The organism is Candidatus Dorea massiliensis AP6, from assembly GCF_964245105.1.
In the GTDB taxonomy this organism is placed as follows: Bacteria; Bacillota; Clostridia; order Lachnospirales; family Lachnospiraceae; genus Laedolimicola; species Laedolimicola intestinihominis.
In genome coordinates, this window is sequence record NZ_CAXTKW010000011.1 from 1 (window position 1) to 115,343 (window position 115,343).

A 115,343-nucleotide genomic window follows, 5' to 3' on the forward strand; every position below is an offset into this window, starting at 1 on the left:
TTCTGGGCAATAGAGCCTGCCTGAAAGATGTTGTTGCCAAGCTGACGGGGATTGTCCGCTGTGTTCAGCACCAGAAAGGTCAAAAGGAACATTCTCTCGTTGCGGCTCTGCAAATCCTGCAAGAGTTTTTTCGCTTCACTGCCGTAGGTAGCAAGGTCAGATGGAATGATGTCCATGTCGTATCCGGCACGGACTGCTTTTTTCTGTTCCTCGATCTTGCTGCGGTCCAGGTCGGTAATCTTTCGCTTTACCGTTTTGATGGCTTTCACCTGATCCACCGACTGAATGTGCATACTCACAATGAGCGAACTTTCCATATCCAGAAAATCAGCCAGCAAACGGTCATTCAGTTCCGGTGCGAGGATCTGCAAAAAAGAAACAGCTCCGTATTTCTTACCCATACGAAACTGCTTGCCGGTGCGGAACTCAAAAGAGCTTGGTGCAATAAAATCCTTTGTGGACAGACCGGAAGGAGCCAGCCAGTCCCATTCAAACTGAAACGGGAGTTGTTCATCCATGTGGAATACCGCATGAAGCTGAAAAAGCCTTTCTTTACCGTCCAGCGTTCTGGCAGCTACACCAAGACGCTTGAAGTTATTAAGTATATCGGTCTCAATACGCTCCAGACGGGGCTTGGCGGCTTTGATGCTGTCCGCGTCGATACCAAAGGTCAGGTATTTGGTCTTGATGAGACCGTTGTTACCTCTGGCCAGCTGATTTTGCAGCATTGTGGTGTATTCCTCGCGGATACTGTCAAAGGCGTCCCTCTGGGTCGGGATGGAAATGGAGTTAGCAAAGGTCTCCTCCGATGCCGCAAGATTCAAAAAAGATAGCTGGAAATGAATCGAGCTGTCAAAATAATTGAGGAAATCACACCACCCCTCAAAGATTGCTGTCTTATCTTCGTTTTGGGAGAGCTGATAGTTGATGTCCTGAAACTGGATGGTCTTTGTGTAGTGGCTGTCCGATACGCGGCAGATTCCGTCCGGCCACATCCGTTCATAAGGGATACTGTCCTGCGCAGATTTTCCTTTTTTGTCCGTGCGGTTAGCGCGGGCAATGGCCGCTTCGATCTGCTTCTTATCGGCGCGGGACAGCTTTTTCTTTGTCTTTACCGGCTGCACAGTTTTTTCCTCGGTTTTTCCGAATATCCGATGCAGCCATTTTTTTATTGCGGTGAACAATGTCATACACCTCCTTATCGAGCATTTCCTGCCGCTTTAATACGGCATAAAAGTTGTTGGTCTGGTAAGGTCGCTGCTTTGGACGGATCACAGCTACTTTGAGAATGTTGCCCACGATCTTTTCCAGGGGCTGTCCATGCTTTTCGTACATAGCCAGCATAAAGAAGGGCAGCATAACCAGCATCATACACATAGCCGCTACACTGTTTCCGGTAGGTTTTCTGAGCAAAAAGAAAAGCGGTACGCCAATAAGCGCTCCGCCCGTGAAGCAGATAAGCTGCCGCTTGGTCAGATTGAACATGACCTTTGTTTTGACTTTTGTTAAGTCCTTGGGTACGGGTACATAAGCCAATGTGGAAACCTCCTTCCGTTTTAGTGTGCCTGAAAGACTGATTTGGCGAGACTGCCTGTTTTGAACAGCGTAAAACATAGCAGTACGGTGTAGCCCACGCAGCTCCAGATTGCCATGATGATGTCATCTTCCAGAGCGATGTTCTGCACCAGCACAGCATAAATTGCCACGCAGACGATAATGAGAAACGCCTGAAAGCCCAGTGCCAGCAGGGATCTGAGGTAATTCTGTCCCATACCGCCCCATTCTTTGCCCATCATTGCAGCCATTGGAACGGGAGCCACCGAAGTTACAAGGTAGATCTCGATCATACGGCCATAAATAACGATAAAGATACAGATATACAACGCCCACATGGTAATGCCAATAAAGAGGGATTGGAACCACAGTCCGAACAGCGGTCCCAAATCCATTTCCATCAGCCTCGGTTCCAGATCGGTCATAACTGAGGAAATGTCAATGGACGCATCCGAATTGATAATCCCTGCCGCCTGCGCCACCACGCTCTGCGCCATATCAAAGACGCCCATCACGATATTCCATGTGTTTGTGACAATGAGGATGGCGGCAGCTGATTTGAACACCCACTTGAAAATCATCCAGGTATCCACATCATGCAGGTTGTTCTTGTCTGCAATCATCTGGATCAGGTCTACGGTCATCACGATAGCCAGGATCACACCTGCAATCGGCACCATGATGGAGTTTGACAGATTCTCAATCATGCTGAAAATACTGCCATTCCATCCCTGTGGGGTCTGGCCTACCTGTACGGATATATCCGCGACCTGCTGATTTACACTGTCAAACATCCCCGAAAGGTTGCTCATAATGCCGCCTACCAGCATTTCTTTCAGCCAATTTGTCAGGGCTTCAAGTAAGAAATCCATACGGTGTCAACCTCCTTTCCGCCGCCCCGCAGAACTGCGGGAGCGGCAAGGATTTCATGCAGGAACGCTTAGACAGAGAACAGCCCGGAGAGCAGAGGTACAAGAACCATACCAACAACGGCTACACCAGCACCGGCCATAAGCTGCTTCATTCCCTGAGACTTGGCGCCAGGGTTGTCGTTGCCGTAACCTTCCAACAGGTTGATGACACCCCAGATACCAAGACCAGCACCCAGAGCGATAACGAGAGTCTGAAGAACGGTAATTGCCTGTTCAAAAAATGCCATAAATAATATTAGCCGGAATCATTTGAATGATTAGTTAGATTTGTTTCATAAGCGCACAAAAGCCGGAACAATCTGCCCTCGATATATGAGAGCCTGATTCCGGCTGTCCTCCTTTTTCATTATTTTGTTGATGATTGTCCGCTTTGTACGCCAATGGCCTCAACAGAGGCAGTTGCGGCAAATAGATACGATCACTCCTTTCTCAGCGGAACCGTATTACACGCCCTCCGTGTCTACTTCATATACATCGCAGACCTCATCAGGCTTGAGTTTTAGTCTGGCAGACAAAAATGCTTCAATATCAAAGGTATTTCGCTTGTCTGCATCAGCTGTGTATTTGAAATTAGGGTGTCTGGTAATGTCATACTTGTCTGAAAGAAACGGACGCACACCGCGCAACTGCAAGATGCACTTGCCGCCATCCATAACTGCCAGCTCGTCCTGGCTCATCAGCTCTTTTCCCAATTTCTGATAGTTGAGCGAGTGGGAAGTCTCCCGTCCCCGGCTCTCTCCGGTGTTGTAAGTGTCTATGGTCTCCTTTCCCAGAACAGCCGCCAGCTCTTTCAGCGTTGTTGGTTCTTTGCCACCCAGGAAGATGGAAGTATCCATATTGCCGATGATGGTATCGGCATTATCTTTGTAAATTGCCTTGAGCTGGCTCTGTGCCTGCAACACCAGACAGGCAGAGATTTCACGGCTTCGGATGGTGGCCACCAGCTTTTCCAGCTTCGGAATCTGCCCGATGTTAGCACACTCATCAATCAAACAGCGCACATGAACCGGAAGCCTGCCGCCATACACATCATCGGCCTTTTCACAAAGCAGGTTGAATAACTGGGTGTAGCACATGGAAATGAGAAAGTTAAAACTGTCATCCGTATCACTCATAATGAGGAACAGAGCCGTTTTTCTGTCTCCCAGCGTATCCAGTTCCAACTCATCGTAGGATGTAACCTCGCGCAGCTCCGCAATATCAAATACGGCCAGACGCGCACCGCAGGAAATCAAAATTGACTTAGCTGTTTTGCCAGAGACAAATTGTCAAGGACTTTTTCATCAAATTCACAAAAAATCCACAAAAAAGGTGCCAGAAGCACCGTATGGCTCCTGACACCTCGTTTGATAGATTACATTTTTCCGTTCAGCAGGTCTTTGCAGAGATACGCATAGTCTGGCAGCTGGTTGATATATGGCTCCCAGCGCCGCTTGATTTCGGCCAATTCCAGCGGATCGGCTGCTTCCAGTGCATGATCGTTGCCTGTCATATATAAAACATCCGTAGCAACATCATCCAAACACCTGCCGCAGAGATCGGCGGCTGATTCGATTCTGATACCGGTATCCACATAGACTGGATTGACGCCAATCGCCAGCCAGACATAGCCTACCTTGTCCGACCAGAGCAGTTCAAAATCAGGGCTTTGCCGCAGATGTTCCGCAAAGATCTCCTTTACTCGTTCAATTTCATGCTTCTCTTTTTCTGTGTAAAGCATTTTCGTGTCCTCCTTGACAAAAATTTTGGTGCGTACCATCATCAGTTTAGCACAAGGCGGCTTCGTTTATCAGTCTGTCACATCTGCTGAATTTCATTTTTGAGCATACGCTTGATTTTATCGCTCATGGTTTCTGTGCTGGTATTGCTGAAATGGACATGAACCTTGTAGGTTGTCTTGCCGATTTTCTTTACCATCGCTGGCGTGTTTTCCGGCGCTCTGGACACAGTAGCGGCGTCTGCCGCCTGCATAGTACGGGGTTCTTTGTTCATGGCGCTCCTTTCTTTGAGCGGGTCTGTGCCGCCCGGTAAAAAATCAGTCGTGCTTACTGTTTACAATGTCTTTTGCTGTCTGTCGGGTAGCACCGGCATTTTCTTCCCGGAAATTCTTCCCGTCAAAGAGAATCGGCGCACACCGTTCCAGAATACGGTCATAGATACGGGCGTGGGCCAGATCAGGCGGGTTTTTCAGCTCGGACAGTTTCAAGTTTGTTGTGATAATCATGGGCCTGCGGCTGCGATAGCGGCTGTCGATGACGAAAAACATCTGCTCCATAGCATATTCGGTACTGCGCTCTACACCCAAATCGTCAATGATAAGCAAGTCATACTCATCAAAGCTGGCAATAAACTCCGACCTGTCCTCAGCGAACATCCCGGTCAGGCGGTTCAGAATGGTGGGAAAGTTCGTCATCAGCACCGGCACATCCTGGTCAAGTAGAGCGTTGGCAATACATCCGGCGAAAAAAGACTTGCCGGTTCCCACATCTCCAAACAGCAAAAGCCCGATATTGCTCTTATATGCCTCTTTCCAGTTCTCCACATAGGCATGAGCCTTGTCCATCAATGGGTTTTGCCCGTTATCATTGGAAAATGTGTAGTCGTACAGATAACGGTCTTGCAAGCCCTGTGCCTTTCGGCGTTTGATACGCTCCATACGGCGCTGCCGTTCTTCAGCAGCCTTGCGCTGCTCCTCAGCTTCCCGCTGGCACTGGCAGATGCAACGCGGCATAAAGTAGCCGGATTTCCCAAAGCATGGCACAACGGTCTGCCTCTGGCCGCCGCATTTCTTACAGTGAATGAGCCCGTCTGACAAGTCTATATACTCGTCCTCAGCCAATTCCACACCGGCAGCTGCCTTGTCGATGAACGCCCGGATTTCTGCGGTAATCTCAATCATACAGTTTCATCCTCCTTTACGCTGTAATCCCGGTTGCGTGAGGGTGTGACAGTTTTTTTAGCGTCCTCACCGGCCCAGCGCCGGATGGTCGCTGCATGGCTCTGATAACGCTTGCCGGTAGAAGCCATGTACTCGGACAGTTTTTCGATGTACTGTTCCCATACAGCAGGAAAACTGGCCTGCAAGTCAGCCAGTTCTTCATCCGTCAGGAAAATATTCTGGTAACGGCCATAGGTGTGGGAAGGGTGCCCCATTTCAGGGCGTACCTTCTCTATCTCTCTCTTTATCTTTATCTCTTTCTCTAACTCTATCTCTATCTCTGGTGGACGAATGTCGGACAAATGTCCGCCACTTGTCCGGAGCGCAGAAAGAGCCTTATTTTGAAGCCTTGCAGCCCGCTTTCGCTCAGCCTCGGTAGAGGACTGGCCGATTAAAAGTTCGATGTTGCTCATGTAGAATGTGCCGCTGTCCAGCACTTCCACAAGACCCAGCTTCAAAAAGATTTGCAAGGCTCTCTCCACAGTGCCGATCTGCTGGCGGGTGATGGTGGCGATTATCTGCGCCGTGTAAGGAATGCCCTCGTCAAGCTGGAGCCGCCCGCCATGTTTCAGCGATTTCAGATACAGCTTGAGCAGAATGTTAGAATACAGCACACCGTCCTGCATACTTTCCAGCAGCACGATAGAATCATCGTCAAAATAGTTTTCTTTGAGTTTCAGGTAATAATATTTTCGATTGTCTGACATAGGGTTCCTCCTTGGGGATTCTCTTGGGATTCTGTACGCATTTTAAGGCTATTTTAGGAGTCAGAGGATAAATCTATCAGCCTGCCTTTGACACCCTCGAAAAAAGCCTTGATTTACAAGGGTTTTTCAGCCCCTAAAGCGTGACATTTCTCCCGTTGTTTCCGCTTGCGCTTTGCGGCGTTGATCCGCTTCATGCGCGCGGCACATTCCGGGCAATATTTGGCCCTGTTAGAACCGGGGGTAAACAGCGCCCCACATACAGCGCATTTCTTAGCATTCAGTCGGTGGAACAGCGCCGTTTCCAGTTCCTTATCCTGCGGCAATACCGCCGCCCGAAACCACCTGCACAACAGGGAGTAGGAAATGGACTGGACACAGATGCATTCCTCCCCATCGTCCAGGGCGATACAGTTTCCGTCAATGTAGTTACAGCACTCATGCACCAGCCTCCGCGCTCTGCGGTACTGGCGGTAATCCATGACAGGGATAGGTTCAGTCTTGTTGTTCTTCATAAATGATTTCTTTCATAAAGCGTGTAACCTCCTCGAATGAATTTATTGTTAAATATTCGTGCAAAGTATTGTTTTCTTCGTGCAAATGGCATATACTATAATTGCCAGCAGAAAGGGGTTGATCGTATGGCTGGAAATACCACAAACATCAGTATCCGCATGGACGCAGATTTGAAAGCGCAGGCGGACGCACTGTTTACTGAACTTGGCATGAACCTGACTACGGCGTTTAACATCTTTGTGCGCCAGTCGCTTCGTGAAGGCGGCATTCCCTTTGAAGTAAGGCTGGAACAGCCGAACAAAGAAACGGTTGCTGCCATGCTGGAAGCGGAAAGGATTGCAAAAGACCCGTCTGTAAAGGGCTACAATGACCTTGACGAGTTGTTTGCTGACCTGAAAAGATGAAAGAAACCAAATATACCGTCAAGTACACGACCAGTTTCAAAAAAGACTACAAACGAGCCATAAAGCGTGGCTTGAAGATTGAGCTGCTGGAGCAGGTCGTAGCATTGCTGGCAATGGGCGAACCGCTGCCGGATAAGAACCGCGACCATGACCTGTCCGGCGATTGGGCAGGCCATCGGGAATGTCATATTCTCCCGGACTGGCTGCTTGTCTACCGCATAGAGGATGATGTTCTGGTGCTGACGCTGGCCCGCACCGGCACACACAGCGACTTGTTCGGCAAATAAACAGTCTGCCGCCGTATGGGGAAACCTGTACGGCGGTTTTTCTGTATGCAAAGGTATGTCGTGAAACGCGACACACTTGACAGGGGTACGCCAAAACGCGGTAGCCTTTACCGCTCCGGCCCACGGTCGTGAGACTTGTCCCTTTCCTGTCGGGACAGCTGCTCGGCGGTTTTGCGGAGCCGTTCCACTGCTTTCAAATCCTCCCTCATGGATTTCATGGCAAGCGTGTCCGTCTGCTTTCCGGCGGTCAGCTGGTCGATCTCCCGCTGCCATGCCTTCGGGGTGATCCCCTCGCCGCTGTCTTTCAGTTCTTTCAGATACCAGGCTGCTGCGTCATACAGGATCAGTTCCCGGCTGTGGCGCTGCTCAAACTGTTCCCGCTTTTCCGGCTTTACTTTGGCAAGCTGCTTGTGGATGGACTTGTACTGGTTGTACTGTTCCCACATCTCCCCGCGTTCGGTAAGAATGGCGATCCGGCGCTCAGCCTTGACGATCTTTCCGCGCAGGTCATAGTAACGGCTGTTCATATCAGCGATTTTTTCATGAAGCTGCTGCATAGACTGGATGCCGTTTGCCTGCAAAAAGCTGAATAGTGCAGCGCTTTCCTGCAAAGCCCGGATTTTGCCGGTGCGGGTGTGGGGAGCGTTCAACTGCTGCTGAGCCTCCCACAAAGCTGTCAAGCTGCTTTGCTGTGTTTGTGGTTTTTCCGTTTCGGCTTTCGACCAGCGATAAAGACGGGTAATGCGGGCTTTAATTTCTTTCAGCAGTTTGTTGTCGGCGGCGATCTGTCGGTTTACTTCCCCCTTGTCGGTGCGGATACCGCGATTTTCCATTTGGCTGGCAGCTGGCCCCAGATGGACAGAGGGGATTTTATCAATTCCCTGCCGCTTGTAACTGCGGTGGTCAATGCGCTCCGGTCTGCCGGCAGATTCCAGCGCCCGGTTGGTGCAGGCCGCCCACGCTGCCCTCCAAATCTCCACATTCCCTTTATCGTTCCAGTTGGTCGTATCCTCCCGATGATTTTTCCAGCCGCCTTTCCCATCCGGGATACGCTGTCCGTTCTCGTCCAGATCGTATGCCTTGCGGCACTTTGCACCCCACTGTCCATTTTCTTTCAGAGGCCGGAGCGTCAGCATGATATGGACATGAGGGTTGCCGGTTCCCTTGTCATGGATAGCAAAGTCAGCACACATTCCTTTGTCTACAAAGTTGTCCTTCACATAGGCGCGCACAAGGGCAAGCTGCTGTTCACCGGACAGTTCACGGGGCAGAGCTGCCTCAATCTCACGGGCAAGCTGGCTGTCCCTTGCTTTCTCGATTTGCTCCACGCTGTTCCAGAGGATAGAACGGTCTGCAAATTCCGGCGGCGCGTGGGCAGGCAGCATGATCTCCGCATGGACAATGCCGCCTTTCCGGGTGTAGTCGTGGGTCATTCCATCCCATTCATTTGTCAGCTTGGTTCCGCTGCGGTAAGCAGCTGCGGCAACGGCAGAACGGCCCGCGCTGCGCTTGATGATACTGACGGGGATATGACAGAAATCTATGGGGAACACCTCCTTTCAGTGAGGGGATAACAGGCTCTGTGGAGCCGGACAAACGCAAAGCGGGTGTCTGGCTGCGCAGAGCGCACAAGGGGGTTGGGGAGCGTAGCTTCCCATCGCGGACGAAGTACGCAACGCCCTCGGCAGGGCGCACAGCACCGGCAACGGTGTATAAGTGCGCCCTTGTAAACAAGGGACTTATGGCGTGTCCCCGGATTTTGGCAGGTTTGCAGTCAATTCCGCAGCCCCCGGAAGATGGGACAGGGCAATCAGAAATGTTTTGACCTCTGCGCTGGAAAGGTCGGGAGCCAACTGGAAAATCCCCTCCAAAATGGCTCCGCGCTCAATCAGGCGGCGGGTACGAACCCTGCGTTCTTCGTTCCGCTGCTTGTTCTCCAAAATCTTCTTTCGGTTTTCAAGCTGCCGGATCTCCTTCAGGACTTTCTCCCGTTCTTCTTTTGAGGGGTGGGCTGTAATTTTTTCGTTCATGTCAGGCACCTCTTTTCTTTGAAAATACTCATAGATTGACCGTCCATTTCTGTCGAGCAAAGTACCGGCGCAGCCTCCGCAGTGCAGCGTGGATGGATTTTCCCGCCTGTGATGGTGTGATACCATCCATTGCGGCAATATCTTTCACTTTCATACCCAGCATATAGCGGGCATGGACACGGCGAGCCTGCATAGGCGGCAGGGAAGAAATGGCTTCGTACAATCGCCGTATCAATTCTTCGTATTCGGCTAATTCTTCTTTTTCTATCAGGTAGTCTTCCGGCGATGGCTGCGCCCAGCCGATGGCGGCATTTTCGATTCCATCGTTACAATCGAGGGAATAAAACGCCTTATACCGGAACATCTTGCGATCTCTGGCGGCCTCGGCTCTCTTGTCCAGAAGAAACGCTTCGACGATCTCATCGGACACCTCCACAAAAATGTCCTCTTTGCAAAATGGATAATATTGTTTGAGATTGATGGTCTGCATAGGCACGCCCTCACTCTGTTTGAAAAAGGCCATCATAGCAGCGGCGCATATTCCGCAGACCTCGACGGATGGCAACGCTGACCTTGCTGCTGTGGATGCCCTCTCTCCGGGAGATTTCCGGCTGCTTGATACCAGCAATGTAGTAGGCGTGAACACAGCGGGCCTGTGTCGGAGTGGCATGAGCCAGAGCCACCGGCAAGGCGGCAACCAGCCGCAGGCGGGCGGCCCGTTCCTCACGCTCCACCAGAATATCCTCCGGCGATCTGCCGTGTTCCAGCGCGTAGTTCTCCGTCCAGCTATATGCGTCCAGGGAGTACCAGGCGCGGTGGTAGACCTTCCGGCGCTCATAGTTGTTCATCTCGCGCTGGGCCTGCCGCATGGCCTCCCAGACCTCGTCGCTGACCTCTACAAACTCGTCATGCCGGTAGTGGGGATACATCCACCGCAGATTGATTGTTTTCATAGGCTTACCTCCTGAAAATCGGAGAGGCGGGCAGCTTGTCCGCTGTCCGCCTCTCGCTGAGATAAGGGAAATGATCCCTTTCACTTGATAGCCCGAAAACAGGTCATTCGTTAAGCCTGTTCTCAAAGAAATTTATAAATTTTTTTCTGACCGCCTCCACACTTTGATAAACAGCCACTTTGGAGCAGCCGCACAGCACACCGATCTCTGCAAGGCTCAGCCCGTCAAGCGCATAGAGCAGGAACCGGCGGCGCTGGGCCTCGGTACAGGTGTCCAGAACAGCCATCAGCTCATGCAGCGTTTCCATGCGGCAAAGGTATTCCTCCGGCGTTTCACTGTAAACGCCCACGCCCTCGGTAAAAGCTATGTACTCGTCAAACTCCCGCCCGTCCCAATGCCGCCGCTGTTCATGGAACAGGTTCTCCGTTTTATGATCGGCCCGGTCAAGAAATTCATAGACTTCCAGCGTAACCTCCACGGCCACAGCTTGTCCGTTATAATTGATGGTAACTTCCATCTGCCTTTCCTCCATTCAGATTTTTTTGGTAAATCTGAATGGGGCGGCGGAGAACGGCACTGGGGCCAGAGTTCGGGCCATGCTGGCCCGATGTTACGGCCCCACAGGTATGAAAAAACGCCCGGACAGCAGAAAGCTATTCGAGCGCAAAAACTCCAATATTCACTTACAGAATGACAATTTTCGCACCGGCTGCCAGACGGAGCCTGTTCGTTGACTGGGCTTTTTTTGACGGTAGTGAAATATCGTCTGAATTTGTCGGCGGTCAATGTGCTTCATGGCGGTTCCCTCCTAAAGCCGCCGTGTCAGCGTGTAGTCGTCACTCCTTTGTCGAGGGCATAAGGAACGGCGGCCTTGATGTTACTCAAAACCGCCGCAGTACCTGGAAAATCCATTTTGGGCGCACAAAGCTGCCTGCCCTGCAACGGTTTTTTTCTTTCCCCGTCTTGCGGGGCAGGATCGCTTGTCTTATTTGGTTTAGGTTTGTTCCTGTTCGGCTGCCTCTTTCAGCCGTGAAAAGCTCTCATCGCTGATGATGTGTTCAATCCGGCAGGCGTCAGCCTCCGCAGTCCTGGGGTCAACGCCTGCGGCGATAAGCTGCTCGGTAAAGAAGCAGTGACGCTCGTAGATTTTTTCGGCTACCTCGCGGCCCACATCGGTCAGATGGAGAAAGTGATCTTCGTCCATAGTGAGAAAGCCGCCGTCCCGCAAGATAGCCACTGCATGGCACACGCTGGGCTTTGACACCTCCATGTGCCGGGCCACATCTACGGAGCGTACCATACCGCGTTTCTTTTGGAGAACAAGGATGGTTTCCAGGTAGTCCTCCCCGGACGCATGAAGTTTGTTCTTGCTGCTCATTATGCCAGCTTCCAGTTTTTAATAGATTTCTCTTTTTCCCACATAGTTTGATAAAGCGGCACGGTCTGCAACAGTTCTTCATGTTTCCCACAGCCTTGCAATATGCCGTCAGATAGGACAAGTATCTGATCTGAATTTTGGATATAGGACAAAGTGTGTGATACAAGGAACACCGTCTTGCCCTTAATCATTTCTTCTATGCCCTTCTGTATTGCTACGGCATTTTCGGCATCCAGACTGGACAGCGCCTCATCTAAAAGAATGATCGGGGAATCTTTCAAAATTGCCCTCGCAATAGCGACGCGCTGACGCTCTCCACCGGAAAGGCTTGCGCCGCCCTCGCTGATAACCGTTTGATAGCCCTGTGGGAGCTTTTCTATAAATTCGTGACAGTGAGCCTTTTTTGCCGCCTCTACCACCTGCTCGTCCGTTGCGCTCTGGTTTCCCATTCGGATATTATTCATCATGGTATCCTGAAAAAGATATACTTCCTGAAAAACGACACTCACATGACGCACCAGATCACTATGCTTTAATGTTGCCGCATCTTTCCAATTCAACAGAATCCGCCCGTTTTTCGGCGTCACGAATCCCGGAATTAAATTAAGGAGAGTGGATTTGCCGCTTCCAGAAGGACCCACCAATGCAGTGATCGTTCCGGGTTTAGCTGAAAAACTTACATGACTAACTGCGTCACGCTTTCCATCATAGCTAAACGATACATTTTCAAACCGTACATCGGCTTGTGTATCTGCAAACTGTGTAGTTCCCTGTTTTTCATTTTCGGTCGGCAGGTTGTTGATTTCTGCTATATTATCCAACGATGCGTTTGCAAGATTCATCATGGCAAAGGAACCCATCAGAGCTTCCAGCGGACGGTAAAAAATAATACCCATGATTGCAAAAAACAAATAGGTTGCCGGGGCTAATGAACCAGAACGAACCATTGCAATGCCAACACCCAAACTCAAAAACAGGCCCAGATTCAGGCAGATTTTATAACCCATGCTCCAATTCGTCAGCGTCGCTTCATAACGGTCAGAAGCCGTGCAATATCCGTTCACCTGCTTCTCCACGAGCTTACCGGATTGCTCCAGCCGGTATGCCTTGATCGTTTCCATGCCCTGTACATATTCCAGCGTGGAATCAATCATTGCCACCTGCGTATTTTTCTTCTGCTCTCCCAGTTGAACCATGCTCTTTTGAAACTGCTGGTAGAGGATATAGCCGGGGATGATCCCCGCAAACAGAAGAAGCGCCATACGCCAGTCCACACTAAGCAGCATCAGAGCAAATACAACCGTCATGATCATGCTGGAAACGAAACCGGCAATAATCTCCATGATATTCATTTCCACGAAACTTAAATCAGTTGTAAACAAAGATGTAAGCTGGCTGATCTTGTCTTTTGTAAAGTAGTAGAGCGGAAACTGTTTGATTTTCGCCGCAATCGAAAGACGTTCATCCCGCATCATGGCATAAGATACCGGGCGCTGTTTTGCAATCGTAAAGTAATAAAAAACAAAATGCAGGACAGTATAGACCAGAAACATAAGGCTATACTGCATCAGTTTTTCCTTTGTAAACGAGCCGCCCAAAATATCTTTTATCGCAAGGAACAGCATGAAATATATCGCGCCCTCACAAATTGAGGTCAACGCCTGAAACAGCCACGCAAGATAAAGCTGCTTTTTGCGCTCGCCTGCAAGGTCTAAGAATTTCCTTATCATAGCAATCATGCGTTTACACCTCCCATTTTCCATTGATCGGATTGTTCAAAGGCCGCCCACATATCCTGATACGGGGAGCAACGGTTTATCAATTCATCATGTGTGCCGCAGTCAATCACTTTGCCCTGTTCCAGAACCACAATCGAATCAGCTTCCTTGATACTGGAAAGACGGTGCGCTATTACAAGTACGGTTTTTCCCTCTGATAATTTAGCTAGCGCCTTTTGCAGTAAATCTTCATTGTCGGCATCAATGTAAGCCGTTGCCTCGTCAAGAATCACGACCGGCGCATTTTTCAGAATCGCCCTTGCCAATGTGATTCTCTGTTTTTCACCGCCGCTCAACTTGGTTTCCTTGTCTATCACTGTGTCATAGCCCTTTGGAAGCCGCATAATAAAGTCGTGACATACGGCATCCTTGGCTGCCTGCATCATTTCTTCCTCCGTGGCCTCTGGGTTTCCCATCATAATGTTATCCCGGATGCTCTTTTTGAACAGGAACGTATTCTGGGTCACAAAGGAAATCTGGGACATCAGATCGGATAGCGGAATCTGGTTCAGCGGTACGCCGCCCATACAAATCTGTCCCTCGGTTATATCCCAAAACCGGCAGATCAGGCTGGCCGCTGTACTTTTGCCGCTGCCGGAAACACCGGCGAGCGCCGTTACTTTTCCGTCAGGAACAGTAAATGAGACATCTTTTAATACCGGCTGTTCTTCCCCATAGGAAAATGTAACGTGTTCAAACGCAATCGTGTGGTCGGCAAGTTCTGCCTTTGAGGTCGTATCCGCCATTTCATCCAGCTTCAGAATTTCGTCTATCTTTTTTGCAACAGAGGCGTTCATGCCGATATAATCAAAGTTATTAGAAACAGTTTCCAACGGAATCAGCATGGCAAGCCCCATAAACAGATACATAATATAGCTGGCCGCTGTCACGCTGCCGGAGAGGTACATCAAACCGGCAAGCGGAAACAGGAACACAAGGTTGCTGTTTAAGTCGGTATGATTGAAAGCAACATATTTCAAGCAGCTTTGGAACCACTCTGTTACAACGGTGCTGTAAGTGCGGATGCTTTCTGACAGGCGGCCATAAGTGGATTCGTCGGCAGCAAATATCTTCAGTTCTTTCATACCGTTGACATATTCCACCGTCTTAACGCTGACATCGGCAAACGCCTGATTAAATTCGTCCATTTTTTTCATCTGAACGATAATCATAAGAATACCGACAAGAATAAACAGAACGACCGGAATCAGCATGATACCGGTTACCCTGATGTCCAATATCACCAGAAGGATTTCCATACACAGCGGTACAGCGAGGCCGGAAATAATCTCTGGAATGTTATGGGCGTAAAATGTCTCCAACTGTTCCATATTGTCCATAATGATCGTTTTGACCTGCCCGGATGCCGTTGTTTTCACATAGCCCATTGGTAAGCGGGCAATTTTACGGAACAGCTTTTTACGGGTTTCCCCCAATGTCTGGTAGGCTACCTTGTGAGAGATTTTTGTGCCGGTTCCAAACAGCAGATGTTTCAAAATGATTGCTGCGGCAATCAGGCACACATATTGAAAAAGATTCTCTGTCCGTTCATTCAGAAAACAGGTCACAATACCCCAAACGCCCAAATAGGGCAGGATGCCGCACAAAACAGACAGGACGCAACAGATTACTGCGCCAAGCAGACGACGCTTATTTTTCTTATCAATTAGTCCAAACAGGGCTTTTACATCATCCATTACAATTCATCTCCTCCTTGTGGAATAGTGAAATCCCAAAATCTGTCCGATATTCCATTTTGCCAACCAGATATAACAGTAGTTCCATGACTTTAATGCGCATAAGATAATTGCGGTACTGTTCCGGCAGCAAGAGCAGTTCGGTAAAAATATGCTCCACGCTTTTTGTCGCGGGTGCTATAAAGCAACCGCCCGCTGTAAAAAGCCCTTGAAAATCCATGTCCTCGTCAAACGCGATTGTCCCCAGCATGATATTCAGGCTGTTTATGATCTGCGGCAGATAAACCACCACTGAAACGCCAATAAAAGGTTCTTCCCCAAAATCACAGCTTTTCAGGTGGCTTGCACCATTGAAAACAGAAATATAATGGTCGCTCATAATCATCGCTGGCTGGTCGCTGAACAGCATATTCATTTGCCCATGAAAGCAATAGGTAACTTCAATAAAACGATCTTTACATTGGATATTCTTTTGAATTGGAGTTGTAATATAAACATTACTATAAACAATTTCAGCACCGGGCATCACTTCAAAACTCTGCATGGTGCCCTTCCCAAATTTCGGAGAAATTGTATATATCTTTGAATCTTTTTCAACGGAACAGTTACCGATCAGCTCATGGAAGAACAGAAGGTCATTTTCCATTCTCCGCAAAGTTCTGCCTCCTTTCTGACCGCAAGAAAAAATCGCGTAGCCGATGCAGATTGTCGGGGGAAAGTAGGTAATCTTCCTGCTGTTTTCCGTTATCCAAATGAATCACTCTTGTACAGGCTGCCGCTAAAAATTCGTAATCATGGGTTACAACAAAAATTACCTTTCCCATTTTAGAAAGCGTTTGAAATAGCCCCGCAACTTGAATCATGCTGTCATAATCAAGTCCGCTAGTCGGTTCATCAAAAATTAAAACGTCCTTACGGCATACCATACTGACTGCCACGGCCGCACGCTGCTTCTGACCCCCGGAAAGTGTATTGGGATGATGAGTACGGTACTCATAAATACCCAGCCGTTCCATTGCCTGTTTTGCTGCGTCCAGATCAGGATGCTTAATTCCAAATACACATTCCTTTTCCAATGTATCGGCAAATAACTGATAGCTTACGTCCTGCATCACCATATAGGAGCGTTTTAACCGGCTCTTTGCGTTCAGTTCTTTACCATCCCAAAGAATCTGCCCCGTATAGTTTGTGTGCAGGCCGCATAGTGTTCTGGAAAATGTAGATTTCCCGGCTCCGTTATGCCCGATAATTCCTATGATTTCTCCCGGCGCCGCACTCAAATTCAAATCGTCCAGAACCGACTTTTTCTTATAGAACAAGGATAAGTTTCTGACTTCCAAAATCGGCTTTTGAGAATTTTCAGCAATGGCCCTTGGCTGTACCTTTGACAAATCTAAAGCGCGAAGTCCCATACTGTGCCGCTGTTCTTCAGGAATAGAAAGAAACTGGCTCGGAGAAAACACAGCAGATATAGCCCCGTTTTCCATATACACAATGCGGTCAACTAATTCCCTCAGATAATAAATCCTATGTTCTGCAATTAGAATGGTCTTGCCTTGTTTCTTTAGGAGTTCAAGTGTACGCCGCAAATCCTCAATAGCATCCATATCCAGATTGGAAGATGGTTCATCTAACAAGTAAATACTCGGAGACATAGCATAGATGGACGCAAACGCCACCTTTTGTTTTTCACCGCCAGACAATTCAAATATGCTTCTCCCGGTCAAATGGGCTATATCCAAATCCGCAACTGTCTTTGAAATGCGTTCTTTCATTTTTTCCCTTGGATAAGCCAGATTTTCCATTCCAAAGGAGATTTCACTGTCTGTATCTACATTAAAAAATTGAGAGCGTGGATTTTGGAATACAGACCCCACATGCTCGGACACTTCATACATGGGATAATCCTGTATATCTTTACCGTCAACATAGGTTGTGCCGGTGACTTCTCCCGGATAAAAGTATGGAATCAGGCCATTTACAAGACGGGTCAATGTGGTTTTTCCACAGCCACTTCGCCCACACAACAGCACACACTCACCTTTGTTGATTGTTAAATCAACATCGCGCAGTCCGCCATTTTGTAATGATTCCTGATAGGTAAAGGAAACCTTGTCAAAACGAATCATTAGCCTGCACCCCCTTTCAATTTCAGCCAGACCGACACTGACATAAACAAAGTGAACAGGAGAAAGCATACGGCATCCGCAATACTAAAGTGGATTTCCTGCAAGCAGGTTCGGGGCTTCGGATTTTCCAGCCCCCTTGTAACAGCCGCCGCCGACAATTCATCCGCCACTTTCAGTGCTGACATCATCATCGGAACATAGATACATTCCACTGTTCGGGCCTGATGGGTCAGTAGACTTTTGACGGTTGGAGCGACATCGCGCATCCGCATGGCGTCTCTGATATAGCCCCAGTCCTCATGTACCATGGGGAAATAGCGGAGCATGACCGTCATAGGGATAACCATTGCTTTGGGCATGTGAATACGGTTCATGGCCGCCATAAATTCATTTACTCTTGTCGTGCTGACTAAAATACCTCCGAGCATGGCACAGGGAAAGATTTTACGGATAAATACGGTAAATGTTACAATCGCAATCTGCAAAGTCCCTGTCAAATAATTTGTTCCAATGATATGCAGAACAACCATTCCCGCATAGACAGCAGCCATTCTTACCGTAAACCGCTTTGCTCCTACAAGGATGCCGAGAATCACAACGCATACAACCAGCGCAATCTCATAGAGTAAAGAGGGCGCAAGGAACAACGCAACATTTCCGACGATCAACAGATATAGTTTTGTGCGAGGGTCTAAATGTAATGTGGCAAGTGTGTCCTTTGTTTGCAGTTGCATCTCCATTACACTACTCCGGCCTTTTCAAAATGCTTTTTCAATAGTTTCTGGCCTACAAGACCGCTGATAGCAGCACAGATTAACACGCCGATAATCATTGCCGGGAGCATCCAGTTTTGTGCGGTTGAAACCATTGTGTCCATATAGGTCTGCTCTGTTCCCTTTTCTACCAAATATTGCACATAGGCGTCGCGGTCAAACCAAAGCATACCGTAGGAGAAAACCGGGCTGAGAACAAAGATCATGTAAGACAGCAGGTTACGCCCTTTGTTTCTAAAGTTCCCGGAACCGGCCAGCAGATCGGCCACAACGCCGAGAATACAATATGCCAAACACATAGACCAGTACATACCGAGTACGAACAGTACACCTCCTACCAAAATACCGGTGACAATGATTGGGCCATGCTTCGGCACCTTTGCCAGTATCAGCATATAAACCGGGCCGCACAGCAGCGCAATAGACAGCGGGCAAAGGAAAGTCAGTACAGGGAAGAACCCAAAGATAGCCTCGCCAATCATGGCGCATACCATGTACAAAGCAGCAAGGATGCCGGTGGTAATCAAATCACGCACAGACAGCCCTTTTTTCATTTGTTGTGAATTAGACATTTTCAAAGTCCTCCTAATTATTATTTACTGGCAGAAGCCTCATTGACCTACGCACAAAATCGTGATAGAATTGCTGTGATTAGAGTCAGCTAACCAGCCAGTAATGTCATTCTACTCAGTGATTTTTTGGGTGTCAAATCCGGCAAAAAAGGTCAAAACAGGAGTTAAAAGTGGAAAAACAACCGGATATATCAGTGCTTTTTGTGGTTTTGCTGACAGCCTTTGCGACATTTTGGAGCATAAAAAAAGATACTGCGGATTATTCCGACTACATAAGAAACGGGGGTGAGCAGGATGCAGACCGATTCTACACAGGCCGCGCACGAATTAGGGGATGCTTCTTTTTATCTGCATGATTATCATTTTCGACAGGATAATCATAATGGAATCTGCACCTTGCAGCCGCAAAACAGACAAGGCTATGGAAATATCTATCAGGTTCAACCGACAGATGGATTATTCCTGTCAACCGGAAGCTGGATACCATACGCCTCAATGGAACGCAAATATGAGATCAATCAAAAGCTGGTGAAAATTTATTATTTGGAATCCGGCGGTGTTACCCTGATCCAGAATGGGCGGAAAGCCCAACCTATCACAGAGGGAATCCACCTTTATCTAAATAAGCCGTCACAGGGGCGAGTATTATATCAACCCAATATACCAATCAGCTATGCGTCAGTTTTGCTGTTTGAAGATTACATAGAGAAAAATCTGCAAGACCGTTTTACCCCGGACGATTTTGACTATGCAGAGGTTTATGATTGGAAAGCTTTTGATTATAATACCCCGGAAATTGGAACCCTGTTTTTGCAGATACGGGATAAACTGATTGCTGGCGAAACCTCCCGTCTTTACTACGAAAGCAAAGTAGGTGAACTGCTTTCTATTGTAGCAGGCAACTTTCATAAACAACGACAGGAGATAGCATCTAAACAACAGCCTCTTTCCAAACAAGAGAAAAAGGCGCTGGAATCTGTACGTCAGGCCATTGAACAGAATGTTTTGAACCCGCCGGAAGTCTCACAGCTTTGCAAAATAGCAGCGATGGGACAGACCAAACTTCGAGAATCATTCAAAGCCATGTATGGTGTTCCTATTGGGGCTTATATCCGACAGGCAAAAATGCGGTATGCGCTTTTATTGATGTCAAAACCGAATTTGACAATCGGCAATATTGCAGAGCATTTGGGCTATGCCAATGCAAGTAAATTTGCGGCCACTTTCCGTAAAGTTTATGGAAAATCCCCAGAAGAATATAGGAATCAAAAAAGATGAAGTCAGTCTATTTACACTAACTTCGTCTTTTTGATTATATTGTAATTTATTGTTAGGGAATCAGTCGTTAATCAATTCTGCTAATATGATTTCTTCTGCCTGCGCTTTCAGCGTGTTCATCAGCCCCATCCAGCGCATAGGGTCACAGGCTTTCAGTTCCTCCGTGACACCCGCAACTTCCATCATGTGAGGCAACATGGTTTCCACACGCCCCTGTGCTGTCCGCTCAATCTCTAACAGGTGTGGATACAGCTTCTCGCTCATCAGCAGATGGTTGTAGAGAATGGGGCGATGTTCCTTTAGGTAGGATTTTCGCATTCTGCCGTACTTGCCGATAGAAGTTTCCGGCTGTTCAGAAAGTTTTAGGTTGGGTATATCATAATCTCCACAACGAATGTAAGTCAACTTACTCATATTCATTCTCCTTTGCTTCGTGATGATTAGACTGCTGCGCTGGCTGCTATGCTGCCTTTGCGTGGTTCTTCTTTCGGCAGCTGTCCGACAGTAGAAAAAACGCCTTTTTTCATATCCTCAGCCCGGATCAGGGCTTTCTTAGCGTCCATTTCCGCTTTTTTCTTCGCCTTGATTTTGTCCTCATACTGTTTCTGTGCGCCGCTGGCTTTCCGCTTCAAATAATTCTGATGAAGCCTGTCCTTGCGTTCTTCTTTTTTCTGCAGTTCTTCCTGTTCCTCCGGGGTTAAAGGAACCGGCTGTAAGGATGGTGGGATATAGCGTCCTAAAAAATTGAAGTAGATTTCAATTTCCTGCGTGGTGTCCTGGCTGCCTTTTCGGGCGCGTTCGTGGACAAGGATTTTCTCTACAAACTCGTTGAGCATGGTGTTTGTCAGCGTGTCAAAATTCTCATACTTATCAATCAGGGCTATAAATTTCTCTGCGGATTTCTGGCTCTGCTCATAGCCGGTAACAGCCTTTTCCAGCTCCGCAATTTCAATCTCAAGTGCGTCCTGCTCTTTGGCATACTGTGCATCAAGCGCCCTATATCGTGCATCCGACAGCTTGCCGAGGGCATTGTCCTCATAGATTTTGCAAATCAGTTTTTCCAGTTCTCCGGTTCTCTTTTGAGCAGCAGCCAGACGCCTGCGCTTTTTCGATATATCGGCACTCTGTTGAGCAACCTGCGTTTCCTGAACGGTGTGAATAAATTCCGTCCGGTCATTTCTGGAATATTCAGCGATAGCCCGGAGCGTGTCAGAAACCAATGTCAGAACAGCACTCTCATTGATACGGTGTTGTGTAGGGCATAGTGTCCCACACGGAACTTTGGTATAATTGGAACAGGTATATTGAGAAATCCGCCTGCCATTGTTGATGCGGTGGACATACATCTTGCCGCCACAATCGGCACAATAGAGCAAACCTGTGAGGGGAGCCGCTTCGCCCCAGCCGTTTGGATAACGCCGTACATTGCTGCGGATTTTCTGCGCCAAATCAAAGGTCTGCTGGTCGATAATGGCTTCATGGGTATTCTCAAAGATCGTCCATTCATCCTCAGAAACATAGTGGCTTTTCTTGTCCTTAAAGTGCTTGCGGGTCTTGAAATTGATGGTATGCCCTAAATACTCTCGTTTTTTCAAAATGTTCACGATGGTAGATGATCCCCATCCATAGGGGTCTTTGACCGGCTTTGAACGGTTCACACCTTCGTTGAATCGGGCAAGGTGTACGACAGGAATTTCAATCCGGTCTGCGGACAACTTGCAGGCGATCTGGTAAGGCCCATATCCCTCCAGCGTGAGGGAGAAGATACGGCGTACCACTTCGGAAGCTTCCTCATCTACCAACCAATGCTCCCGATTTTCATCCCACAAGTAGCCGTAAATCACAGTGCCGGTCAGGTGCTTGCCACTCATGCCTTTTGACTTAAACACAGAGCGGATTTTCCGACTGGTATCACGGGCGTAAAACTCGTTCATAATGTTGCGGAAAGGGGTAAAATCATCATCGCCTTTCAGACTGTCCACACCATCGTTGATGGCAATCAGCCGGACGCCGCGTTGCCGCAAAATCTCCATGACCTGGCCGACTTTCAGATAATCGCGCCCCAGGCGGCTCATGTCTTTTATGACGATGGCCTCTACACGCCCTGCCTCCACTTCCTCCATCATCGCCAAAAATCCGGGGCGGTCAAAACGGGTGCCTGAGATACCATCATCGGTAAAGTGCGTAGGGTTGGGCAGCCCATTCCGGCGGGCAAAATCCTCTAACATCTGCTTTTGGTTGGATATGGAATTGCTCTCGCCCTGTAACTCATCGTCCCGGCTCAGGCGCTCGTACAGTGGGGTAATTTTTTCATTTCTCATGGCTGTACCTCCTGAAACAAAAATACTCTAAGTGATTGCTTCACTAACCATGACAAAATCATGATTAAGAAGTCACTTAGAGCATATATCACCGGCGGCCAGCTTATATTTCTTATACTGGCGCACCGCAAAGTGATTTGGCTTCTCGGCTTCCAGTGCATCAAACATCAGGTCTACGGGGTTTTTGAACTCCTCGTCATCCTCACGGACTTCCATGGCATTGATGAACTCAATGAGGGTGGAGAAGTTCTGCTCCTCCACCGGAGCCTCATAATGGATATAGCCAATAAGCGCGCAGTACAACAAGGTTTCTGCTTTTACCCAGAAATCGTCTCCGGCCTTGCCTTCGCCTTTGGTATTGGCGATCAGCGTTGTTACCAGCTTCAAGATGTCCTTTTCGCTATGGATATAGGCGAAAGGGTTATAGTGCATGGACTTCTTGAAGTTGATTGTATTTAGGACCTTGATTCGGTACGGCTCATAAATGACCTTGCCGTGCTTATCCTTCATGGGCTTTCCGTCCTTCCCCAGCTTGGGCGCACCCCTTTGGAGCATTTTTCCGCACTCCACCAGAATTGTTCCCTTCGGGTCCGTCACAACATAGGAGCTGTGCATCTGCATCAGGTTGGGTTTCAGCCAGAATCGGGTCTTACCGGAACCGGAGCCGCCAATCACCATTACATTTTTGTTTCTGGCAGTCTTGGGGTCCTTGGGGCGGCTGTTCATGGTCAGGCTCTCCGTTTTCGTCAGGATCACATTGTTCTGAAATACAGGATCAACGTAAGGTGCAATATCCTCACGGGTTCCCCAGCGGGCCGAACCATATTCCAAACCATGTCGATATTTCTTGGCGTTCTTGCTTTTAAGATACACCGCCAGCCTCAGACTGCCTCCACAACACAGTCCTACCAACAAGTCCAATGGATGCAGGCTTGGCCAGAAACTTTGCAGCGCCCCAGGCAGAACCGCAATCAGCGAAAGAAACTTTTCTGAAGCATCCGCCCCTTGTGCCATTCGCCATGCCTCTCCAAAATTGGTAGCAAACAGCCCCAGCAGGATATACGGCATATTCAGCAAAATGAGCTTTTTGATGTCCAATGTCTTTTTCATCGTTCCAGCTCCTTTCGCTTGGTGCGATCCACCACAGCATTTTTAACCATCTCTTTGAACTGGTTAAGTTTTGCCAGTACGGACGGGCGCTCTGTTTTCGTTGCCTTTTTGACCTTTTTGTTGGTGTACTCTGTAAAAGCTGCTGTCAGAGCATCTGCATCACGGCCTTTGAAAAAAATCAGGTACTTTGGCGGAGAACTGCTGCGGTCCTTTTTCACCGCATAATCCACACCATATTTCCGGGCGATTTTCTCAAACTCCTTGATAGAGGGGTCTGTGATCTCAATGTTGGATATTCCCTGATTCTGCCCGACAAGCTGCTTCACAGTCTGTTTTCCATGCGGAACAACCGGCGCATCACGGCTTCTCTGTTTTTCCAGTTTCTTTTCCTTTCGATGTGCCATGTACTTGCTTATGGCAGCCTTAAACATTCTGCCGGTAAACTTTGTTCCACTGACAACCAGCGTCAAAGTTCTGTTTTCCACTTCTTCCTGCATTTTCTCGCCTCCTTTCCACGAAGTTTGCAGGGAATCTCTTTTTTTGCTAAGGCGGAACCACCAGCCGCCGGAGAAAATATTTCTTCATCGCTCCATCCCGCGGTTCTTTTTCTTTACCGGCTTCTTATCCGGCAGATTCCACTCTTCCCGAAACTCTGCCACACCTTTGAGGTCAAATGCCTTCAACTTCTCCAGATCAAAGGCAACGGCAGAATATTTTCCATAACCGGACTGCACCTGATAGGGAAGCACCTTCCCCAACTTGTTCTCTTTGATGAATCGCAGCAGGTCCTTGCTGATGTCACCGGAAATAAACGCCTCTCCGGGGTCCAGGGAATATCCTGGTAGGTTCACCGTCATATCTGCAAACGCCTCTGCTCCATCTTCTGTATGGGTAATCATGCCGATATAAAGCCGCTGATTATTCGCATACATTCCAAGTTGCAGCGATATGGTTTCTTCCCCATATTCCCACTTAAAGGGTACTTTCTTTTCCTCATTCATATCGGATTCCTCCTATCGTATCTGTTCTTTGTGGTCATAAAACAAATCTCCATTTCTGACCTTTGCATGGCTGAGAATCTTGATCTGCCCATTTGCCTGACTGTCCAGAGCTTTTTCATAGCCTATATCTGACAAAAACAGGCGGGTGCGTTCTCCTTTCCAGCCAACCGGGGAGTCATGCGTCAGTACATCAAAAATAATCATGTGCCGGGTGTTCTCCGTAAATCGCTGGAGATCCATGTAGTCATGACCGTGATAGTTCTGCGCCCCGGCTTTCTGGCGCATTTCCTCCATCAGCTGCCCGATTGTTTTGCCTTCCTGCATAAAACCCACTTCCTTTCCGTTCTTATGAGACCAGCAAGATCATCTCCCGCAGCTGAGCAAAGTAGAGCTTTCCCTTTGGCGTAACCAGCGTGTAGGAGCCGGTATGCCCGTGATTGCAGTAGTCTTTCACACAGAACAGCCCCGTATTTTTCACATTGGCATAGGGCAGCACATTGCCGTATGCTGTGCGGTACACAAACCGTCGTTCTATCAGAAACCGAACAAACCGGCGCTCCGGGACATCCAACTCTTTGGCGGTTGTCCTGAGATTGGTGCTGTGCTTTAAGTCGATGAACAGGTCATAGAAAGCGGCTTTGCCCTCCAGCTGTGCATTTTCCTTACGCAGAGAAATATTTGCTTCACGCTCAGCCAACAAGTCTGAGCAGAGCTTCATCAGAGCCTCCGGGGAAGTAGCTACCTCCCAAAGCTTCTCTCTTGTGAGATAGGCCCCGTGCTTGCGAATGGTAGGCAGAACCTCATCGAATACCCACTGTTCAAACTGTTCTGCCGATGGCAATTTGCTGTGAACAATCAGGCGGTACAAATCTCCTTCGGGGATAAAAGTCATACTGATTTTGCGGTCGGGGCTTTGTGGGTGAGGTGCGTCGCGTTTCACGACATACCTACAATGGCGGATAATTGCATCGCGGGAATTGCTGTACCCCAGCGCAGCGGCCACATCCGTTCCGCAGAACAGGTATTTGCCGTTTTCTTCGATGACCCGGATACTGCCAAACTCCGGGTTTTTGAAAATTTCCATCTGGTTCATGTCGTGCCTCCTTTGGCATGATAAAAGGCGGCCTTTACCAGCCGCCTGCGTGCATATCGTGGTTGACCAATGAAGTGAAGTGATTATTCATGGTGGTAGGCGCATTGAACAGCACCGCAAGCAGGTACTGCTTCATGTTGCGTACCTGGGTGGTGTTCTTTTGCAGACAGTCCATGACAAACTCGATGTGGGAGCTGTCCAGTTTCAAAAAACGGGAACGCACGATCTCGTGAGGAAAGTCTGCCCCAGAGATCCGGGTGGTCTTTCGTCTGGCACAGACCGTTTCTACCAACAGCTCTACGATCTCATTCAGGTCATCCAGGTAGAGAGGATAACGCTGCTTCAGACAGTCATACTCGATATTCTCCAAAATCAATTCCCGATAATTTTCTATCTCTGTGACAGACATCGCATCTCTTCCTTTCCGTTCCGGCGGTCTTGCCGCCGCTGTTTCCCGGAAGGGAATGGAATCGGTACTTGATCCATAAGTAATTGATTTTTCTGTATTTGATTTCTCTATATTTAATTCTGCGGGCTTTTCCGTATCCGGTTTTACCATATCCGGGTTTTCCGTATCTGGTGAAACCACATCTGACGGCAGCATATCCAGCTTCTTTGGCTGTGGCTGCTCATAAATGATGTACTCGGTATCAGTAATACGGCCATTCGCACCGCGAAGCTGCCTGCGGACAATATAGCCAGCTGTTTCCAACTCTTTGAGCGCAGAGCCAATGGCGTCCACACCCTCCTTACAGATGGAAGCAAGCCCTCTTGTAGTGTAATTCCACTCCTCTGGGAGCGACAGGATCATGGAGAGCAGACCCTTAGACTTTAAGGTCAGCCCCTTATCCTTCAGATGATAATTTGACATAACGGTGTAATCGCGTGTCCGTTGTACGCGGTAGACTGCCATTCACTTCACTCCTTCCTGTGGTCAGAAAATAACAAAAGCCGCTGTCAGTAAAGACGCGGCTCAAACTTCATAGAAAACTCCTGGTCTCCCATCAAAGGGATAGCGGCTGATGTCCTCAAAGGCGTCGGCAACCTCCTCCGCTGGATAGTCCTGCCAGTCCCGCTCCCTGACGATATGATGGATAGTACGGTAACAGGTAGAAAACCTTTCATACGCCGAACGGTATTTCGTATTCACGCAGGAGACATCCACAAACCGCCCGTCCTCCAAGAGCCATAGTTCCCGGATGCAAGAAACATCCACCTGCGTAGAATGACTCTGGATAGTTTTTTGGTAAATGCAAAATCCCCGCTGTGGAAACAACTCTGGCCCATAGTAGTTCAAGGAACACTCATGGTTTCCCGCGGTCTGGTAAGCAAGGACACTTTCCCCACGATAGCGGACAGACTGCGCCACAAGTTCCATGTTCAATCTGGAGAGCGCCCTTTTCCGCTCCTTTTTGTCGGGGAAAAGATAAAGATACGCCGTCCTGATGGCATTGCAAATTTCTTTTTCTCTAAACATCTTATTTTCTCCGTTTTTTCTTTACATCCAAGACATGACCCTCAATTACACGGGCGTACCTTTTGATTTTGATCTCCCGGCGCTGCTGGCTTTGCAGGGCGGCCTGATAACCGTCCTCAGTCAAAAACAGCCGCATTTCATCTCCGGGGCTTCCGTAAGCAGTGCTGGGACGCAGGACGGAAAACTCGATCATCCAGCGGGTGTTATCCCAAAACCTCTCTACGGCGAGAATGTTGTGTCCTTTCAGCTCACGGGCTGAAATATCCCTCATAGGCGGCTCCTTTCATCGTTCCTGGTCTCTCTGACGCTTTTTCTGCCATGCCTCCAGCAGCTTGATGATGGTTTCCTGCATCCGCTGGGGCGTATAGCTTTTAGGGAAATACTTCCGCAAAGTGTCAGAGGTAAATGTCACCCGGTCCAGATCACTTTTCTTTTCCTCACCCATGATGACACGCATCATATCGAGGGTCAGATGCCCCTCCTGGCTATATTTCTTGAGCCGCTGGGCTTGGGAAAGGGAAGGGGTAGCCTGTTCGCTGTCCATCGCGTCCAGCAGGTCTACCTGTTCCTCCTTTTTGAGAAAGGACAGCTCATAGGCAGGGTTCAGGGCAATCTTCTTTTCATCCACCATATCCATCAATTCAGGAATCAGCTCTGTCAGACGGATATAACGCTGTACCTGCCGTTGGCTTTCGCCAGCTTGATCTGCAACCTTTTGAATAGAGGTCTGCGACTTCTCGCCAACTTGGCGAGAAGTTAAATCGGTTCGTGCGCCCTGATGTTTGACAGCCTCCAGCTTCATTTTGTAGGCAAAAGCCCTTTCGCTTGGAAGAAGGCTTTCTCGCTGCAAGTTGCTGTCAACCATAATGATCGTGGCGGCATCATCATCCAAATCCCGAATAATGACAGGCATGGTCTCTTTTTCTGCCAGCTCACTGGCTCTGCGCCGCCTGTGTCCGGCTACCAGCTCATAGCCGCCCTCAGGGTCTGGTCGGGCAATCGCCGGAACCAGAACGCCATACTGCTTGATACTGTCAGCGGTCTCCATCATGGCTTCGTCATCCTTGACTTTGAATGGATGGTTCCTAAAGGGATGCAGTTCAGACAGCGGAATTTCCTGAATCTTTTCCAGCTTTGCATCCTGGCGGCCTTCTTCGGTGGAAAACAGATCATCTACCGAGGCCAGCTCTATTTTTTTCGCGCTGCTTTTCAAGTTTCAACACCTCCTTCGTCAGATTTTTGTAGCCCTCAGCCACCTTGCCGCTGGGATCATGGGCAAAAATGCTTTTTCCCTCGGCGCTGATTTCCTTAGCCCGGACAGAATGGGGGATCTCTGTGCCGAATACTTTGATTTTGCCGCCATAGGTCTCCCGCAGGAGCGCGGAGATCTCTTTGGCAAAGTTGGTTCGGCTGTCCACCATCGTCAGCAGGATACCGTCTATCTGGAGCTTGGGGTTGATCTGCCGCTTTACCTTGTTTACCGTGGAGAGCAGCTGTTCCAGCCCTTTGGCGGGCAGATACTCCGCCTGAACGGGAATAATGATCCTGTTCGCAGCGGCCAGCGCATTGACCGTGAGCATCCCCAGGGAGGGCTGACAGTCGATGAGGATATGGGAGTATTGCCCCTTCAGCGTGTCCAGATATTGCCGCAAGATAGTCTCACGGCTCATGGCGTTTACCAGAGAAACCTCCATACCGGAAAGCTGAATATCCGCAGGCATCAGGTCAACGCCTTCTGCATGATGCAGAATACCTTCTCCGGGGCGTATAGGCTGATCCATCAGAATTTTGCCCATTGCATCCGACAGTGTAAATGGCAGTTTGTCCGGTTGCGGATTTCCCAAGCTGATTGTCAGGCTTCCTTGTGGGTCCCCGTCGATCAAAAGCACTTTCTTTCCGGCCTGTGCCAGACCTATTCCCAAGTTGGCACAGGTTGTTGTTTTGCCAACGCCGCCTTTCTGGTTGGCAATGGCAATGATTTGTGTATTCAAATAAACCTCCTCCTTCTACAAAAAATATCCCTATTCCGAAAAATAGGGATGAAAAAAGCCGCTTACTCAAATAAATGAATAAACGGCTATGTAAGAAATATTCGATTGTAAGTAAAGTTTTATATCACTGCAAAATACCGAAGTGCATCTTTGATTGCTTCTACCTTTTCTGGTGTCGGATGCTTCCTCGGCTGTTTCAATTCTTCTACCGCATTAGGAGCATCATACATTGGCAAGCCTAAATCTCTCTTTACCTCTGCGATATATGCGGTATGTACTTTGAAGCCGTATTTCGCTTCTATGTACTCCTTAATCATTTTGTAGGTCACTTTTTCTTTGGGCTTGTACGCTTCGGCTCTTTTAGCAATACTATCTACCGGAATCTTGCCCTCGCCCTCTCCAAACTCCACATCAATGTGGATATAACTGTCGGCTTTTTTGTGGGATAAAAGAACTACCGTCTCCACTCCCGCCGTCTGCGGGAACATATCCACCGGCTGCACCTTCGTAAGCTCATAGCTTCCGTCCGCGCAGAGGAGCTTCAGATCCCGGGCGAAGGTGGCCGGGTCGCAGCTCACATAGACAATGCGCTCCGGGGCCATGGCAAGCATGGTCTCAAGGCAGGCGCTGTCACAGCCCTTCCGGGGCGGATCGATGACAATAACGTCCGCGTGAATGCCTTCTTTTTCATATTTCTCAGGCAGAACCTCTTCCGCCTTGCCCAGATAAAATTCCACATTGGAGATACCGTTTAGCTCGGCATTGTGCTTCGCGTCCTCCACAGCCTGGGGCACGATTTCCACGCCGTAGACCTTTTTCGCGCTCCGGGCCAGAAACAGGGAAATGGTTCCGATGCCGCAGTAGAGTTCCCAGACCGTCTCCTGACCGGATAGGCCTGCATATTCCAGAGCGGTACGGTACAGCTTCTCAGTCTGCACCGGATTTACCTGGTAAAAGGACAGGGGCGAAATCCGATAACTGATATCGCCGATTTTGTCCGTGATATAGGTCTGACCGCGCACCGGAATAATCTCATTGCCCAAAATCACGTTGGTGTTCTTCTGATTTACATTCAGGGTCAGGCTGGTCATGCCCGGAATCATAAAGAGGCGGTCCGCCAGCTTCTCGATTTGCGGAAATTTTCGGCCATTGATAACCAGGCTTACCATAATTTCGCCGGTGGCGAAGCCTTTCCGGATCAGCACATGGCGCAAAAGTCCCTTTCCGGTATTCTCATCGTACGGCTCGATGTGATGCTCATTCAGAAAATCGAGAATCATTTTCAATATAGTCTGATTCTCCCGGATTCCCAGAGCACAGTCCGTCTCCGGCACGATGCTGTGGGTGCGGCCCGCGTAGAAGCCGGTCACGATACGGCCCTCCTTGTCCTTTCCGAATGGAAACTGGGCCTTATTGCGGTAGCGGTAGGGCTCGTCCATGCCCAGGACCGGACCCACCGGGGGATCGGTGAAACCACCCAGGCGCTTTAGATCCTCGCGCACCTTTTCTTCTTTATATAAGAGCTGTTTTTCATAAGAAAGCCCCTGAATCTGACAGCCGCCGCAGCGTCGGTGCTGGGCGCACCGGGGCTCCTCCCGATCGGGAGACAGCTCCAGAAGCTCTACAAGCCTCGCAAAAGCATAGGTCTTTTTTACTTTCGTCAGACTGACCCGCGCCTTATCTCCGGGAAAGGTATCTTTTACAAAAAGGGGATAGCCATCCATTTTGCCTATCCCCTCTCCTGCGCTTCCCATCGATTCGATTGTCACTTCCACCAAATCGTTCTTTTTCAACTTAAACCTCCGTCTTACGCAGATTAGACTCGAAGAACCGGTTGTAACCAAGCCAGCCCATATTGGTACCTGCTGCCTTGAAGATCTCCTTCATGGTCTCCATCTTCGCGTCTGTATTGTCCGCCAGATTCAGCGCCATAGCCTCGGCCAGAGCCGGTTTCTTCGGGGAGCCGTACTCCAGCTCTCCGTGATGGGCCAGGATGCAGTGCTTCAATTCATTTTCCAGCTTCTTTGGGAAGCCCGGAATCTGATGCGCCCGCTCGGCTACCATCTCGCTGCCCATGGCGATATGGCCCAGCAGCTGTCCCTCATCTGTGTAATCATTTTCCGGAAACTCGGAAAGCTCATAGACCTTGCCGATATCGTGGCACATGGCTGCTGTATACAATAAATCCCGGTTCAGATAGGTATAATTCTTTACATAATATTCGCAGAGCTTCGTTACATTTAACGTATGCTCCAACAGGCCGCCCACGAAGCTATGATGCACGGTCTTGGCCGCGGAATGGAACTTGAAGCCCTTGATAAATTCCGCATCATCCACGAACAGGCTCTTTAAGAGCGCCCGCAGATGGGGTTCCTGCACCTGATTGGCGTAGCCCATCAGTTCCTGATACATTTCTTCTATATCCCGCTCGCTGACCGGCAGGTAATCCGCCGGATTGTACTCGCCCTCCCGGGCCTTTCTGACGCGCTTTACGTTCAGCTGCAGCGCGCCCTGAAAGCTGGTGGCATCCGCCATAATATCAATATAGTCCATCGCTTCAAAATCATCGATCCCCTGAGAATTGGGATCCCAGATCTTGGCGTCCACCGTGCCTGTCTTATCCTGCAGAATCAGGTTTTCGTATGTTTTTCCATTTTTTGTAACCGCAGACTGACGCTGCTTGCACAGATAGATACCGGAAATGCGCTCGCCTTCCCGGATAGTCTCAATATATTTCATCTTTCATACTCTCCTCATAAATTCGTAACTGTCCGTAGCTGTTCAGTACATTCATTCAACGCACTATTTTAACACATCCAGCTTCACACTGCACGCAATTTCTTTATATTCTTCTTTTCCCTGGCGCATGACCTTCACCTGGATCACCTGATCCTTGGAGAATTTCAGCAGCATTTCCTGAATCTCCGTCACGCTCGCAACAGCCTTCCCGCTGATCTCGATGATCACATCGCCCGCCTGCAGACCGCCGTTCAGGGCCGGGGAATCCGGCTCCACATCGGACACGTAGACGCCCGTGGGGATGCCCTGGCTCTCCGCGATCTCCGCCGTTACCTGGCTGCCCTTGATGCCCATGTACACCAGATCCTGGCTGTTAGACAGATGCTCAATGACTGCCTTCATATCGGAAATGGCATAGGCCGTCAGGGCTCGCTCATTGGATGCATGGAGATAGGTGTCCTCAATAAGGCCGATGACCTGTCCGTCCAGATTCACCAGCACGCCGGTACCGCCGTCGGAACGCTCCATATCGGTAATTAGAAGCCGGTATTCGCCGTCGATAACGCTGGTCTTATGGCCCGGCGCCACCAGATTGCCGAATTTCAGGGAACCGGCAAAGCCTGCGGGACTGCCCACGGCAATGACGCTGTCGCCCGCCTTCACACTCTTGGAGCTGCCCAGATCCGCGATTTTTACCACTTCCATGGTGCCCGCGTCCACCGCTGCCAGATTCACGCTCACAATAGCCATATCGGTTACCCGGTCATAATTCTTCAGGACCGCATCCTGACTTTTTCCATCCACAAAAGTGACCTGAAGCTTGCTTGCGTCCTTCACCGGCTCGTAAGGCGTCAGAATCAGAAGCTCCACGCCGTTATTGCCCACCAGAAGACCGCTGATCTCCCGACGACTCTCATAGGTCTCGTTGAACCAGTCGGTGTCGCTGCTGGCTGCCGTCACGGTCACTAAGCTCTTATTTACCTCGCCGGCTACGGCCTTCAGCTTTGTATACAATTTCTGATAATCCGCCAATTCCAGCTCCTGGGGCTCCGTAATCACAACCGTCTCTCCGGTCGGCTCCTGGGTCACCTCGTCCGGCTCGTCGTCCCGTGGAATCGTGATCTCCGTCTTCTCCTCCTTACCAAGGGCGCGCTCCATAAACGGCTGAAGCTTCACGAACACGAAGCAGGCCACCGCGCCGCACAGAGCCGCCACCAACAGCCAGTAGCAGAGCTGGCGGAACCGTCTGGTCTGGTAAAAGGGCTGTTTTTTTATCTTTTCTTTTACAAAGGAAAATTCTTCATCGTTTGATTTTCTTTCTTCTGCCATAGAAACCCTCCGAAGCCAATAAGGAGAGTTTGGGACCGAGTCCCAAACTTGGATATCACGAATTGCTCCGCCTTACGGCTCCCGCAATTCTACGCCCATTCGGAATCCGCAGATTTGCTCCGCAAATCGCTACTTCCTCATGTGCGGCGGGTTCCAAAGAGAAAGTCCTTATCATGCAAGCATGAACGGCCTTCCTCCTTGTAACCCTTGATATCCATATTTTAATACATTTTTACAGGAGTGTCCACATATAAAAACCCTCTTTTCATTCTATCCAAAGTGCGGTATACTTTAGGTATTATGAATAGAAAAGCTTATCACACACTGGAATTTTATAAAATTATCGAGCATCTGGCCGCCGAAGCGGGAAGCGCAGGCGGACGCAAACGCTGTATGGAACTTACTCCCATGCAGGATCTGGCGGCGATTACGGCCGCACAACAGGAGACTGAGGACGCCCTGACGAGACTTTACCGCAGAGGCGGCGTGGGCTTCTCCGGCACCAGGGACGTACGCGCTTCCCTGAAGCGTCTGGAAATCGGAAGCACCTTAAATATTCCGGAGCTTCTGGACGTCTGCTCCCTTCTGGAGACAGCGGCCCGGGCGAAGCAGTATGCCCATCAGAACGAGGGCCGGGAGGAAGATCCGGATTCCCTCGATCCACTTTTTGACGCGCTGGAGCCCTGTACCCAGCTCTCCGGCGAAATCCGCCGCTGTATTCTCTCGGAGGATGAGATAAGCGACGACGCCAGCCCTGCCCTGCACCATGTACGCCGCTCCATTCTGGCGGCCAACGACAAGATTCATTCGACCCTGTCCGGCATGGTCAATGGCTCCGCGCGGACTTATCTGCAGGATGCCGTCATCACCCAGCGAAACGGCCGCTACTGTATCCCGGTCAAGGCCGAATACCGCAGCCAGGTGCCCGGCATGATTCACGACCAGTCTTCCACCGGTTCCACCCTGTTCGTGGAGCCCATGGCCGTCGTAAAACTGAATAATGATTTAAAGGAATTGTATCTGAAGGAGCAGGAAGAAATCGAGCACGTTCTGGAAGCCTTAAGCAACCAGACCGCGTTCTGTACTGAGGAGCTGGACCAGGACTACAATATCCTGACCACCATCGACTTCATTTTCGCCAAAGCCAAGCTGGCAAAGGATATGAAGGCCACCCGGCCGGAGTTCAACGAAAAACGGCAGATCTATATTAAAGAAGGCCGTCACCCGCTGCTGGATCCGAAGAAGGTGGTCCCTGTCACCATCCGTCTGGGACAGGACTTTGATCTGCTCATCGTTACCGGTCCCAATACCGGCGGTAAAACGGTATCCCTGAAGACCACCGGTCTTCTGACCCTGATGGGCCAGGCCGGACTCCATATTCCCGCCGCCCAGAATTCTGAACTGGCCGTCTTCGACGACGTGTACGCAGATATCGGCGACGAGCAGAGCATTGAGCAGTCCTTAAGTACCTTCTCGTCCCATATGACCAATATCATCCGGATTCTGAACGAGGCTTCCTTAAATTCACTGGTGCTTTTCGACGAGCTCTGCGCCGGAACCGACCCCACCGAGGGCGCGGCCCTGGCTATCGCGATTCTGTCCCACTTGCATAAAATGGGCATCCGCACCATGGCCACCACCCACTACAGCGAGCTGAAGGTCTTCGCCCTCTCCGCTGACGGCGTGGAAAATGCCTGCTGCGAATTCGACGTGGAGACCTTAAGCCCCACCTATCGGCTTCTCATCGGTATTCCCGGCAAGAGCAATGCCTTTGCCATCTCCAGGAAGCTGGGGCTGCCCGACTTCCTCATCGAGGACGCGAAAGGCCACTTAAGCGAGCAAAATGAGAGCTTTGAGGATCTCTTATCTGATCTGGAGAGCAGCCGCCGCACCATTGAGCTGGAGCAGGCAGAAATTCAGGAACATAAAGAGGAAATCCGTTCCCTCCGGGAGGCTCTGGAGAAGAAGCAGGAGAAACTGGACGCCCAGCGCGACCGTATCCTGCGGGAAGCCAACGAACAGGCCCGCAAAGTCCTGCAGGAGGCCAAGGATTACGCCGACGAGACCATGAAGAACTTCCATAAGTTTGGCAAAGCAAACATTTCCGCAAGTGAGATGGAGGCGGAGCGGGCCAAGCTGCGGGAGCGTATGAAGAAGACCGAAAAGGCCATGAGCAAGGATGTGGCAAAGAAGCCGAAGAAAGCGCTGAAGGCCTCTGACCTGCACCTGGGCGATACCGTAAAGGTACTGAGCCTGAATCTCCAGGGCACGGTCAGCACCCTGCCCGACGCCCGAGGCAATCTCTATGTGCAGATGGGTATCCTGCGTTCGCAGGTGAAGCTCACCGATCTGGAGCTGGTGGAGGAGGCTGTCATCACCGCCAAGCAGTTCCAGCGCACCAGCGCAGGCAAGATTAAGATGAGCAAGTCTGCCAGCGTCAGCACCGAGATCAACCTTATCGGCATGACTGTAGACGAGGCTCTGGCCCATCTGGATAAATATCTGGACGACGCTTATCTGGCTCATCTTCCTTCCGTCCGCATCGTACACGGAAAAGGCACCGGAGCGCTCCGGAAGGCCGTACAGGGACTTTTAAAGCGCAACAAATACGTGAAATCCTACCGCCTGGGCGAGTTCGGCGAGGGCGACGCAGGCGTTACGATTGCAACCTTTAAACAGGAGTAGAAGAATGGTAGCAAAACAGAAAATTCTCATCGTCGACGACGATAATAATATTGCAGAGCTGATTTCTCTGTATCTGACCAAAGAATGCTATGAGACCATGATTGTAAATGACGGCGAGGAAGCCCTGAAGGTCTTCGATACCTTCAAGCCCCAGCTAATTCTGCTGGATCTGATGCTGCCGGGCATCGACGGCTATCAGGTCTGCAGAGAGATCCGCGCCAAGTCTAACACGCCGATCATCATGCTGTCCGCCAAGGGCGAAGTCTTTGACAAAGTTCTGGGGCTTGAGCTGGGCGCGGACGACTACATCATCAAGCCCTTTGATTCCAAGGAACTGGTGGCCCGGGTTAAGGCCGTGCTCCGACGGTATCAGCCTGTGAAGCCTGCGGAAACCTCTGCGCCTGCCGCCAAGATCGTGGAATACCCGGATCTGGTCATCAACCAGACCAATTATTCCGTGCTCTATCAGGGCAGGCCCGTGGATATGCCGCCCAAGGAGCTGGAGCTTCTGTATTTTCTGGCTTCCTCTCCCAATCAGGTGTTTACCAGAGAGCAGCTTCTCGACCACATCTGGGGCTACGAGTATATCGGCGACACCCGGACCGTGGACGTCCACATCAAGCGTCTCCGGGAGAAGATCGGAGATCATCCCAGCTGGAGTCTGACCACGGTCTGGGGCATCGGCTACAAATTTGACGTCAAAGGATAACAGATGATGAAGCACTCCCTTTACCTGAAATTCATACTGGCCTATATGATCTTCGGCTTCTTAAGCTTCTTTACCATCGCGGTATTCAGCTCCCAGATGACGCTGAATTACTTGACCGGACAGGAGGCGGAGGATCTGTATCGGGAAGCCAACTATATTTCCTCGAATTTCGTGCGGAATTATTATTCGGACGCGGCGGATTCCCGCTCCTTAAATACGATTCACTCCCATTTTCAGGCGCTTAGCACCTATCTGGGCGCTGATATCTGGCTGTTGAACACGGACGGCACGGTGCTGGTCAATTCCGCCGGCGGCTATTCCAGCGAGTCTGCCACGATCATCGAGGATTTTGATCCGACGGATATGGGCAGCAATTATTATATGATCGGCGACTTCTATGGCATGTTCCGGGAGAACACGCTCTCGGTGGCCGCGCCTGTCACCTACAATTTCAAGCCCCGGGGCTATGTGCTGATTCATCTGCCCATGTCAGTATTGACCGGGGAGCGGGATACCCTGTTAAATATCACCTACATGACCCTGCTCTTTATTTTCGCCTTTTCCCTGTTGGTGCTGGGCGTCTTTACCTTCGCCGTGTACCGTCCTCTGCTGAAAATCACATCGGCTGCCCGGCAGTACGCAGAGGGTAATTTCTCCTATGCCCTGAAGATCGCCGGGGAGGATGAGATCGGCCAGCTAGCCGCCACCCTGAACTATATGGCCCATGAGCTGGGTGAGACCGACGAATACCAGAAGAAATTTGTGGCAAATATTTCCCACGATTTCCGCTCACCGCTGACCTCGATTAAAGGCTATGTGGAAGCGATTCTGGACGGTACCATCCCCGCGGAAATGCAGGAAAAGTACCTGAAAATCGTTCTCATGGAGACCGAACGTCTGAACAAGCTGACCAGCGGACTTCTGACCCTGAATTCTTTCGACACGAAGAAAAACCGGCTGGATATCACGGATTTCGATATCAATGCGGTGATCAAGGATACGGTAGCCTCCTTCGAGGGCCGCTGTACGGTCCGCCACATTTCCATGGAGCTGCTCTTCGACGCCAGACAGCAGTTTGTCTCCGCAGATATGGGCAAAATTCAGCAGGTTATGTACAACCTTCTGGACAACGCCATCAAATTCAGTCCGGACAATTCTGTCATCACCATCGAGACAACCCTGCGGCACGAGAAGGTCTTTATCTCCGTCAAGGACCAGGGCATCGGCATTCCCCGGGACAGCATGAAGAAAATCTGGGAACGTTTCTACAAGACCGACACCTCCCGGGGCAAGGACAAGAAGGGCACCGGCCTGGGACTGTCTATCGTGAAAGAGATTATCGCATCCCATGGGGAGCATATCAACGCCATTTCCACGGAAGGCGTGGGGACAGAGTTTATTTTTACGCTGCCAAGGGTGCATACAGAAGAAGAGTAAAGAAAAAGGGCGCCACCCATCCAAAGCAGAATGGGCAACGCTCTTTTCCGGGATTTTCGGTTATTACAGTTCTTTTCGCAGGATGTCTCCCACTCCGCCACCGGTATGAATCAGATAAAACTCTTCCTTTGTATACCCTGTTTCCTCCATGGCCGTAAAGGCGATGGCATCAAAAGCGGAAATAGAAGCCAGGGTGCTGGCAGAGGAGATGATTCCCCATTTATCCGGCTCCCGGTCAATTTTAATTTTCAGTACGATATCCGCCGCCTGACCCAGCTTGGAGTTTTCATTCTCTGTCACACCAATGACCGTCAGGCCCTTTTTCTGTGCCGCCGGAATGTAATTCAGAATCTCCTGGGTATTGCCGCTTTTACTCAGCAGAATCAGAATATCGCCCTGCTGCATCGCCCCCAGACCTCCGTGGATGGAGTCTGCCGGAGACAGGAAGAATGCGGGAATCTCCACAACTGAAAGCGTGTGGGCAATCCGCTTCGCCGCCTGTCCTGCCGTTCCGCATCCGGCCAGAATCACCTTCTTACTGTTCTTCTTTACCTGGCACAGCAATTCGGTAATCTGGGACATCACATTGTAATCTACTCGTTCTGCTACTTTACGAATCGTCTCCGCTTCGTCTATCATGACCTGTTTCAAACGTTCTTTTCTGTCCATAATTATTCTCCCAGCTTCAGACCACTCTGCAGGCTTAAGAGGCGGATGCCCGAGGGCGTCCGGAACACGTTTCTGCAGAAGGCCTCTATCGTCTCACTTTTCTTCTGTCCCTCATAGGAATTTACCAGGAAATCCGCCTCCAGAAGAATCTGATAATCGATTCCTTTCACATTCGTATAAGTATGATGATGACCTACCAGGAAGCTTACACGGGAAATCAATTCTGCGTCGTAGCCAAGCTCCGTCAGCATTTTTTCCGCCAGCGCCGGCCCCTCTTCCTCCTGATGCTTTCCCGTGCACTTTCCATATTTTTCCATGCAAACTTTAATACCAATGTCATGGACGATAGCCGCCGTCTCCAGAATCTCCTGGGTCTGCTCATCCAGTTCTTCCATCTTTCCTATCTGCCGCGCGAAGCCCCACACCTTCAAAAAATGCTGGATCCGCATGGGATCTCCATGATCAAATTCCATCATGGTTTCCAGAAGCTTTACCTGCTTTGTTTCGTCCATAACACAGCTCCTTATAACAGAATCGGTGACTCATACAGCTTCTCCGGCATACGGATCTGCACGCAGCCGCCGTCTACCGCCAGAGTTTCACCGGTAATGCCGTCACTCTCCCCGCTTGCCAGAAATAATACCGCCGGAGCGATTTTTTCTGCTGTGTTTAATTCAGGAAGCGCGCCCATCAGGCGGAAGCTCTCCAACACATGGGCCGGTCGTTTCTCGTTATTGGTCACGGTCGTACCCGGCGCTACCGCATTGACATAGATTTCATGGGGTCCCAGCTCCAGAGCCATAGCACGGGTCAGATTTACAACTGCCGCCTTAGCCGCGCAGTACACGCTCATGCCTCGTTCTCCGTAATAAGCTGCCGTAGATGCAATATGTATGATCTTGCCCTTCTTTTTTTCATCAATCATATCTTGTGACACAGCCTGGCTTAAAAAATATACGGACTCGATATAATCGCTGAAGCCCTTGCGGAAATCCGCCCGGTTCGTCTCCAGGAATGGTTGTCCCTTCCACCAGGCTGCGTTATTAACCAGAATATCGATCCCGCCGAAAACTTCCTTCATCCGTTTCAGAAGCACCTCCGGCGCATCCTCCGCATAGAGGTCACAAAGTGTATACTCTGCCTTTCCTCCCTTTTCACGGATCTCCTTTACCACCGCTTCACAGCGCTCTGCATTTCGTCCCATAACCATAACCAAAGCGCCTTCTGCTGCGAACAGCTTTGCCGTCTCATACCCGATACCGCTGCTGCTTCCTGTAATCAGGGCAGCCTTTCCTTCCAGACGTCCCATAGGCTATACCTTCTTCTTCCCTTTACTGTAAATACTTACCACTGCCTGCGCCATAATAACGATGAGGAGTACAGAACCGACTACTACGTCAGACCACACTGCGCTCAGTACATTCTGCATACTGAAGATATTGGAGAAGGAGGACATAATCAGGGTTCCGATAAAGGTTCCGGACACCTTACCCACGCCTCCGGTCAGCTTCGCGCCGCCCAGTACAACTGCCGCGATAGCGTACATCTCATAGCCGGTTCCGGCCAGCGGAGAGGCTACGCCTACACGGGAGGTATAAATCATACCGCCGATACAGGTCAGCACGCTGCAGATAACATGGGCAGTAATCATAGTCTTCGGTACACTGACGCCCATCATATTGGCCGCTTCCAGATTACCGCCTACGATGTACATAGAGCGTCCGATAAACCGACGGTTTAATACATAAGCCGCAATCAGGGTAGCGATGATAAAAAGAATCAACGGCAACGGAACTATATTACTAAAGGTCAGCCGGCCAAGAGCCAATACCGGGAATGGAATACTTGCTACCTTGTAGGTCGTCTGATCGCAGAACATCTGCACCAGTCCGCGGACAAACATCTGTGTCGCCAGGGTGGCGATAAAGGCCGGAATCGAAAGCTTCTCAACCAGAAGTCCGTTCACTAGACCTACCACTGCGCCTGCCAGAAGCGGAACCACGAAGGCCAGAACAATATTGTACTGGGACAGGTTCAGCATCAGATAGCCGGAGAGGGCAAATACCGAAGCCACACTCAAGTCGATGGAACCACAGAGTACCACAAAGGTCATTCCGATTCCGATAAAGCCCATCAGGCTGGCAGAACGGAGCAGGTTTGTCAGGTTTTCCGGTGAGACGAAGGTTCTCTGTACACAGACACCCACCAGAAGTACAATCAGAAGACCCACCAACGCGATGTTATTGCTGAAAAATGATTTTGCCTTGTTCATGTTTGTCTCCCTCCTTATTTTGAGCGCTTTCCTATTCCGTGGAAATACAGAGCCGCCAGAACAATGCAGGCCTTCAACATCAGAGTTACCGGATAAGATACGTTGTTCATATTGCACATCATAGTAATCAGCTGAAGCACAAACGTACCACATACGGTTCCGATGATGTTCGGATAGCCTCCGTCAATGGGAGTTCCGCCAATCAGCGTTGCCGCAATAGCGTCGATCTCCATATCCGTTCCGATGGTAGACGGATGGGCGCTGGATACGACTACCGCCTCCAGCATACCTGCCGCCCAGGCCAGTGCGCCTGTGATGGCGTAGCAGAAAATAACGATTTTCACTGTATTAATACCACAGTTTCTCGCAGCCACCGGATTGTTGCCGTAAGCCTCGATTCTGGCTCCCAGCTTCATTTTATTAACCAGGATGTATACAACTGCCACTGCAATGATTACGATAAAGAAATGAACCGGAATATGTCCAAATATCGGCTGCGTAAAAAGCTTTGTCAGGTTCGGGGCCGTATAGGTAACATTCGCCGCGCCGCTGATTCCCTTTGCCATACCGCGCATGATATAGCGCAGAGCCAGGGTAGCCACCATGGGCAGAATCGCAAGCTTCGAAACCGCCACGCCCGCCAGACAGCCAAAAGCGACAACCAGTAAAATCGAAAAAATAATCAAGGCCGGAGACTGGCGTACAATTCCCAACGCCGCCAGCACGGAACCCAGCGCCATGGCAGAGCCTACGGAAATATCGATACCACCGGTAGCGATAACCAGCGACATACCCAGAGACACGAGACATACTCTCGATACCTGTTTAAAAAAGTTGTTGAACGTAATCCAGCTCAGGAAATTATTCGTAGCCACGATATTAAAAACCAGCAGCACCAGGAATAAAATCAGAGCGATATTCTTTTTAAAGAATACCAAATCGAACTTGATGCCCTTCTCTTTTGTCATCTCTTATTTCTCCTTTCCTGTAGCAATGGTTTCCATAATACTCTTTTCCGAAATGTCTCCTCCGGACAATTCACCCATAGCCTTGCCATCACGGAGTACCAGAATCCGGTCGCAGTTGCGGACAAGCTCTGCCATCTCAGAGGAGATAAACAACACGCTGATACCGTTGGCTGAGAAATCATGAATCAGCTTCTCAATCTCTGCCTTCGCTCCTACGTCAATGCCTCGGGTCGGCTCATCCAGAATAATCAGCTTCGGATGAATTGCCATCCACCGGGACAGGATAACCTTCTGCTGATTTCCACCGGACAGATTCTTGATCAGCTGCTCCCCACTGGGTGTTTTGATCAGAAGCTTCTGAATGTAATCGTCTGAAAGCTGTTTTCTCTTTTTGGAATTGATGAAACCACCCTTTGTCAGATTATCCAGGGAACAAATGGTCAAATTGTTCTGTACGGTTACATCCGGGAAAATACCCTCCTCACGGCGATTCTCTGTACAGAAGGCCAGGCCCGCTTTGATAGCGTCCTCCGGGGATTTAATCTTTACCTGCTTGCCTTCCACATAGATTTCTCCGGAATCCGGATGGTCACAGCCGAAGATAATGCGGGCTGTCTCCGTACGTCCTGCGCCCAGAAGACCTGCCAGGCCCAGAATCTCTCCCTTTTTAATATGAAAGCTTACATCGTTTACATAGGGCACCCGGATCAGGTTTTTAACCTCCAGGACGTCCTCTTTATCACTGAAGTCACGGATCGGAAGGGTTCTTTCCAGCTTAACCTCTTTCTTTCCGAGCATAGTTTTCAATAACTCATATTCTGACAGCTCCTCCGTCTTCCAGGTGCCCATATAATGGCCGTCCTTCAGTACGGTGATTCTGTCACATTTCTTATAGACCTCATCCAGCCTGTGGGAAATAAAAATCATGGATACCCCTTTTGCTTTCATCTTGTCCATGATTCCAAAGAGGATTTCTACCTCGTTAGTATCCAGGGAAGATGTGGGCTCATCCATAATCAGAAGCTTACAGTTGAAGTTTACCGCGCGGATAATTGAAATAATCTGTTGCTTTGCGGTACTGTAATTATTCAGTGTCTTCCTTACATCAATATCAATTCCCACTTCATCAATCAGCGCCTGCGCATCCTCGTGCATCTTCTTCCAGTCAATTCCTGATTGATTATAAGGATAATGTCCCAGGAAAATGTTTTCGCTGACTGTCAGATAAGGAATCATGTTCAGCTCCTGGTAAATGGTGCTGACTCCCGCTTTCTGCGCGCTCTGTACCGTCGTAAATTTTCTCTCCTCATGGTCAAAAATAATCTGGCCGGCATCTGCTTTATAAAGACCTGTTAATATTTTAATGAGCGTTGATTTTCCGGCTCCATTTTCTCCCATCAGGGCATGAATTTCACCTTTCTCTACGGAAAATTCAATATTGTCAAGCGCTCTTACTCCTGCAAATTCTTTTGTCAATCCATGTACTTCCAATATATTTTCGCTCATACGTCCGCTCCTCTTTATGATAAGAGACTGCTGCAGCACAGCAGTCTCTTTTTCATCAAATTTTCCTCGTCAGAGGTGTGCCGATTACCAGCTCTTAGAATCCTAAATCGTAGTTTTCATCTACATTTGTTGCATCTACCGGTACATCCTCGATAGCATAGAAGGTATCCAGCTTCTCGCCTGCCATACCAGCTTCAATTCCGTCGAATACTTCGTCTGCGAACTTCGGTGTGCAGGTGATGGTTGCGGAAATAGTTCCGGCCTTGATTGCGTCGAAGGTCTCATACATTCCGTCTACACCAATGATGTATACATCTTCGTTAATCTTAAGTCCTGCGGACTGGCAAGCCAGAGATACACCAAGTGCCATCTCGTCGTTGTGGCAGTAGAATACGTCAATGTCGCCGCCTGTGGACTGAAGAACGTTCGCTGCTACCTCCTGTGCCTCTGTACGGGAGAAGTTTGCTGTCTGCTGTACTACGAAGTCAAAATTGCCCTTCTCCTCTGCTACTGCATGGAATCCATCGGAACGGTCACGCACGTCGGTACCACCCAGGATACCCTGAATCTCTGCTACCTTAATGGTATCCAGTCCCTTATCGGTGCAAGCCTTATATGCCCACTCGCCTGCATACCGGCCCTCAGCTACGAAATCAGATGAATAGAAGGTTACGTAATCAACACCCGGTGTGCCGTTGGAGCCTCTCGCCTTCATGATAACCGGAACTCCTTTTTCCTTACACTTATCAAGTGCAGGCTGGATAGCGTCTCCGTCAACTGCGGTGATTACAATTACGTTACATCCCTGTGCCAGAAGAGACTCTACATCGGAAAGCTGCTGCTCGCTGTCGCCCTCTGCGTTTACGATGGTGATCTTGTAGCCACGCTCGTCTGCTGCTCTCTGCATATCCTCGCTCTCTACGGTACGCCAGGTGCTTGCCAGGTCTGCCTGGGAATATCCTACATAAAGCTCGTCCTTAGACGGCCATTTCCACTCTGTAGCCTCTGTAGCCTCTGTGGAAGCTGCTGTGTCCTTGCTCTCTGCTGCATCTGTTGTTGTCTCGGTTGAACTGCTGTCTGTTGTGGTGCTTCCGCCTTCCATGGATGCGCCGCCACATGCTGCCAGGGAGCATGTAATGGTCAGGGAAAGAAGTAATGCTGCCGCTTTTCTCAATTTCATAAATTTTACCTCCACTTTTGTTAATCCTTTTTTAATTACGATCGCGCATTTGGAATTCCTTTTGCTACAATTCATTCTAGCCGTTTGAAGCATTGGAGTAAATATTCTAGTGCTTTTTTTACTATTTTGTCCTTTTAATCGGCTCTTTTTTATGCGTTTTTACTTTTTTTCAGTAATTTTTCACAGTTTTTTCATTTTCTCTGCTTCATTTTGAAGTATTTACTTCGCAGTTTTATTTCATTTCGCTGAGACGTTTTCCCACGTCTCCGCCGGGATGAATCTTTAAGAAACCCTTCTGGCTGAAGCCCTTCATACGGGAAATCGCGATAGCAATGGCGTCAAACACTGCCAAAGTAGCCAAAATACTGCCTGTGGCCAGTACGTTGTACTCATCCGGTTCCTTTTCGACCTTAATTTTCAGAACCAGATCGCTCTCCTTTGCAATATAGGATTCTTCATTCTCCGTCACTGCAATCAGAAGCGCGCCGCGTTCTTTACAGGGAGCAATCATCTTATTGAGTTCTTCTGTGTGGCCGCCTTTGGAAAGCAGTACCAGGATATCATCCTTCTGTACCACGCCCATGCCGCCGTGAAGGGCGTTGGCCGGGGACAGAAACAGCGCCGGACAGTCCACGCAGCTTAAGGTATGTTCAATTTTCTGCGCAGCAGTGCCCGATGTTCCGCAGCCTGTCAGGATCACCTTACCCTTACAGTTCAGAAACGCGTTCATGACTTTTTCGATCTGCTCCTCGGATACCGTTTTTTCCAGTTCCGCTATAATTTCGGATTCACAGCGCAGTGTATGTACCACGGATTCTCTGATATTCATAGTCCTTCTCCTTATTTCTTGTGCTGTCCATAGTACGCGTTCGGACCAAATTTACGGTTATAATGCTTCATCTTAATGTTATCCTTGATCAGCTCGCACTTTCCGCCTGTCGCAATCTCGTCAAAAATTGCCATTTTTGCCACATACTCCAGAACCTGCGCGTGCAGCACTGCAGCGTGCGGAGTCTTGCCCCAGGTAAACGGCGCATGGCTGTGTACCAGAACTGCCTGCATTTCCACGCAGTTTCTCTTTTCGAACTCCTCCAGAATTACTTTTCCGGTATTTTTCTCATAAGCCTCTTCAATCTCCTCTGTGGTCATCAGACGGGTGCAGGGGATATCTCCGAAGAAATAGTCGCAGTGTGTGGTTCCATAGCAGGGAATATTCTTTCCCATCTGCGCCCACATGGTGGCAAACTGGGAGTGGGTGTGTACAATACCGCGGATTCCCTGATCCTTGAATGCCTTATACAGCTCGATGTGGGTATCTGTGTCTGTAGACGGAACATAGTCGCTGTCTACCACATTTCCATTCAGATCGACCGGCACCATCTGATCCGGTCTGAGCTCCTTATACGGAACGCCGCTGGGTTTAATTACCATCAGTCCGCTTTCCTCGTCATACCCGGATACATTTCCCCATGTGGAGATAACCAGCTGCTTCTCTACCAGCTCCATATTAGCCTCGTAGACCTCTTTTTTTAATGCCTCCAAACTCATTTCTATAACTCCTCCTTATAATAAAATTTAATTTATCATTTAAATCCTTTCCCTCGTATCTTGTTCAGTTCAAAGGATTTAGATGCGCTGTTTAACCGCTTTTCATAGCCCTTATCCGAGCGTACAAGCACACTCAGATACAGTGCGTCGATAACCATCTGCTCCGCAACACGCCGGGCTACAATATCCTTTCCCACTGTCACATCGCTGGTGGCAATAAACAGACTGATATCCGAAAGCCGTAAAAGCGGAGATTTACTCATTTTTGTAATACAAATAATGGTCGCTCCCCGTTCATCCGCTACCTTGGCCGCATTCAGGACGGTACGCGATTTTCCTTCGTAAGAAATGATAACCGCCACGTCTCCGGGGCCCAGATTACTGGCCTCCATCAGCTGCATAACCGGATCCTGCTGTGCGGAGCCCGGGATTCCCAATCTGCCGAATTTAAAATAAAACAACTGGCATACCGCTGCAGAATCGCCTGTCCCAAAGAAATGAATTGATTTTGCCTTCAGGAGAACCTGTACAGCCTCTTCATAAGCTTCCTTGTCTGCCAGAAGGATAGTATCTGTCAAAGTCTGCATATTGCTTTTATATACCTTCTGCAAATTGTCCAGAACAGAATCCTCTTTATGTATTTCCTCTACTGTCATAATGCTGCTGTCATTCAATGCATTGGCAAAGGCCTGTTTCATTTCCGAAAAACCGGAATAGCCCATTTTCCTGCAAAAACGGATAATCGAAGCATCTGAACTGTCCGTTTCTCTGGCAAGCTCCGCCAGTGTCATCAGACAAATCAGCTCCGGTTTTTCCAGCAGCGCCTGCGCCACTGCTTTTTCCGCCCTCGGCAGGGTCGGAATCAGAAATCTCAGTTTTACCATCAGCTCGTTCACGCGAATTCTCCTTCTGTCAGCTCTGTCTTACAGCCCGTTGTCCTCCAAATCCTGGTATGCATCCCAGACAGAATTCAATGCATCGGCTGTTTTTCTATACAAGTCATATTTTTTGTTGTAAATGGCCACATTTTCCGGAATCGGCTCTACCCTTGTGGTAATACGGCTCATCTTCGAAGCCGCTTCCTTCATGTCCCTGTATTCGCCTGTGGCTGTCGCTACAGCGATAGCGCATCCCAGAGCGCCGGTCTCATTAACGTCCACGATCTCGATAGGCAGATTCATTACGTCTGCAAAAATCTGCGTCCATACTTTTGATTTTGCCACTCCTCCGGTCAGCCGAATGACCTTGGGCCTGTCCGCCCTGGATACCAGCAGGTGCTCCAGATCCAGCCGGTGGGTAAACGCAATTCCCTCGTACACGCTGCGCACCAGGTGCTTTCTGGTGTGAAAACTGGTCATGCCCACGAAGCAGCTCTTTGCATGGGGATGCACATTACTTTCAAACAGGTAAGGCAGGAAGATTGGACAAAGCTCTTTTGCCGGAATTTCTTCCACCCAGCCATTCATAATTTCATAGATGCTGCGGCCCTCTGCTTTTGCCTGAGCCTTCAGCTCCGGCAGAAGCTCCCGCACAAACCACTCGTTATTGCCTGCGGATGCCGCTGTTCCCACCTCGACTAAATAATACTCTGGGAGCAGGAAAAATGTATTTCTAATATATTCCAGAAATTTTTTCTCAACAACCGGAGTTTTGGACAGATACAACTCCACGCTCCAGGTTCCGGCGATCATGCACAGTTCTTCCTCGGTCAGGACATTTGCCGCCAGCATGCAGGCCTGAATATCGAAGAGGCCGCCAATGACAGGGGTTCCTGCAAGAAGACCGCATTTTTCCGCCGCCTCCTCTGTTACCTGGCCGCAGATTTTGGCAGCCTCACACAGGGGCGGCAGAGCATCCCGGTACTGTTCCAGACCAAAAAGCTTCAGAAGCTCCATATCGTAATCACGGGTGTGCAGATTCAAAAAATTCGCGCCGGAGGAATCGCCGTACTCGGCTCCCGCCTCTCCGGTCAGCCGGAAGCGTACATAATCCTTTGCCTCGAAGATCCACTGAATCTTATCCATGCATTCGGGTTCATGATCCCGGAGCCATGCCAGAATGGCTACCGGCTGGCAAGACATGATTTTCTGGCAGGACAGCTTCGCGACCTCGCTTTCTGTACCGTCCTTTCTCCAGTTTTCCGTATACTTCCACGCCCGGTTATCGGTAGAGATAATACCGTTGCGTAAAGGGCGGTTGTCCTTCCCCCACAGATACAGGCCCTTACCATGGCCACAGATTCCTACGCCTGCGATATCTGCAGGATCGATACCGCTCTTTTCCAGCGCGTTTCGGGTTACGGTGCAGTTTGCTTCCCACATTTCATCCATATCCCGCTCCACAAAGCCGGGTGCCGGTACGATCATTTTTGTTTCCACAGAAGCTACGCAGATTTCTTTCCCCTCTCTGTCATAAATAGCTGCTTTCGTGGTCGTTCCGCCGTTATCCAATCCAAGAAAATATTTCATATCCCTGTTTCCTTTCTTTATACTTCCATGGCTCTGCGATACCGCTCCTCAATAAAGGCCTTGGCTGCCCGCACGTTAGCCCGGTCATCCTGTCCCTTTTTGTGCCACATTTCAATCATATAAGGACCTGTGTACCCCAGATCCTCCAGCTTCTTTAAGCAGCCCACAAAGTCTACGCAGCCCTCGCCAAAGGGAATGTCCTTAAAGACGCCGGGTTTGTCCGCTGTCTTGCACAGGGTATCCTTTAAATGTACGCCCACAATGCTGTGAATTCCGGCCTCCAGATCGTCCAGCGGATCGATACCCCAGGCTGAAATATTGCCCACATCCGGATATACCTTATACCAGGGAGATTGTATCTTGTTTTCATACACCAGATGCTTCCGAATACAGTTCATCAATTCAATATCCATAATCTCCGTTCCCAGCATAATCTGATAGCGGGCTGCCTGGGAAGCTGCCCAGAACATAGCCTCCTCATAACGTTTTTTGCTCTCGTCCGTGGACGGCTCATAGTATACGTCATATCCTGCCAGCTGAATCACGCGGACGCCCAGCTTATCCGCAAAAACCAACGCTTTCTCCATAATCTCCGCAGCCTTTACGCGGGTAGCCGGATCCGCGCTTCCAAACGGAAAACGACGATGCACGCTCAGGCACAGGGACTGGATAAACACCCCTGCCTTATGGGCTGCATCCTGAATCCGATAGATTTCTTCGTCACCGGCATAGATACGGGACAGGCGTTCGTCCGTCTCGTCGATGCTGATTTCCATAAAATCAAAGCCCAGCTCCTTCACCTTTGCCATGCGCTGATACCAATCATCCTCCGCGTCCAACGCCTTCTCATAGATTCCCAACAGATGTTTTCCTAACACGCTCTACCATTCCTTTCCTGTCTTCCGACGCAAAAAATGCTCTTCCTATAATTACCCGGTTCGCACCGCTCTCAATACAGTGTACCGCACGTTCCTCATTTAGGCCGCCATCCACCGCAATCCCGCATTCCGGTTTTTTTTCATTCAACATCCGGCGGATATCCCGGATTTTTTCAAAGGTAGTCTCCCGGAAGACTGCTCCCTCCGTGCCCGGGGCGCAACTCATTACCAGAATCTCCTTTATATAGGTTAAAAACGGAAGCAACTTATCCGCCTCCGTATCAGGAGCAATCGCCAGCCCCGGCTCAATCCCCTTCACTTCTATCTGCTGCAGATACTCCGCCAGCTGCTCCGGCTGTGCCGCTTCCACATGCAGTGTCAGCTTTTGAAGCGGAAGCTTCAGACACTCTTCCAGCATTGGCTGTGTCAGCTCCGCCATCAGATGAACGTCTCCGCAGGCCCTGTTCCAGTCCGTCAGTTGTCTGACCTGTGGCTGATTAAAGCCAAACAGCGGCACGAAATGGCCGTCCATCATATCTACATGGACCCAGTCCGCCCCGCTTTCTTCGATTTTATTTAAATCCCGTTCTATATGAAAAAAATCCGCTGCAAGCGCTGAAATACTTACCTCTGCCATCTTTTTTGCTCCTTTTTTCGCTTCATAACTTCAATTCAATACTATCAATCTAAAGGATTGAAGTAAACAGACGGTCTTTTTTTCTTATATTTTGCTCAGTTGTATCCTGTTTTTCACAACATTTTATGTGAATTATTGTGAAAAACATAGAATTCTTCACTTTTCACACTTCAATATGAATTATTTTATGTTTCTTTTTACTTCATTTTTACATTTATTTCTTTTTTCGTTTATTCCAGATTGGCATGTCTCTGAAACATGCTTTCTCCTGTAAGCCCGAGCTGTTCCATTAATATCATCATAATGTAATCCGAACAAATCATCAGACTTTGCTCAAACAGGCTTCCCATAGGCTGGATAGAATGTGATTTTTTCCCCTCATCAAATTTGCTGGACGCCGCTATCTGCAGAATTACATCTGCCATTTTACCTATTGCAGACTCCGGATAAATGGTAATAAGCGCAATCTTTGCACCAACCTTCTTTGCTGTTTCCGCATTTTTAACCAAAGCTCCTGTTTCACCCGAGCCACTGGTAATAAGAAGAAGATCGTCTGCTTCAATCGCCGGCGTCGTACATTCTCCTACTCTGTATGCTGTGATTCCGCTTTGCATCAGCCGCATGGCAAAACAGCTTGCAATCAGCCCGCTTCTTCCCGAACCGGCTACAAATACCCTTTTTGCTTTCTGAATTGCAGAGGCAATCGCTGTCTCCTCTTCATACGAAACCCTTTTTACTGTTTTACACAATTCCTCTAAAACTTCGCTTATTTCATGCATTTCTTTCCCCACGCCTCTCATTCTTTTTTCGTGATTTCATTCTACTCTGCGCTTCAAATGGAGTAAAGTTTGCCTCCTTTTTTCTATTTTTCGTTCCCCTTTCCTGATTTTTTCTCACATCCCCTGTATTTATTTTTATATAATTTGCACAAACTTTTTTGTTTTTCAGCTTCGCAGTGAAGTGTTTTTTGTTTTTTTCACTTCATAATCTGTTTTACTTTCATGAAATAAGGAAGAATCCTGCGAAGCAGGATTCTCCGCCTGCGGCGGGTCGCATAAGCGACATGATTCCATTCCGCCGCAGTGCGATCCCCCGGAGGGGCTTTTTGCTCTATAGGAATCATAGCTTTCACACTTTAATGTGACACGGTATTTCCTATAGAGCAAAAAAACTCCCTGCACATTTCGTATATTTCAACACACAAATGCACAGGGAGTTTCCTATCTTCTGTTATCTTCTTTTATCCTCTGTAATAGTTAATCAGACAGCCCTTCAGAATGATCTCTCGCTCATCATCGGTCAGTCCGCCCAGCTTCAGGGTTACTTCTCGGTCTTTTTCACCGTTTACGTATACAGGGATCTCAGCCTTCTTCTCTTCCACTGCCTTGCGGATCTCCGGAATAAAGAGGAAGTCTCCCTTGGCAAAGGGAAGAGTTCCCTCGTCAATCAGGAAGGGCAGCATGCCCCAGTTAATCAGATTGGAGCGGTAACGCTTGGTGGCGTAGGAGTTGGCGATGTTGGCCCAGCCGCCCAGTACCTTCTGGCAGGAGGCCGCCTGCTCTCTGGCGGAGCCATCGCCGGGCTTCACCGCAAAGATGGTGCTGCCCACGCCCACATTGGTCTTGTCCACGCCCGGATACCATGCGTTCAGGTTTTTAAATACCGGTTTCAGCTCCGGGACAGCTTCTGCCGGGCAATCTCCTGCCTCGATGGCCTTCTCGGCTTTCTGAATCGCCTTTGCCAGTCCCACATAGGCCGGATCCTTACGGGACAGAGTGAACTCTGCCAGTCCCAGCGGATTGGAACGATAGGAAGATGTCTCGCCGGACGGGATCAGCTCGTCGGTGGTCGTAACCGGATCGTGAATCTCCGATACCACCTTTAGAATCAGATGCTCCGCCAGGGCCGGCATAGCGGGCCAATCCTTGATATTCGGGCCAAACTTGATCTCTACGCTTGGATCTGCCACGCCCTTGCTGTCAAAGACGCGGTTCTCGTAAATCTTGCTGTCAAAAAAGTAACGCGGATTGCTGAAGTCCACGTCCATCTCGGTGGCTGCGGTCAGATAACCCTTGTTGGCTGCGGTGGCAGCGATGGAACGGGCGTCCATCAGCGCCACAGACGCAATCTGACCGCTCTGGAGCTTGGATCCCTCCCGGTTCGGGAAGTTACGGGTGGAATGACGAATACTGAAGCCGTTGTTTGACGGAGTGTCGCCTGCGCCGAAGCAGGGGCCGCAGAAGGCTGTCTTCAGAACCGCTCCGGTCTCCATCAGCGCAGCGGCAGATCCATTTTTTACCAGTTCCATGTAAATCGGCATACTTGCCGGGTATACGCTTAAGGTAAATTCATCCGGGCCGATGCTTGCGCCCTTTAAGATATCCGCTGCCGCGCAAATATTTTCAAAGCCGCCGCCTGCACAGCCTGCAATGATTCCCTGATCCACGTAAAGCTTTCCGTCGCGGATCTTGTCCGTCAGCCGGTAATCCACCGCGCCGCCCAAGGATACCAGGGCTTTCTTCTCCACATCCCGCAGGATATCGCCCAGGTTTGCCTTTACCTCCTCGATGGTATAGACATTACTGGGATGGAACGGCATGGCAATCATGGGCTTCACAGCGCTCAGATCCACATAAATCATACCGTCGTAGTAAGCCACCTTGCCCGGCTTCAGCTCTTTATAAGCTCCGGCTCTGCCATGAATTTCGTAAAACTCTTTGATAGTGTCGTCAGTCTTCCAGATAGAGGACAGGCAGGTGGTCTCGGTGGTCATAACGTCAATACCGATACGGAAATCTGCGCTTAAGTTCTCTACGCCGTCTCCAACGAACTCCATAACCTTATTATTGACATAACCCTTCTCAAAGACTGCCCCGATGATGGCCAGCGCCACGTCCTGGGGGCCGACGCCCTTCTGGGGCTCGCCGGTCAGGTACACGCCCACCACGCCGGGCATATTGATGTCATAGGTCTTATTCAGAAGCTGCTTTACCAGCTCCGGACCGCCCTCGCCCATGGCCATGGTTCCGAGGGCGCCGTAGCGGGTGTGGCTGTCGGATCCCAGAATCATCTTTCCGCCCTCTGCCAGCATCTCACGGGCAAACTGGTGGATAACGGCCTGATGAGGCGGTACGTAGACGCCGCCGTATTTCTTCGCGCAGGTCAGGCCAAACATGTGGTCATCCTCGTTGATGGTTCCACCTACAGCGCACAGACTGTTGTGACAGTTGGTCAGCACATAGGGAATCGGGAACTTCTCCAGTCCTGAAGCCCGGGCTGTCTGAATGATTCCTACAAATGTAATATCGTGGGACGTAAGCTTGTCAAATTTAATCTCCAGCTTGTCCATGTTGCCTGATGTATTGTGTGACTCCAGAATTCCATAGGCAATGGTCTGCTTTCTGGCCTCTTCCTTAGAGGGCACACTGCCAAGCTGGCTCTCCAGCACGCTCTGCGCGTCCCTGGTATCCGGTATGATCTCTGTTCCGTTCAGCAGATATGCTCCGCCTTCCAGTAATTGAACCATGTTTCTCCTCCTGCATTATACGCTTACTTTTTTCTTATCATTATAAAGATAGCTTGCACAGAATGCAAGCTATCTTCTCACTTATTCCTTCTTATTCGTACCGTTTTTTGCGGATATATCCGAGCGCAGCTGCCAGTCCCGCAAGAGCCAGGAACCCACAGCTTGCGGCCAGTTCCACCGGATTCTGGTCACCGGTGGCCACGGAAGCCGTCTGTGTCTTATTGCCGGATGAGCCGGAATGGCCTGAAGATCCGGTTTTCTTCGGTTCTTCTGTCTTCTTCGTCTCCTCTGGTTTCACCGGTTCCTTGTAACTGTTTTGAAATACAGGCTCTTTTCCTTCGGTATCCAGTTCCGCCACCAGTACACCGTCATCCTTTTGGATAACCTTTATGGTACAGGTATAAACCGTATTGTCGTAGGTCACATAGTCCAGCTGCTCTTTTTCCTCGCTGATAGTGTAGGTATAGCTGCCCGGTTCTTTAAAGGTCAGCCGCTCAAAGACGATTTTGCCGTCTGCATCACTGGCTGCCCTGCGCACCACGTTTCCGCTCTCATCCTTCACCACAAAATGGAATTCTCCGGCATTCAGTTTCCGTCCATCCAGCTTCTTCGTTGCTTCCAGGATCACATCCACAGGCTTGATTTCCACCGGTTTATAACGGTTTTCGAATACCATTTTCTCTATCGTTTCCTGGCTGCCATCTTTGCTGATGCCTGTCTCCAGCTGAAGCTGTCCGGCGAAGAAGCTGACATTCACTGTCACATGATACACAGAAAGGTCATAGGTTATCCCGGAAGCTCCTTCATTTGCCTCTGTCACCTTATACCGATAGGTTCCCGGCTTTGTAAATGAAATTTCACCAAACCGGAAGCTTCCGTCTGCCGTATTTCGAACCTCAGTACCGCCTGCCGCAGGCATCGGCATGGACTGACCGGCTGCCTCCGCATTTTCCTCTGAAAGGGCTGTGATCTCCGGCACATCCTCTTCCAGCCGGAACAGGAACTCCCCACCGGTCAGTTCCTTCGGCGCAAGCTCATTTCCCTTTTCCTCATACAGGTCTTTCTGTCCGGTCAGGGCGAGTGTAACCGGAGACGCTTCTGACCCGATACTCTCCAGAACAGACAGCATGACCTCTTTTACTCCGGCTGCGCTCGTTGCTGCCTTATAATAGTCTTTCGTCCTCGTACGCTCGCCCAGGCTGCCCCTGTCATTCGCTGTGGCGCTGGGATAGTTGCTGGAAACCGCATGCAGAAACCGATTTGAATCCGAAGTTGCCTCCGTTACCTCTCCGGCATCCGCTCCGCTCTGAATCCCAATCGTATAAACCTCCGCTCCCTTGTCCTTTATGCTTTTCGCAGCCGCTACTCCTGCATTGGCAACCACCGGATCATAATTGCTGAAGCTCGACGGGCCTCCGTCTGTGAAAAAAATTACAATCTGGCGTCTGTTGGAGCGCTCCGTAATATATCTCTCCGCCAGCTCCAGGCCGTAATCTGCTCTCGTTGCTCCGGATGACCTTAATCCGTTTGCTCCGTCTTTGATATCCCGCATGTCATCCGTGAGCGGCTTTACAATCTGTGAATTATTATACTTGTATTGGCCCTGTTGATACTCATCATTTCCTATTTCTTCCTTTTTATCTCCGGCAAACTTAATCAGCGCCACGCGATGCTTCTCACCGCCCTCGCCCACTGTATCATTGATACTTTGTATTTCATCCGTCAACGCCGCTACAGCTGTCTTCAATCCATCTATTCTTTTTGTCCTGTCTTCACTGCCAAACGGATCATCCATCGACCCGGATACATCCAGCACCAGCACAATATCCGCCGCGCCGCCCGCCGGCTCATTTTGGGAAGGCTGTCCCTCCTCTGCCCGCGCAGTCATCCCTGTGGAAAGCACGCCCACAGCCAGCGTCAGTGTCAACAGCGCTGCGCCCAGTTTCTTTAAAAGCCCTCGTTTCTTCACTTTTATCCCCTCCTGCATTCTCTGAATCCTCTTTATTATACAGGAAAATAAAGTTCTTTGTACACTAACCAAACGGCTAGTCTTTTCAGACTAGCCGCTCACTTTTATCCCTATTCGTTTTTTTCTTCCGCTTCCGGGAAGATAATCGTCACCTTAAACAGATCCCCGTCCAGATAGATATTGAAGCTGCCCTTCTGAAGCTCCGTCAGGTTCCGGGCGATGGAAAGTCCCAGGCCGCTGCCTTCGGTGCTGCGGGCCACATCTCCCCGGATAAAACGCTCCGTCAGCTCGTCCGCGTTAATGTTCAAAGGCTGCTCGGAGATATTTTTGATGCTGAACCGCACCATATGGCCCACCGTAGTCAATTCCACATAGACCCGGGTGTTCGGCATGGCGTACTTGGCCGTATTGTTATACAGATTCTCCACCACGCGCCAGAGCCTGCGCCCGTCGGCCACGATGACTACCGGCTCCTCCGGCATATCCACCACCAGCTTCAGGCCTTTCGCCTCAAACTTCTCGCTGAATTCGCCGTTGGTCTGCTGAATCAGCTCCTGGAAATTAAGCCTTGTCAGCTCCAGCTTCACATTGCCGGAGCTGATTTTCGACGCTTCCACCAGGTCGTCGGTCAGATGCTTCAGGCGCATGGCCTTATCCTCCAGAATCGCGATATAATTCTTTGCCCGTTCATTCTGGATATCCTCCCGTTTCAGCAAATCCACGTAATTGATAATTGATGTCAGCGGCGTCTTGATATCATGGGACACATTGGTAATCAGGTCGGATTTCAGCCGCTCGTCCTTGACGCTCTTTTCCACCGCTGCAGACAGGCCGCTGCCCATCTGGTTCACTGCCTCCGCAAAAGCCAGATTATCGCCGCTGATCTGGTCGGTGGGAATCTGCGCGTTCAACTCCCCTGCGGAGATCCGTTTGATGCCGTCCAGGATCCGCTGCCGCTGAGCCGCCTGCCGGAGCAGGAAAATTCCCACACCAAGGTCAAAGAACGCCAGCAGGATAATTCCAATTTCCCCCATTATCAGGAGCACTACGTTTACCAGCAGAAAGCCTGCATAGGAAAGCATGGTCTTCGTGGTGGTCTTCCGATTCTTCATCATCTCCCCGAAAACACTGCTGATCAGGTAGAGAATACTGTTCTTCCACAGGGTATGGGCCTTGATTCTGCGTACCAGGCTGATATAACCGGTGAGAAACATTCCATTCAACACAAAGGCCACGCCCCCGCCCACCAGGGCGAATTCCGGCATCTCCAGATTCCGTACCGAGACGCCGACAGACGCCAGAACCAGGATAATCCAGGCCGGTACAATCAGAATCAACGCCGCCAGCTCCGACCGTATCCGGTCAAAGCGGTTCAACATAATCTCACCGTCCTCGTCAGTGCTGCGTCCTGCTGCCAAAGTCAGATACACCATGCTTAGCAGATACAAAATCGCTCCCAGCATCACGCCGTAGACCGCCACCCGGCTCACCGGCGCGATTTCCTCATACTGCTTCTTATACTGGGCCAGCTTATCGCTCGCCTTATATCCGGAGTCCACAGCTACCACCAGAATATAATCCCCTTCCACGGAAGGCGAATAGCTCTTCACATAACTGCTCAGCTCGCTTAAGGAAATCGGCATACCATTGGCTTCATAATTCATATCTGAGCTGTCATAAATCAGATAATCCTTATAAGAGGTACGAATGTAATTCAGCAGCCCCTCCTGGCTGGAAAATTTTTCCTTTCCAAAGCTTTTCATATTAGTGGAAATCTTTTTAGAAAAATCCTCCGGTGAAACCTGCTCCACTGATTTCGGAATGACAAAATAGCGCATATTGGTCATGCTGGGACTGAATAGCTCCAGATTCTCCGTGTACGCGTAATAATCATTGTAAATGACCGGGAGTACATTTTCCAGATCATAATAAATCTCCTGAAGCTGGGCGGTGGTCAACCGCTTCGCCTCTGCATAGGCGGTAATGCTGTCGTAGCCCACCGGTCCATACCGCTCCTCTACCGCCTCCAGCTGCTCCACATTGCGGACAGTAGTGCTCTGCATCATATCGAAAGGACTGCTTTCTCCGTCTGTAATGAATTCCTCCACAAAACCTTCCATATTTTCTTCGGACATCGCAGATGTGGCGGATGATTCCTCCGCATCCGTCTCATCCGCTGTATCACCCTCAGGTACGGAGGTTATGGACGTTTCACTGTTCCCCTTATTTACGGTAGAGATCGAGGCCACCTCTGTTCCATCCTCACCGTACAGAGACTGCTCCGTATAATTGGTGAAACCCTTGGACAGATAGCCTACGGTGCCGTCATCGTAGGTAATCTTCATCAGGGTACCGGTCTCCATGCCATCCAGAGACCAGTTCAGCAGATCCGTCAGTTCATAATACAGGCCTCCGTCCTTCACGTCGCCACTTCCGATGGTACTGTTTTCTGCGTATTGCTGAACATCTACGAGAATCTTGCCGTCGTAGACGCCATTTTTCTCAAACTTACTCTCCCGGCTGGCAGCCCGGACGCAACGGTAGATCTGCTCCAAAACCTCATCCTGATAATAACCGGTGCTCTCAAAGGTCTGATCCTTTCCCACGAATCCAAAGCCGCTGCCGCCCACATAGACCGTACACACGACCACGGACAGCACCAGCACCACCGCGCAAATCTGATTCAATAGCAGCGCCGTGAGCTTCCACGGCTTCGAATATTCCCATCGCTTCATTTACAGCTTCTCCACCTTATATCCAATGCCCCACACCACCTTCAGATAGCGGGGCTCCTTCGCGTTAATCTCGATCTTTTCCCGGATGTGACGGATATGGACCGCCACCGTATTATCCGCGCCGATGGCGTCTTCATTCCAGATACCCTCATAAATCTGATTAATGGAGAACACCTTACCCTGATTCTTCACCAGAAGCAGCAAAATATTATACTCAATCGGCGTCAGCTTCACCGGCTCACCGTCCACGGTCACTTCCTTCAGATCGTCGTTCATAACCAGGCCGCCGGTCTGATAGATCTTCTGATTCTCATCCATCGCATTGCCAAGCTTCGTATAGCGGCGCAGCTGTGACTTCACCCTGGCCACCAGCTCCAGCGGATTAAAGGGTTTCGTCATGTAATCGTCCGCGCCGATATTCAACCCCAGAATCTTATCCGCGTCCTCCGACTTGGCTGACAGAATAATAATCGGAATACTACTCTTCTCCCGAATCTTAAGCGTCGCCCTCAGGCCGTCCAGCTTCGGCATCATAATATCAATCAGCAGCAGCTGCACATCCTCCTGCTCCAGCATTTCCACCGCCTGCACCCCGTCGTAGGCCTTCAAAATCCGGTACCCCTCCTGGGACAGATAAATCTCTATCGCGTCCACAATCTCCCTGTCATCATCACAGACCAGGATTGTATTCTTCTTTTTGTTCATGTTCTCACCCTCATAGCATTCTCAAAACATAGATAAACAGTAACATGATACGATTACATTTTACTGTTTATCATAAGTTATAACAAGGCTTTTTTAAGTTCTCACAACGATAATTCTTAAGATTTTCTTGGGATTCTTTCAATCACCAGAAAAGAGAAAATATCCCCCTCACCGGGCGTTAGCTTATTTTCCGCAGCTTCTGACCGCGCTAGGCAGCGCCTGAAGGAGCCACTGTCTGAGGCCCTTCAGGGCCGAGTTTGGCGATCAGGCGCGAATAAGCCGCGCGGTCAGAAGCCGGAAAATAATGCGTGCCCGGCGAGGGGGATATTTTCTCTTTTTGTCCGTCTTACTTCAAATATTCCGCATACTTCTCTTCACTGGCACTGAGGAACACAATACCGATGATACCCGGGCCTGTATGCGCTCCGATAGCGCATCCAACCCAGGACTTGATAATCCCCTTGCAATGATACTTCTCCATCAGCATTGCGCTCACCTTCTCGCAGGTCTCCGGATCATTTCCGTGTACTACGCCAATGATCTGTTTATCCAGATCCACGCCGCGCTCGCCCACCAGCTCCACGCACCGCTTCAGCGATTTATGCCGTCCGCGCACCTTCTCAATGGCTACCAGCGCACCGTCGTCATTGACCTCGATGATCGGCTTCAGATCCAGCACGCCGCCCAGTACTGCGGAAGTCCGGCTCAGACGGCCGCCCTTGTACAGATACTCCAGGGTTTCCACCGTCACGATATGCTCCATATGATCGCAGAAGAACTGCGCTGCCTCAATGATCAGATCCTTCGGCGCGCCATTTGCCTGCATCCGCAGGATTTTCTCCACTGCCAGACCAAAGCCCAGAGAGGCGCACTTGGTATCAATGATGGTCAGATCAAAATCCGGATACTCCTCCAGAAGCTCTTCCTTTGCCAGATTTGCCGCATTGAAGGTACCCGCGATACCGGTAGAGAAGCACATATACAGCACCTCGTCCCCGGCCTTGGCGTAGGGTTCAAAATTCTCCCGGAACATATACTGATTGATGTGGTAGGTCTTGATATCAGTCCCTTGCGCCTGAATCCGGTAGAAATCCTCCGGGAAAATGGTCTTGCCGTCAAAATAATCCGTTCCATCAATGGTTACCGGCGTCGGAATCACATGAAGCTTGTATTTCTCGACAATCTCCTTGGGCAGATCCGTTGCCGAATCCGTAATAATCTTAAATGCCATGTTCTTCTCCCCTGAATTTAATTTGCGGCCTATGATACCGGCCCATCATTTGGTTTACATAACTCAAATTTCATTTCCTACTCTAAGGTCTCAAGCTGCGCCAGCCACAACGCAGAGCAGGCATCGCTGGGCATCCGCAAATCTCCCCGCGGCGATACCGCTACAGAACCCACCTTCGGGCCGTCCGGCAGACAGGACCGCTTAAACTGCTGGGCAAAATATCTGCGGTAGAATACCTTCAACCATTTAAGCATGGTCTCCTTATCATAGACGTCCGCAAAGGCTTTCTGAGCCAGCCGGTAAATCTTCGCCGGTTCAAAGCCGAAACGTAAGATGTAATACAGATAAAAATCATGCAGCTCATAGGGACCCACCAAATCCTCTGTCTTCTGGGCAATTTCCCCGTCCTTCGGCGGCAGCAGCTCCGGGCTCACCGGCGTATCCAATACGTCCAGCAGCACCCCGGAAAGCTTCTCATCCCCACAGGTATCTGCGTAATATCGTACCAGATGGCGCACCAGCGTCTTCGGCACCCCCGCATTGACGCCGTACATAGACATGTGGTCGCCATTGTAGGTGGCCCAACCCAGGGCCAGCTCCGACATATCGCCGGTACCAATGACCATGCCGCCCGCCTGGTTGGCCAAATTCATCAAAACCTCCGTACGCTCCCGCGCCTGGGAATTCTCGTAGGTCACGTCATGCACATCCGGATCGTGTCCGATATCCCGGAAATGGATGGTCACCGCCTCGCGGATATCCACCTCCTTCAGCGTCGCTCCAAGCTTTTCTACCATATCACAGGCATTCCGGTAAGTCCGGTCTGTGGTTCCAAAGCAGGGCATGGTCACGCCCAGAATACCGGAACGGTCCAGTCCCAGACTGTCAAAAGCCTTCACCGTAACCAGAAGCGCCAGAGTGGAATCCAGACCGCCGGAGATACCGACCACCGCCGTCTTGCAATGGGTATGCTCCAGCCGCTTCTTCAGGCCCATATACTGAATGGCGAAAATCTCCTCACAGCGCCGCTGTCTGTCACTGTCGCTGCCGGGCACGAAGGGCGCCGGATCCACATAACGGGACAGCTCTGTATCTTCCTTTTTCAGATGGAAGCCAACCTCCACATAGAGTCTGGAGCTATCCGTCCGGAAGGTGGTCATTCTTCTGCGCTCGCCCACCAGCCGTGCGATATCCAGCTCCGCATAAATGGTCTCACTGGTAAATCGGGCCGATTCTGCCAGAATCGTTCCATTTTCCGCAATAATATTATGACCGCCAAACACCAGATCCTGGCTGGACTCACCCTCTCCTGCATTGGCATAGATATATCCGCATACCAGGCGGGCCGACTGTCCGCCTATGAGAGACTCCCGGTACAGATTCTTGCCTGTGGTCTCATCGCTGGCTGAGCAGTTCACGATGACCGTTGCGCCTGCCAGCGCATGACCGATGCTTGGCGGGTTCGGCACCCACACGTCCTCGCAGATCTCCGCAGCCACACTAAGTCCCGGAAGCTCCTCACAGGTGAACAGCAGTTTCGTTCCAAAATTGATATAATCGCCGTCCTCTCCCTCCTCGGGAACCCACACGTCCTCCACTTCCTGATTTCCCGGTGTGAAATGACGCAGCTCATAGAATTCCCCGTAATTAGGCAGATGCAGCTTCGGCACCAGGCCAAGCAGGTGTCCGCCGCAGAGAGCCGCCGCCACATTGTAAAGCTTGCCGTCCTTCTCCCAGGGAAGTCCCACGAAGATCAGCGCGTCCAGATCTGCCGTCTCTCTGGCGATATGGAACAACTCCTCCCGGGCGCTCTTTAGCAGAAGCTCCTGTAAGAATAAATCTGAGCAGGTATAGCCGGTAATGCCAAGCTCCGGAAATACGATGATCTTCGCGCCATGCTCCGCCGCCTCTCTGGCAAGCCTAATGGTCTCCGCGCCATTTCCCTTCGTGTCCGCCACCTGAATCTTCGGCGTCACCGCCGCCGTTCTGATAAACCCGTGTCTCATAGCTTCTCCTTATTTAGCGTTTTGCTATTTTCAGAATCTCTTTTAAATCCTCAATATCAAACTTGTAGGCATGATTGCAGAAATGGCATTTCACCTCGATGGGCTTGTTGTCCTGAATCATTTCCCGGATGTCCTTGCTTCCGATGCTGACGATGGCCTTCGCCACCCGCTCCCGGCTGCAGTTGCAGTACCAGGAAGCCGGAATGGTGTCGTTAATCTCCAGGCCGAAATCACCCAGCAGATACTCCAGAAGCTGCTCCGGGCTCATGCCCTGATCCAGAAGCTTCGTCACTGAATCCATGGTGGACAGCTTTGCTTCCAGTGCGTCAATGACCTTGTCGTCGGTAAAGGGCATCAGCTGAATGATGAAGCCGCCTGCCTGGCGAACCGTATTATCCTTATTTAACAACACGCCCAGTCCTACCGAGGATGGAACCTGCTCAGATGTGGCAAAGTAATAGGTCAAATCCTCCGCAATCTCGCCAGTCTGCAGTTCAACGGTTCCCACATAGGGCTCCTTAAGGCCCAGATCCTTGATCACCCGCAGGGTACCAGGCCCGATGGCGCCGGACACGTCCAGCTTTCCCTTTGCGTTCGCCGGAAGCAGCACCATGGGTTCATCTACATAGCCCTTTACTCTTGCCTTGGAATCCGCTGTGACGGTAATGCCGCCGATGGCTCCGGCTCCCTTGATCTGCAGGGTCAGCAGATCCGCGTCGCCCTTCATCATGGAACCCATCATGGCGCCGGCTGTCAGCAGACGTCCCAGGGCCGCTGTAGCCACCGGGCTGGTGTTGTGAATGGAGCGCGCCTGCTCCACCATTTCTCTGGATGTGATGGCAAAGGCACGAATCTGGTGATCCGCGGCCGTCGCCCTTACGATATAATCTCCCATAATTTTACTCCTCTTATTATGTCATTTTTCTGCGCCTGTACTTTTCTACGCTTTATCTGAACTTCCCATATCTCACGCTTTCCGCGCTGCGATACAGAACTTTCCCGTCGTATCCGTAACCTCTTTTCCAGTGTCTGAATCAAAGATCTGCTCCGCCTTCATTCCCGCCTGCTGCAACAGTTCCAGCACCCGCTCCAGCGCGTAAGCCTTCTGGATATGCGTCTCTTCAAAACGGGTATACCGGTCGTCCTCATCCCGGATATAGAGGGTCAGGTCGTACTGATTCAGCTGCTCCTCCGGGTCGTAATAATTTTCCCAGATAAAGCTTCCCTCCTCCCGGTTCTCCGCGATAGTGGTCTCGCCCAGCATCTTGCTGTACTTGTAAATGGTGTTCATGTCGAAAAAGAACACCCCGTCCGGATCGAGATAGTTCCGCACCAGACGGAACACATGCAGCAGCTCTTCCTCTTCCGTAATATAATTCAGGGAATCGCAGACGCTGACGATGGCCCGCACCGTGCCATAAAGTTCAAACTCCCGCATATCCTGCAGAAGATACAAAATATCGTGTCCCGATCCGGCGCGCTTCTCACAGGCCAGCTCCAGCATTTCCTCGGAAGCGTCCACGCCGATCATATCGTAGCCCGCATCCGCCAGAAGCTCCGTCATGCTGCCGGTTCCGCAGCCCAGATCCAACACCAGACCGTCCGGAATTCCGTATTCTTTTAATATCTCTGTGATCCGCCGGCTCCATTTCTCATAGGGAACCTGGTCCATAAACAGATCGTAAACCTCCGCAAAGCCTGTATACGCGTCCATCGCTGCTGTAACTCCTTCAATTGTCTGATTTTCCAGACTGTATGATCCGTTTCATCATAACAAATTTCCGGACAAAAAACAAGGACTGCCGGAAAATCCCGGCAGTCCCTCACAATCGTCTGATTATTTGCTGCTTAAAAACTTCTCGATATTGGCCATAGCCTCTTCTTCGTCCTCGCCGTCCGCAGAAACGGTAACGGTCTCGCCCGCGAAGAGTCCAAGGGTCATCATACCCATAATGCTCTTGGCATTTACCTTCTTGTTATCACTCTCCACATAGATCTCGCTGCCGTACTGGCTCGCCACCTGTACCAGCAATGCGACCGGTCTGGCTTCAAGCCCTTCCGGAATCTGAATCGTGATTTCCTGTTTCATCATAATAATTCTCCTCCTTGTGATCCCTTAGCTCCTCTGCTATCATACTCAGCTTTCTGAGACGGTGATTCACACCGGACTTCCCTACGGGCGGCGTCAGCATCTGACCCAGCTCCTTTAAGGTCGTCTCCGGCTGCTCCAGACGGAGTACTGCTATCTCCGCCAGGTTCTCCGGCAACTCATCAAAGCCAATGGTTCTCTGAATAAATTGGATATCCTCTATCTGTTTTACCGCTGCTGAAACGGTCTTATTCAAGTTCGCAGTTTCACAGTTCACCTGTCGATTGACGGAATTGCGCATCTCCTTCAGAATCCGGACATTTTCGAACTTCATCAGGGCCACATGGGCTTCCATCACATTCAAAAGGTCCGCAATCTGCGATCCTTCCTTTACGTATAACACGTAACTGCGCTTTCGCAGCGTGATCCGCGCGTCTATCCCGAAGCTGGCCAGCATCTCCCGAAGCTCATCCGCCTTCTCTTCCCCGCTGCACACGATTTCAAAATGATAGCCCTTCTCCGGGTCGCTCAAGGAGCCGGACGCCAGAAAGGCTCCCCGTATGTAAGCCCGCCTGCAGCACTGATTCTGCACCAGCATATGCTTCACGGGCTCCAGCCCTCCGAAGGAAGTCACCTCATAGCTGAGACTTCCCCTGGGATTTCTGCTCTGCCGCGTCGACACGTTCATTTCTATATTAAATGTTTTTCTCAATAATGTAAAGTACTTTCTTGCAACGGCCAGATTCTCCGTGTGCATTTTCACGCAGGGGGACTCTCCTTCAACACTCTCCACGCGGCTGCAGAAGTTTAAAATAGCGGCCATCTCAGCCAGTCTGCAATGTCTGGCCGGCGGCACATGGGCGGAGAGCTCCTGCTTGATCTCACTGGAAAAAGACATAGATCACCTCTTCATTTCCCTAATGCGCTTTTACAACGGCATCCTTCTCAATATCGCGATGCTCGATACGCACCGCGTAGTCCGCATTGTTTCGCAGCCGTTCATAAAGCTTATTGGCCAGGGTGACAGAGCGGTGCTTGCCGCCTGTGCAGCCGATGGAGATCACCAGCTGGTTCTTGCCCTCCAGCACATAATTCGGAATCAGGAACTGAATCATGTCAATCAGCTTGTCCAGAAACCGGTGGGACACCTCGAAGCCCATAACGAAATCCTGCACCGGCTTGTCATTGCCGCTGAGCTTCCGAAGTTCTTCATAATAATAGGGATTCGGCAGGAACCGCACGTCAAATACCAGATCGGAATCCGTCGGAATGCCGTATTTAAAGCCAAAGGAAAGGACGGTAATGACCAGGTTCTTAAAGTTCTTATTCTGCACAAAGATCTTGTCCAGTTCCTGCTTCAGCTCCCTGGTCAGCAGATTGCTGGTATCAATGATATAATCCGCCTGCTTCTTCAGAAATTCCAGCCTTTTGCGCTCCTCCTGGATACCGTCGGCCACGCGGCCATTCTGCGCCAGCGGATGCGTACGCCGGGTCTCCTTGTAGCGCTTCACCAGCACCTCGTCAGAGGAATCCAGGAACAGGATTTCATAGTTCACGCCTGCCACGGTCAGTTCCTCCAGAGTGGCCGCCAGCTCGTTAAAAGCTTTTCCGCTTCGGATATCAATGCCCAACGCCACCTTCGTGACCTCCGTATTGCCCGGATAAATCAGCTCAGAAAATTTCTCAATCAGAGAAATCGGCAGATTATCCACGCAGAAATAACCTGCGTCCTCCAACGCCCGAAGAGCGGTGCTTCGTCCCGCGCCTGACATTCCTGTTACAATTACAAATCTCATCTGTATCTTCTCCTGTCTGTTTCGACGCTCTTAAAAACCAAGTAGCTTTACTTCCATTTCCAGCTCCACACCGAACTGTTTCTTTACTTCTTCCTGCACATGGCGCACCAGATCCATCACATTCCGGGCTGTCGCGCCGCCCCGGTTGATAACGAAGCCACAGTGCTTCTCAGACACCTGCGCGCCGCCTACGCTGTAACCACGCAGTCCCGCGTCCATGATGAGCTTTCCTGCAAAATAGCCCTCAGGCCGCTTGAAGGTGCTGCCTGCGCTGGCATATTCCAGCGGCTGCTTGGATGTTCTCGCCTCCTTCAGCTCCTGCATCCGGGCTTCAATCTCCCCTTTATTGCCTTTCTCCAGCTCCAGCAGAGCGCTCAGAACCAGATAGCCCTTTTTTGCAATGACGCTGGTACGGTAACCCAGCTCCAGCTTGTCTTTTTTAAGCCGCAGGATTTCTCCGTCCGGCTTCATGACCACAGCCTCTTTGACCACGTCCTTCATCTCTCCGCCGTAGGCTCCGGCGTTCATGACCAGTGCTCCCCCTAAGGTTCCCGGGATACCGGAAGCGAATTCCAGTCCGGTCAGTCCCTCTTTGGCCGCCAGACGGGCCATGCGTACCAACAGGGCTCCGGCTTCTACTTCCAACTCGGTGCCATTTACGCGAATGCCGTCCATATTGCGGAACAGTTGGATGATGACGCCCTCATATCCTTCGTCGCTCACCAGCACATTGCTGCCATTCCCCAGGATATAATAGGGGACGCCAGCTTCCACGCAGGCCTTTACCGTGTCCGCCAGCTGCGGTACCGTCTGAGGCATGCAGAAAATGGCCGCCGGGCCACCGATGCGAAAGGTGGTATGACGGCTCATGGGCTCGTCCCGCAGGACATTGGCAGCTTCATTTATATTGCAAAGGATTTCATATAATTTCTGAATCATTGTGTGTTCTCCATTGGGATTTGGTTGTTTCTATACTCTGTTTTAGTATATGCGAAAAAATAAATAAAAACAACCCTCGAAAAAGGAAATTTATTCCCTTTTCCGAGGATTAAAATGCACAGAAAGCCTGCATAGCAGGCTTTCGCGCGTACTATACTCGGGATTTTGGCATATAATGCCAAAACACCTCGCGGGATAGCTATCCCATTACTTTTCCATTAAAAATACTTTCTATAAATATTTTCTAAGGTACTGGCCCGTATAGGAGAGCTCCTGCTCCGATACCTCCTCCGGCGTGCCCTTGGCAATGACCGTGCCGCCCCGGTCGCCGCCTTCCGGTCCCATGTCAATGATGTAATCGGCCGTCTTAATCACGTCCAGATTATGCTCGATGACCACGACTGTATTGCCGCCCTCGGCCAGCCGCTGCAGAATCTCCGTCAGCTTATGGACATCGGCAAAATGCAGGCCCGTAGTCGGCTCATCCAGAATGTAGATGGTCTTGCCGGTGCTCCGTCTGGACAGCTCGGTGGCCAGCTTAATCCGCTGGGCTTCCCCTCCGGACAGGGTCGTGGAAGGCTGTCCCAGCTTGATATAGGAAAGTCCCACGTCGTTCAGGGTCTCAATTTTCCTGCGGATAGTCGGCACATTTTCGAAGAAGGTCATGGCCTCTTCCACAGTCATATCCAGCACGTCAAAGATGCTCTTGCCCTTATACTTCACATCCAGAGTCTCCCGGTTGTAGCGTTTTCCCTGGCAGACCTCGCAGGGCACATACACGTCCGGCAGGAAATGCATCTCGATTTTGATGATTCCGTCGCCGGAGCAGGCCTCACAGCGGCCACCTTTCACATTGAAGCTGAAACGGCCCTTCTTATAGCCCTTGCTCTTGGCGTCGGCTGTGGACGCGAACAAGTCGCGGATCTGGTCGAATACGCCGGTGTAAGTGGCCGGGTTGGAACGGGGCGTCCGCCCAATAGGGGACTGGTCGATGGCAATGACCTTGTCAAGCTGCTCTAACCCTGTGATTTCCTTGTATTTACCCGGAATGGTGCGGGCCCGGTTCAGCTTCCGCGCCAGGGTCTTATAGAGAATCTCATTGACCAGAGAGCTCTTTCCGGAACCGGACACGCCGGTGACGCAGGTCATAACGCCCAGGGGGAAATCCACCTGGATATTCTTCAGGTTATTTTCCGCAGCGCCCCTGACCGTCAGCCAGCCCGTGGGAGTTCTTCTGGTCTCCGGCACCGGAATCTTTAATTTTCCGCTTAAGTAAGCTCCGGTAATGGAATCCGGGCAGGCCATAATCTCCTGTGCCGTACCCGCCGCCACGACCCTGCCGCCGTGCTCGCCCGCGCCCGGGCCGATATCCACGATATAATCCGCCGCGAACATGGTATCCTCGTCATGCTCCACCACAATCAGGGTATTACCCAGATCCCGCAGGCGCTTCAGGGTCGCCAGCAGCTTATCGTTGTCCCGCTGATGCAGGCCGATGCTGGGCTCGTCCAGAATATAGGCCACGCCCACCAGGCCGGAGCCGATCTGAGTGGCCAGACGGATACGCTGAGCCTCGCCGCCGGACAGACTGCCGGTGGCCCGGGCCAGGGTCAGATAATCCAGTCCCACATCAATCAGAAAGCCGATGCGGGCCTTAATCTCTTTCAGGATCTGTTCACCAATCAGCTTCTGCTGTTCTGTAAGCTGCAATTCCTTCAGAAAATCATATAGCTTCAGCACGGACATGGACGTCACTTCCGCGATATTTTTCTCCCCTACGGTCACCGCCAGAGACGTCTTCTTCAGACGCTGACCGCCGCAGGCCTTACAGGGTGTAATCCGCATGAAGGTCTCATATTCCTGACGCATGATCTCGGAACCGGTCTCCCGGTAGCGGCGCTCCACATTTTTAATCAGGCCCTCGAAGGCCACATCATAGACGCCCTCGCCCCGCTGACCCTTATAATAGACCTTCACCTCACGGCCATTGGTTCCATGAATCAGTATGTCCCGGATCTCCGGGGACAGCTGCTCATAAGGTGTGGTCAGATCGAAGCTGTATTCCTTGGAAAGGGCTTTCAAAAGCGCATAGGTAAAGCTGGACGGGTCTGTACAGGACTGCCAGCCCATGACCGTAATCGCGCCCTCCGCGATACTTAAGGACTTATCGGGAATCATTAAATCCTCGTCAAATTCCATCTTGTAGCCCAGGCCGAAGCACTCCGGGCAGGCTCCGAAGGGGTTATTAAAGGAAAAGCTTCTGGGTTCAATCTCTTCCATGCTGATGCCGCACTCCGGGCAGGCATAGCTGGAGCTCAAGGTCAGCGTCTCGCCGCCGATGACATCCACCACCAGCAGGCCGTCGGACAGGTTCAGCACCGTCTCGATGGAATCCGCCAGGCGGCGCTCGATGCCCTCTTTCACCACCAGTCGGTCCACCACGATCTCGATGGTATGCTTGATGTTCTTTTCCAGCTTGATTTCTTCGGACAGCTCATAGAGATTGCCGTCGATGCGAACCCGGACGAAGCCGCTTTTCTTCGCCTGCTCCAGCACCTTCACATGCTCGCCCTTGCGGCCCTTGACCACCGGGGCCAGCAGCTGGATTTTCGTCCGCTCAGGCATGGCCATGATCTGGTCTACCATCTGGTCTACACTCTGCTTCTTGATCTCCTTGCCGCATTTCGGACAATGGGGAATACCGATCCGGGCATAGAGCAGTCGGAAATAGTCGTAAATCTCCGTCACGGTTCCCACCGTGGATCTGGGGTTCCGGTTTGTAGACTTCTGGTCGATGGAAATGGCCGGAGACAGGCCGTCGATGCTTTCCACATTGGGCTTCTCCATCTGGCCCAGGAACTGACGGGCATAGGATGACAGGGACTCCATGTAGCGCCGTTGTCCTTCCGCATAAATGGTGTCGAAGGCCAGGGACGATTTCCCCGAACCGCTTAGTCCCGTCAGCACCACAAATTTGTCTCTGGGGATGTCGATATCCAGGTTCTTTAAATTGTGCTCGTTGGCGCCCCGGATTCTGATAAATTTATCCATTGTTTTTCTCCTCGTCAATGCATTGCGACGCAGGTTTTAAAGCTCATTTGCCTGCTTCTTTAATTCTATCATCTTATCACGCAGTTCTGCCGCCAGCTCGAAGTTCAGATCCGCAGCTGCCTTCTTCATCTTCTTATCAATGTCCTTGATGAGCTTCTCCAGTTCCTTCTTGCTCATGGATTCCGGATCCTTCTCGAACTGCAGCTCTTCCTTGGCAATCTCCCTGGAAATGCTGATGAGATCCCGTACGGACTTCTGAATGGTCTTCGGCGTGATGCCATGCTCCTTATTATATGCCTCCTGCAGCGCGCGACGGCGCTCGGTCTCATCGATGGCCAGCCGCATGGAATCGGTAACGGTATCCGCGTACATGATGACATGGCCTTCGGAATTTCGTGCCGCACGACCGATGGTCTGAATCAGGGAGACCTCGGAACGCAGGAACCCTTCTTTGTCCGCGTCCAGAATCGCCACCAGGGTAATTTCCGGAATATCCAGACCCTCACGCAACAGGTTAATACCAACTAACACATCAAAGACATCCAGACGCATATCCCGGATAATCTGGGTCCGCTCCAGGGTGTCGATATCTGAATGCAGGTATTTGACCCGGATACCCAGCTCCCGCATGTAGTCGGTCAGATCCTCAGCCATGCGTTTCGTCAGGGTAGTGATCAGGATCTTGTGGCCTGCTGCCACCTCCTTATTCACCTCGCCCACCAGGTCGTCGATCTGGCCCTCCACCGGACGAATTTCCACCTTGGGATCCAGAAGTCCCGTAGGCCGGATAATCTGCTCCGCCCGCAGCATCTCGTGATCGGCCTCATACTCGCCCGGCGTGGCGGAGACGAACATAATCTGGTCAATCTTGCTCTCAAATTCCTCAAAGTTCAGCGGACGGTTGTCGAGCGCCGACGGCAGACGGAAGCCGTAATCCACCAGCGTGGTCTTCCGGGATCGATCGCCCGCGTACATACCGCGGATCTGGGGCACGGTCTTATGGGACTCGTCTATGATAATCAGAAAATCATCCGGAAAATAATCCATCAGCGTATTGGGCGGCGTGCCCGGCGCAGCGCCGGTCAGATGTCTCGAATAGTTCTCGATACCGGAGCAGAAACCGGTTTCCTTCAGCATCTCGATATCAAAATTTGTCCTCTCTGCGATGCGCTGGGCCTCCAAAAGCTTATCCTCACTCTTGAAGTAACGCACCCGCTCCTCCAGCTCCTTCTCGATATCGGCTGCCGCACGCTTAATCTGCTCCATGGGTACGACGTAATGAGACGCCGGGAAAATGGCCACGTGCTCAAGCTCCCCTTTGATCTCGCCGGTCAGCACATCAATCTGGGTAATCCGGTCGATCTCGTCCCCGAAAAACTCCACCCGCACCGCCAGCTCGGACTCATTGGCCGGAATAATCTCCACCACATCACCCCGCACCCGGAAGGTACCGCGCTTGAAATCCATATCGTTGCGGTCATACTGGATATCCACCAGCTGCCGCAGCACCTCGTCACGATCCTTCTGCATGCCAGGCCGCAGGGAAACCATCATTTTCTCAAAATTCTCCGGCTCACCCAGACCATAGATACAGGACACGCTGGACACGATAATCACATCCCGCCGTTCAATCAGCGCCGCCGTAGCTGACAGGCGGAGCTTATCAATCTCGTCGTTGATCGACGAATCCTTTGCAATATAGGTATCCGTTGAAGGCACATAGGCCTCCGGCTGGTAGTAATCATAATAGGAAACAAAGTATTCCACCGCGTTTTCAGGGAAAAACTCTTTAAACTCACCATATAGCTGCGCGGCAAGGGTTTTATTATGGGCGATAATCAGGGTTGGCTTATTCAACGCCTGTATCACATTCGCCATCGTAAAAGTCTTGCCCGATCCCGTAACCCCCAGTAAAGTCTGGGCCTGGTTGCCTTCCTTAAAGCCCTCCACCAGCTTCGCAATGGCCTGGGGCTGGTCGCCGGTGGGCTGGTATTCGCTGTGTAATCTGAACTCCATATCGTGTAATTTCCTTTCTAGTGACCCGGAAAAAAGTTCGCCTATAAGGCAGAAATTCGTAAAATGAAGGCTTTTTTCCCTGCCTAATAGACGAACTTTTGCCATTTTACGAATGCAGGTCACTAAAACCTCTTTTTTCTACTCCACAACACCGCTCAAATCCTGATGGATTTAGCATACTTAAAGTCACTGAAAATTATAACACGGATATGAAAAAAAGTATAGGGAATTCGGAACATTTGTTCTTTTCCTATACTTTTCTTCATCACCTTGTTCTCCCTCAACATAAACTTCAGGAATCTTAATGAAACCTCATGTTTTTTCAATAATTCCCTGAAATTTAAATTTTTTGGCAAATCGTAAAAAATGCTCCACATCATTGTAGAGATATTGATCCCGTTTCCACAGCAGTACCGTGTCAAAATAGATGGGTTCGGAAAATGGGACCGCTACCAGATCCGGCTCCTGACGAACCAGGGCGTCCATCAGGAAGGCTGCTGCCGTGCCATCGGAAATAAACTGCTTAATCATGCTGAGCTGACTGGAGTAAAGCAGCACATTGGGCCGGAGCTGCTGCTCCGCGAAAAGGGACAGCACTGCGTTGGAGGGCGCCGTATCCGTTCCGAAAAGTACCAAAGGCTCCCCCTCCAGCATGGTCACATCAATTGCTTTCGCCCGGGCCAGGCGATGGGAAGGACTGACACAGAGCACCAACTGTGTCCGCGCAAGCTTCTGACAGGAAAATTCCGGAGAAGGAGCCGCCGGAAGCGTGGCCATGGCCAGATCCAGTTCTCCCTGCTCCAGAAGCTTTTCCGCATGGAGGGAACCGCATTCCGTAATAGAAAGGGTGATTTCCGGATACGCTGCCTGGAACGCCTTATAGAGCTGCGGGAAAAAGACCGTCCCGGCCATGGGCGGAATCCCGATACGGAACCGGTTTTTCTGATTGCCCAGATCCTCCATCTGCCAGGAAAGCTCGTCAAACTGGCGGATCAGCTTCTGTGCGCGTTCCCGTAAGAAGCTTCCCTCCGCCGTCAGCACCAGCCGCCGTCCCTCATGACGGAACAGGTTGATCTGAAACTCGCTTTCCAGATCCCGGATGCTTCCTGACACGGAAGGCTGGGAAATATGCAGAAATTCCGCGGCACGGCTGACGCTCTGGAACTGACAGACTGCAAGGAACTGCTGTAATTTGGCTATTGTCATGGACTTAAACTCCTTTCCGTGTAATCCAATCTATAGTTTTTTCCTATAATAACTTATTATATATATATTTTACTTTTCTGTAAAGTCGCGCTATGATACGAATAGCAATGATTGTACCGTAAAAAATACAATACGGTGCCAAGCATGGATATATGAATGATGCCGTTTATCAGAGAAAAGGAGAATTTATCATGGATTACGCTGCAGAATCACTGAAATTACACTATGAATGGAAAGGCAAGCTGGAGGTTACTCCCCGCGCTGCCGTAGACAGCAAGGAGGCTCTTTCTCTTGCTTATACACCGGGTGTCGCACAGCCCTGTCTGGAGATTCAGAAGGACGTCAATAAGAGCTACGAGCTGACCCGCCGCTGGAACACCGTAGCCGTAGTGACCGACGGTACCGCAGTCCTGGGTCTGGGCGATATCGGACCGGAAGCCGGTATGCCGGTTATGGAGGGTAAATGCGTCCTGTTCAAGGCCTTCGGTGATGTGGACGCGATTCCGCTCTGCGTGCGGAGCAAGGATGTGGACGATATCGTGAATACCGTCGCTCTGCTGGCAGGCTCCTTCGGCGGCGTAAACCTGGAGGACATCTCCGCTCCCCGCTGTTTCGAGATCGAGCAGAAGCTGAAGGAGCGCTGCGATATCCCGATTTTCCATGACGACCAGCACGGTACTGCCGTTATCACACTGGCAGGTCTGATGAACGCTCTGAAGCTGGTAGGCAAGAAGATCGAGGACGTAAAGATCGTTACCTCCGGCGCAGGCGCAGCCGGTATCGCTATCATCAAGCTGATGATGAGCATGGGCCTGAAAAATGTTATTATGACAGACCGTAAGGGCGCCATCTACGAGGGCCGTGAGGGGCTGAACCCTATCAAGGAAGAAATCGCAGCTGTCACCAACCGGAACATGGAGAAGGGTACCCTGGCTGAGGTCATCAAGGGCGCAGACGTATTCGTCGGCGTATCCGCACCGGGCGTTCTGACCAAGGAAATGGTTTCCACCATGGCGAAGGATGCTATCATCTTCGCATGCGCAAACCCGACTCCGGAGATTTTCCCGGATGAGGCAAAGGCTGCAGGTGCCGCTGTGGTATCCACCGGCCGCAGCGACTTCCCGAACCAGGTCAACAATGTTCTGGCTTTCCCGGGTATCTTCCGCGGAGCTCTGGACGTTCGCGCATCCGATATCAACGACGAGATGAAGATCGCCGCTGCACGCGCTATCGCTTCCCTGGTATCCGACGAGGAGCTGAACGCAGATTATATCCTGCCGGCAGCCTTCGATTCCAGACTGAAGGATTGCGTCGCTAAGGCTGTAGCCGAGGCTGCTAAAAAGAGCGGCGTAGCTCGTATCTAATATTGGCAATTACGTTCACTGGATAGAACTCATCATAAGAAAATCCGCAGGAGATTCGGTGTTTTTCACCGGATGGCCTGCGGATTTTTCGTATTGTCCTGCTTTCTTCCATATTCTTTTGACTTCGGCTAGTTCTCCGGCCACGCGGAGCCTTCCTCCAGCCCCTGCGCCCTCAGCCAGTCGTCCTCTACGGACAGGCTGCTCTCCTGACCGGTTTCATTCTCCAGGATGACCAGTACTTTAGCCTTTTCGTCGGCTGTGCGTTCCTCGCAGCCGTATTCGCCGTCGAAGATTTGTTTGATTCTTTTCATGGTGACTCCTTTATCTGATCGTATAGCTATATTTTTGCTCCCAGTTTTTTACAACTTTATCTATGCGAACCCAGGTCTTTTCCGGAATCTCTTCATCCGGTCCGTAGTATAGCATCAGCTCCCGCCGATATTCCGCGTACTCGCCCTCGTAATACGTGGCCGGAGGCCAGGTGCTTCCCTCAGCCGTAAAAACCGGCGCAGTTTCTCCGTCTGCTTCCAGCTCACCGCTTTCCCGGTTCAGAGAATAGGATGTTCCCGTCTTCATCCGTCCCCAGCTGGCGGAAATGGAAAATAATTTTGTGTTCTTCTCCAGGGTAACCGGCTCTACATACAAAAGTATCTGAGTGCCATACCTGATGGAACCATCTTCCATCTCTGTTTCTGTCACCTTTCGCTCTATTTTCACGATATGATAGCAGTCTTCCCCCACTTCAAAGGGAATATCCACTGCTTCCGAGCCATTTTCCGCCGGTATGGGCACCTCAAAAAGCGGACCCTCCGTTCCCAGTTCTGCCTTCAGAGAGACAGCCGGAATCCTCAGCTGATAGGGCTTGCCCTGCTGCGCGCTTACCTCCGCTGTGAAGCTGCCGCTGCCATCCAGGCCGTCGTGCAGCCAGAGTACATAATCCTCTTTTTCCCGTTCCTCCGGCAATATGGGATAATGCCCCAGACCGCAGATCTTCCAGAGTTCCTTCCCATAGCTCCAGGCGTTCAACTGCAAGGTATTTTCATCCTTCCAGTCCCCGCTTACCACCAGGGTACGGCCCTTATGGGTCACCGGCTGGCCGATGGCGTCCAGACTGTCGTATTCCGTAAGCGCTGTCATCTGTAACGTTACGGTCTGATCAAACAAATGAAGAAGAAACTGCTCCTGAGGTTTATAGAAAGTGAAATCCCAATCCAGAATCAGAAGCCCGTTCCGGAGATCCTGACAGCTGGAACCTGAACCACGCAAGTGGGTGCCATCCTCACTTTCCGCCCAGATATTCTCACGGACGGTATCAAACCAGTCGTCCTCCTCCGAGTGAACGACTGTCATTTTCACATAGAGAGATTGTTCCTGCCAGATGGCATACTCTACCGTAATTCTGCCGTATTCGGTCTCCACTTCCAGGGGAAGCGTCGTCCCTCTGTAAATCTCTTCTTCCGCGTCCCGGATCCCCGTCACCGGATTGAACCGAACCCGGATGACAGCCGCCGCGCAGGCTCCCAGAATTCCCAGTACTGCCAGAACCATCAATGCCAGCCGAAGCTTTCTGAGATTTCGCTGCTGCCGTTTTTTCACGGTCTCCACGGGGAGCTGCATGGCCTCGGCGATCTCCCGGCAGGTCAGGCCATCGTAATACTGCATCCGGATCATCCGGCTGTCCTGCTCCTTCAGCTTGCCAAGGGCCTGCTCCAGCGCCTCCCGGTTCAGGATGGCGTCCTCGCCGCTGTCCGCCGCAGCTTCCTCCAGCATTTCCAGGGGGACTGCACTCTGCTTCCCGTTCTGGGTCGCCATCCGGATGGCCTTTCGCTTGGCAATCACATAGAGATATGCTTTGATCGTCCCCTTTTCCGTCCGGAACCGCTCCCGGTTTCCGTAAAAATCCGCAAAGGTCTCCTGTACGCACTCCCGGATATCCTCCGGATTCGTCAGATACAGATGACATGCGCTCCACAGAAGGCCCATATATTGTTCCATTAGAAGGCCCATGCCCTCCTCCGGGTTTTGATCCAGCAGGTGCAGAAGTTTTTTGTCGGTCATAGGGGTTCCTCCTCTCGCACGATATTTCCTTTTACTTATAGTTGCGGAAAATTCGTGTTTTGGGGACATTTTTCATAAAGATTCCATGTTTCCGTTGTTTTCTTCAGTGTAACAGGTTTTTTCCATTACGTCCATTCTTTTCCAAATTAGTAATTTTCTTTCCGAACCTCGAAATAGTTCTGCGGATAGTTGCAGACCGGACATACCTTCGGGGCCTCAGTGCCTGCTACGATATGGCCACAGTTCCGGCACTCCCAGATCTGGACGCCACTCTTCTCAAATACCTGATGGGTCTCCACGTTCTGCAGCAGCGCGCGATATCTCTCCTCGTGGGTCTTCTCAATAGCTCCTACGCCGCGGAACTTCTCCGCCAGCTGCTGAAATCCCTCTTCCTCGGCCTCTTTCGCCATGCGCTCGTACATATCCGTCCACTCGGCATTCTCGCCCTCTGCCGCGTGAAGCAGGTTCTCAGAGGTATCGCCCAGCTCACCCAGCTCCTTGAACCAGAGCTTCGCATGCTCCTTCTCGTTCTCTGCTGTCTTCAGAAACAGCTCCGCGATCTGCTCATAGCCCGCTTTCTTCGCCACAGACGCGAAATAAGTGTACTTATTGCGCACCTGGGACTCGCCCGCAAAGGCCTCCCACAGATTTTTTTCGGTTTTTGTTCCGACGTACTTATTGGTTCCCATGATGTAATCTCCTTTCTTTTTATTTCAAAATAGTAACTATTACTGTTATATGCATGTAGCATATTCTAAAGAGTCCGTCAACTACTATTTTCCCAAAAAATAAGACCGTCCATTCCTGGGAAATTTTTTCAGGAATGACGGTCTTATTTTCAGTATTTCTATACCGCTATACGTTCTTATTTGCCCGGCGCTCCTTCAGCTCCGCACGCATCTTCGTGTTGAACTCACCATGCAACGGATAGGCCTTCAGCATGATGAAGCAGAGGATGCCCATGGCGAATAGGAGCCAGATGCAGATATCCACTACCATGGACTTCAGCTGCGGGGTTACAATGCTGTAGTTTACATAACCTACCGCCGCCAGCGCGATACCTACGACCAGGGTGGAGACAGAACCGCTCAGCTTCTTCAGAAGGGTTACGGCGCTGTTCACAAACGCAGCCTGTGCGGTGTGGAACTTCCACTCGGTGTAGTCTGCCACATCCATGATAAACGCTACGATAGCGATATTGGCCACGATATTGCCGAACGCACCAAATGCGGTCAATACCAGGAAGATCATCAGGATCTTGGAGTTGTACTGATAGGTCTCAGCCAGCAGGGTACCTCTCATAACCAGATAACCGATGGGCTGAATCAGGTAGATACCAAGGCCAAGCATCGCCATGGTACGCTTCTCCATCTTCTTCAGGATACCCGGCACAAACGGGATAACACCAATGGAAAATACCAGGCTGATAACGCCGGAAAGCGCGATGATGTCAGTGCTTCCCAGGGCAATACGGTAGAAATAAATGTTCGCCGCATTGATGGTATTCATCATCAGGAACAGAGTTCCATAGGCGCCTGCTGCCAGAAGCAGCGGCTTGTTATGTACGACGATATGCAGCTGATCCTTCCAGGTAAACCGTTCCGGTTCAGGCAGGCTGTTGTAGTAATCCTTCTTCCGGACGCCCACACAGCAGGCCAGACCACCGATAATATCACAGACAGCGACAATGGCAGCGATGGTCAGCCAGCCCTTTGCCTCCGTAGCCGCGCCATTGACGATGGGCATAACCAGAATGGAAACCACGATGGCGCTTCCGGTTCCGAACAGCTGACGGTAGGTCAGCAAACGGTTACGCTGATGCGGGTCTGCACTCATAACGCTGTTCAGCGCCTGCCAGGATACCGTAAACATGGTCTGCACCCAGCAGTAGATAAACATCACCAGGAAGAAATAACCTGCGTTCATGGCTCCCGTAAATCCCGGATTTACAAAGCACAAAATAGTAATAATTCCTAATAAAATACTGCCCCAGAACATCCAGGGACGGTATTTACCCATACGCTTCGTGTTGGTACGATCCGCCAGAACCGCGATAATTGGGTCGTTGATAGCGTCCCAGATAACCATGATGGTCATCAGCGCGCCCGCGATAGCCGGGTTAATCTTGGCGATATCTGTCATAAAGGACAGCTGATAGCTGCTTCGCAGCTGATTGTTCATATTGGCGGGCAATGCGCCCATGCCGTAGGCAAATACATGGCCATGGGTCAGTTTTTCCGGATCATCCTCTTTTGTTTTCTTCTGAAACATACTCCCTCTCCTCTTCCTCTTTTATGCGTGCTCTTCCAACCAGCGCTGCGCGCAGTGTGCAAGATATGCCGCGCCTCTGGGCAGAACTTCCTCATTGAACTGTACCTTGGGATTATGAGCGGAATATGCACCGCGATCATCCATATAGCCGCTGGACAGATACATAAAAGTGGACGGTACCTGTTCTGCCACAAATGCGAAGTCCTCCGACGCGCTTGCGGAGATATTCGGATATTCCATGGTTTCCGGCAGCTTCAGCTCACGCATATAGCCTACAAACTCTTTCGTAGTGGACGGATCACAGATAAGCGGCGGTCCGCCTGCGCTGATTTCCACTTCTGTATCTGCCCCGTATACCTTTGCGGTAGCCTCTGCAACTTCTTTTACGCGCTTCATCAGCTTCTGCTGCGCCTCTTTTGTGTCCGCACGCAAAGTTCCTGTCAGCTCCGCCTCTTCCGGGATGATATTCATGGCTGTTCCTGCATGGAAGGTTCCCACGGTAATAACACAGGCATCATGGGGATCAAATTCTCTTGCGATAATTTCCTGAAGTGCGATGATAATGTGTGCCCCGATGCTGATAGGGTCAATACAATTCTGAGGAAGCGCTCCATGACCGCCTTTTCCCTTAACCTTGATTTTCAGTGAATTATTAGAAAACATCATGGTGGAATTGTCATTATACATAAACATACCGATGGGCAACTGACCCGGTCCCACATGATATGCAAGAGCTGCGTCTACCTTCGGATTCTCCAGAATTCCATGTTCCAGCATATTCAGACTTCCGTTCAGGCACTCTTCTCCGGGCTGGAACATCAGCTTGACGGTTCCCTTCAGCTCGCTTTCATGTTCTTTGAGCATCTTCGCCGCACCCAGAAGCATAGTAGCGTGCATGTCATGACCGCAGCAGTGCGCTGCCTTCGGATCCTTGGAAGCAAAGGGAAGTCCGCTCTCCTCCGGCATAGCCAATGCGTCCATATCTGCTCTCAGAAGCAACACCTTGCCGCCCTTTCCGATAAGTCCGGTCACGCCCTCGCCGCAGCGCTGCGGTTCGATTCCGTACTCTCTCAATTTTTCTTCAATGAACGCTCTTGTCTTCGGAAGCGTCAGTCCGACCTCTGCATTTTCATGGAGATAACGACGGTTGGTTACCAGCTCGTCCTTCATCTCCAAAGCTCTGTCATAATAGCTCATGTTGTACCTCCTACCGTCCTGGCATATGGATTTTTAAAGCCTTAATGCACAATTATATACACTTTTTTGTGATGCGTCAATGCTTTAGCGAGTAAAATTATCAGATATTTTTTTCACAATCTATAGTTTTTCCCACTTTACTGATTTTTAGTCTTTTTTCAAGAATTAGTTTCTCTTCTGCAATTCTCCGACATCATTCCATTCCGCCGCAGTGCGATCCCCCGGAGGTGTTTTTTGCTCTATAGGAATCATGGCTTTCGCGCTTTAATGTAGCACAGTGTTTCCTAATATAAGAAAGAATGTGCCATTGGCACATTCTCGCGCCGAGGCACGGTTGCTTCAGCAACCATCTACCACTGCGCCGAGTGCGCATCTTTGCAAGCTCTGCTTGCTTTTGTGGAATAGGGAATTCTATCGGAATTTCCTATTCCATAACAAAAAATACAGGACATCTCCGGTTTTTCCGAAAAATGTCCTGTATCTTTCTTCTGTCTTATTTTACTTCTACCAGCTCAATCTTGAAATTCAGCTCCTTACCCGCCATCTCGTGGTTGGCGTCGAAGGTGATGGTCTTCTCGTCCTTGGCGGCCACTTTTACCGGGAACGGCTGGCCAAACTGGTTGGTCAAGTATACGCCCTGGCCCACCTCCAGCTCCTCAGAGCCCGGAAGCTGAGCGATTTCCAGTGTGAAAATGGCGTCCGGATTCGGCATGCCGTAGGCTTCCTCGGGCATCAGGTGAATATCCACCACCTGGCCTACCTCCATGTCTGCCACCGCCGCGTCGAAGCCGCGGATCATCTGGCCTGCGCCGCAGACGAACTCCAGGGGCTCGCCCCGGTCGTAGGAAGAATCGAACTGAGTGCCGTCGTTGAAGGTTCCCTTGTAATGGGTTCTGCAGGTCTTGCCCACATTGCGTCCGGTAAGCTTCGGCTGGCCACAGCCGCCTCCGCAGGAGCTGCCGCAATCTCCTCCGCAGCCGCCTTCCTCATGATCGCCGCAGGAATGCCCCTCTTCGTGATCATGGTGGTCACAGGTTGCGCCTGCGCTTGTCAGTTCTCCCTTCAGATAAGCCTCTACAGCTGCGTCCGTGTCACCTTCCGCTCCGGAACAAAGCTCCACACCCGCTTCTGCAAGAGCTGCCTGGGCTCCTCCGCCGATGCCGCCGCAAATCAGTACGTCGATGCCCTGATCTGCCAGAAGTCCTGCCAGAGCGCCGTGTCCGGTTCCGTTGGAGCCAATCACTTCACTTTTTACGACCTGATTATTCTCTACTTCATATACCTTGAAAGACTCGGTCTTTCCGAAATGCTGAAATACATTGCCATTGTCATAAGTTACTGCGATTTTCATGATAAAATCCTCCCGTTTTTGTTATATACGCAAGCTGTGTTCCTTCTCTGCCGCTCCCGTTTATCGGCTTTTCACACGCTGCGTTTCTATATAGTATAGCGCCCTTTTGTCTTTCCGTGAACCTCACATGACTAAAGTCATGTGCTTCTCAGCCGCCTTAAGCGGCAAGACTTCATATCGGCGGATACGCCTGCGACTTAGAATCGGCGCGGTTACGCACTTTTCTGGCCGGATACGGCCAGTTTCCACATCTCAGGTAGTCCACTGTATATCTGCCTGTATCTATGCTGCCTTCTGGCTCGCCAGTTCTGCACTGAGCAGCCGTAAGTCTGCATAGACACATGAGGTTCTACGCTTTACCGAAGGAACTTTTGCCTCCAGCAAAGACCTTTCCGTTTCCGAAAAGGGTTTGAGTAATTCCCGTATAAAATATCTTGCTCCGATATTATAAGCTGCAGACAGATCACAGTTATACTGTTTTCCTGTCTGAAAGGTACAAAGGCTGTGATTCTCCGGATTTCGAACTACCGGACCGCTTCCATCATATGCCAGCCTGCTGGTGTTTCGGGCGCTGATCCTGGATACGCGGATTCCTTTCCGGTGCGCCTGATGCTCGCACAGCTTCTGGATATCCCGTTTTCTCCATAAATGAAGCCTCTGCTTTTTAGTTCCGCTGATCTTGCCCTGCATTTCCAGATACTCAAAAATGATAACATCTGTATGATTTTCCGCAACGTAGGTTGTAATGGCCGCCGCTGTCTTCCGGGCCAGCTCCATATTCAACCGCTTTGCGTAAGCCCAACGGCTCTGTGTCTGTCTGGATCCATGCTGTCTCTGAAATCTGCGGATTCTGCCCAATACATGATACAGCCGGTCTTTATCACTGGGGAAGTCGATAAACTTCCGTCCCAGGACAGTTCCGTCTGCCTGCATGATGGTGCAGACCGCGTCCGTATTGATTCCCAGATCCACACTGCAAATGGTCTGTTCTTTGATATCTGTTTTAGTAAGGCTTACTTCTTCCGTATAAGAAAAGCGCAGAAAATACTTATGATGTCGTTTTTCCAGAGTAGGAGCAGAGGCCTTTTCCCCAACCCAGTTTTTTCGCAGATATTCCATATCCGTATAAAGCAGCTTTACCCGGAACCATTTCCAGTCGTGGCCGTCATACAGCTTCAGATATGCCGCATCCTCCTGCGGTTCTGCCTCCCGGTACATGACGTCACGGTAAAATACCGGCATGGCATGATTTTCCGAAACCAGCTTCGGTTTTCCCGTAAGGTGTCCATTTTTCCATAAATCAAGTCTTGTTTCATAGGAAGCGACGCTTCCAAGCGCATGCTGTATCGCTGCCCTTCTCAGGTAAGATGGCATCTTCGGAAAATGCAGGTCGAAATCATACCTTGCATGGTTCTTTTTCGTCTCATGCACCAGATGTTCCGCTGCATTAAACCGCTTCTTTGCGTTATCAATCTGGGAAAGTTCTTCCCAGCTTTCCGCGTACACCTGAATCAGATAACTGACTGCAGAGCGGTAAATCCGCAGCGTATGGCGGATGGGAATATTCTGTTTTTTTATTTCCACGCCATAACTGGATGTAATCCGCATGATAAAACCTCATTTTCTAGTTTCTTCGCTTTTCTTTCTGCCCCTCAATGTATGCCAGGACCTGTTCCCTGCTCCGATCACTGACTGTCACCGCGCAATAAGATGGATTCCACAAATGCCCGCCCCACAACTTCTGCTTTAATTCCGGATGTACAAGAAACATTTGTCTTGCCAGATTTCCTTTCATGATTTTTATCATATCAGAAATAAAAACTGTGGTTTACAATCCACCAGCAAATGGATATGATCCGGCATAACCTCCATGGCCAGAATCTGAAAGCGGTATTCCTTTGCCAGCTTTTGCAGCATTTCCCTGCATTCTGTATCAAGGCCATCTGTCAACACCTTTTTCCGGTATTTTGTACACCAGACGAGATGATATTGCAAAGAGTACACATAACCTCGACCATATAAAAGAGTGTTTTCTCTGATAGTAAATATATCTTTTTCCATGTTTATATATTACCATATGTAACACAGAAAGTAAACATCAGTTCTGTTTTTTATTTTCAAATTTGCACGCCTAACTCATCACTGAAGTAACGAGAATGCGGCGTGCAGTTATTCAAGACTCATACCTGACATAACAGATATGTTTTCTCATAAATGGACTGTTTTCTGCTTATTCCTCTGCCCGGACGACCCAACGCATTTTCGTGGAGCGGGCCCGGGGATTCCGCACACATTCCTCGGCTGATGGACGCACTACGTCTTTGGAATAGCTGCTGTAAATGCCGGAGCGATAACCCTCTTTCATGGCTGCCTTCACCAGCTTGTCCTCGCCGGAATGGAAGGTCAGAATGGCCGCGCGTCCGCCCGGCTTCAGAGCGCCCGGCAGCTTCTCCATGAACTCATAAAGCACCTCGAATTCCTGATTTACGTCGATACGAAGGGCCTGGAATACCCGCTGGCAAGTCTTTTTGACCGTTTCTTTTTTCTCCTTTTCCGGCAGGAAATCCAACGTTTTCTCGATAATCTCCCTCAGCTTTGTGGTAGTATCCACCCGATTTCCCCGGCGGATCTCATCAGTAATGGCCTTCGCCAGCTCCTCGCAGTAGGGCTCGTCGGAATTTTCATAGAGCATGCCTGCCAGCTCGTCCCGGTCAATGGTGTCCAGACGCTCCGCAGCGCTGATGCCCTTCTGCTGATTCAGGCGCAGATCCAGCGGGCCGTCCACCTTGAAGGAGAAGCCGCGCTTCGGATTGTCGATCTGCATGGAAGAAACTCCCAGATCTGCCAATACAAAATCGAAACCGCCCACTTCTTTCGCAATCTCATCAATGGTACAGAAATTCTGCAGCTTAATGGTCAGAATATCCTCGCCGAAGCCCTGATCCTCCAGCCGCTTCTTCGTCTTGGCCGACTCCTCCGGATCCACGTCTGTGGCGTACATGTGACCCTGTCCCTTCAGGCACTGCATCATAGCCCTGGTATGACCGCCATAACCCAGAGTAGCGTCAAAGCCAGTCTCACCCGGCTGGATTTTCAGGAAATCCAGGATTTCCTCTACCATAATGGAAATGTGCATGCCGGCAGGCGTGTTGCCCTTCCGGATCACGTGCTCCACCATATCCTGATATTTTTCAGGCTGATGCTCCTTGTATTTTTCTTCAAATTTTTTCGGATATTTGCCCTTGTAGCGCACGCGGCGCTTGTGGGGGATCTGGTGTTCTTCCATGGTTTTGTTCTCCTGACTTGTAATTTATATTGCTATATTTACACCTTTTCTGTGCATATAAAATATATTTTATTCTATATAATAAGAGACTACAAACTTTTGGTACTTATGCTAATTTATTATATGAATAAATTCTCTGTCCTATTATGCTCTTATAAAAATGACAATTTGACTATATTTCATTTTCCAATTTAGAACATAACTGCGACAGATAGGAAATCCGGGTCGTATCCTCCATAGAATGCCCGATCTGCCGCAATACTTCTTCTATCTCGGTGAGTGCCGCGCTCCGTCCTTCTTCGGATTCCGTCAGAATCTCCAGTTCCAGAAACTCCCCGAGCCCGGTCACCTGATCCACACAGGCCGTCAGCCGTCCCCGGTGAAAATAGTTCCGTACCTTTTCCACCGGAATCACTGGCGTAAAGCCAATCTGCTCCAGAATCGCCCGGACGGTCCCGCCATCGCCAACATTTGTCTCCATTTCCCTCCTGGTCATGGAGGCGTCATCCAGCTTCGGCCCCTTGAAATTCAACTGCGCCGTCTTCTCCCCGGTCTCCAGATATTCCGTCTCCCGCACTCGCAGGGCCTCGTCCCGCTCTGCAAAATCGTGGTGCTTTGCGCGGAAGTACACGTCCGTCTCCCGCAGCAGCCTGCCGGGGCGGAAGCCCAGCTCGGTCAGCTTCGCTGCCAGGGCCTGCCTGTCCCGGATTTTCAGTTTGATTTCTACTTCGATTGCCAATTTTTTATTTCCTTTTTCTAATATATATCTTTTATTATAACACTCATATCTTGCCTGATTTTTTCTAAGTTATTCTCCATGGTCATGGCTCCTTTTCCATCATGTTTCCAATGTCCACTTTTCCATTTTTATATTGCTTTCAATCATGGTATTTCTCCACTTTTAAAGTATGTTGAACGTTATTTTCATTATATCTCATTTCTATATAAGGAGCAAAAGGATCTTGCATTTTACATCAAAACATATTCATCCTTTTATTTTATGCTATATATAGGAATAAAAAAGACAGACCATATAACAGCTTTATATGCTCTGTCTTTTTATTCCTACAAATCTTCGTGCAGTTTTACATCGCTATTATCTGCCATGCATTGTTTTAAGGCAACAATCATTTTTTCCGCATCCAGCGGCTTTGCAAGATGAACATTCATTCCAGCCAGCCGGCTGTTGATAATGTCTTCTGCAAAGGCATTTGCGGACATTGCAATGATCGGAACCCTCCTGGCATCCCTTCTTTTCATTTCCCTGATTGTCCTTGCCGCATCCAGACCATTCATCCTCGGCATCATAATATCCATATAAATTACCCCAAAATAATCCGGTGCAGATTTCTCGAAGATTTCAACTGCTTCCTGCCCGTCTACTGCACATGTAACTTCCATACCGCTGTCTTCCAATATACATCTGAAAATTTCCATGTTCAACTCATTGTCTTCCACAACCAATACCCGCATGCTTTCTACCGAATAATCATCAAGGCTTACTGGCTTATCTGATAAATTACTGTTTTTATCCTGCGTGCCAATTTTGAACGGAATTTTTACATTAACTGTTGTCCCGACACCTGCTTTGCTCTTCAGTTCAATACTTCCATCCATTCTGTCCACGAGTTGCTTCGTAATTGCAAGCCCCAGTCCGGTGCCTTCATACCTGGATCTGCTTGTCTCGCTTTCCTGAGAGAACATATCAAAAGCATGTGCAATAAAATCTTCACTCATACCCACACCCTGGTCTTTACAGTAGAAAGTGAAATTTGCTCTGTCATCATCCAGAGTTTCTTCCTTAACCCCGACCGTGAGCACACTACCCGCCTGACTGAATTTTATGGCATTGTCCATAATATTCGACAGAATCCTTCCAAGATATACCGGGTTTCCAACCAGAGTGCTGTGACTGTATATACCATTTTTCCAGTCAATCTCATACCGGATGCCTTTCTTGGCAGCCCGCTCATCATAAATCTGGTTCAGTTCCCGCAGTACCTTTGTCAGATCAAAGGTTAGCTGCTGGTCCTTCAAATCTCCGCTCTGTAGTTTATTCATATCCAACACATCATTTACCAGAGATACCAGATATTTCAGGGCTTCCATTTCCTTTTCTCTGATCTTCTGCTGCATCTGCAGATCATCTGCGTACTGATTTCCCATATTTACCATACCGATAATACCGTTCAGTGGTGTGCGGATATCATGACTCATAGTTGCCAGAAACCTTGTTTTCATTTCGGCTTCCCGCTTTGCTGCTTCCGCTGCAAAGTTAAGATCCTCTTCACGTCTTTTGGAATCGCTGATACTACGGACCGTACATAAAACATGGGTAACATTTCCAGACTGATCCCGTTTTTTTACAGTAAAAAGCATCCTGTGCCAGCTGCCATCGCACATTCTGTATTCTGTAGAAATACATTCTTCCGTCTTTAATCTCTCTGAAAGTGTAGAAATATCCAGAAATGGACGTATCAGCGGACGGTATTCCGGTGCAACCATTGTATCACAAAGCTGATACAGTTTTTCCGTTGCACATCCTCTGTTTCCTGTCAGTTTGTGTATTTCACTGTCATTTGATACCTCTTCAAAAAAATCTTTCTGCACATCAATCCTGTAGATAGAACAGTAACTCTTGGCAATTGCCGAAATTATTTCATTACTCAGCCGTGTCTCATCCAGTGCCTGCTTTAATTGATTCTGGATCGTAGTTTCTTTTTCCATGATATCATCAATATGCCGAAAACCCACCAGTGCGAAAAAATTTTTCTCATCCTCGTATATTTTGACTGCCTGTGCCTCAAAAAATTCATGCTGGTTCGGATTCGGTTTACTTCTATAATGGTATGTAATGCGCTTCTTCCGGGAAAGCTGTTCCTTTAGATGCCCTGTCGAAATCCAGTCCTTAAATTCCTGTCTTTCTTTATCATACAGATATTGAACCGCATATTGGTCAGCAGAAGAATTGAAATTATCACCCTGTTTCAGATTCATTTTTTTTACGTTGGTTCCATCGTTTATATGGAGAATTTCAAAGGAACCGGTATTTAATTCAACATAATAGACAGCCGTAAAATCTGCACATATCTTATCCAAAAGCCGTCTTTCCGCCATCTGTTCTTCCAACGTACTTTTCAGTTTTCTGTTCCTCATATGTACCATTACAGTCAGGATAAGAAGCAGAACGAGCAGCACGGCTATAAAAGCTAAAGCAGCCACAGACTGCAGTTGCTTCGGAAATATATATTTAATTTCTGTCATAACAAAATCCTCTCTATGTTTCCTGTCTGCTTTTCCCATGCATCTGGAAGGCTCCTGATTGCTGCGGTTGCCTCATAATCATTTATGACAGGCATTTTGCTTTCTCAACTCTTTGCTTATGGTCTGCTTAATTTTTTCATCATCCAACGGCTTTGCAAGATGTGCGTTCATTCCTGCTTCCATACACCTTTCGGCATCTTCCCTGAATGCATTTGCAGTCATAGCAATGATAGGGATTGTTTTTGCATCTTGCCGTTCCAGGTCTCTTATTGTTCTTGCAGCAGTAAGACCATCCATCACCGGCATCATAACATCCATTAAAATAACATCGTATGTTCCCGGTTCGGAAGCTTCAAAATGCTGAACAGCTTCTAACCCATTGTTCACTGTTTCTACTTTAGCTCCATTTTCCGTCAGCATAAATTCTGCTATTTCCACATTCAGCTCATTATCTTCAACCAGCAATACCCGGATATCTGATATATCTGCATCAAAATCTTCTTTTTCTTCCGGCCGTGCATTCGTATCAATTTTAAATGGAAGTATTACAGTAAAACAGCTTCCTTCACCAAGCTTGCTTTCAACTGTTATGGTTCCGCCCATCTTTTCTACAAGTTGTTTCACAATAGGCATTCCCAGACCTGTCCCATTATAATCAGAACGTGGGGAATTATCTGCCTGTACAAATGGAGTAAACAATTCATTTTTTATAAATTCTTCTGACATTCCAATTCCATTATCTCTTATTTTAAATTCACATGTCATGTGAGTTTCTGATCTTTCAATCGTTCTCATACTCATGTAAATAGAACCATTCACCTTATTGTACTTCATACTGTTTGTAAACAGATTCATCAATACTTTTTTCAGATGAACTGCATTGCTCCAAACATATATACCACTGTAATCATCATGTTCTCCTATAACATGAAGTCCTTTTTCTTCTGCCTGAAAAGATAGTGACTCCGTGATTTCCTGACATACCTGAGCCAGATTGATGGATTCATCACCAAAAACCACTGTATCTGATTCTAACTTTGCCATATCTAAAACATCATTTATCAATGATAGTAGCAGTTTCGATGACTCATGTATTTTATTCATACAATCCTTTGCCCGCTCAGCATCATTTCCGCTTTTCTCAAGAATCGTAAGCATGCCAATAATACCATTGATCGGTGTTCTGATATCATGAGACATGTTATTTAAAAAGGAAGTCTTAGCCTTATTGGCACTCTGTGCTTCTACAAGTGCATTTTGTAATTCCTGCTGTTTTTCTTCAAGCTCCTGATTCAGCTTCAATGCCTGCTCAGCAGACTTCTTGAATTTTTCTTCCGCACGTTTTGATTTTTTCAAAGAATCAAGAATTATACACAGAACAACGAAAAAAGAAATTCCAGCGACAAGTGAAACTGTCAGTAAATTGTCCTGAATAAAATCCTTCAATGTAACTTTTCGTGAAGAAGCATTATACGAAACTACTGCACCTGAAAATTGAGTTGTAGGCATAGATGTCAGTGTTTTATTCAGAATGGACAAAAGAACCGGTTCTCCCTGCTGAATAGCAAATGGAACATCAGCTTCTTTTGTCAGGAAAACACTATGAAGCTTATTATTTTTCAAATAGTCTGAAACAGTACCTGAATTGCTTACAATACAATCCGTCTCCCCTTTCTGCATTGCTTTTACTGCTGCATCTGATGTCTCATATTCCACAACCTCCCATTGCGGATAATTGTATGAAAGATATGCTTTCAATGTAAAATTATCTTTTTCAACGGCAACTGTATTCTCTTTATTTTCATCAAAAGAATCCTTTGCCGTAATTGCTGCCATATTGAGAGTCAATAGCGTGTCCGACAAAGCAAATCCATTTGTTTCTGCAAAGTATGGATTCTGGTTTGCATGAAAAATCAGGTCTATTTTTCCATCCTGCAATGCCTGAAGCAGTTCACTTCTTGTCTCATATCCATTTAATTCAAATTCCAGAGTCTGACCTTGCAGACAATTTTCTGCAAGATCCACATAATCTGTAATAACACCTGTCAGTTTACCTGTTGATGGATCTACACTGCTGATACCTCCATCCTGATTCAGATACCCTATCCGGATTGCACCATGCTGCCCGATCCACTCACTTTCTTCTTTTGAAAGAAACGAGCTGCTCTGTGCAGAAAGATAACGCCTGTAGAGATCATCTGTGTAAAATGGGTTGTCATCCTTGATTCTGCGCATAGCACTATCCAGTGCTTCTTTGATATCCGGACGTTTGGGATTTATGGCAAAATAGATTTCTGTCTCTCCAATACTTGCAACAGGCGAAATATCAGATTCTTCCCAACGGGATTCTTCTACCGAAACGAAGCAGTCAATTTCATGTTTCGACAGTTTGTCCATAATTTCTGTGGTTGTAGAAACATTGATATGCTTCGTATGCAGACCATATTTTGATTCCCATTCATTAAGCACGTCCTCCACTATATTATCTTTAGACACACCAATATTTTTTCCCTCAAAAGAATCCAAATTTCCTGCTGTAAGATCCATATTGGATGCATCCGTATAGATGTAGTATTTCTCTTCCCCCATAGGCATATCGGAAAAAAGCATATTTTCAGCACGTTCGTCTGTATAGGAAATGTCACCAAGAATATCAATCTCTCCATTTTCCAACTGTGTAAAGCAGTTTTTCCAATCACTTGTTATGTATTTATATGTCCATCCTGCATAACCTGCAATATCTTGAAGATACTCATAACCATAGCCGCTTCTTTCCCCCTTTTCATTGACGGTATTATAAGTTTCTTCAAAAGATCCTACCCGGATAACATTGTCAGAGTTTTCTTTGGCAAATGTAGGAACGGATAAAACAATAAAACATATCATTGTGCAAAATATAATGTAACAAAATTTGAAATTCATTATATTCTGTACTAATTTGCACTTCTTCATCTTTCTCCCCTCCTCTAGGCTACAGTTGCTTGCTTCCCGATTTTAATTTTACATTCATTAATTGTCAATAACCTCCCCGCTATTTTTCACAATATTTTTCCAAACAGCTTCTGTATTACTTATTCAAGTGCTCTACCATAAAAAAGCACTGCCAAACAGACAGTGCACCTCATTTCATGCAACTGGCTGCCATTTTACAGGCCCTGTAGCTTTGCGTCCCAGACTTTCATCTGGTTTGCCGATTTCCTTATTATAGCTTTAATACTTATGCAAAAAAAGAACAGCCGCTACATATACTCGAACTGTTCTTCTACTTCTGAAGTCCACGCAGCATTGACATCACTGTTTCCTGCTCATTTGTACTCAGATCGTTCCATATCCTTAAAACTTCTTTCTGCTCTTCTGTCAGATTCTCTGAATTACCTTCTTGAAAAAACTGTGATAATGTCACGCCTAATGCTGTACATATTTTTTCAAGTGTGATCAGCGACGGCAGGTTTTCCTGCGCCATGATTCTTCCCAGTGACGACTGGGAAATTCCCGACAGCTACGATAATCTATATTTACTGATATCACGCTTTTCACACAAAGATGTTATTTTATCCGCAATATACTTCTCTATCTGCAAGTAACTATACCTCATTTTCGCTTATATCGTTTTTATAATATCACAGACAGTTACGTTTGTCACATAAAAGTTTGAAACCTCAAACAAAAATAAGCCTGCCATCATCCGCAGATTTCTCCACTTCTTTTTCCTTCAAGGTAACCCGCTTGGCTGTTTTTGCCATTTCTCCCAAGGCAGCGATCAGTTGCGTATAAGCAGTGACCTCTTCTGCTGTTAATGGGGAAGAAAACCATGGAAAGATAATCTTCTCATCGGTGATTTGAACTGGAAGCTCCTCAATGGTAAGGGCCTGCTTAAAAAGATTTTCCGAGCTGTATCACTTGGAAATACGCTTCTCTGACGGTTGAGCTTACGGTAAGCAGTTGGTTTATCACTAAAGATACCTCCTCTTACTGCCAGCACAAAGTTTCGCTTAGCAAGCACTTGATGCGTTTCCTCTACGTATGCATATTGTCAAGTGTTACAATTAATGACGAAATCCTTTTTCAGTTCTTCCGAAATATATTGTGTCAAAGCATTATCATGCAGTAAAGCACACATGGCTAGATCTTGTAATTCATCACCTTGAATTTTCCAATATTCAGCCATGCGTATACTTATATAAGCCACTCTTTTTCCATGTTTGTTTTTGATATTTACCAACTCTGCTTCTATACAGTCCAAAGCATAAGAACAGGCTCCTGCAAGTCCGATAATATCTATGTTCTTCTTTCATTGGTATAATCCTATCATAATACATTTATGCTTCTGAGAACTGGTCTTTTCCTACAAAGCATAACGGACATTCAAAATCTTCTGGAATATCCTCCCACTTTGTACCAGGTGCAATACCACCTTCTGGATAGCCCTTCTCCTCATCATATTCCCATCCGCAAACATCACATACGTATTTCATTCGTTGTTCCTCCTTGTAAATATATTAATACACAGCCTATCATTACTGCTTTTTTGAATTAATCACTTTCTTCTTCGTAATAATCTCATCTCCTTAATAATTCTCTTCATGTACTTCAAAATAGCTCTGTGGATGATTACATACCGGACATACTTCAGGCGCCTTAGTTCCTACCACAATATGTCCGCAGTTACGGCATTCCCATACCTTAACTTCGCTCTTTTCAAATACCTGTGCAGTTTCAATATTCTTAAGAAGTGCACGATATCTTTCCTCATGGTGCTTCTCAATCTCACCTACTGCCCTGAATTTTGCTGCAAGCTCAGGGAATCCTTCTTCCTCAGCTGTTTTAGCAAAGCCATCATACATATCTGTCCACTCATAATTTTCGCCTTCTGCCGCTGCCGCCAGGTTTTCCTTTGTATCACCAATTCCTGCTAATTCCTTAAACCACATCTTTGCATGTTCTTTCTCATTATCTGCAGTCTTTAAAAACAATGCTGACATCTGCTCGTAGCCTTCCTTTTTCGCTACAGAAGCAAAATAGGTATACTTATTTCTTGCCTGTGATTCCCCTGCAAATGCCTCCTGTAAATTCTTCTCTGTCTGTGTTCCTGCATATTTGTTTTCTGCCATCTCTTTTACCTCCGTTTTCTTTACTACTTTTTCAAAATCTGATGCCGGGTGCTTGCACAAAGGACATATAAAGTCATCCGGTAATTCCTACTTTACCTTCTCCCTGCATTTCGGGCAAATGCCTTTAAATGAAATATCATAATCCACACATTCAATTCCATGAGTGTTATGAATAGTAATAATTCTCATTATTATAAAAGCTGCCAAACTGAGTATCTTTTACCTGAATAACTATTTTATTTTGCGTTCAAATACATATTCTGAATCTGAAGATAAATCACACCTAAACGAATATCCGATTCTGTCAAATTTCTGAATCTCCACCGGATTTTCAATATTATTTTCCGCTATGAATCTGACCATTTCACCACGAGCCATCTTGGCATAGGTACCTTTTGTTACCAATTTATCTCCGGATAACTCACAAAATACAATTGTAATATATCTGTCCTGTGATGTCAGATACTTTTCTATACATTTTGAGTATTCTTTTGATGCAAGATTAATGATAATCCTACTGTCATCGATTACTGAGCGGTATAACAATTCTCCCCAGTACTCATACAGACTTTTTGCATCTCCAATTCCAACCTTTGCCTGCATTTCAAGACGATAAGGAGTCACACCATCCATTGGTTTTAAAATGCCATAAAACGCAGACAAGATTCTTAAATGATTTTGCAAATACTCAAACTGCTGGATTTCAAACACAGATGGTGCCATATATTGAAATGCAATCCCATCATATGCTAAAACAGCCGGAGTAAGCCTGTTATAAAGATCCATATTTTCCAATCTGTTAAAGTTCTGCTCTGCAATCTTGTCATTACATTTCCAGATAGCTTTCAGTTCTTCTTTTGATTTGCTTTTCATCCAGTTTAATACTTCTGCTGTCTTATCAATATAGACAGGCAGTTCAACCGGTGCTAAGTTATCGGTATCTACAATCATCTTTTTTGCAGGTGATAAAATAATCTTCATTATGCCAATTCCTTAAGCATATTTTCAGGATCATCTGCCGCCTTGACTTTATCATTTGCCTTTATAATGATTCCCTGCTCATCAATAAGATATGTAGTTCTTACTACACCCATAGATACTTTTCCATAATTTTTCTTTTCTTTCCAGACATCATATGCTTCAATAACTTTACGCTCCGGATCTGCTAATAGCGTAAATGCCAGTCCGTATTTTTCTTCAAATCTCTTGTGAGACGCTACAGAGTCCTTGCTTACTCCGAGAATAACAGCTCCCTTCTCAGTAAACTGTGGATAACGCTCAGAAAAGCCACATGCCTGCTTCGTACATCCTGGTGTATTATCCTTTGGATAAAAATATAAGATTACTTTTTTTCCTGCATAATCGCTTAATTTATGCATTTCTCCATTCTGATCCGGCAATTCAAAGTCCGGTGCTTTTATTCCTAACTCTAACATTTACTATTCCTCCGCTTTTGTATTTTCCACCTGTTTTCTTGTTCTTTTATTACCTGAAATCATTTTATGACCAGAATAGACTGCCATAATCATGCATATCAGAGAGCCAAACGCAAAGTATTTGTGTGCTGCTTTTAACCCTTTATATCCTGTATAAAAAGTTCCAACCATTGTAACTATTGCTCCGATTGACCAATATTTATGTGCTTTCATTTTATACCTCCAAATTGATTAAGCTGTTTCCAAAATAAATATCTCTGGATCATTAACAATATTATACATTCCATCCATTACTTTCGACAAGTAGGGAAAGAAAAATAATCATTCCAAATACAAAAGGATGTATCACGATAATTCTGGCATTACCTTGACGCATCATTTCGTGTTGTATTTTTTATTCTTCTTAATGACAGCTCATTAATATCTACATAACCAAGCTGACTTAAAATGCCATTTGTTCTGGTTTCGTACCCTATATGAATATGTCTGTCAAAACATACATATGTCCCCATAATCTTCTCCTTTTTCTAATAACCCTAATACAATAAATCCCGATTAGTATTTCCACTCATTTTAGAAAATGGGCAACTCCGATTGGAATTGCCCACTCATTGCACTAATTATGCGATTTTTTCTTGGTTGCACCGATTTCTGCATCAAATGATGTAAGTTTGATGTAAATCGCTGTTTTTCCAGTTTTTTATCAAATGAAGTACGTCCCGTCTATTTACTATGAAAGTCCTGAACGGCAGCCATGAATGAGTCATGCTTGCATGAACGAATTCATGGATATCGGGCAGGCTAAACTGTATGAGTAAGCAGGGCAATCGCCCGGATTACGAATGCAGTTGGCAGTTACGGGAGTGCCATAGGCACGGAGTAACTGACTTTCATATATTTACATCTTAATAGAGCTTTGCACCAGCCGGGATGTGGTTATCAACCATCAGAAGATGGAGCTTTTCTTCTCCCTCTTCCTCATGGATTGCACTGAGGAGCATTCCACAGGATTCAATTCCCATCATGGCTCTCGGTGGCAGGTTGGTGATCGCAATTAAGGTCTTTCCAACCAGTTCTTCCGGCTCGTAATAAGCGTGAATACCGCTTAAAATCGTACGATCTGTGCCTGTTCCATCATCCAGAGTGAACTGTAACAGCTTCTTGGATTTCTTAACAGCTTCACACGCTTTAACCTTTACAGCTCTGAAATCGGACTTGCTGAAAGTATCGAAATCAACAAATTCCTCAAATAAAGGCTCTACCTTTACCTTGGAGAAGTCGATAACTTCTTCTTTCTCCGGTGTTGCTGTGGAAGTGCTGTTTTCTGACTTCGCAGATTTCTTGTCAGCGTCCAGTGACTTCATTGTCGGGAATAAAATTTTGCTCTCTCCATCCTGCCCCATGCCGCTCTGTAAGGGTTCAAAACTCGCACAATACTCGATTCGTGAAACTTTTTTCATTCGTCTTGTGTCCTCTTGTGCCGTCCTTTTCGCCTCAAAAGTTGTAGAAAAATTGTAGAAAGTTGTAGTGCGTCTGTTATGGCATATTACTGGCACAGGAATGGCAGCATTCTGCTATGCTATCCCAGTATGCCGTATCCACCATAATCTCTACATGAAGAACGGCTTGTTTGTTTAATCGCAGACGCATACATATTATATGATAACCTCCAAGCCCATCCAAGTCAACGGTTTTTATTGAAACATTTTATGACTTTTATTTCCCTACCTTTAATAATTAGTAAAGAGGAGACTGCCATGCCTGAATACCAACTTCAAATTAAACAAGTGGTAGATTACCCACGATGCCGGATTTATCGTGAGTTCATCCACAAACTGATCAACGACCGGAGCATCCGCATAAACGGAGGCTCCGGCCTTTTTCATTTTACTGTACTTTGCAGCTATGCAAACTTCCGCACCTCATATCGCCGTATTGACGGGATCAGTTATACAGTCTCGCCCGGCGAATGGGTTTGCACCGTCAAGGAACTGTCTTGCTGGTTCCGCACCCGCTTTCATCGGCAGGCGCTGTCCATGCTGGATACCCTTCAGAAGCAGCACTTGATTTCCTATACACTGCTGGGCCGTGGCAATGTAGTCAAATATAAAATCCTCCACTGGGCCCGCCACAATTCCGCACTGGAGTACAATGCCCCATGCCAAAAGGATACCGGTTTTTTCTTCCTGCCAGTCTCTGTTGCCCTGGAACTGGTCAGCTCTGCCCGCTGCTCTGAAATGGACATCGTTCTGGATCTGTGGGTATCCGCTGTCTACAACGATACGCAGGTGCAGGGGTCAGAGGTCGGTCCGGTAGCCTATTTTCGCAATGGTACAGGAAACCCGTTGGTCAGTTATACCGAACTCTCCTGCCGCTGGGGGCTGTCACGCGCTACCGTATGCCGGATACTGAAAAAGCTGGACGGTCTTGGGTATATCTCTATCATGTCGTTTCCCGGCCGGCATGGAAGCGTGATCTACCTGCAGAACTACCTGTCCACCATGTTTGAGATTTCCGATGTTTTAATCGACAAGGAGGAAGTTGCCATGACCTTAAACATTCATCTGGAGCTTCCGGAAACTGCTGAAACCGAAGAGAGCCAGTCCATCTCTGAGCATGAGGTCATTGTTTCGGATGCACTTTCCAGCGTTTCAAAATCGCACATTGAAACGATACTCCGCAAGATGGCTGACATCCTATCTACGCAAGGGATTTCCTGCTTTTCTTGCCCGCTCTCCCGCTATAAGTTATATCCCTTATCGGACGACTGCTGGGAAGAGTTGATTCCGCGTGCGCGAGGGAAATCCACGGCCCACTTTGGTCTGACCATCCTCTGCGGCACAAACACTTCAATCGCCACTTTTGAACTTACACTCACTCCCTCTGAGGAGCACGAAAATAGGAGGAACCTGAAATGAGAAAATTTGTTGAACCTGATGTTGCTGATAATCCCCTGTACCATGATACCTGGAAACTGCTGAAAAAATACCGAGATGTTGTGTGGAGCCTGGAGCTTTCTGTCCAGCATGTCCGCACCAAGTTTGAGATTGAGTATGGTACCTCCATTGAGGATTTTCTGGATTCAGTCTATCTGGCTGGCGCTGATTTGGCCGGAAGCGACATCGAGCATCATGCCAAATGCATTGAACGCAGCCACAAAATGCTCAAGCTGCTGGATTCCGCAATCGAATTGCTGCGTACCAAGCACAAAAACGGTGAGGCATATTACTGGCTGCTGTACTACTCCTTCCTCTCGCCGCAGCAGCTCAAAAATGTTGAGGAAATCATCGAGACCCTACGACCGCATATTCGTGACATCAGTTTCAGAACCTACTACCGCAAACGCCGGGAAGCTATTGAAGCCCTCAGTTCCGTCCTTTGGGGCTATACCTCCAAGGACAGTTTAGACATGCTGGAACAGTTCTTTCCAGAGACAAAATCACCTTCCGGACAATCGGGCAAATAATTGGCACAATTCGGGAACAAAATTGGCATGGTTCTGCTCTTTCAGTGTAAATACCGATGTGTTAAACTGAATATGCTCAAACTTGCACCCAAAACCGAACAGGACAGTAACGGCACCTTTCATCAGGGTGCTTTTTTGCTGCCCAGATGGCCGCCCGGCCATTTGAAAGCCCACATTTGTTTTGACAGGTGTGGGTTTTTCTGTTCCCTATTGAGCATCAAAAAATCATTCAGAATTGGAGGATCGCAAATTGAAGAAAACGAAAACCCCTCAAACTCCGCAGCTTCAGGAGCCGGATACCCAGTCCAAGCGCAGGCTTTCGCTGCCCAAAGTAGCTTACAGCGCCTTCCTGTGTGTGATGATGTCCATGATGTTCTGCCAGCCGGCTTATGCGGCAACAGATGTATGGACCAAGGCCAAAGAGATCATGCAGGATGTATACACCCAAATCCTTGCCATCTCCACTATCGCCGCCATCGTCACTGCTTCGGTAGCCTTGCTGCTCATGAACTTCTCCCGTTCCGGACGGACGGTGGATGAAAGCCGCGCCTGGCTCAAACGAATCTGTATCACCTGGGCTATCCTCAATGGCTTGGGCTTTATCATGGCGTATGTGACGCCGCTCTTTAGTGGCGGACAATGGACAGGCTGATTGACCGTCTGACTGCTCGCCGGAAAGGAGGCTTGCATTTATGGGCATTTTAGACGGCATAGTGGAATGGATCGCAGAACAGGTAATGGCCGGTCTTGATCTGGTGACCACATCGGTTTTGGGTGCGCTGGGCTGTGATATGGCTGTATTTCTGCGTTATTTTCCCGCAGCAGAGACTATGTACTCTGTTTTCGTGGCTCTGGCAATCGGGATCATCCTGCTCAACTGGGTCTGGCAGTTATTCAAAAACTTCGGTCTTGGCGCAGGTGTGGAAGCAGAAGACCCGGTAAAGCTGAGTATCCGTTCCGTTATTTTTATCCTGCTGACGCTCTTTTCAGATGAGATCGTCAATATTGTTCTTACCATCGGCGGCACCCCCTACCACTGGATCATGGAGTCCGACCTTCCTGCATTAAGCTTTGCAGATTTCAATTCCGTGATGCTGGTCATCATCGGTGTGTGTGCCAATGGGGCTGTGGCGCTGATTACCTTGATTTTGGTTCTCATCCTGGCCTGGAACTACCTAAAACTTCTGTTCGAGGCAGCCGAACGGTATGTGCTGCTCGGTGTACTGGTCTACACGGCTCCTGTGGCTTTTTCTATGGGCGCCAGCCAGACCACAGCAAACATCTGGAAATCCTGGTGCCGGATGCTTGGCGGTCAAATTTTCCTATTGGTCATGAACGCCTGGTGCCTGCGCCTGTTCACAAGCATGGTGGGGTCCTTCCTTGCGAACCCGCTTTCGTTGTAAGGAGGTCTTATCCTTGAAGAAACTCAAAAAATTTTTGTTTGCGGCCTTTACAGTCGCAATTCTCTCCTGCCTGCTCTGCCAGCCGGCTTTTGCCGCTATCTCCGAAAGCGATGTGCAGGCTCAGGTAGACGCTGTGGGAAAAGAAGCCGTTTCCGGCAATGTGTTTATCTGGTTTCTCTGTGCTATCGGCTTTCTCAAAGTCGGCCAGAAAATCGATTCCTTTCTCTCCAGTCTTGGTGTCAATGTAGGACATACCGGCGGCAGCATGCTGGCTGAGGCTATGATTGCTGCCAGAGGCATCGGCGGCATCAAGAACTTTTCCAGTCACCACTTTGGCGGCGGGAGAAACAGCAGTTCCACCAATGTCAACGCAAACGGTGGTAAAGGCAGCGGCGGCTTTGGGGCAGGGTTTGCCAGCGGCGGTCTTGCTGGAGTGGTGAGCCGAAAAGTCACAAACAGCGCCATCAAGACAGCCACCACAACTCCCGGCTCCAAGCCTTCCGGTCTTGGCAGTCTTTTAGGCGATGCTGCAGCCGGAGGGATCGGCGGCCATATGTACGCTTCTTCCGTCAGTAAGGGCGGCAATTTTGCCAACAATGTAATCGGCAGCGTAGCCACGGGTAGTATCAGCCAGATGGGTTCCATTTCCGGTGAAAAAGCCGCCGAAGCCCTGCACTCTTACATGGGATATGCGGCACTGGAATCCGGAGCTGAAAATGTTCCGACCTTCCAAAATGTCGAAATTGGCGGCGGCCGCATCACCGGCACAGAAGTGACTGCGGAACATCCCGAAGGCATCTCCTTTGGTATGTACCACGCAGACCAATATGTTGCCCCGGAAGGCCAGTACACCACCGTTCATGCCGTGGATGGCACAGCATGGTATAAGCAGTACGCTGTGGATGCTGTTGACAAATCGCCCTATATGGCTCCTGACGGTTCTATCGCCTTCAACGAATCCATTGTCAAAAAGCTGCCTCCAGCCCCGAGGAGAAAGGACAAGATATAAATGCCAGAAGATCAAAAAAGCAGTTTTTCCGAAGCTGTGGAGACCGGCGCCTCCGCAGCGCATACCATCCGCGGCGCAATCAAAACCGGAAAAGCTATTTCCTCCGCTGCCAAAGGCGCTGCCGCAGGCGGTCCTTACGGTGCAGTTGCAGGCGCAGTGTGGGCAGGTCGGAAGCATATCGGAAAAATCATTGTGGCAGTCATTGCCCTGCTTATGCTGCCGGTATTATTTGTTCTCATGCTCCCCGGGCTTATTTTCGGCGGACTGACCAATGCTTTTTCGCCATCTGACCCCGAAATTCCGATTTTGAATAGCGAAACAGCGATTATTGAGAACGCCAACGAGATCACCTTTACCCTCAACGGCATCTTGGGCGAGGCACTGGATGATGTACTTGCCCGGATCGAAGCTGACTTTGCGGCATCGGGAGCCGACCATATGGAGGTCAAAAATGCCTATTCCGGCGGTCCCATTTATAACGCCAACCTGTTTATCTCTCAGTATTGTGCGGCCAAAGACAAGGATTTTGAAAGCATTTCTCTGAATGACCTTGCCGCCACCCTGCGGGAAAACAAGCAGCATCTATATTCCTACACCAGCAAGCAAGAGATTCGTGAGAGCACCGTGACTGATCCGGAGACTGGGGAAGAAACAACGGTGTCCGAAACATGGATGGTCTATACTGTCCGTTACAACGGTGAGTCCTATTTTTCTGATGTTGTATTCCAGCTTACCGATGACCAAAAGGAGCTTGCATCTGATTACGCTTCCAACCTAAGCCTGTTCTTGGGCGATGGTCTGCTGCAAAATCTGGAAGCGTGGACCGGAAACAGCATCACCGCTCTGGGCGATGTTACTTTCACCGACGGGATCACACCTGTTGTTTACTACAATCAACTGGATGAACGCTATGCCGGTAAAGCATATGGTACGGACAATATTGGCGGTTATGGCTGCGGCCCTACCGCTATGGCAATCGTGGTGTCCTCTCTGACGGACGATATGGTTAACCCTGTGGAGATGGCCGAGTGGTCTTACAACAACGGCTACTGGTGTAAAAGCAGTGGTTCTTACCATGCGCTGATACCTGCCGCCGCTGGGGAATGGGGGCTTCCGGTTTCCGGCTGTACCACTGCGGAACCACAGCGCATCACAGACGCACTGGCTAATGGTAAACTGGTAGTAGCAATCATGTCTGAAGGCCACTTTACCTCTTCCGGTCACTTCATTGTCCTGCGTGGCGTAAAAGACGGCAAGATCATGGTGGCTGACCCTGCCAGTTACACACGGAGCGAACAGCTCTGGGATCTGTCCATTATCTTAAATGAGGCCAGCCGGCGCGCTGGAGCTGGCGGTCCGTTCTGGATTATCGGCTGATGTGCCCGCCCGGCTTCGGAAACGAGGTTAATCATGAATCATAAAATCGACCGAGATACCTACATAATACCACCGAATTTCATCGAGTCAGGCACCTTCTTCGGTGGTATGTTCAAAGCCCGCAATGTGATTGAAGCCGGCATCCTGGCATTTGCCATTGGTGTGCCGGTTTTTTCATTGCTCCCTCTTGGCCTGACTGCCCGTATCATCGCTTTGTGCCTGACCGCACTGCCAGCAGCATTGGTGGCGCTTATCGGAGTTTCCGGTGAGAGCCTTTCCTCTTTTCTGCTGATTTTCATAAAGTACCTGCGAAATCGCCGCATTGTAGGCGGTAACAGCGCAGAAGATGCGGTTCCTGCGGCAGAGCATGGCGGCAAGCATATCAAAAAGAAGGTACACAAGCCCGATAAGGCTCCCAGGCGGTCACGGCGCTCCGGCAGAGAGGATTTCCCAGCGGAGTTTGATGAAGTTCGTGGCTACGAGATCCGCCAAAAACTCCGTCCTGTGAAAAAGCAGAAGCCTGCCAAAGAGAAGAAAACCGCCAAGCAAAAAAAGAAGGTCTCCAAGGAGCGCAAAGTAAAACGCCCTATCCGCACTCAGGAGCCGAAGCCCGCCTGCCTTAACCCGGTAGCAGATTATCTGCCGATTTCCAAAATTGAAAACGGCATCATCTACACGAAAGACCACCGCTATGTCAAGGTCGTCGAGGTAGTACCCATCAATTTTATGCTGCGCAGCGCCCAGGAACAGCGGAACATCATCTATTCCTTTGTATCCTACTTGAAAATCAGCCCCATCAAGCTGCAAATCAAGGTACTGACACGCCGGGCAGAGATCAACCGCCATCTGGATACCGTTCGGAAGGAGATGGAACAGGAGACCAATGAACAGTGTCTGCTCATGCAGGAAGACTACCTCCAGTTCGTTCAGCAGATCGGTTCCCGTGAGGCAATTACCCGACGTTTCTTCCTGATTTTTGAATATGAGCCGTGGAGCAACACCAAGCGCTCTGATGAAGAAGGCGAGGCAATCAATGCCCTGCAAAGTGCAGTCCATACTGCTACCAACTACCTCCGTCAGTGCGGTAACGAGGTCATCGTTCCGGAAAACTGGGATGAGTTTACGGTAGATGTCCTCTATAACCTGCTCTGCAGAAATGAAAGTGCTGTAAAGCCGCTCTCCGTCCGGGCACAGGAGGTTGTGGCTGAGTACCTTGCCAAAGGGCGCGACAGTGAGATCGACCATATCCCTGCCACCGAATTCTGTGCGCCAAAAAGCATTGACTTCACGCATGGTCACCATATCTGCATTGACGGTCTGTATTATGCTTATTTGCTGGTGCCCTCTGATGGCTACAAAACGCAGGTTCCAGCCGGCTGGCTCAGTCTTATCGTCAATGCCGGTGACGGGATCGATATGGATATGTTCCTCTCCCGTCAGCCCAAAGAAACCATCATCCAGAAAGTCGGACAGCAGCTGCGTATCAACCGTTCCAAAATCAAGGACGCCAGCGACACCAACACCGACTTTGATGACATTGATGGCGCTATCCGAAGCGGGTACTTTCTCAAAGAGGGCCTTGCCAACAACGAGGACTTCTACTACTTGAATCTGCTGATTACCATTACTGCCTCCAACGAGGAAGACTTGGAATGGAAGGTCAGCGAAATGAAGAAGCTCCTGCTCTCACAAGACATGAACGCCTGCACCTGCCATTTTCGGGAGGAACAGGCGTTTTTATCTGCCCTGCCATTGGTGGCAATGGAAAAGAAACTGTATGAGCGGGGTAAGCGCAACCTGCTGACAGGCGGTGCCGCAAGCTGTTATCCCTTTACATCCTATGAGATGTGTGATGATAACGGTATCCTGCTGGGTGTCAACAAGTACAACAGTTCCCTTATCATCGTGGACATCTTCAATTCTGCGGTCTATAAGAACGCCAATATGTCGATCCTTGGCACGAGCGGAGCCGGCAAAACCTTTACCATGCAGTTGATGGCGCTGCGAATGAGGCGGAAAAATATCCCCATTTTCATTGTTGCGCCCCTAAAAGGCCATGAATTCCATCGCGCCTGCTCCAATGTGGGCGGCTCCTTTATCCAGATTTCACCGGCCAGTCCCCACTGCATCAATGTCATGGAGATTCGGCGGGTAGACCGCTCGGTGAATGAACTTCTGGACGGTCCAGGCATCCAGTTATCTGAACTTGCAGCAAAGATCCAGCAGCTCCACATATTTTTCAGTCTGCTGATCCCCGATATGTCTCACGAGGAACGACAGCTTTTGGACGAAGCCCTTGTTCGTACCTATAACACAAAAGGCATCACTCATGATAACGCCTCTTTGGAAGACCCTGCACAGCCCGGCCAGTACCGTGAGATGCCGGTGCTTGGTGACCTGTACGAAATTTTGAAAACCTCCAAGGAAACGATGCGCGTGGCCCACATCCTAAACCGTCTGGTAAACGGAAGCGCCAGCACCTTCAATAAGCAGACCAATGTTCGGCTCGACAACAAGTACACTGTTTTGGATATTTCCTCCCTCACCGGAGACCTGCTCACCGTAGGTATGTTTGTGGCGCTGGACTTTGTTTGGGACAGAGCCAAAGCCGACCGTACAGAAGAAAAAGCCATCTTCATTGATGAGTGTTGGCAGCTTCTATCCGGTGCCGGTGCTGCTGGTGTAAGATTGGCCGGCGATTTTCTTTTGGAAATTGCCAAAACCATACGCGGTTACGGCGGCGCCTCGATTTTTGCAAGCCAGGATCTTGCCGATTTCTTTGACCTTGACGGCGGCAGATTTGGTAAGGGCATCATCAACAACTCCAAGACCAAGATCATTCTGAATCTGGAGGATGACGAAGCCCAGCGGGTACAGGAAGCCCTGCACCTGTCCGATGCTGAAACAATGGAGATCACTCACTTTGAAAGAGGTCACGGTCTGATTTCTACCAATAACAACAATATTATGGTGGAGTTCAAAGCCAGCCCTCTGGAAAAGGATCTGATCACTACCGACCGCCGCGAGCTGCGTGAAATCGTAGAGCGAAAACGCCGTGAACAATCCACATCTGCCGAACAGCAGATATAACAATTTGAAAGGCGAGGTGATTCCCATGTGCAACTTTCCTGCCAGACGCCGCTATGCGTCTGCTTTGCGTCTGTATTACGCCTAAAAGCCAGTTTTGCCAGCCAGATCATCTTTTGGGCTTACACTGACTGGCTTTCCTTCCTATTTAATGCGTCTTGAATACGCCTATATTACGCCATTGGAGGTGATACCCATGAAGACCAGGGCTGAAATCTATGGAAATGAAGCTGCGGCTCTGCTGCGGATCGTCACGATGTATCCCGGTCTCAATATGCAGCAGCTTCTCTGCTTTCACCCTGGCAAAGAAGAAATCATCAAGACCCTGCTCTCCCATCTGCAAAAGCAGAGCCGTATTTTTCAAACTGATACAGGCGGTTACTTTCCGTCTGGTTGGGCAGCAAAATCAGACAACTCCCTGATACGGGCTGCCTGGGTACTCTTGGATTTTATCGGGCAGGTGGAATACCATGCTCCCGGTGATTTTCCGGTCAAGCTTATCTTCTTTGCAAACGGTGAACTATACGAAATCGTCTACGCAGCTTCTGGCCAGGAGGCCCTGATCAACCATGCGCTTCGGGATGACAGCAGCGGTGGACGCCGCATCATTTTGGTCGATAATCCGGAAGACATTCGCCGCATTGACTGCCCTGGCATTTCCGGTTTCTGCACTGTGGATGCAGCGGGCCAGGTGCATTACTTTAAGAAGACAGGAGGAACTTGATTGGAACGAAAAATTATCTCACACCGGATTGGAAGCATTCTTGATGATATATCCCGTTTGAGCAATGCGCTTTACGCGATGGATACCACGGATATTCAGCGCTATCCGGACAACTATGAAGTCTTATCCACTGATGCCGCCCTGCGGGCAGAGAAAATTGCCTGCAGGCTGCGGCATTTGATATATTCCAGCACCACCATCCGCAAAGGCGATTACCTGACATCCGCCGGTATTGTACACGGAATTGAGGTTGTCTATGAGGACGGTGTACTGGAGGTCACCCTGCCCGGTCTGCTCCCAAAACGCAAGCAGAGGCAAAACACTGAGTTTCTGCTCGACCCGTTCTACTTCTCATTGGAGCAATACGCCAAAGAGCATCCCATGCCCCACTTCAGCGATTGTGTGGTGTGCTTTACGCAGGTTTATGACCAGTGCCTTCCCACCCGGCGTATCCGTGACTACGACAATCTGGAAGAAAAGCAGCTTCTGGATGTCCTCTCCACCTTCGTCATGGCTGACGATACCGGCCTGCTCTGCGATGCCTACAACACCGCTGCGCTGGGCGAAAAGGACTGTACCAGAATCAGTGTCATGGAAAAAAAGCGGTTTCCCGCCTGGCTTGCTGAGCATGAAAACACCCTAAAATCCATCTCGGATTTTTGAGCATTTTCAGCCATTGCTTGTCCGACCTGCCGCAACACAGTATTTCGCCCCGGATTTCGGGGCTTTTTTCTGTCGTTACACCACGGATTTTTACCGAAGTTCCTTGCAGTCTCGGTAAAAGCCGCACACCACAAGGAGGTGATCACTTGGGAAATTCCCACAGCCAGACACGATGGCGTACAGGCTTCTCTCTCTGACTGCCATCTCCGGCGAGTTCCCCACAGACCAGCTTAACAGACTTCCCGGCAGCCCATATTATCTGGAGTCTGTTGTCACTGCACTGAAAAAAGACGGGCTGCTGCGTACCTATTACCGGGATAAACTGCGCGGCTACCGTCTGGGGCCGCGAGCCAAAGCCACTCTGCTGGAAAGCCGGCCGGACAGGTTTGCCAGCTACCTGACAGGAGATACCGACACTAACCGTTTGAAATGCGAAATTGACCGAAGACTCCGGCTACACCGCCTGGCAGAAACCTATGTGACCATGGATAATGCGGGTGTATGTGTGTATCGAGATGAAAAACCGGCAATTTTTGCGCCGGAGGGTTACGCTGGCGGCAGGATTGTCTATCCTGCTTTTTTCAGTTCCAGAGAAGTGAAAGAAATGGGGATCGACACCACGAAGATCCGCAGTTCCCGCTCCACTGGAATACTCCTTGCGCCCTCCGGCATCTTCGTGACCTACAACAGTAGCAGCGCCCTGATGAAGTGGCGCTACAAATCGGAAATGCGGGTCAAGGCATTGATTTGGAGCGTAATCTGCCAACAGCGCCTGTCCCCACAGTTTCGCCATGAGGATGTTCATGGACTGATTCTGGGCAACAGCATGGATCTGGCTTACCAGATTTTGACCAGCACCGGAGGACGCAAACATGATTTCTTCATGCTGGATGGCAGCTATGAGCATTTTCTTTATCTTACCAACGACCATCAGGGGGAGGTGATACTTGCACTGCTGTGCGACCCTGGGAAAACTGCGGAGCTGGATCGCATTCTACTCCAAGGTCTTACTGCGAGGCAGCCCGGACTGGCTATTGAGCATGACGGCATTTCACCGGATGGCTCACCAGTCCTATTTGGCTATTTCTGCGATCTGCCCCGTATCGCACGCTTTAACACCTCTCTCGAACTATCCGAGCGCCCGGGCACACTGATCTGCTTTGACTTCCAGGCAGAGGTACTTCACAGCTACTGCGGTTCCCGGATGCGCTTCCAGACCATTGATTTCACAAAATTCGAGGGGAGGTTATTCCCATAAACAAGAAAAAACTGATCGTGAGCCTGATTGCAGCGCCCTTTGCCATTCTTGCAATCCTATACGCAGGCGGCTTTCTGGCACAGCTTTTGGGTAACTATGCAACCTGGAAACAGGGCGGCGGTATTCCCGGCGATGGTACTTCACCGCTGGCCGCTTCGCCCGACTTCCTTCTCTGCCTTTCCTCTGTGCTCCGACCGCCTTATGGCGTGTATGGCATTTTGATCTGCATTGGCTTGTTAGCAGTGCTGCTCATCATGGTCATGCGCATGGGATATGGTGATGCCGGCGAGTATGATGAAGACCGCAATTTCTCCTACTCCGCCAAAGGCACTTATGGCACCTCCGGCTGGATGTCCCGCAAAGAGATGTCCGGCGTACTGGATCTGGTGCCCGATCTGCGCAAACACAAGGGTGTTGTACTGGGTATGCTGGATGGCAAAGCAGTCTGCATACCGGAAGATACCAGAATCAACAGTAATCTGGCAGTCTACGGCGCCAGTGGTTCCATGAAAACCCGTTCGTTTTGTATGAACCGTATCCTTCAGGCCACTGTCCGAGGCGAAAATGGCGCTGGAGAATCGTTGATCATCTGCGATCCCAAATCGGAATTGTACGAGAAGTCAAGCGAATTTCTCCGCAGCCGGGGCTATTGTGTCAAGGTATTCAACCTCGTTTCCCCTGAAAACTCAGATTCCTGGTGTTGCCTTGCCGAAGTTGAGGGGCAGGAACTAATGGCCCAGCTTTTTGTAGATGTCATCATCAAGAACACCACGAACAACGGCAAGAGCGACCATTTCTGGGATGCCTGCGAGATGAATCTGCTCAAGGCCTTGGTACTGTATGTGGATCAAGGCTATGCGGAAGAAAACCGCAACATTGGCGAAGTCTACCGGCTGCTGACTCTCAATGGGGAATCCCAACTTGACACATTGTTCGAGGCACTTCCTTCCACGCACCCTGCCAAAGCACCCTACAGCCTGTTCAAGCAGGCCAGCGACACAGTGCGAAGCGGCGTGATTATCGGTCTGGGCAGCCGCCTGCAGGTATTCCAGTCTGAGCTGATCAAAAAAATTACCGCTAAGAATGAGATCGATCTGGAGCTTCCGGGTCAGCAGCCCTGTGCCTACTTCCTCGTTACCAGCGACCAGGACAGCACCTTTGATTTTCTGGCCTCGCTGTTTCTATCTTTCTGTTTCATCAAACTGGTACGATATGCAGACCACAACTGCGAGGGCGGCAAACTGCCTGTGCCCGTCCATATCCTTGGGGAAGAACTGACAGCGTGCGGCACGATCCCCGACCTCTCCCGCCGGCTCAGCGTAATACGCTCCCGGAATATCTCCATGTCCTGTGTGTTCCAAAATCTAGCAGGATTGCAGAACAGATACCCACAGAATTTGTGGCAGGAGATCATTGGAAACTGTGACGCGCAGTTGTTTTTAGGCTGTACAGACCAGCTTACTGCCGAATTTATTTCTGCCAGGACAGGGCTTGCCTCCGTAGCAGTATCCAGTAAGTCCAAACAGCTGGGCACCTGGCGTATCTCCAACTATACACCGGAGTTTCGTGAGACCTCCGGTGTTGGAAAACGCCCTGTACTTACTCCTGATGAAGTCCTGCGGCTCCCGCTAGATCAGGCGCTCATCATCATCCGTGGCAAGAAGGTTCTGCAAGTAGACAAAATGGATTACTCCAAACACCCGGAAGCCAAGTACCTGCGTTCCTGCAAAGCATCTGCCCATGTACCGGAATGGCGCCGCTTGGAAGAAGAAGCCGCCAAAACACCGCAGCCCGCGCCGAAACCGGCTCCTGCAGCAAAGAAACCGGCAAAGCGCAAAGCCACCAAACCGGCATCCCCCATTGATAAATCACCCAAAGAGGCTCCGGCCCCCAAATCTGCCGGTACGCCGGAAGGCATTATCACCACAGACAAGGATTCCATCCTGTCTTAAACAAAACTATCAAATTCATAGGAGGTTTTAATCTATGGCAACCAAGAAAAAAGAACTTCTGGAACAGGAGGCTCCTGTTACCGAAACCGTTATGTCGGAAGGCGAAACTCTGCTGGCCGATACCGCTCAACCTGAATCCCTTCCTGCTGACGCTGGCGATGGTCTGGATTTGAACGAACTGCTGGGGCAGATGGATCAGCCCCTGGAGGACACCTCTGCCGAAGATATGGCTGAAGATCCCCTTCCTGAACTCACCGAGGAGGAAATGTTCGGGAATACGCCTTCTGAAACAGACGATCAAAGCGCTGCTCCCACTGATATGCCGGAAGACTCTGATGTGCAGCCGCCTGATGTTTACGAAGATAACGCCGACGCTGTGCAGGAACCCCCTGCATCTCCCAAGCCCAAGCGTACCAGCCGAAAGAAGAAAGAAGCAGCTGCTCCTGAAGAAACTGTCACAGAGGAAGTTCCTGCCGAAACAACAGAGTCGGCGGATACAGCCGAAACCATTTCTGTTGCGGAGGAACCTGCTGTGGAGCCTAACGTTCCTGCCGTGGAGGAAGCTGCCGCTCCTGCCCCCACTCCGTCTCCTCCCCGGCATCAGCCCCGCCCCCAGCGCAGCGAGGCCCCCGTCCTTACCATCCGCAGCCGGGATGATGTCGAGACTGCCGAAGACCGTGATGATGTAATCTGGCATGAAATCCATAATGCCTACCGCACCCGCAAGATCATCACCGGCAAGCTGGGCGGCATTGAACAGCTGGACAACCGCAAGACGGTGGCAGTTGTAGATTACAAGGGGTTCCGTGTCATTATCCCTATCAAGGAAATGATGATCAATCTGGGCCGCAGCCCTTCTGGTCAGGAATACGCCGACCTTATGCTGCGCCAAAATAAGATTCTTGGCAACATGCTCGGCGCTGACATTGACTTCATCGTGCGTGGTATCGACTCCAAAACCCGCAGCGTAGTTGCCAGCCGCAAGGAAGCCATGCTGCGCAAACGCCAGATTTTTTATCTGGATACGGATGCTGCCGGTATGTACCGTGTCTATGAGGGCCGCATCGTCCAGGCGCGTGTGATTGCAGTGGCTGAAAAGGTTGTGCGCGTGGAAGTTTTCGGCGTTGAAACCTCCATCCTTGCCCGTGACCTTGCCTGGGACTGGATCGGTGATGCCCATGAGCGTTTTTCCGTAGGCGATGAGGTTCTGGTCCGGATTCTCAGCGTGCGGCGCAACAGTCTGGAGGACTTGGGCATCAAGGCTGACATCAAGAGTATTTCCGAGAACACCGACAGGGACAACCTGCAGAAGTGCCGTATCCAGGGCAAGTATGCCGGCCGTGTCACAGATGTCCACAAGGGCGTTGTCTATGTGCGTCTTTCCAATGGCGTCAATGCGGTAGCCCATTCCTGCTATGACTACCGGATGCCCGGCAAAAAGGACGATGTATCTTTTGCCGTCACCCGTCTGGATATGGAGCGGGGTGTGGCCGTAGGTATTATCACCCGGATCATCCGTCAGAACCTGTAAGCAAAAGAGCCTGGGGAGCAAAATAAACTGCTTCCCAGGCTGCCTTCTATCATTGGCTCGCCACTTTCTTTATATTAGATTTTTGACAGCCGCACATTACTTATGTGTAATTTAATGTGTGGTTGTCATTTTTGATTGACAACCACATATCCTCTCCACACGACTATCCTCTTAACCCCTCTATATAGATTTTTATTTTTCATTTGCGTTGATTTTTCACAAAAACGCGGATATAATATATTATATCAAGGATTTAGGAGGTTGTTTTATGCTGATTCAATTTAGTGTAGAGAACTTTCTCTCTATCAAAGATAATGTCGTGTTATCCCTGCTTGCCAGTAAGGATAACGAACATCCGGAGCACCTGATTGTGGACGGAAACAAAAAGCATTTGAAGTCTGCCGTGATTTACGGCGCCAATGCTTCCGGAAAGTCCAATGTCTTGAATGCGTTTTGGTTTATGGTAAATTATGTGCTGACTTCGCATAACCAGCAGCTCCACAAAACCATTGAGCGTTCGCCTTTCAAGTTTGACCGGGAAACACCCTCTCGCCCCAGCAGCTTTGAGGTCATCTTCACCACAAATGGCATCCGATATGCGTATGGCTTTTCTGTAACAGACAAAGCTGTTATTGAAGAATATCTGTATTACTATCCCAATGGCAGGCAGGCACTCATTTTTGAGCGAAAAGACACAAAAGATTTTCGCTTTACCGTTGATGTCGATGAACAAAATACTCTCAAGGATCGCACTTCGGCCAACAAGCTCTATCTGTCTGTCGCATCAAACTGGAGCTATTCCAAAGTGATTCCGGTTCTGGAATGGTTTGCTTCCTGCCAGATCATCACGAAAAATTCTGTTGCAGACGCCTACGGCCTTGAAGCAGAACAGCTCAAAGATGATGACTACCGGCATGTGATCGCCTCTATGTTGCGTGTTGCAGATTTTGGCATACAGTCCCTTCAAATGCGTGATACAGAACCCGCTCCTTCTCAGCGCAATGATATCTTTACCAATATTGAGGCCATTCACACGGTACAGGATACAGAGGGAAATACTTCTTCCTACGCGCTGAACATGGCAGAGGAATCTGATGGCACCAACAGTTATTTCAAACTGATCGGTGTTGTAAAAAAGGTGCTGGATGAAGGAACGCTTCTTGTCGCTGACGAAATGGACGCTCATCTGCATCCTCTTCTGACAAAGCATCTGGTCTCGCTTTTTAACAGCGTGGAGTTCAATCCAAATGGAGCCCAGTTGATTTTCACATCACACAACACCAATCTTCTTGACCTGGATGTGCTGAGGAGAGATCAGATTTGGTTTACCGAAAAAGACGAGCAAACAGCGGCTACCGATCTGTTCTCCCTTTACGATTTTTCCATCCGCAAGGATGCCAAGGTGGAGAAGGGCTATCTGATTGGCCGCTATGGTGCGATCCCCTTTATCAAGGGAGGGCTGTAAAATGGCACGTGGAAAAATTGAAAAGCGTGGACAGCGACGCAGAAAAACAAAGCCTGTCATTCTGATTGTAACGGAGGGTTCTCAAACTGAGCCTAAGTATTTTGAACACTACCGCAACCGTCGGACAAACATCGATATTCGTGTGGTCGGCAGCCGCACCAGCGGAGGTGAAACAGATTACCTCAGCCTGATCCGGAAAGCCGTGGAATATCAGAACAAAAATCAGATTTCCGTATCAGAGGGAGACTCTGTATGGGTAGTTGCAGATGGCGATGTGAACTACAACAACCCTGACCCCATCACTGCAAAGGACAGTCTGCTCTCCAAGGCAAGGAAAATGGCAGATGCGAAGGGGATCCATATTGCACTCTCCAATCCCTGCTTTGAATTTTGGTATCTGTTGCATTTCCAGTACACCACCAAATTTTTCAAAGACTACCCCGCAGTGAAAAACGCATTGACCACTTATCTCCCTGATTATGAGAAAGCTGGCGATGTATATACCCAGTTAGCAGAACATACAGCCATTGCGATTCAGAACGCCAAACGTGTAGAGCAATACCATCTTCAAAATGACAGCAGCAAACCGTTTGGAATTGCTGTCAATCCATTTACCGACATCTATAAGCTGGTGGAATCACTGCTGTAATGTCTCAAAGAAACATGGTTGGCACAAAATTGTCTCTACATTGGCACAGTCCTGCCCTTTCGCCGTAAATCCATATCTGTTATACTTGGTACAGTCAAAACTTTGTATAGCAGCCGCTCCGGTTTGGAGCGGCTGTTTTCAATTTCAGTAAAGGTGGTGGTTTCTATTCTCTTTCAAAAAGCCCGGAAAGTGCTGAACAACGAGCGGGGCGAAGCCAACTATTTCAGTACGGTGGTCTTCATCTTCATCGCCGTCCTGCTGCTGGCCTTCATTATTGACCTGTTCAGCATCATTTCCACCAAGCAGGAACTTGACCATGCCGCCGATCAGATGGTCAAACAGATCCAGCTTTCCGGCGGCGTCAACGGCGAGACCGATGAGCTGTTTGAATTTTTGAGTTCTCAGATCGAAGGAGCCGAAAATATTTCCTACTCCATTGACGCTACCTACACATCACCCAGGCCATCCGGTATGACAAATGCCATCCAGTTGGGCACCCCCTTCTTCATTACTATCGAGGGAGATGCCAAACTGGGTGGGTTCTGGAATTTTGACCTGGTAAACATCACAGTGGTTGCCCGTGGCAGCGGCGTCAGTGAGCACTACTGGAAGTGAGGTGACCTATGAAACGCATATTCCTGCGGCTGAAACAGTCGCTGCGAAACGAACGGGGCGAGATCACCTTCTTCGCCTGCTTTTTTGTGGTAGGTATCGTGATGCTGATCTCCTTCCTGCTCCTGTACGCTTCCATCCGGATCACCTGCATCAACATCCGCAATGGCGCTAAAATGGAGTTAAATAACCTCAGCGGCACAATTTATGCAGACACCTACCGCTCCCAGCGTGAAACCAACTTTGAAGAGTACCTAAATACCCTTTACTCCAGCAATGATTATACCGACATGCTGGAGGCTACAGTAGCAGGCGGCCTGGACTCCAAGATTCCGCTTTCAACGGAGGATTACAAGGTTTCCGACATCAGCCTGGAGTTCAATGTAGAGGATGGACGGGTTGAGTACATCTTTTACTGTGATGTGGAGTTCTATGTGCAGATGTTCGGTCACAGTTATCCGGCTATCACCCAACGGGTGGAGCTGACAGGCTACCACAACACAAAATTCTAACAATACTGTTGAAAGCCCGGCACATTCTACCGTATAGGCTTTATATAACAGCAAAAAAGGAGTGTATGTAAAATATGAAGAAGTTTTTCCAATCCAAAGGCTTTATTGTTTCCTCGCTGGCTCTCCTCTGCGTCTCTATTCTGGGTGTCTGCTGGTTCGTAAGCCGCGACCGTACCGGAGATTTTAGACCGGATGAATCTCCACCCAGCAGCGTCACCGGCGATTGGTCAGATGGCGGCACACAGACAGATGGTGATAATGGAGCAGATGCTTATGCCCCCGGCCAGTCCACAGACGCCAAAGAAGAATATCCCAAAGTAACCTCCCAAACGGAGGATGAGGTTGTGATCGACTTCACTGACACCGAAAAGCCTAAAGAAACACCTCCTCCGGTGCCGGAAGGTAAGACCGAAATCAAAGATCCTGGTCAGGAGCATACCGTCAATCCTGACCCGTCAGTTCCGGAGGTCACTGCCCCACCCGCCGAGCAAACGCCGCCCAGCAATGACCCGGTTCCCGGCTCCAGCAACGGAAATGGAGCTGTATACGATCCAGTGTTTGGCTGGGTTGTTCCCGGCAATGTACAGCAGTCCACCGGTGACAGCGATGGGGATCTGAACAAACAGGTCGGCAATATGGGCTGATTTACTACAACTGAATATGACACTACTTGGCCGTCACAGGATTGTGGCGGCCTTCCTATTTTCAAAAGGAATGGAGCGTGATGTATTTGAAACGACTTCTCGCCTTCCTATGCTGCTTTACCCTTGTTTTCTGTCTATTCCCCTCCTCTGCCTTTGCATCGGGCGGAAATGGAAACATAGATGGCGGCGGTGGCAGCATGGGTCAGGGCACAAGCAGCAACTTCTGGAACTCAGGCAACGATGGCGTTCGCATTACTGTTGTTGACGCATCCAGTGGAACTGCCGTATCTTCGCCGCTGGACTTTTCAAACCGGACGCAGAAAACCAGTCTTCTCCATTTTGGTAAAGTCAACAAGCTGCAATATCTGGGCGGCACCGGCCTCTCCCTTCAGTCCGGCGTTGCCTATTCCTGCATTAGACCTACACAGTCTATGCCCACCATC

At 49.4% G+C, this 115,343-nt stretch carries 107 protein-coding genes, 6 pseudogenes and 1 riboswitch (1 of these 114 running past the window's edge); of the genes and pseudogenes, 26 read left to right on the forward strand and 87 right to left on the reverse strand.

The features are described from left to right. The 10 genes and pseudogenes from ACESZP_RS11880 to ACESZP_RS11925 all read right to left on the reverse strand — a co-directional run. The coding region (locus ACESZP_RS11880) for a VirB4-like conjugal transfer ATPase, CD1110 family (RefSeq protein WP_499709110.1) at positions 1–1,124 on the reverse strand (1,124 nt) is incomplete at its 3' end. After that, positions 1,081–1,536 carry a PrgI family protein gene (locus ACESZP_RS11885; RefSeq protein WP_158436405.1) on the reverse strand — a complete coding sequence of 152 codons (456 nt, stop codon included), beginning with the start codon at positions 1,534–1,536 and terminating at the stop codon, positions 1,081–1,083. The genes ACESZP_RS11880 and ACESZP_RS11885, both read right to left, overlap by 44 nt. 20 nt (positions 1,537–1,556) lie before the next feature. Then, entirely contained in the window at positions 1,557–2,426 is an 870-nt protein-coding gene (locus ACESZP_RS11890; RefSeq protein WP_004797480.1) for a VirB6/TrbL-like conjugal transfer protein, CD1112 family, read from the reverse strand. Positions 2,427–2,494: 68 nt separating this feature from the next. Next, on the reverse strand, positions 2,495–2,713 hold the full coding sequence (locus tag ACESZP_RS11895; protein WP_003525154.1) for a Maff2 family mobile element protein: 219 nt from the start codon (positions 2,711–2,713) through the stop codon (positions 2,495–2,497). Positions 2,714–2,929: 216 nt separating this feature from the next. Further along, a pseudogene (locus ACESZP_RS11900) lies at positions 2,930–3,754 on the reverse strand (VirD4-like conjugal transfer protein, CD1115 family); the annotation flags it as partial. Between the two features lie 86 nt (positions 3,755–3,840). Further along, the gene (locus tag ACESZP_RS11905; protein WP_024724752.1) at positions 3,841–4,206 is read right to left on the reverse strand and encodes a hypothetical protein; all 366 of its coding nucleotides are present in this window, start codon (positions 4,204–4,206) and stop codon (positions 3,841–3,843) included. Positions 4,207–4,283: 77 nt separating this feature from the next. Then, complete coding sequence (locus ACESZP_RS11910; RefSeq protein ID WP_431978759.1) at positions 4,284–4,457, reverse strand: transposon-encoded TnpW family protein; 174 nt, start codon at positions 4,455–4,457, stop codon at positions 4,284–4,286. A 64-nt stretch (positions 4,458–4,521) separates the two neighbouring features. Continuing rightward, the gene (locus ACESZP_RS11915) at positions 4,522–5,385 is read right to left on the reverse strand and encodes an ATP-binding protein (protein ID WP_007860224.1); all 864 of its coding nucleotides are present in this window, start codon (positions 5,383–5,385) and stop codon (positions 4,522–4,524) included. After that, positions 5,382–6,131 (reverse strand): phage replisome organizer N-terminal domain-containing protein, encoded by a 750-nt coding sequence (locus tag ACESZP_RS11920; RefSeq protein ID WP_025487921.1) that lies wholly within the window; start codon positions 6,129–6,131, stop codon positions 5,382–5,384. The genes ACESZP_RS11915 and ACESZP_RS11920 overlap by 4 nt, the downstream gene beginning before the upstream one ends. Before the next feature lie 113 nt (positions 6,132–6,244). After that, the gene (locus tag ACESZP_RS11925) at positions 6,245–6,643 is read right to left on the reverse strand and encodes a cysteine-rich VLP domain-containing protein (RefSeq protein ID WP_007860226.1); all 399 of its coding nucleotides are present in this window, start codon (positions 6,641–6,643) and stop codon (positions 6,245–6,247) included. A gap of 126 nt (positions 6,644–6,769) precedes the next feature. Here ACESZP_RS11925 and ACESZP_RS11930 point away from each other — a divergent pair, with 126 nt between their 5' ends. Together ACESZP_RS11930 and ACESZP_RS11935 are read left to right on the forward strand one after the other, a co-directional pair. Continuing rightward, positions 6,770–7,048: a type II toxin-antitoxin system RelB/DinJ family antitoxin gene (locus tag ACESZP_RS11930; protein WP_005924829.1), complete on the forward strand. Its 279-nt coding sequence runs from the start codon at positions 6,770–6,772 to the stop codon at positions 7,046–7,048. Then, complete coding sequence (locus tag ACESZP_RS11935; protein WP_002596328.1) at positions 7,045–7,335, forward strand: type II toxin-antitoxin system YafQ family toxin; 291 nt, start codon at positions 7,045–7,047, stop codon at positions 7,333–7,335. The genes ACESZP_RS11930 and ACESZP_RS11935 overlap by 4 nt, the downstream gene beginning before the upstream one ends. A 107-nt stretch (positions 7,336–7,442) precedes the next feature. Here ACESZP_RS11935 and mobQ read toward each other — a convergent pair whose 3' ends face one another. The 5 genes from mobQ to ACESZP_RS11960 all read right to left on the reverse strand — a co-directional run bounded on the left by mobQ (position 7,443) and on the right by ACESZP_RS11960 (position 10,835). After that, positions 7,443–8,888 (reverse strand): MobQ family relaxase, encoded by a 1,446-nt coding sequence (gene mobQ / locus ACESZP_RS11940; RefSeq protein WP_142692029.1) that lies wholly within the window; start codon positions 8,886–8,888, stop codon positions 7,443–7,445. A 186-nt stretch (positions 8,889–9,074) separates the two neighbouring features. After that, on the reverse strand, positions 9,075–9,365 hold the full coding sequence (locus ACESZP_RS11945; RefSeq protein ID WP_025487920.1) for a DUF3847 domain-containing protein: 291 nt from the start codon (positions 9,363–9,365) through the stop codon (positions 9,075–9,077). A gap of 28 nt (positions 9,366–9,393) precedes the next feature. Beyond that, entirely contained in the window at positions 9,394–9,855 is a 462-nt protein-coding gene (locus ACESZP_RS11950) for an RNA polymerase sigma factor (RefSeq protein WP_024724758.1), read from the reverse strand. 10 nt (positions 9,856–9,865) lie between these two features. Next, positions 9,866–10,318: a sigma-24 (feci) gene (locus tag ACESZP_RS11955; protein ID WP_024724759.1), complete on the reverse strand. Its 453-nt coding sequence runs from the start codon at positions 10,316–10,318 to the stop codon at positions 9,866–9,868. Positions 10,319–10,421: 103 nt separating this feature from the next. Further along, on the reverse strand, positions 10,422–10,835 hold the full coding sequence (locus ACESZP_RS11960) for an RNA polymerase sigma factor (RefSeq protein ID WP_024724760.1): 414 nt from the start codon (positions 10,833–10,835) through the stop codon (positions 10,422–10,424). A gap of 25 nt (positions 10,836–10,860) precedes the next feature. Between ACESZP_RS11960 and ACESZP_RS11965 the strand changes: the two genes are divergently transcribed. Further along, positions 10,861–11,052 (forward strand): hypothetical protein, encoded by a 192-nt coding sequence (locus tag ACESZP_RS11965; RefSeq protein WP_499709111.1) that lies wholly within the window; start codon positions 10,861–10,863, stop codon positions 11,050–11,052. Between the two features lie 260 nt (positions 11,053–11,312). Here the strand turns inward: ACESZP_RS11965 and ACESZP_RS11970 are convergent, their stop codons facing one another. The 7 genes from ACESZP_RS11970 to ACESZP_RS12000 are packed head-to-tail and all read right to left on the reverse strand — an operon-like array spanning position 11,313 to position 18,645. After that, on the reverse strand, positions 11,313–11,696 hold the full coding sequence (locus tag ACESZP_RS11970; RefSeq protein WP_024724761.1) for a metal-dependent transcriptional regulator: 384 nt from the start codon (positions 11,694–11,696) through the stop codon (positions 11,313–11,315). Next, complete coding sequence (locus ACESZP_RS11975) at positions 11,696–13,459, reverse strand: ABC transporter ATP-binding protein (protein WP_081732973.1); 1,764 nt, start codon at positions 13,457–13,459, stop codon at positions 11,696–11,698. The genes ACESZP_RS11970 and ACESZP_RS11975 overlap by 1 nt, the downstream gene beginning before the upstream one ends. Further along, positions 13,432–15,171 (reverse strand): ABC transporter ATP-binding protein, encoded by a 1,740-nt coding sequence (locus tag ACESZP_RS11980; RefSeq protein ID WP_024724763.1) that lies wholly within the window; start codon positions 15,169–15,171, stop codon positions 13,432–13,434. The genes ACESZP_RS11975 and ACESZP_RS11980 overlap by 28 nt, the downstream gene beginning before the upstream one ends. Beyond that, positions 15,164–15,826: a hypothetical protein gene (locus ACESZP_RS11985; protein WP_142692028.1), complete on the reverse strand. Its 663-nt coding sequence runs from the start codon at positions 15,824–15,826 to the stop codon at positions 15,164–15,166. Before ACESZP_RS11985 ends, ACESZP_RS11980 begins: the two co-directional genes overlap by 8 nt. Then, positions 15,807–17,300 (reverse strand): ABC transporter ATP-binding protein, encoded by a 1,494-nt coding sequence (locus ACESZP_RS11990; protein WP_024724765.1) that lies wholly within the window; start codon positions 17,298–17,300, stop codon positions 15,807–15,809. Before ACESZP_RS11990 ends, ACESZP_RS11985 begins: the two co-directional genes overlap by 20 nt. After that, positions 17,300–18,040, reverse strand: coding sequence for an energy-coupling factor transporter transmembrane component T (locus tag ACESZP_RS11995; RefSeq protein ID WP_025487918.1), 741 nt, complete (start codon positions 18,038–18,040; stop codon positions 17,300–17,302). The genes ACESZP_RS11990 and ACESZP_RS11995 overlap by 1 nt, the downstream gene beginning before the upstream one ends. Beyond that, positions 18,040–18,645, reverse strand: a complete 606-nt coding sequence (locus ACESZP_RS12000; protein ID WP_015533385.1) for an MptD family putative ECF transporter S component — start codon at positions 18,643–18,645, stop codon at positions 18,040–18,042. The genes ACESZP_RS11995 and ACESZP_RS12000 overlap by 1 nt, the downstream gene beginning before the upstream one ends. A 294-nt stretch (positions 18,646–18,939) precedes the next feature. Between ACESZP_RS12000 and ACESZP_RS12005 the strand changes: the two genes are divergently transcribed. Continuing rightward, complete coding sequence (locus tag ACESZP_RS12005) at positions 18,940–19,923, forward strand: helix-turn-helix transcriptional regulator (RefSeq protein WP_024724767.1); 984 nt, start codon at positions 18,940–18,942, stop codon at positions 19,921–19,923. Between the two features lie 60 nt (positions 19,924–19,983). Here the strand turns inward: ACESZP_RS12005 and ACESZP_RS12010 are convergent, their stop codons facing one another. From ACESZP_RS12010 to ACESZP_RS12080, 15 genes and pseudogenes are all read right to left on the reverse strand, one after another. Continuing rightward, complete coding sequence (locus ACESZP_RS12010; RefSeq protein ID WP_024724768.1) at positions 19,984–20,337, reverse strand: TnpV protein; 354 nt, start codon at positions 20,335–20,337, stop codon at positions 19,984–19,986. Between the two features lie 26 nt (positions 20,338–20,363). Next, a complete protein-coding gene (locus ACESZP_RS12015) occupies positions 20,364–22,244 on the reverse strand; it encodes a recombinase family protein (protein WP_142692027.1) in 1,881 nt (626 codons plus the stop codon). Positions 22,245–22,334: 90 nt separating this feature from the next. Then, a pseudogene (locus ACESZP_RS12020) lies at positions 22,335–23,354 on the reverse strand (type IV secretory system conjugative DNA transfer family protein); the annotation flags it as partial. Beyond that, a complete protein-coding gene (locus ACESZP_RS12025; RefSeq protein ID WP_007886614.1) occupies positions 23,351–23,851 on the reverse strand; it encodes a PcfB family protein in 501 nt (166 codons plus the stop codon). The pseudogene ACESZP_RS12020 and the gene ACESZP_RS12025, both read right to left, overlap by 4 nt. Before the next feature lie 84 nt (positions 23,852–23,935). Then, entirely contained in the window at positions 23,936–24,355 is a 420-nt protein-coding gene (locus ACESZP_RS12030; RefSeq protein ID WP_499709112.1) for a DUF4313 domain-containing protein, read from the reverse strand. Positions 24,356–24,367: 12 nt separating this feature from the next. Then, complete coding sequence (locus ACESZP_RS12035; RefSeq protein WP_002576241.1) at positions 24,368–24,679, reverse strand: DUF5720 family protein; 312 nt, start codon at positions 24,677–24,679, stop codon at positions 24,368–24,370. Between the two features lie 22 nt (positions 24,680–24,701). Beyond that, positions 24,702–25,448, reverse strand: a complete 747-nt coding sequence (locus ACESZP_RS12040) for a BRO family protein (protein ID WP_002576242.1) — start codon at positions 25,446–25,448, stop codon at positions 24,702–24,704. A 34-nt stretch (positions 25,449–25,482) separates the two neighbouring features. Next, entirely contained in the window at positions 25,483–26,361 is an 879-nt protein-coding gene (locus ACESZP_RS12045; protein ID WP_002576243.1) for a DUF6017 domain-containing protein, read from the reverse strand. Between the two features lie 60 nt (positions 26,362–26,421). Further along, a complete protein-coding gene (locus ACESZP_RS12050) occupies positions 26,422–26,826 on the reverse strand; it encodes a hypothetical protein (protein ID WP_499709113.1) in 405 nt (134 codons plus the stop codon). A gap of 100 nt (positions 26,827–26,926) precedes the next feature. After that, a complete protein-coding gene (locus ACESZP_RS12055; RefSeq protein ID WP_002576245.1) occupies positions 26,927–27,196 on the reverse strand; it encodes a DUF5720 family protein in 270 nt (89 codons plus the stop codon). Between the two features lie 12 nt (positions 27,197–27,208). After that, positions 27,209–28,138, reverse strand: coding sequence for a ParB/RepB/Spo0J family partition protein (locus ACESZP_RS12060; protein WP_002576246.1), 930 nt, complete (start codon positions 28,136–28,138; stop codon positions 27,209–27,211). Beyond that, entirely contained in the window at positions 28,095–28,916 is an 822-nt protein-coding gene (locus ACESZP_RS12065) for a ParA family protein (RefSeq protein ID WP_044932634.1), read from the reverse strand. The genes ACESZP_RS12060 and ACESZP_RS12065 overlap by 44 nt, the downstream gene beginning before the upstream one ends. A gap of 119 nt (positions 28,917–29,035) precedes the next feature. Further along, entirely contained in the window at positions 29,036–30,709 is a 1,674-nt protein-coding gene (rlmD, locus tag ACESZP_RS12070; protein WP_499709114.1) for a 23S rRNA (uracil(1939)-C(5))-methyltransferase RlmD, read from the reverse strand. A 1-nt stretch (position 30,710) separates the two neighbouring features. Beyond that, on the reverse strand, positions 30,711–31,655 hold the full coding sequence (locus ACESZP_RS12075; protein ID WP_440320707.1) for a 3'-5' exoribonuclease YhaM family protein: 945 nt from the start codon (positions 31,653–31,655) through the stop codon (positions 30,711–30,713). A gap of 63 nt (positions 31,656–31,718) precedes the next feature. After that, complete coding sequence (locus ACESZP_RS12080) at positions 31,719–32,984, reverse strand: S1C family serine protease (RefSeq protein WP_499709115.1); 1,266 nt, start codon at positions 32,982–32,984, stop codon at positions 31,719–31,721. Positions 32,985–33,284: 300 nt separating this feature from the next. Here ACESZP_RS12080 and ACESZP_RS12085 point away from each other — a divergent pair, with 300 nt between their 5' ends. From ACESZP_RS12085 to ACESZP_RS12095, 3 genes are read left to right on the forward strand one after another with little or no spacing between them, the layout of a single operon-like run. Then, positions 33,285–35,669, forward strand: coding sequence for an endonuclease MutS2 (locus tag ACESZP_RS12085; RefSeq protein ID WP_499709116.1), 2,385 nt, complete (start codon positions 33,285–33,287; stop codon positions 35,667–35,669). 4 nt (positions 35,670–35,673) lie between these two features. Continuing rightward, positions 35,674–36,378 (forward strand): response regulator, encoded by a 705-nt coding sequence (locus ACESZP_RS12090; RefSeq protein WP_178039339.1) that lies wholly within the window; start codon positions 35,674–35,676, stop codon positions 36,376–36,378. A gap of 6 nt (positions 36,379–36,384) precedes the next feature. Beyond that, the gene (locus ACESZP_RS12095; protein ID WP_499709162.1) at positions 36,385–37,815 is read left to right on the forward strand and encodes a sensor histidine kinase; all 1,431 of its coding nucleotides are present in this window, start codon (positions 36,385–36,387) and stop codon (positions 37,813–37,815) included. Positions 37,816–37,878: 63 nt separating this feature from the next. Here ACESZP_RS12095 and ACESZP_RS12100 read toward each other — a convergent pair whose 3' ends face one another. The 29 genes from ACESZP_RS12100 to ACESZP_RS12240 all read right to left on the reverse strand — a co-directional run bounded on the left by ACESZP_RS12100 (position 37,879) and on the right by ACESZP_RS12240 (position 73,210). Continuing rightward, positions 37,879–38,484: an SIS domain-containing protein gene (locus ACESZP_RS12100; RefSeq protein ID WP_178039340.1), complete on the reverse strand. Its 606-nt coding sequence runs from the start codon at positions 38,482–38,484 to the stop codon at positions 37,879–37,881. A 2-nt stretch (positions 38,485–38,486) separates the two neighbouring features. After that, entirely contained in the window at positions 38,487–38,996 is a 510-nt protein-coding gene (locus ACESZP_RS12105) for an HD domain-containing protein (RefSeq protein ID WP_499709117.1), read from the reverse strand. 11 nt (positions 38,997–39,007) lie between these two features. After that, positions 39,008–39,793 (reverse strand): SDR family oxidoreductase, encoded by a 786-nt coding sequence (locus ACESZP_RS12110; protein ID WP_178039342.1) that lies wholly within the window; start codon positions 39,791–39,793, stop codon positions 39,008–39,010. Between the two features lie 3 nt (positions 39,794–39,796). Next, positions 39,797–40,756 carry an ABC transporter permease subunit gene (locus tag ACESZP_RS12115; protein WP_178039343.1) on the reverse strand — a complete coding sequence of 320 codons (960 nt, stop codon included), beginning with the start codon at positions 40,754–40,756 and terminating at the stop codon, positions 39,797–39,799. 14 nt (positions 40,757–40,770) lie between these two features. Then, positions 40,771–41,724: an ABC transporter permease gene (locus tag ACESZP_RS12120; RefSeq protein WP_499709118.1), complete on the reverse strand. Its 954-nt coding sequence runs from the start codon at positions 41,722–41,724 to the stop codon at positions 40,771–40,773. A gap of 3 nt (positions 41,725–41,727) precedes the next feature. Next, the gene (locus tag ACESZP_RS12125) at positions 41,728–43,230 is read right to left on the reverse strand and encodes a sugar ABC transporter ATP-binding protein (protein WP_499709119.1); all 1,503 of its coding nucleotides are present in this window, start codon (positions 43,228–43,230) and stop codon (positions 41,728–41,730) included. A 94-nt stretch (positions 43,231–43,324) separates the two neighbouring features. Further along, positions 43,325–44,410, reverse strand: a complete 1,086-nt coding sequence (locus ACESZP_RS12130) for an ABC transporter substrate-binding protein (RefSeq protein WP_499709120.1) — start codon at positions 44,408–44,410, stop codon at positions 43,325–43,327. 232 nt (positions 44,411–44,642) lie between these two features. Beyond that, positions 44,643–45,239 (reverse strand): SIS domain-containing protein, encoded by a 597-nt coding sequence (locus tag ACESZP_RS12135; protein WP_499709121.1) that lies wholly within the window; start codon positions 45,237–45,239, stop codon positions 44,643–44,645. Positions 45,240–45,250: 11 nt separating this feature from the next. Continuing rightward, positions 45,251–45,958: an L-ribulose-5-phosphate 4-epimerase AraD gene (gene araD / locus ACESZP_RS12140; protein ID WP_349164727.1), complete on the reverse strand. Its 708-nt coding sequence runs from the start codon at positions 45,956–45,958 to the stop codon at positions 45,251–45,253. A gap of 35 nt (positions 45,959–45,993) precedes the next feature. Beyond that, a complete protein-coding gene (locus tag ACESZP_RS12145) occupies positions 45,994–46,854 on the reverse strand; it encodes an SIS domain-containing protein (RefSeq protein WP_178039347.1) in 861 nt (286 codons plus the stop codon). A 27-nt stretch (positions 46,855–46,881) separates the two neighbouring features. Next, positions 46,882–48,426: an FGGY-family carbohydrate kinase gene (locus tag ACESZP_RS12150; RefSeq protein WP_499709122.1), complete on the reverse strand. Its 1,545-nt coding sequence runs from the start codon at positions 48,424–48,426 to the stop codon at positions 46,882–46,884. Between the two features lie 17 nt (positions 48,427–48,443). Further along, complete coding sequence (locus ACESZP_RS12155) at positions 48,444–49,304, reverse strand: L-ribulose-5-phosphate 3-epimerase (protein WP_499709123.1); 861 nt, start codon at positions 49,302–49,304, stop codon at positions 48,444–48,446. Beyond that, on the reverse strand, positions 49,273–49,941 hold the full coding sequence (locus tag ACESZP_RS12160; protein WP_499709124.1) for a ribulose-phosphate 3-epimerase: 669 nt from the start codon (positions 49,939–49,941) through the stop codon (positions 49,273–49,275). The genes ACESZP_RS12155 and ACESZP_RS12160 overlap by 32 nt, the downstream gene beginning before the upstream one ends. 230 nt (positions 49,942–50,171) lie before the next feature. Continuing rightward, positions 50,172–50,732 (reverse strand): 6-phospho-3-hexuloisomerase, encoded by a 561-nt coding sequence (gene hxlB, locus ACESZP_RS12165; RefSeq protein ID WP_499709125.1) that lies wholly within the window; start codon positions 50,730–50,732, stop codon positions 50,172–50,174. A gap of 449 nt (positions 50,733–51,181) precedes the next feature. Further along, complete coding sequence (locus ACESZP_RS12170; RefSeq protein ID WP_499709126.1) at positions 51,182–53,467, reverse strand: hydratase; 2,286 nt, start codon at positions 53,465–53,467, stop codon at positions 51,182–51,184. Positions 53,468–53,558: 91 nt separating this feature from the next. Next, the gene (locus ACESZP_RS12175; RefSeq protein ID WP_499709127.1) at positions 53,559–55,436 is read right to left on the reverse strand and encodes a Spy0128 family protein; all 1,878 of its coding nucleotides are present in this window, start codon (positions 55,434–55,436) and stop codon (positions 53,559–53,561) included. 110 nt (positions 55,437–55,546) lie between these two features. Next, the gene (locus ACESZP_RS12180; RefSeq protein WP_499709128.1) at positions 55,547–58,171 is read right to left on the reverse strand and encodes a HAMP domain-containing sensor histidine kinase; all 2,625 of its coding nucleotides are present in this window, start codon (positions 58,169–58,171) and stop codon (positions 55,547–55,549) included. Next, the gene (locus tag ACESZP_RS12185) at positions 58,172–58,876 is read right to left on the reverse strand and encodes a response regulator transcription factor (protein ID WP_499709129.1); all 705 of its coding nucleotides are present in this window, start codon (positions 58,874–58,876) and stop codon (positions 58,172–58,174) included. A 346-nt stretch (positions 58,877–59,222) separates the two neighbouring features. Beyond that, on the reverse strand, positions 59,223–60,107 hold the full coding sequence (locus tag ACESZP_RS12190; RefSeq protein WP_499709130.1) for a DegV family protein: 885 nt from the start codon (positions 60,105–60,107) through the stop codon (positions 59,223–59,225). Between the two features lie 77 nt (positions 60,108–60,184). After that, the gene (locus tag ACESZP_RS12195) at positions 60,185–62,113 is read right to left on the reverse strand and encodes an NAD(+) synthase (RefSeq protein WP_499709131.1); all 1,929 of its coding nucleotides are present in this window, start codon (positions 62,111–62,113) and stop codon (positions 60,185–60,187) included. 13 nt (positions 62,114–62,126) lie between these two features. Continuing rightward, the gene (hslO, locus tag ACESZP_RS12200; RefSeq protein WP_499709132.1) at positions 62,127–63,008 is read right to left on the reverse strand and encodes an Hsp33 family molecular chaperone HslO; all 882 of its coding nucleotides are present in this window, start codon (positions 63,006–63,008) and stop codon (positions 62,127–62,129) included. Positions 63,009–63,080: 72 nt separating this feature from the next. Continuing rightward, on the reverse strand, positions 63,081–63,827 hold the full coding sequence (locus ACESZP_RS12205; protein ID WP_499709133.1) for a class I SAM-dependent DNA methyltransferase: 747 nt from the start codon (positions 63,825–63,827) through the stop codon (positions 63,081–63,083). A 123-nt stretch (positions 63,828–63,950) separates the two neighbouring features. Beyond that, positions 63,951–64,205: an HPr family phosphocarrier protein gene (locus ACESZP_RS12210; protein WP_178039449.1), complete on the reverse strand. Its 255-nt coding sequence runs from the start codon at positions 64,203–64,205 to the stop codon at positions 63,951–63,953. Continuing rightward, entirely contained in the window at positions 64,162–65,100 is a 939-nt protein-coding gene (gene whiA / locus ACESZP_RS12215) for a DNA-binding protein WhiA (protein ID WP_178039448.1), read from the reverse strand. Before whiA ends, ACESZP_RS12210 begins: the two co-directional genes overlap by 44 nt. Before the next feature lie 19 nt (positions 65,101–65,119). After that, positions 65,120–65,998, reverse strand: coding sequence for an RNase adapter RapZ (gene rapZ, locus ACESZP_RS12220; protein WP_178039447.1), 879 nt, complete (start codon positions 65,996–65,998; stop codon positions 65,120–65,122). A 30-nt stretch (positions 65,999–66,028) separates the two neighbouring features. Continuing rightward, positions 66,029–66,937 carry a UDP-N-acetylmuramate dehydrogenase gene (murB, locus tag ACESZP_RS12225; protein ID WP_499709134.1) on the reverse strand — a complete coding sequence of 303 codons (909 nt, stop codon included), beginning with the start codon at positions 66,935–66,937 and terminating at the stop codon, positions 66,029–66,031. A gap of 231 nt (positions 66,938–67,168) precedes the next feature. After that, on the reverse strand, positions 67,169–69,988 hold the full coding sequence (gene uvrA / locus ACESZP_RS12230) for an excinuclease ABC subunit UvrA (protein WP_499709135.1): 2,820 nt from the start codon (positions 69,986–69,988) through the stop codon (positions 67,169–67,171). Positions 69,989–70,024: 36 nt separating this feature from the next. Next, entirely contained in the window at positions 70,025–72,004 is a 1,980-nt protein-coding gene (uvrB, locus tag ACESZP_RS12235; protein WP_499709136.1) for an excinuclease ABC subunit UvrB, read from the reverse strand. Positions 72,005–72,316: 312 nt separating this feature from the next. Next, positions 72,317–73,210, reverse strand: a complete 894-nt coding sequence (locus tag ACESZP_RS12240; RefSeq protein WP_499709137.1) for a LysR family transcriptional regulator — start codon at positions 73,208–73,210, stop codon at positions 72,317–72,319. 191 nt (positions 73,211–73,401) lie between these two features. Between ACESZP_RS12240 and ACESZP_RS12245 the strand changes: the two genes are divergently transcribed. Then, a complete protein-coding gene (locus ACESZP_RS12245; RefSeq protein ID WP_158363640.1) occupies positions 73,402–74,574 on the forward strand; it encodes an NAD(P)-dependent malic enzyme in 1,173 nt (390 codons plus the stop codon). A gap of 128 nt (positions 74,575–74,702) precedes the next feature. Here ACESZP_RS12245 and ACESZP_RS12250 read toward each other — a convergent pair whose 3' ends face one another. The 21 genes and pseudogenes from ACESZP_RS12250 to ACESZP_RS12350 all read right to left on the reverse strand — a co-directional run. After that, on the reverse strand, positions 74,703–74,885 hold the full coding sequence (locus ACESZP_RS12250) for a hypothetical protein (protein ID WP_499709138.1): 183 nt from the start codon (positions 74,883–74,885) through the stop codon (positions 74,703–74,705). Positions 74,886–74,895: 10 nt separating this feature from the next. Beyond that, positions 74,896–76,632 (reverse strand): RNA polymerase sigma factor, encoded by a 1,737-nt coding sequence (locus tag ACESZP_RS12255; protein ID WP_499709139.1) that lies wholly within the window; start codon positions 76,630–76,632, stop codon positions 74,896–74,898. A 146-nt stretch (positions 76,633–76,778) separates the two neighbouring features. Beyond that, positions 76,779–77,321: a rubrerythrin gene (gene rbr / locus ACESZP_RS12260; protein WP_499709140.1), complete on the reverse strand. Its 543-nt coding sequence runs from the start codon at positions 77,319–77,321 to the stop codon at positions 76,779–76,781. 166 nt (positions 77,322–77,487) lie between these two features. Then, entirely contained in the window at positions 77,488–78,903 is a 1,416-nt protein-coding gene (locus ACESZP_RS12265) for an MFS transporter (RefSeq protein ID WP_499709141.1), read from the reverse strand. A gap of 21 nt (positions 78,904–78,924) precedes the next feature. Next, positions 78,925–80,100 (reverse strand): M20 metallopeptidase family protein, encoded by a 1,176-nt coding sequence (locus ACESZP_RS12270; protein WP_499709142.1) that lies wholly within the window; start codon positions 80,098–80,100, stop codon positions 78,925–78,927. Positions 80,101–80,593: 493 nt separating this feature from the next. Continuing rightward, positions 80,594–81,451: a NifB/NifX family molybdenum-iron cluster-binding protein gene (locus tag ACESZP_RS12275; RefSeq protein WP_349164750.1), complete on the reverse strand. Its 858-nt coding sequence runs from the start codon at positions 81,449–81,451 to the stop codon at positions 80,594–80,596. 282 nt (positions 81,452–81,733) lie between these two features. Then, a complete protein-coding gene (locus tag ACESZP_RS12280) occupies positions 81,734–83,059 on the reverse strand; it encodes a nuclease/transposase family protein (protein WP_499709143.1) in 1,326 nt (441 codons plus the stop codon). A 16-nt stretch (positions 83,060–83,075) separates the two neighbouring features. Then, positions 83,076–83,512: pseudogene (gene tnpA / locus ACESZP_RS12285) on the reverse strand (IS200/IS605 family transposase). A 169-nt stretch (positions 83,513–83,681) separates the two neighbouring features. Beyond that, positions 83,682–84,737, reverse strand: coding sequence for a 16S rRNA (cytosine(1402)-N(4))-methyltransferase RsmH (rsmH, locus tag ACESZP_RS12290; protein ID WP_178039277.1), 1,056 nt, complete (start codon positions 84,735–84,737; stop codon positions 83,682–83,684). A gap of 172 nt (positions 84,738–84,909) precedes the next feature. Next, positions 84,910–85,476 carry a class IV adenylate cyclase gene (cyaB, locus tag ACESZP_RS12295; RefSeq protein WP_499709144.1) on the reverse strand — a complete coding sequence of 189 codons (567 nt, stop codon included), beginning with the start codon at positions 85,474–85,476 and terminating at the stop codon, positions 84,910–84,912. A 326-nt stretch (positions 85,477–85,802) separates the two neighbouring features. Further along, on the reverse strand, positions 85,803–88,001 hold the full coding sequence (locus ACESZP_RS12300; protein WP_499709145.1) for an ATP-binding protein: 2,199 nt from the start codon (positions 87,999–88,001) through the stop codon (positions 85,803–85,805). Positions 88,002–88,079: 78 nt separating this feature from the next. Continuing rightward, positions 88,080–90,953: a response regulator gene (locus tag ACESZP_RS12305; RefSeq protein ID WP_499709146.1), complete on the reverse strand. Its 2,874-nt coding sequence runs from the start codon at positions 90,951–90,953 to the stop codon at positions 88,080–88,082. A 174-nt stretch (positions 90,954–91,127) separates the two neighbouring features. Next, a riboswitch (cyclic di-GMP riboswitch) is annotated at positions 91,128–91,203 on the reverse strand. 60 nt (positions 91,204–91,263) lie between these two features. Further along, a complete protein-coding gene (locus tag ACESZP_RS12310; protein ID WP_499709163.1) occupies positions 91,264–91,500 on the reverse strand; it encodes a helix-turn-helix domain-containing protein in 237 nt (78 codons plus the stop codon). 546 nt (positions 91,501–92,046) lie between these two features. Then, positions 92,047–92,283, reverse strand: a pseudogene (locus ACESZP_RS12315) (phosphohydrolase); the annotation flags it as partial. A 37-nt stretch (positions 92,284–92,320) separates the two neighbouring features. Beyond that, on the reverse strand, positions 92,321–92,476 hold the full coding sequence (locus ACESZP_RS12320) for a rubredoxin (RefSeq protein ID WP_055067548.1): 156 nt from the start codon (positions 92,474–92,476) through the stop codon (positions 92,321–92,323). Positions 92,477–92,569: 93 nt separating this feature from the next. After that, a complete protein-coding gene (gene rbr / locus ACESZP_RS12325) occupies positions 92,570–93,112 on the reverse strand; it encodes a rubrerythrin (RefSeq protein ID WP_226969065.1) in 543 nt (180 codons plus the stop codon). Between the two features lie 87 nt (positions 93,113–93,199). Beyond that, positions 93,200–93,286, reverse strand: a pseudogene (locus tag ACESZP_RS12330) (Fur family transcriptional regulator); the annotation flags it as partial. Positions 93,287–93,343: 57 nt separating this feature from the next. Next, positions 93,344–94,093, reverse strand: coding sequence for a peroxide stress protein YaaA (gene yaaA / locus ACESZP_RS12335; protein ID WP_499709147.1), 750 nt, complete (start codon positions 94,091–94,093; stop codon positions 93,344–93,346). After that, the gene (bcp, locus tag ACESZP_RS12340; protein WP_015516635.1) at positions 94,093–94,548 is read right to left on the reverse strand and encodes a thioredoxin-dependent thiol peroxidase; all 456 of its coding nucleotides are present in this window, start codon (positions 94,546–94,548) and stop codon (positions 94,093–94,095) included. The genes yaaA and bcp overlap by 1 nt, the downstream gene beginning before the upstream one ends. 3 nt (positions 94,549–94,551) lie before the next feature. Then, a complete protein-coding gene (locus ACESZP_RS12345) occupies positions 94,552–94,761 on the reverse strand; it encodes a DUF6219 family protein (protein WP_015516636.1) in 210 nt (69 codons plus the stop codon). A 692-nt stretch (positions 94,762–95,453) separates the two neighbouring features. Next, positions 95,454–95,927: pseudogene (locus tag ACESZP_RS12350) on the reverse strand (lysine--tRNA ligase); the annotation flags it as partial. A gap of 378 nt (positions 95,928–96,305) precedes the next feature. On the opposite strand from ACESZP_RS12350, the gene ACESZP_RS12355 reads away from it, so the two are divergent. The 18 genes from ACESZP_RS12355 to ACESZP_RS12440 form a co-directional block, all read left to right on the forward strand. Next, the gene (locus ACESZP_RS12355) at positions 96,306–97,466 is read left to right on the forward strand and encodes a MarR family transcriptional regulator (protein ID WP_499709148.1); all 1,161 of its coding nucleotides are present in this window, start codon (positions 96,306–96,308) and stop codon (positions 97,464–97,466) included. Next, positions 97,463–98,014: a hypothetical protein gene (locus ACESZP_RS12360; protein ID WP_118480337.1), complete on the forward strand. Its 552-nt coding sequence runs from the start codon at positions 97,463–97,465 to the stop codon at positions 98,012–98,014. Before ACESZP_RS12355 ends, ACESZP_RS12360 begins: the two co-directional genes overlap by 4 nt. Before the next feature lie 250 nt (positions 98,015–98,264). Continuing rightward, complete coding sequence (locus ACESZP_RS12365) at positions 98,265–98,666, forward strand: hypothetical protein (RefSeq protein ID WP_003499603.1); 402 nt, start codon at positions 98,265–98,267, stop codon at positions 98,664–98,666. A gap of 40 nt (positions 98,667–98,706) precedes the next feature. Beyond that, positions 98,707–99,417: a hypothetical protein gene (locus tag ACESZP_RS12370; RefSeq protein WP_003499607.1), complete on the forward strand. Its 711-nt coding sequence runs from the start codon at positions 98,707–98,709 to the stop codon at positions 99,415–99,417. 13 nt (positions 99,418–99,430) lie between these two features. Beyond that, a complete protein-coding gene (locus tag ACESZP_RS12375) occupies positions 99,431–100,426 on the forward strand; it encodes a hypothetical protein (protein WP_006873391.1) in 996 nt (331 codons plus the stop codon). Next, positions 100,427–101,803 (forward strand): C39 family peptidase, encoded by a 1,377-nt coding sequence (locus tag ACESZP_RS12380; protein WP_118726449.1) that lies wholly within the window; start codon positions 100,427–100,429, stop codon positions 101,801–101,803. A gap of 33 nt (positions 101,804–101,836) precedes the next feature. Continuing rightward, positions 101,837–104,893 (forward strand): VirB4 family type IV secretion system protein, encoded by a 3,057-nt coding sequence (locus ACESZP_RS12385; protein ID WP_499709149.1) that lies wholly within the window; start codon positions 101,837–101,839, stop codon positions 104,891–104,893. Positions 104,894–105,086: 193 nt separating this feature from the next. After that, a complete protein-coding gene (locus ACESZP_RS12390) occupies positions 105,087–105,614 on the forward strand; it encodes a DUF5697 family protein (protein ID WP_195629097.1) in 528 nt (175 codons plus the stop codon). After that, entirely contained in the window at positions 105,615–106,277 is a 663-nt protein-coding gene (locus ACESZP_RS12395) for a DUF6100 family protein (protein ID WP_118024156.1), read from the forward strand. A gap of 172 nt (positions 106,278–106,449) precedes the next feature. Continuing rightward, positions 106,450–107,535: a hypothetical protein gene (locus ACESZP_RS12400; protein ID WP_195629095.1), complete on the forward strand. Its 1,086-nt coding sequence runs from the start codon at positions 106,450–106,452 to the stop codon at positions 107,533–107,535. Positions 107,536–107,546: 11 nt separating this feature from the next. Next, positions 107,547–109,487, forward strand: a complete 1,941-nt coding sequence (locus ACESZP_RS12405; RefSeq protein ID WP_432764504.1) for a VirD4-like conjugal transfer protein, CD1115 family — start codon at positions 107,547–107,549, stop codon at positions 109,485–109,487. A gap of 34 nt (positions 109,488–109,521) precedes the next feature. Continuing rightward, positions 109,522–111,018, forward strand: a complete 1,497-nt coding sequence (locus ACESZP_RS12410; protein ID WP_195629091.1) for a S1 RNA-binding domain-containing protein — start codon at positions 109,522–109,524, stop codon at positions 111,016–111,018. A 268-nt stretch (positions 111,019–111,286) separates the two neighbouring features. Continuing rightward, positions 111,287–112,483 (forward strand): AAA family ATPase, encoded by a 1,197-nt coding sequence (locus ACESZP_RS12415; RefSeq protein ID WP_006873400.1) that lies wholly within the window; start codon positions 111,287–111,289, stop codon positions 112,481–112,483. 1 nt (position 112,484) lies between these two features. After that, positions 112,485–113,132, forward strand: coding sequence for an RloB family protein (locus tag ACESZP_RS12420; RefSeq protein ID WP_195629089.1), 648 nt, complete (start codon positions 112,485–112,487; stop codon positions 113,130–113,132). 102 nt (positions 113,133–113,234) lie between these two features. Next, positions 113,235–113,747, forward strand: coding sequence for a DUF4320 family protein (locus ACESZP_RS12425; RefSeq protein ID WP_499709150.1), 513 nt, complete (start codon positions 113,235–113,237; stop codon positions 113,745–113,747). Between the two features lie 8 nt (positions 113,748–113,755). Beyond that, positions 113,756–114,256: a hypothetical protein gene (locus tag ACESZP_RS12430; RefSeq protein ID WP_003499630.1), complete on the forward strand. Its 501-nt coding sequence runs from the start codon at positions 113,756–113,758 to the stop codon at positions 114,254–114,256. 74 nt (positions 114,257–114,330) lie between these two features. Beyond that, positions 114,331–114,900 (forward strand): DUF6550 family protein, encoded by a 570-nt coding sequence (locus tag ACESZP_RS12435; RefSeq protein WP_003499631.1) that lies wholly within the window; start codon positions 114,331–114,333, stop codon positions 114,898–114,900. Between the two features lie 80 nt (positions 114,901–114,980). After that, positions 114,981–115,343 carry the 5' end (the start) of a DUF8193 domain-containing protein gene (locus ACESZP_RS12440; RefSeq protein ID WP_044911223.1) on the forward strand. 1,335 nt of this gene lie beyond the right edge of the window, so the window shows 363 of its 1,698 coding nt (coding positions 1–363); its start codon is at positions 114,981–114,983; its stop codon lies off the right edge, out of view.

Bases quoted from the DNA above. Each gene is read 5' to 3' on its own strand.
- ACESZP_RS11890 (WP_004797480.1), bottom strand. From the start codon at position 2,426: ATGGATTTCTTACTTGAAGCCCTGACAAATTGGCTGAAAGAAATGCTG.
- ACESZP_RS11895 (WP_003525154.1), bottom strand. From the start codon at position 2,713: ATGGCATTTTTTGAACAGGCAATTACCGTTCTTCAGACTCTCGTTATC.
- ACESZP_RS11905 (WP_024724752.1), bottom strand. From the start codon at position 4,206: ATGCTTTACACAGAAAAAGAGAAGCATGAAATTGAACGAGTAAAGGAG.
- ACESZP_RS11910 (WP_431978759.1), bottom strand. From the start codon at position 4,457: ATGCAGGCGGCAGACGCCGCTACTGTGTCCAGAGCGCCGGAAAACACG.
- ACESZP_RS11915 (WP_007860224.1), bottom strand. From the start codon at position 5,385: ATGATTGAGATTACCGCAGAAATCCGGGCGTTCATCGACAAGGCAGCT.
- ACESZP_RS11920 (WP_025487921.1), bottom strand. From the start codon at position 6,131: ATGTCAGACAATCGAAAATATTATTACCTGAAACTCAAAGAAAACTAT.
- ACESZP_RS11925 (WP_007860226.1), bottom strand. From the start codon at position 6,643: ATGAAGAACAACAAGACTGAACCTATCCCTGTCATGGATTACCGCCAG.
- ACESZP_RS11930 (WP_005924829.1), top strand. From the start codon at position 6,770: ATGGCTGGAAATACCACAAACATCAGTATCCGCATGGACGCAGATTTG.
- ACESZP_RS11935 (WP_002596328.1), top strand. From the start codon at position 7,045: ATGAAAGAAACCAAATATACCGTCAAGTACACGACCAGTTTCAAAAAA.
- ACESZP_RS11945 (WP_025487920.1), bottom strand. From the start codon at position 9,365: ATGAACGAAAAAATTACAGCCCACCCCTCAAAAGAAGAACGGGAGAAA.
- ACESZP_RS11950 (WP_024724758.1), bottom strand. From the start codon at position 9,855: ATGCAGACCATCAATCTCAAACAATATTATCCATTTTGCAAAGAGGAC.
- ACESZP_RS11955 (WP_024724759.1), bottom strand. From the start codon at position 10,318: ATGAAAACAATCAATCTGCGGTGGATGTATCCCCACTACCGGCATGAC.
- ACESZP_RS11960 (WP_024724760.1), bottom strand. From the start codon at position 10,835: ATGGAAGTTACCATCAATTATAACGGACAAGCTGTGGCCGTGGAGGTT.
- ACESZP_RS11970 (WP_024724761.1), bottom strand. From the start codon at position 11,696: ATGAGCAGCAAGAACAAACTTCATGCGTCCGGGGAGGACTACCTGGAA.
- ACESZP_RS11975 (WP_081732973.1), bottom strand. From the start codon at position 13,459: ATGGAAAATGGGAGGTGTAAACGCATGATTGCTATGATAAGGAAATTC.
- ACESZP_RS11980 (WP_024724763.1), bottom strand. From the start codon at position 15,171: ATGGATGATGTAAAAGCCCTGTTTGGACTAATTGATAAGAAAAATAAG.
- ACESZP_RS11990 (WP_024724765.1), bottom strand. From the start codon at position 17,300: ATGATTCGTTTTGACAAGGTTTCCTTTACCTATCAGGAATCATTACAA.
- ACESZP_RS11995 (WP_025487918.1), bottom strand. From the start codon at position 18,040: ATGGAGATGCAACTGCAAACAAAGGACACACTTGCCACATTACATTTA.
- ACESZP_RS12000 (WP_015533385.1), bottom strand. From the start codon at position 18,645: ATGTCTAATTCACAACAAATGAAAAAAGGGCTGTCTGTGCGTGATTTG.
- ACESZP_RS12005 (WP_024724767.1), top strand. From the start codon at position 18,940: ATGCAGACCGATTCTACACAGGCCGCGCACGAATTAGGGGATGCTTCT.
- ACESZP_RS12010 (WP_024724768.1), bottom strand. From the start codon at position 20,337: ATGAGTAAGTTGACTTACATTCGTTGTGGAGATTATGATATACCCAAC.
- ACESZP_RS12015 (WP_142692027.1), bottom strand. From the start codon at position 22,244: ATGAGAAATGAAAAAATTACCCCACTGTACGAGCGCCTGAGCCGGGAC.
- ACESZP_RS12025 (WP_007886614.1), bottom strand. From the start codon at position 23,851: ATGCAGGAAGAAGTGGAAAACAGAACTTTGACGCTGGTTGTCAGTGGA.
- ACESZP_RS12030 (WP_499709112.1), bottom strand. From the start codon at position 24,355: ATGAATGAGGAAAAGAAAGTACCCTTTAAGTGGGAATATGGGGAAGAA.
- ACESZP_RS12035 (WP_002576241.1), bottom strand. From the start codon at position 24,679: ATGCAGGAAGGCAAAACAATCGGGCAGCTGATGGAGGAAATGCGCCAG.
- ACESZP_RS12040 (WP_002576242.1), bottom strand. From the start codon at position 25,448: ATGAACCAGATGGAAATTTTCAAAAACCCGGAGTTTGGCAGTATCCGG.
- ACESZP_RS12045 (WP_002576243.1), bottom strand. From the start codon at position 26,361: ATGGCAGTCTACCGCGTACAACGGACACGCGATTACACCGTTATGTCA.
- ACESZP_RS12050 (WP_499709113.1), bottom strand. From the start codon at position 26,826: ATGGAACTTGTGGCGCAGTCTGTCCGCTATCGTGGGGAAAGTGTCCTT.
- ACESZP_RS12055 (WP_002576245.1), bottom strand. From the start codon at position 27,196: ATGAGGGATATTTCAGCCCGTGAGCTGAAAGGACACAACATTCTCGCC.
- ACESZP_RS12075 (WP_440320707.1), bottom strand. From the start codon at position 31,655: ATGAAATATATTGAGACTATCCGGGAAGGCGAGCGCATTTCCGGTATC.
- ACESZP_RS12080 (WP_499709115.1), bottom strand. From the start codon at position 32,984: ATGGCAGAAGAAAGAAAATCAAACGATGAAGAATTTTCCTTTGTAAAA.
- ACESZP_RS12085 (WP_499709116.1), top strand. From the start codon at position 33,285: ATGAATAGAAAAGCTTATCACACACTGGAATTTTATAAAATTATCGAG.
- ACESZP_RS12090 (WP_178039339.1), top strand. From the start codon at position 35,674: ATGGTAGCAAAACAGAAAATTCTCATCGTCGACGACGATAATAATATT.
- ACESZP_RS12095 (WP_499709162.1), top strand. From the start codon at position 36,385: ATGAAGCACTCCCTTTACCTGAAATTCATACTGGCCTATATGATCTTC.
- ACESZP_RS12100 (WP_178039340.1), bottom strand. From the start codon at position 38,484: ATGGACAGAAAAGAACGTTTGAAACAGGTCATGATAGACGAAGCGGAG.
- ACESZP_RS12105 (WP_499709117.1), bottom strand. From the start codon at position 38,996: ATGGACGAAACAAAGCAGGTAAAGCTTCTGGAAACCATGATGGAATTT.
- ACESZP_RS12110 (WP_178039342.1), bottom strand. From the start codon at position 39,793: ATGGGACGTCTGGAAGGAAAGGCTGCCCTGATTACAGGAAGCAGCAGC.
- ACESZP_RS12115 (WP_178039343.1), bottom strand. From the start codon at position 40,756: ATGAACAAGGCAAAATCATTTTTCAGCAATAACATCGCGTTGGTGGGT.
- ACESZP_RS12120 (WP_499709118.1), bottom strand. From the start codon at position 41,724: ATGACAAAAGAGAAGGGCATCAAGTTCGATTTGGTATTCTTTAAAAAG.
- ACESZP_RS12125 (WP_499709119.1), bottom strand. From the start codon at position 43,230: ATGAGCGAAAATATATTGGAAGTACATGGATTGACAAAAGAATTTGCA.
- ACESZP_RS12130 (WP_499709120.1), bottom strand. From the start codon at position 44,410: ATGAAATTGAGAAAAGCGGCAGCATTACTTCTTTCCCTGACCATTACA.
- ACESZP_RS12135 (WP_499709121.1), bottom strand. From the start codon at position 45,239: ATGAATATCAGAGAATCCGTGGTACATACACTGCGCTGTGAATCCGAA.
- araD (WP_349164727.1), bottom strand. From the start codon at position 45,958: ATGAGTTTGGAGGCATTAAAAAAAGAGGTCTACGAGGCTAATATGGAG.
- ACESZP_RS12150 (WP_499709122.1), bottom strand. From the start codon at position 48,426: ATGAAATATTTTCTTGGATTGGATAACGGCGGAACGACCACGAAAGCA.
- ACESZP_RS12160 (WP_499709124.1), bottom strand. From the start codon at position 49,941: ATGGCAGAGGTAAGTATTTCAGCGCTTGCAGCGGATTTTTTTCATATA.
- ACESZP_RS12170 (WP_499709126.1), bottom strand. From the start codon at position 53,467: ATGGTTCAATTACTGGAAGGCGGAGCATATCTGCTGAACGGAACAGAG.
- ACESZP_RS12180 (WP_499709128.1), bottom strand. From the start codon at position 58,171: ATGAAGCGATGGGAATATTCGAAGCCGTGGAAGCTCACGGCGCTGCTA.
- ACESZP_RS12185 (WP_499709129.1), bottom strand. From the start codon at position 58,876: ATGAACAAAAAGAAGAATACAATCCTGGTCTGTGATGATGACAGGGAG.
- ACESZP_RS12190 (WP_499709130.1), bottom strand. From the start codon at position 60,107: ATGGCATTTAAGATTATTACGGATTCGGCAACGGATCTGCCCAAGGAG.
- ACESZP_RS12195 (WP_499709131.1), bottom strand. From the start codon at position 62,113: ATGAGACACGGGTTTATCAGAACGGCGGCGGTGACGCCGAAGATTCAG.
- hslO (WP_499709132.1), bottom strand. From the start codon at position 63,008: ATGGGAGATTATATCGTAAGGGCGACGGCCGCGGATCACCAGATTCGT.
- ACESZP_RS12205 (WP_499709133.1), bottom strand. From the start codon at position 63,827: ATGGACGCGTATACAGGCTTTGCGGAGGTTTACGATCTGTTTATGGAC.
- ACESZP_RS12210 (WP_178039449.1), bottom strand. From the start codon at position 64,205: ATGATGAAACAGGAAATCACGATTCAGATTCCGGAAGGGCTTGAAGCC.
- whiA (WP_178039448.1), bottom strand. From the start codon at position 65,100: ATGTCTTTTTCCAGTGAGATCAAGCAGGAGCTCTCCGCCCATGTGCCG.
- rapZ (WP_178039447.1), bottom strand. From the start codon at position 65,998: ATGAGATTTGTAATTGTAACAGGAATGTCAGGCGCGGGACGAAGCACC.
- murB (WP_499709134.1), bottom strand. From the start codon at position 66,937: ATGATTCAGAAATTATATGAAATCCTTTGCAATATAAATGAAGCTGCC.
- uvrA (WP_499709135.1), bottom strand. From the start codon at position 69,988: ATGGATAAATTTATCAGAATCCGGGGCGCCAACGAGCACAATTTAAAG.
- uvrB (WP_499709136.1), bottom strand. From the start codon at position 72,004: ATGGAGTTCAGATTACACAGCGAATACCAGCCCACCGGCGACCAGCCC.
- ACESZP_RS12240 (WP_499709137.1), bottom strand. From the start codon at position 73,210: ATGACAATAGCCAAATTACAGCAGTTCCTTGCAGTCTGTCAGTTCCAG.
- ACESZP_RS12245 (WP_158363640.1), top strand. From the start codon at position 73,402: ATGGATTACGCTGCAGAATCACTGAAATTACACTATGAATGGAAAGGC.
- ACESZP_RS12250 (WP_499709138.1), bottom strand. From the start codon at position 74,885: ATGAAAAGAATCAAACAAATCTTCGACGGCGAATACGGCTGCGAGGAA.
- ACESZP_RS12255 (WP_499709139.1), bottom strand. From the start codon at position 76,632: ATGACCGACAAAAAACTTCTGCACCTGCTGGATCAAAACCCGGAGGAG.
- rbr (WP_499709140.1), bottom strand. From the start codon at position 77,321: ATGGGAACCAATAAGTACGTCGGAACAAAAACCGAAAAAAATCTGTGG.
- ACESZP_RS12265 (WP_499709141.1), bottom strand. From the start codon at position 78,903: ATGTTTCAGAAGAAAACAAAAGAGGATGATCCGGAAAAACTGACCCAT.
- ACESZP_RS12270 (WP_499709142.1), bottom strand. From the start codon at position 80,100: ATGAGCTATTATGACAGAGCTTTGGAGATGAAGGACGAGCTGGTAACC.
- ACESZP_RS12275 (WP_349164750.1), bottom strand. From the start codon at position 81,451: ATGAAAATCGCAGTAACTTATGACAATGGCAATGTATTTCAGCATTTC.
- ACESZP_RS12280 (WP_499709143.1), bottom strand. From the start codon at position 83,059: ATGCGGATTACATCCAGTTATGGCGTGGAAATAAAAAAACAGAATATT.
- rsmH (WP_178039277.1), bottom strand. From the start codon at position 84,737: ATGGAAGAACACCAGATCCCCCACAAGCGCCGCGTGCGCTACAAGGGC.
- ACESZP_RS12300 (WP_499709145.1), bottom strand. From the start codon at position 88,001: ATGACAGAAATTAAATATATATTTCCGAAGCAACTGCAGTCTGTGGCT.
- ACESZP_RS12305 (WP_499709146.1), bottom strand. From the start codon at position 90,953: ATGAAGAAGTGCAAATTAGTACAGAATATAATGAATTTCAAATTTTGT.
- ACESZP_RS12320 (WP_055067548.1), bottom strand. From the start codon at position 92,476: ATGAAATACGTATGTGATGTTTGCGGATGGGAATATGATGAGGAGAAG.
- rbr (WP_226969065.1), bottom strand. From the start codon at position 93,112: ATGGCAGAAAACAAATATGCAGGAACACAGACAGAGAAGAATTTACAG.
- yaaA (WP_499709147.1), bottom strand. From the start codon at position 94,093: ATGAAGATTATTTTATCACCTGCAAAAAAGATGATTGTAGATACCGAT.
- bcp (WP_015516635.1), bottom strand. From the start codon at position 94,548: ATGTTAGAGTTAGGAATAAAAGCACCGGACTTTGAATTGCCGGATCAG.
- ACESZP_RS12345 (WP_015516636.1), bottom strand. From the start codon at position 94,761: ATGAAAGCACATAAATATTGGTCAATCGGAGCAATAGTTACAATGGTT.
- ACESZP_RS12355 (WP_499709148.1), top strand. From the start codon at position 96,306: ATGCCTGAATACCAACTTCAAATTAAACAAGTGGTAGATTACCCACGA.
- ACESZP_RS12360 (WP_118480337.1), top strand. From the start codon at position 97,463: ATGAGAAAATTTGTTGAACCTGATGTTGCTGATAATCCCCTGTACCAT.
- ACESZP_RS12370 (WP_003499607.1), top strand. From the start codon at position 98,707: ATGGGCATTTTAGACGGCATAGTGGAATGGATCGCAGAACAGGTAATG.
- ACESZP_RS12380 (WP_118726449.1), top strand. From the start codon at position 100,427: ATGCCAGAAGATCAAAAAAGCAGTTTTTCCGAAGCTGTGGAGACCGGC.
- ACESZP_RS12385 (WP_499709149.1), top strand. From the start codon at position 101,837: ATGAATCATAAAATCGACCGAGATACCTACATAATACCACCGAATTTC.
- ACESZP_RS12390 (WP_195629097.1), top strand. From the start codon at position 105,087: ATGAAGACCAGGGCTGAAATCTATGGAAATGAAGCTGCGGCTCTGCTG.
- ACESZP_RS12400 (WP_195629095.1), top strand. From the start codon at position 106,450: ATGGCGTACAGGCTTCTCTCTCTGACTGCCATCTCCGGCGAGTTCCCC.
- ACESZP_RS12410 (WP_195629091.1), top strand. From the start codon at position 109,522: ATGGCAACCAAGAAAAAAGAACTTCTGGAACAGGAGGCTCCTGTTACC.
- ACESZP_RS12415 (WP_006873400.1), top strand. From the start codon at position 111,287: ATGCTGATTCAATTTAGTGTAGAGAACTTTCTCTCTATCAAAGATAAT.
- ACESZP_RS12420 (WP_195629089.1), top strand. From the start codon at position 112,485: ATGGCACGTGGAAAAATTGAAAAGCGTGGACAGCGACGCAGAAAAACA.
- ACESZP_RS12430 (WP_003499630.1), top strand. From the start codon at position 113,756: ATGAAACGCATATTCCTGCGGCTGAAACAGTCGCTGCGAAACGAACGG.
- ACESZP_RS12435 (WP_003499631.1), top strand. From the start codon at position 114,331: ATGAAGAAGTTTTTCCAATCCAAAGGCTTTATTGTTTCCTCGCTGGCT.